A 113,119-nucleotide genomic window follows, 5' to 3' on the forward strand; every position below is an offset into this window, starting at 1 on the left:
CGAAACGTTAGACAGCTTCATCTCTTACGGCCCAGCCTCTCAGCCAGACCCGCAAGGACATGAACAAGCCGCCCACGTTTCTCTTTCTCGATATCAACTTGTCAAAGAGCGCGAAGCCTACACCCTAGGGGCGCAATCTTCTGCCGAAAACGCGCCGATGGCCCGGTTGCCCGGCCCATGCAGCCCCGTCCTCAGCGATCGTTCCGCGGCGGCCCCAGTATGGCAGCGATCCGTGTCGCTGCCGGGAAGTCCGCCCGAGCGGTCCGCGGCGTCTAGAGCCGGCGAACCGTCCTGTCAACCGTCCGATCCAACACCGAAGCGCCGATCCGGTCGACCATTCCGAGACACGAAGGACAGCGATCGCCCGATCCAGTCGCCCGGATCAGCCGTGCCGCTCAAACAGTCCCGAAACCCTCAGGAGCCCCGAGCCACCAGAGAAGGTGGACCGCCGCGCCCCGTCGGTGAAAATGCTTCTACGGGACGCCCCGCGCCCCGTCAACCGGAAAACGCGGAGAAATGCGAAAACGCCCGCCACGGGACGTCCTGGCGCGATGAGGGAGCGCTTCATGTCTTGGGTATGGCCCCTCCCCTACCGTAGGCGGGCCGCAAGGCTCGAATGCGGATCGCTCGTCGCTTCTGCAGCTTGCACGTCGGTCTTGGTCTCCGAGACGGCGCGCCGCCCGGAGACCAATCGCCAAGGTCAGGCGGCGCGAACGTTGGCCAGGAAGGCGTCGACCTCGCTCCGCAGTTGCCGTGATTGCAGCGCCAATTGATCCGACGCGCCCGCGACGCTTGCGGCGGCATGTCCGGCTTCGTCCGCGGCGCGGGCGACGGCGACGATGTCGTCGGTCATCTCGCTCGTGCCGGTCGAGGCCTGGACCATGCTGCGCACGATCTCCTGGGTCGTCGCCCCCTGCTCCTCGACGGCCGCAGCGATGCTGTTGGTGACCCGGTTGATTGCCTCGATCTCCCCGGTGATCGCCTGGATCGCCTGGGCCGTCCCCTGGGTCGCGGCTTGGATCGCGCCGACCTGCTGGGCGATCTCGCCCGTCGCCCGCGCCGTCTGGCTGGCCAGTTCCTTGACCTCGGCGGCCACCACCGCGAAGCCGCGACCGGCCTCCCCGGCCCGTGCGGCCTCGATGGTGGCATTCAGGGCGAGCAGGTTCGTCTGTCCGGCAATGGTCGAGACGAGATCGACGATGTCGCCGATGCGGGCTGCGGCGGTTGCGAGCGCGGACATGGTCTGCTCCGTGCTCGCGGCACCCTGAACCGCGCGGGCCGACAGACCGGCGGCTTGCTCGACCTGACGTCCGATCTCCTCGACGGTGGCGCCGAGTTCCTCGGCCGCGGAAGCGACGGTGTTCACGTTGCCCGCCGTCTGGTGCGCGGCGCTCGCCGCGCTGGTCGAGCGTCGCGACGTGTCCTCGACGGTTCCGCGCATGATGCCGGACGAGGCCTGGAGTTCACCCACGGCCCCCGAGAGACGGTCGACGATTCCGCCGACGGTCGCTTCGAACCGGCCGGCAAGGTCCCGGAGCATGGCGCGGCGGGCCTGCTCTTCGCGCAGGCGGAGCGCCTCCGTGGTCTGCAGCTGCTGTGCCGCGTCCTCGAGGGAGACGTCCCGGATCGTCGCCACGGCGCGGGCGATGTCGCCGATCTCGTCCGCGCGACGGCTGCCGGGCACCTCGTCGATGGTCTGCCGTGCGGCGAGCCCGTTGAGCGCCCGGGTCAGGGCGCCGAGGGGGCGCACGATCGAGCGGGCAAGCCACAGCCCGATCACCGCGGTCCCGAGAAGGACGATGAGCGCGATCATGGCAAGGGTCAGCGACAGTGTCCGCACGGCGGCCACCGCCTCGGTCTCGCTCTGCTCGGCGATGATCGTCCAGGGGGCGCCGAGAACCGAGACGGGCGCCACCGCGGCCATGTTCCGGCCTGCGGGCGCCGCGTAATCGAAGCTCGCTCCCTGCGCGATCTGCGAGGGCCCGATGCCGAGCGCCGCGAGCGGTTCGCCGGCCTTGGCGCCTCCGATCAGCGGCGTGCTGCGCAGGAGCCCATCCGAACCGGCGGCAACGACCTGGCCGGTCTGCCCAAGTCCGTCACGCTTCATCAGCGAGTGGTCGAACAGGGCGGGCGTCACGCGCATCACAACGAAACCGATGCGCTCGGCGGCCTGCGCCGTGCCCATGGCGACATTCGCGCGCCGGGTCATCGGGCGACCGATGAAGGCCGAGGGTCCCTCCCCTGCCGGATAGGCCGCAAAGTCTTCGAACAGCACGCTGTTCGGGTCGCCGGCCTTCAGCCGCTCGACAAGGCGGGCGAGCCCCGTGGCGCGCAACGGCCCCTCGCCCAAAGTCTGGGCGAAGTCCTGATCCTTGAGTGTGGTGTAGACGATGCGACCACCCTCATCCACGAACAGAAGATCGGCGTAACCGGCCTGGGCCATGATCTTACGGCCCACCTCCTGAACCTTGGCGTGGCGGCGGCCATACATCGTGTTGGTCGCGTTGCCATCGAAGGCGAGCCGTGCTTCCGCATTCGGCAGGTCGCGGATCGCTTGCAGGACCTTCTCGGTCTCAGGCTTGGCCGGATCGAGATTCTCGATCAGATCCGGAAAATTCGATGCGATCTGCGGGTTGGCCGCCGCGACCTCGAAATCGGTACGGAGACGATCGGCCGTCAGCTCGACACTGTCCTTGCGCAGGGATGCGGCGAGCTGGAGACGCTCGCGCGCCGCGTCGAACAGGCCGGCCTTGGCGGAATACCAGCTGAAGCCGCCCATGGCCGTCGCACTGAGCAGGGCCAACCCGATCATGGCGGCGGGCAGGCGTGTGCTGAGTTTCGAGGGGGAGAGCATTGGCGGCCTGTGCTGAGAGAGACCTCCAGGGAATACGAGGGTAAATTTTAATAAGAGATAAAGCGCCTCTGCAATTCTCTCATAGCTGTCACAACACTATCGCCAATTCGATATTACAGCTGCCCCTTTTGAAGGCCCGGCACCGCGTCATTACCGGGAGGTGCGGAACACCTGTAGATCGAGATCGCGGACTTTCTTGCGCAACGTGTTGCGGTTGACCCCCAAAAGCTCTGCTGCCCGGATCTGATTACCACGAGTTGCAGCGAGCGCCGCGCCGATCAGCGGGCCCTCGATCTCGCGCAGGATCCGATGATAGAGGCCGGGCGGGGGCAGCGTATCCCGGTACCCGGAGAAGTAGTCGGCCAGATGCCGCTCCACGGCACCCGAAAGGGTCTCGCTCTCCGAGGCGCCGTTCTTACGCGGCGCCCCGTTCGCCGCCGCCGGCTGGGCGAGCGGCAGGGTGTCGAGTTCGGCCTCGATGACCGGGCCGGTGATGGTCTCTTGCGGGTAGAGGGCGGCGAGCCGGCGCACGAGATTTTCGAGCTCGCGCACGTTTCCCGGCCAGCGGTAGCGCTTGAGCCGCTCCATGGCGTCGCCGTCGAGAGTCTTGCGGGTCAGGCCCTCGCGCTCCACCAGAACAAAGAAGTGGCGGATCAGGTCCGGCACGTCCTCGGCGCGCTCGCGCAGGGCCGGCAGGCGCAGGGGCACGACGTTCAGCCGGAAGAACAAGTCCTCGCGGAAGATGCCCTGCTGGATTGAGACGCGCAGATCCTTGTTGGTGGCCGCGATGATCCGGACATTGGTCTTGATCGGCACGCGTCCGCCGACGGTGGTGTACTCGCCCTGCTGGAGAACGCGCAGCAGCCGGGTCTGGGCCTCCATCGGCATGTCGCCGATCTCGTCGAGGAACAGGGTGCCGCCCTCGGCCTGCTCGAACCGCCCGGCGGAGCGCGACAGCGCACCGGTGAAGGCGCCCTTCTCGTGGCCGAAGAGTTCGGATTCGATCAGGTCGCGGGGGATCGCCGCCATATTGACGGGAACGAACGGCCCGGTGCGGCGGCGGCCGTAATCGTGAAGCGCGCGGGCGACCAGTTCCTTGCCGGTGCCGGATTCACCGGTGATCATCACGGTGAGGTCGGTCGGCATCAGGCGCGCCAGGGCGCGGTAGATCTCCTGCATGGCCGGCGAGCGGCCGACGAGGGGGATGTCCTCGTTCTCCGGTCCGGCCCCGGCCGGCGCCGTGCCGCGGGGGCGCGACAGGGCGCGACCGACGATGGCCGTCAGCTCCTTCAGGTCGAAGGGTTTGGGCAGGTACTCGTAGGCGCCGCGCTCCGAGGCGCGGATCGCCGTCATGAAGGTGTTTTGCGCGCTCATGACGATGATCGGCAGTTCCGGCCGAACCCGCTTGATGCGCGGCAGCAGGTCGAACACGTTCTCATCGGGCATCACCACGTCGGTAATGACCAGATCCCCCTCCCCTTGCGCCACCCACCGCCAGAGGGTGGCGCAATTCGATGTGGTGCGGACCTCGTAGCCGGCCCGCGACAGGGCTTGGTTCAGCACGGTGCGGATCGCTGCGTCGTCGTCCGCGACGATGATGTGACCGTTGGGCATGGCTACTCGACTCAGCGCTCCGCGGCCGATTCGCGCCCGTCGCGGGCGCTCGACATGGGAAGCAGGATCCGGAAAGCGGTTCGGCGGGGAACGGGGTCGCACTCGACGATGCCGCCGTGATCCCCCACAATCTTGGCCACCAATGCAAGTCCGAGGCCGGAGCCCTGCGCCTTGGTGGTGACGAAGGGATCGAACAGGTCGGACAGCATGTCGGCCGGGATACCCGGCCCGTTGTCGCGCACGGCCACCTCGATCGGCAGGCTGACCCGCTCGCGCGAGCCCGGCACCTGCAGGCGAAGCCCGGTGCGGAAGGCGGTCGACAGGGTGATCTCGCCCTCGACCGTATCGGTGCCGATGGCTTCCGCCGCGTTCTTCACGAGGTTCAGGATCACCTGAATCAGCTGATCACGGTTGCCGAGCACCGGAGGCAGCGACGGATCGTAGTTTTCGATGAAGCGGATGTGACGGGCAAAGCCCGACTGCGCCGAGCGTTTGACCTGGTCGAGCACCCCGTGGACGTTGACCGGCCCCCGCTCCACCGGCCGCTCCTCGCCGAACAGCTCCATGCGCTCGACGATGCGGACGATCCGGTCCGACTCGTCGCAGATCAGGCGGGTCAGCAGCCGGTCCTCGTCGTCGCGCTCCTGCTCCAGCAATTGCGCGGCACCGCGGATGCCCGCGAGCGGGTTCTTGATCTCGTGGGCCAGCATCGCGCCGAGCGCGATCATCGAGCGCGCCGCGCCGCGGTGGGTGAGCTGGCGGTTCATCTTGTCGGCGATGGTGCGCTCCTGGAGCATCAGCACCACCGAATCGTCCTCGTCGCGTAACGGCGTGGCGAAGACGTCGACGCTGCGCTCGGCTCCCGAGCGGGGTTGGATCAGCTCGACCCGGTACTCGGCAACCGAGGAGCGGCGGCGGCGCACCTCGGCCACCAGCGCGATGATCGGCGATGCGAAGGGGATGATGTCGCGCAGTCGCCCCCGCTGCATCACCTTGGAAGACAGATCGAAGAAGAGTTCGGCGGCGTGGTTGACCCGTAGGATACGCTCGTCCGGCCCGATGGTGAGCACCGGCAGCGGCAGGGCGTTCAGCACCGCCTCGGCTGCCGGCAAAGAGGCGGGATCGGGCTCTTCGCCGGTGAAGCTCATGGTGTGGCTCCCGGGGCTCATGCGGCCTCGCCGATCGTCGTGCCGGCAGCGTCCGGTTCGAGGCCCGCCGGATCGAGGAAGGCCCGTCGCAGCAGGGCGAGGGCCTCGGTCGGATCCGAGGTGGTGACGAGGCGCCGCCGGTCGGCCGGGCTCAGGGCGCCGGATCCGGCGGCATCGGCATAGGCAGCCAGATGCTTGCGGGCGTGGCGCACGCCCATGGCCTGCCCGTAGAGGGCGATCAGTCCCTCGTAATGCTCGGCCGCCGCCGCGGCCCGCGCCTCGGCGGAGAGCGGCGTGACAGAGCGCCCGGCGAGGCCCGCGGCAATCTCGCCGACGAGCCAGGGACGTCCCACGGCTGCCCGCCCCACCATGACGCCCGCGGCGCCGGAGGCCGCGAGACAGGCGCGGGCGTCGTCGAGGCTCGTCACATCGCCGTTGGCGATGACCGGCAGGCGCGTCGCCGCGACGACGGCGCGGATCGCCGACCAATCGGCGCGGCCCTTGTAGAATTGCTGCCGGGTGCGGCCATGGACGGTGACGCCGTTCAGGCCCAGATCCTCGGCGCGGCGGGCGAGTTCCGGCGCGTTCAGACTGGCATGATCCCAGCCCAGGCGCATCTTCACGGTGACCGGCACGGCGACCGCCATCCGCACGGCACCGAGAAGACGGGCAGCGTGGTCGAGATCGCGCATCAGCGCCGAGCCCGCCTCGCCGCCGGTCACGGTCTTGGCCGGGCAGCCCATATTGATGTCGATGGCATCGGCACCGTTGTCGACGGCGATGCGGGCCGCCTCGGCCATCGGGGTCTCCGCACAGCCTGCCAGCTGCACGACATGCGGCTCGACCCCTTCGCCCTCCGCCCGGACTTGCGACTCGGCATCGCCGCGGGCCAATTCGGCTGCCGCCACCATCTCGGAAACGACCGCGCTCGCCCCGAGCCTCTGCGCGATGCGGCGCATGTGCAGATCCGTGACGCCCGAGAGCGGCGCCAGCAGAACGGGGGGCGCGTCGGCACGCCGTCCGTCCTCGGAGCGCAAGGCGCTCAAATAATGGTCAGGTCTCATTCTGCACAATAAGTAGCCAAACCCGGGCGAAGCGCAAGCGTCGCCTTCGTTTGCCTTCGAACATTCGGCCGCCTATGAGCGCAAACATCCCGCCTGTCCCCAACTGAATGCACTTCGAGGTTCGACGATGTCCGACAGCGCCGCGCGGCCGAAAGTGGCCGCTGTCGTCGTCGCGGCAGGCAAGGGCCTGCGCGTCGGCGGCGATCTGCCCAAGCAGTATCGCCGCGTCGGCGGGCGCGCCGTCTTGACCCGCACGCTGGCGGCTTTGGCCGCCTCCCCACGCATCAGCCGGATCCAGCCGGTGATCGCTCCGGACGCGACCGACTTCTTCCGCGAATGTGTCGCCGAGTTGGAGCCGGCTCTCGCCAACAAACTGGCGGAGCCGGTGCCGGGCGGTGCAACCCGCCAACAATCGGTGGCGGCGGGGCTCGAAGGGCTGGCACGGTCCGGCGCGCCGGATCTGGTGCTGGTGCATGACGCCGCCCGCCCCTTCGTCGACGAGGCCCTGATCGCCCGCGCCATCGAGGCCGGCGGCGAGCACGGCGCAGCGGTACCCGGCGTGGCCGTGTCCGATACGATCAAGCTGGTGGAGACGATCGCCCCCGGCATCGGCCGCGTTCACGAGACGCCGTCCCGCGAGAACCTGCGCGCGGTGCAGACCCCGCAGAGTTTCCGGTTCGGCTCCCTGCTCGACGCGCATCGCCGGGCGGTGGCCGAAAGCCGGGACGGTTTCACGGACGACGGCGCGCTCGCCGAATGGGCCGGCCTGGCCGTCGTCGTCTTCGAGGGCGATGCCAGAAACCGCAAGATCACCCAGGCCGCGGACCTGATCGAGGCGGATCGGGCTTTCTCGAAGGAAGCACCCGCGATATCTGAGGCTCCCATGACCACTTACGTGACCCGCCTCGGCACCGGCTTCGACGTCCACGCCTTCACCGAGGGCGACCATGTCTGGCTCGGCGGCATCAAGATCCCCGCCGACCGCGGCGTGCTCGCCCATTCCGACGGCGACGTGGCGCTGCACGCCCTGACCGACGCGCTGCTCGGCGCCATCGCCGACGGCGATATCGGCACCCATTTCCCGCCCTCCGACGAGAAGTGGCGCGGCGCGTCCTCCGATCAGTTCCTCGCCCATGCCTGTTCGCTGGTGCGGGCGCAGGGCGGCAAGATCGACCATCTCGACATCACCGTTCTGGCGGAGGCGCCGCGCATCGGCCACCATCGCGAGGCGATCCGGGCCCGCATCGCCAAGATCGCGGGCGTTCCGCTCAGCGCAGTCTCCATCAAGGCGACGACCACGGAGAAGCTCGGCTTCGTCGGCCGGGCCGAGGGTCTCGCGGCGCAAGCCGCCGCCACCGTGCGCCTGCCCGAGGTCGAGGTGGACACCGGCACCGAGACCGCCGAGCGCCGCTCGTGATCGACGACGCCGCGCTCCTCGCCCGCGCCGAAGCGCTGGTCAGTGCTTACGCGGCGTCGAGCCGGCGGATCGCGACCGCCGAATCCTGCACCGGCGGCCTCGTCGCCGGATTGCTCACCGCCGTGCCCGGATCCTCGGCCGTGCTGGAACGCGGCTTCGTCACCTATTCCAACGAGGCCAAGACCGACCTCGTCGGCGTGCCGACCGACCTGATCGCCGCACACGGCGCGGTGAGCGAGCCGGTGGCCCGCGCCATGGCGGAGGGGGCGCTCGGTCGCTCGCGCGCGGACGCGGCGGTCTCGATCACCGGCATCGCCGGACCCGGCGGCGGCAGCTCGAACAAGCCCGTCGGCCTCGTGCATTTCGCCCTCGCCGCCACGGGGGGGCCGACCCGCCATATCGAGCGCCGCTTCGGCGATCTCGGCCGGGCGGCGACCCGGCGCCTGTCGGTCGAGCAGGCGCTTGCGCTGCTGGAAGGGGCTTTCTGAGGGAGCCTGAGCTCACTCCTCCCAGCCCTGCTCAGGATGCGCGGCGGGTGCCGCAGGCCGACCGCCGCCGCCCCCACGTTGCGAATCGCATCTCCTGCGCCTACTTCTCGTATCGGTCGCACGCGAACAGGGAGAGGATCGTATGAGCGCCATGCCCGTCTTCTCTCCCGTGGAAGCCCTCGCGATCGGTCGCCTGAACCGACGCGCCTAGGCGTTCCGGAGCCGCCCGGCCTGACGGGCCCGCGGCTCTCTTCGACCTCCCCGAACTGAACCCACCGGTCCGCGCCGCTTCGGTCGTGCGCGTCTGTGCCTCCAGGAGCCGACGCTTGGTCGTCGGGCGCTTGCATGTCCCTGTCTTCTCCCCGGCGCACGGATGCGGTCCGTCGCGTCGTCGCCTTCGTCGCCCGTGGTTGGCGTCGACGGCTTCCCGTCGTCTCCGGCCTCGTCGGCGCCGTCACGCTCGCCACCCTCGCGGACGTGATGCTGCCGATCTATGCGGGCCGTCTCGTCGATGCGCTCGCCGGCTCCGATCGTGCGGCGGCGTTCCACGCGGCAATGCCGGCCTTTGCCGCGATGACGCTCCTGAGCCTCGCGGCGGTGGGGCTGCGCCACATCTCGTGGAGTCTCGTCGTGCCGCTGACCCTCGGCACCATGTCGGACGTGCTCGGCGACAGTTTCGCCCGCGTGCAGCGCTTCTCGACCGAGTGGCACGCCAGCACCTTCGCGGGCTCGACCGTGCGGAAGATCTCGCGCGGCATGTGGGCGATCGACAGCCTCAACGACGTGCTGCTGCTCTCGCTGCTGCCCTCCGTCGTCGTGCTCGCCGGGACCACCTTGGTGCTCGGCCTGCACTGGCCGGCCATGGGTGCCGTCGTCGGGATCGGCGCGCTCATCTATGTCGCGGCATCGGTGTTCCTGGCGACCCGCGTGATCGCGCCCGCCGCCACGCTCTCGAACGCGCTCGACACCCGGCTCGGCGGCGCCCTGTCGGACGCCATCGGCAACAATGCCGTGGTCAAGGCGTTCGGGGCGGAGGGGCGTGAGGAGGCGCGTCTCCACCGCATCCTCGGCCGTTGGCGGCGGCGCACGCACCGCACCTGGATGATCGTCACCTGGAGCGGGACGGCGCAACTCGGGTTGCTGCTCGCCTTCCGCACGGCCATCGTCGCGACCGCCCTCTGGCTGTGGTGGGTGGCGCAGGCGAGCCCGGGCGAAGTCGCCTACGTGCTCACCACCTACTTCGTGGTGCACGGCTACCTCCGCGACATCGGCGGGCAGATCAACCACCTCCAGCGGGCGGTCAACGAGATGGAGGAACTGGTCGCGCTCGAGGCTGAGCCGGCGGGTGTCGCCGACCGGCCCGGTGCCGCGCCGCTTCAGGTCTCGGGCGGGGCGATCCACTTCGAGAAGGTGCGCTTCCATTACGGCGACCACGGCACGCCGCTCTACGATGATCTGTCGGTGACGATCCCGGCCGGCCAGCGGATCGGCTTGGTCGGTCGCTCGGGCTCGGGCAAGACCACCTTCGTCAAGCTGATCCAGCGGCTCTACGACGTGGGGGGCGGGCGCATCGCCATCGACGGGCAAGACGTGGCCGGTGCCACGCAGGCAAGCTTGCGGGCGCAGGTGGCCATCGTTCCGCAAGAGCCGGTGCTGTTTCACCGAAGCCTCGCCGAGAACATCGCCTACGGCCGGCCCGGCGCCTCGGCGGATCAGATCGAGCGGGCGGCGCGGCTCGCCAATGCGCATGACTTCATCGCGCGGCTGCCCCAGGGCTACGCCACGCCGGTGGGCGAGCGAGGGGTCAAGCTGTCGGGCGGCGAGCGCCAGCGGGTGGCGCTCGCCCGCGCCTTCCTTGCCGATGCGCCGATCCTGATTCTCGACGAGGCGACCTCCAGCCTTGATTCGGAATCGGAGGCCCTGGTGCAGGAAGCGATGGAGCGGCTGATGCACGGGCGAACGGCGATCGTGATCGCCCACCGCCTCTCGACGGTGCGGGCGCTCGACCGCATCCTCGTGTTCGATCGCGGTCGCATCGTCGAGGACGGCCCGCACGCCGCCCTGATGCATCGCCCGAACGGCGCCTATCGATCGCTGTTCGAGCGCCAATCGGTCTTGGCGCAGAGTGCGTGAGATGCGGCATCCCCTCTCCCCGCAGCGGGAGAGGGGAGGCCGCGCGGCGTTGATCAGAACACCTGCGCGGCGCTGCCATTGCCCTTCGGGGCGCCCGGCACGCCGGCGGCGGCGTCCGCATTGTCGGCGGCGCGCTTGTCGAGGGCGCGACCCACCACTTTGGCGAGACCGACCATGATCTTGTCGAGCTCGTAATCCTTCGGCGTGTAGACGGCGGTCACGCCCATATTCTTGAGCACCAGCTCGTCCTCGGGCGAGATGATGCCGCCTACCACGACCGGCACGTGGTCGAGCCCGGCCTCGCGCAGCTTCGCCTTGACCTCCCGCACCAGCGGCACGTGGCTGCCCGACAGAACCGAGAGCCCGATGACGTGGGCGCCGCGCTCGACCGCCTTGGCGACGATCTCGGTCGGGGTCTGGCGGATGCCGTCATAGGTCACGTCGAAGCCGACATCGCGGGCGCGGAGCGCAATCTGCTCGGCGCCGTTCGAGTGGCCGTCGAGGCCCGGCTTGCCGACGACGAGCTTCGGCGTCTCGCCGAGCCGCTCGCCGAGATCGGCAATGAGAAGCTTCGCCTCTTCCGCCGCGCCCGACGACACCGTCTGCAGTGTGACGCCGGTGGGGGCACGGTACTCGCCGAACACCTGCCGCAGGCGTCCGCCCCACTCACCGGTGGTGACGCCGGCTTTCGCGGCGGCAATCGAGGGCGGCATGATGTTCGCGCCCGAACGGGCGGCCTGCTCCAGGTCTTCGAGGGCCTTGGCCACGGCCTTGTCGTCGCGCTTGGCGCGCCAGTCGCGGATGCGGGCCTCGGCCTCCATCTCCACCGTCTCGGAGACGGTGAAGATCGCGCCCTCCCCGGCCGTTAGCGGCGAGGGCTCGCCGTTCTGCCACTTGTTGACGCCGACCACGATCTGCTCGCCGCGCTCGATGGCGGCGATGCGCTTGGCATTCGACTCAACGAGCGCGCGCTTCAGCTCACCCGCCTCGACCGCGGTGACGGCGCCACCCAGCTCGGCGATGCGCTTGAGCTCGGCGCGGGTCTGCTCCTTCAGGGCCTCGACCCGGGCCTCGATGACCTTCGAGCCGTCGAAGATGTCATCGTATTCGAGCAGGTCGGTCTCGAAGGCGAGGATCTGCTGCATGCGCATCGACCATTGCTGGTCCCAGGGCCGCGGCAGGCCGAGCGCCTCGTTCCAGGCCGGCAACTGGACCGCGCGGGCGCGGGCGCGCTTCGACAGGGTGACGGCCAGCATCTCGATCAGGATGCGGTGGACGTTGTTTTCCGGCTGCTGCTCGGTGAGTCCGAGCGAGTTCACCTGCACGCCGTACCGGAAGATCCGCTTCTTGGCGTCGGTGATGCCGTAGCGCTCCTGGGCGATCTCGTCCCACAGCTCGGCGAAAGCCCGCATCTTGCAGATTTCGGTGACGAACCGCATGCCGGCATTCACGAAGAACGAGATCCGGCTGAACACGTTCGAGAAGTTGGCCTCGTCGAAATCGGGGTCGTCGCGCACGGTGTCGAGCACCGCGATGGCGATGGCGAGCGCGTAGGACAGCTCCTGGACCGGCGTCGCCCCCGCCTCCTGCAGATGGTAGGAGCAGACATTCATCGGGTTCCACTTCGGCACTTCCTTGGTCGTGAACAGGATCACGTCCTTGGTGAGCCGCAGGCTGGGAGCGGGCGGGAACACGTAGGTCCCGCGGGAGAGATACTCCTTGATGATGTCGTTCTGCGTGGTGCCCTGCAGCGCCGAGATCGGCGCGCCCTGCTCTTCGGCCACCGCGAGGTAGAGCGACAACAGCCACGGGGCCGTGGCGTTGATCGTCATCGACGTGTTCATCTGCGCCAGCGGGATCTGGTCGAACAGCGTGCGCATGTCGCCCAGATGCGCCACCGACACGCCGACCTTGCCGACCTCGCCGCGGGCGAGTTCGTCGTCCGGGTCGTAGCCGGTCTGGGTCGGCAGGTCGAAGGCGACCGAGAGGCCGGTCTGACCCTTGGCGAGGTTGCCGCGGTAGAGCTTGTTCGATTCCGCCGCGTTGGAGTGCCCGGCATAGGTCCGGATCAGCCAAGGCTTGTCCCGCTCGGGCTTGTCGTTCTTGATCTCGGCGACGCTCGCGGTGGCGCTCATCCGGCTCGACTCCCTCAACGTCTTATTGGCGTGCGCGTCCCGCGCGCGATGTGAGCGGCACCGTAGCGAAGGTGCGGCGGCGCGTCATCTGGGAGAAAAGTCGAGGATCGGTGCCAGAGCCTTGAAAAACTTGACGAGTCGGAGAAGCGGAATTTTGGAGTCGGCCCGCCCGTCGGAGCGGACGGGCCGTTCGCCGTCAGCGCATTGCGCCGCAGACACGCATGCGGCCCGCGCCGCCGTTGCTCTGGTGACTCTTGGCGTGGCCGATCGAGCCGGTCATGTCCTGGGTCGGGTTCCCGCCGGGGCGCTTCACGACGATATCGCAGCGCTGCCCGCCTCCGCTGCCCCAGCCGGGGAACGGCATCGTCGGCATGCCGCCGACGGCTGGAGCGGTGACGATCCGCCCCGGCGCGGGCAGCGAGCCGACCCGATCGATATCGGGCGCGATGCTCGACCAGTTCGACGTGGACTTCGTGACCTTGTTCGTCTTCACGGTCGTGGATTTGGAGTGCCGGTCTTGACCAGCAGTCTGGCGTGCATCGGACGGCAGGGCCGTTGCGGAGACGAAAGCGAGGGAGAGCGCGGCGAGGGCGAGGAATCGCGGCATGGTTCTGCTCCGAAAAGTGACAGACGCTGATGAAACGAACAGCACCCGCACTTTCATTGAGCGATTGTTTCGAAGATGTGCGTTAAGTCACAAAAGTAAATTCGGATATTAATCCGAAAATATTTCGATTTAAGCTGTAGGATTATTTCGGAAAGAACGATGCGATGCGTTTCGGCGGGGGCGCGGACCGCCTTGCCCGGTGTGGGCCGGAGGCGCGGTTCACCGTTCTCGATTCAGGTTCCCACCATGGTGAGAGCCTCGATTGGGAGCCCTACAAAAGATTATTTTGCATTCACCGGGGTCGGTATAGGCCGACGCCTATTTTTTGTGCGTAACGAGGGAATCCTCGTCTTTTAGGCCACTTGGAAGGCTTGGAACATCATGCATATAGCTTCCGCCAAGTTCGCTGCGGCGTTTGCGCCCGCGAACCAGCGACAGAATAGGGAGTGCCACGATGGCGGAGAGCGCAGCGCCGGCCTGGACCGGGCAGACGGCGGAAGCCAAGGACCTGTACGAACTCGGTGAGATTCCGCCGCTCGGCCACGTGCCGGCCAAGATGTACGCCTGGGCGATCCGCCGCGAGCGCCACGGGCCGCCGGAGCAGTCGCATCAGCTCGAAGTGCTGCCGGTGTGGGACATCGGCGATGACGAGGTGCTGGTCTACGTCATGGCCGCGGGCGTCAACTACAACGGTGTCTGGGCCGGCCTCGGCGAGCCGATCTCGCCGTTCGACGTGCACAAGGGCGAGTATCACATCGCGGGCTCCGACGCCTCCGGCATCGTCTGGAAGGTCGGCGCCAAGGTGAAGCGCTGGAAGGTCGGCGACGAAGTCATCGTCCACTGCAATCGCGACGACGGTGACGACGAGGAGTGCAACGGCGGCGATCCGATGTTCTCGCCCTCGCAGCGCATCTGGGGCTACGAGACGGGCGACGGTTCGTTCGCGCAGTTCTGCCGGGTGCAGTCGCGCCAGCTGATGAAGCGGCCCCAGCATCTCACCTGGGAAGAGGCCGCCTGCTACACCCTCACCCTCGCCACCGCCTACCGCATGCTGTTCGGCCACGCACCGCACACCGTGCGGCCGGGCCAGAACGTGCTGGTCTGGGGCGCGTCCGGCGGCCTCGGCGTGTTCGCCGTGCAGCTCTGCGCGGCGTCGGGCGCCAACGCCATCGCGGTGATCTCGGACGAGTCGAAGCGCGACTACGTCATGAGCTTGGGCGCCAAGGGCGTCATCAACCGCAAGGACTTCGATTGCTGGGGCCAGCTGCCCAAGGTCAACAGCCCCGAATACAACACCTGGCTCAAGGAGGCCCGGAAGTTCGGTAAGGCGATCTGGGATATCACCGGCAAGGGCAACGACGTCGACATCGTGTTCGAGCATCCGGGCGAGTCGACCTTCCCGGTCTCGACCCTGGTGGCCAAGCGCGGCGGCATGATCGTGTTCTGCGCCGGCACCACCGGCTTCAACATCACCTTCGACGCCCGCTACGTCTGGATGCGGCAGAAGCGTATCCAGGGCTCGCACTTCGCCCATCTCAAGCAGGCCTCGGCGGCGAACCAGTTCGTGATCGACCGGCGGATCGACCCCTGCATGAGCGAGGTCCTTCCCTGGGCCAAGATCCCGGCCGCCCACACCAAGATGTGGAAGAACCAGCACCCGCCGGGCAACATGGCGGTGCTCGTCAACGCCACGCGGGCGGGCCTGCGCACCGTCGAGGACGTGATCGAGGCCGGTCCGCTCAAGGCGATGTAATCCGAGCGTCCCGGCGCGAACGATCGCGCCGGGACGCCAATGGATCACGTGAAGCCGCCGATCCGGATGGATCGGCGGCTTCATTCGTCTCCGGCGCCTGTTGAGCGTCGGTCGAAGCCCATAACGGGGATCAGGAATGAGAATCGCGGCCGTGATCCTGGGTCTGATCCTGGCTGCCGCGACTTTCGTCTGGTTCTTCTACGTCGTGCCGCTGGGCTGCGCGATGAACACGACGGGCTGCAAGGAGCGCTTCACCGTATGGAGCGGCGTCGGGGTGATGCATTTCTGGTTGCCCCTCCTCGTCGCCACATCGGCCATCGTCTACGGCTCCGCACGGCGATAACGCGCCGAGGAAGCAGCCGACCGGCGGTCGCCCTACGCGACGACGATCACCGCGCTGCCGGATTGGGCATCTTCACGACTTTGCCGCCCGGAAGGATGATGTCGCCGGGGCTCTGGCCGGTCTCACAGGGGCCGAGATAGGTCGCATCGATCACCATCTGCCGCTGCACCGGCTCCTTCGCGCCGGGGAGACCCGTCAGCGTCGTGTCGACGACCATATGGATCTTGCTGTCGAAGTCGCCGGTGATCACGCTCTTCGCGACGGCCGAGACGGTTCCGATCGTGCACGCGCTCGCGCCCTCGTAACCGGCGTTCGTTTTCGTGAGCGTGTTCTTCGAGCAATTCTGTCCGCCGCCGAAGGCGCCCTGCGCGAATTGGTCGGTGCTGGCATCGATGCATTGGCGGGCGGTCACATTCTGGTCCGCCGTGATCGTCGTGCTCTCCCACAGGCCAGCCTTCCGGGCCGGCATCGTCTCCGCCTGACCACTTGTGCCGCTGGCGGCGAACGCCGTGGCTACTGCGAGACCGATGAGACGACGATGCATGAATGCTCCTGGCATGACGCGGCGCCGTGGCCGCTCCGATGCCGAGGGGTAGTCAATGCAGGGGGGCGGTACAAGCGAGCGGCGAGAAGCGCGACCGCTGGCAGATTGACGGTCGGCGAACCGATCGAGCGGGGCACAGCCCTGCTTGCGCCCCCCTTGCCCAGCCGACCGGTGATGGCAGAACGATCGCTTCCACAGCCGAGGCACGGACTTTGACCACCGACGACGACACTTACCTGTACGACGAGGCGACCGGCGAATGGCGCCCGGCCTCGGAGATGGCGGCGGCCAAGGCGGCCGCGTCCATGGCCCGCGATGCATCCGGCAACGTCCTCGCCGATGGCGATGCCGTGGTCCTGATCAAGGACCTGAAGGTCAAGGGCGCGAACCAGACCTTGAAGCAGGGAACGGTGATCCGTTCGATCCGCCTGACGGACGATCCCGAGGAGATCGATTGTCGTCACGAGACCATCAAGGGCCTCGTCCTGCGTACGGAATTCGTGCGCAAGCGCTGAGCGCGCCGCGACACGTGCGGGAGAGTCTGCGCGGCACGACAGAAGCTGCGAGCCGCGCCTGAAGCGATCCGGGTGGCGCGGTCCGCGAAGGTCGGCGGATCAGCGCCCGCGGGTCGGATCCTGCGGCAGGTGGCGCCCGTAGGTCTCCTGCTTCGCCTCGCGTTCCTTGATGAGGTCGGCATAGGCCTGCCGCATCTCGGGCGAGACCGCCACGCTCTTACCCTTGGCGGGCTTGCGCTTGGGGGCCTTCTTGAAGGTATCGGACGGCTCGGCCATGTTTCGCAGCGTCTCCCTGGTGTTCCGGTGGCGGACCACGCAAGGTCGAGGCCGGAGCGTGCTCCGTCCGCACGCCTTCCGGCGCGGCGACCTCGCTGCTAGAACGCGCCGGACATCGGAACGGGACCAGCATAGCCCGTCCGCGCGACGGTTTCGAGAAGAGCCATGGAAAAGTTCACGACCCTGGAGGGCGTTGCCGCGCCTATGCGGATCATCAACGTCGATACCGACCGGATCATTCCGAAGCAGTATCTCAAGACGATCAAGCGCACCGGCCTCGGGAAGGGCCTGTTCTCCGAGATGCGCTACAACGACGACGGTTCGGAGAATCCGGACTTCATCCTGAATCAGCCGGCCTATCGCAATGCCAAGATCCTCGTCGTCGGCGACAATTTCGGCTGCGGCTCCTCGCGCGAGCACGCGCCCTGGGCACTGGCCGATTTCGGTATTCGCTGCGTGATCTCGACGAGCTTCGCGGACATCTTCTTCAACAATTGCGCGAAGAACGGCATCCTGGCGATCGTGGTCTCGGCCGAGGATCTGGAAAAACTGTTCCTCGACGCCGAGCGGGGCGCCAACGCGACCCTGACGATCGACCTCGCCGCCCAGACCATCAAGGGGCCCGACGGCGGCACTCTCCATTTCGACATCGACGAGGGCCGCAAGCATAATCTGCTCAACGGCCTCGATGAGATCGGGCTGACGCTGGAGCGGGCTCCGGCCATCACGGCGTTCGAGACGAAACTTTCCGAGCGCGGGTGGGCCTGATCCCCCTCCCCGTCCCGGGACGGACTGATATCCGCGGGGGTCAGTTCCGTTCCTGGGCCCGATGGCGGAACGGACGCAGCATCCAGGCGAGACGTCCGATCTCGTCGTCGCGGCCCGTTCGACGCGGGTCGGCCCGGTCCGAACCGATATTGATCTCGTGCATCACTTGGCCGAGCAGCGGCGGCAGGGCCTGCCCATAGGCGTCGAGCAGTTCGGCAGCGTCGACGAGGGCGCGCAATTGAAGATCGGGGATCGGTCGACGCTCGATCTGCGCGTCGAGCGCTTGATCGGCCAGCAGGGTGGCGAGGCGCGAAACCTCCGACAGCCGGGCGGGCGAATGGGCGATGCCGCTGCTCATGGTGGGCGCTTCCTTCAGGTCCGAGCCAAGAGGCTAGCGAGGACATTATCCCGGGAGGGTGAGCCAATCGTTAGGGCGGCCCAGGGCGCGGTGTCCTCATCCGGCTGCGGCGCGCGCGAGGGCCGCCTCGTCGATCTTCACCATCCCCTGCATGGCGGTGAACACGCGGGCGGCGACCGCCGGATCGGGGTCGGTCAGCAAGCGTGGCAGCGTTTCCGGAAAGATCTGCCACGGCACGCCCCAGCGGTCGCGCAGCCAGCCGCAGGCGAGTTCCTCTCCGCCGTCTGCCAGCGCCGCCCATAACCGGTCGACCTCCGCCTGATCGGCGCAGGGAACCGAGATCGAGGCCGCGGTCTGGTACGCGATCCGCGAACCGCCGTTGAGGGCCTGGAAGTTCTGGCCGCCGAGCGTGAAGGCGATCAGGATCACGTCGCCCGTTTGCCCGCCCGGCCAGGGACCGGGCGCATGTTGGATTAGCTCGATGCGCGAATCGGGAATGAGGGAGACGTAGCGGTTCACCGCCGCCTCGGCCTCCCGCTCGAACCACAGGCAGGTGCTGACCGTAGGCATGGCATCCTCGTTCCACCGCGACCCGGTCGAGGATAAGGCGGCAAGGATGGCAGGACCAAACCGGATTCGGTCAACGGGCCCGGCGGGAATCCGTCCGGCCGCCGGAACGGAGGACCGCGTCGATCACCGATCGTGTGGATGGGCTGAGCCCGTGGTCGCCGGGAAGGCGGCGCGGATCGGCCCGATCCAGCCGTTCGACTTCGACGGCGCATCGGCGCAGAGCGTATCCGGCCGCGCCACGCTGCCCCCGCGCCCCGTCGAGTTCGAAACGCAGGCAAACGGCAAGGTCGGCCTTGAGATCGTCGAAGGCCGCCGCCCGGGCATCCGGGGCAGCGGCGAGACACAGCAGGGCCAGGGCGGCGGCGCGGGTGATCATAGCGGGCTCCAGTCGAGATCGGCTGAAGCCGACAACGCAGCCTTTGACCGATCGTCGCCCGGAGCGCAGCCCATTTGACGGGAGATGGTTTCCGGACAGCTCAGGCGGTGGTGCGCGTCGAACCATCCGATCGCGAGGACGACCGTCTCGGATCCGAAATCCGGGACGATTCCCTCAGTGTCGGTGCCCCGTTTCGCCCTACCGGCTCCAGCGCCCGAGCCGGCGGAGCTTCCACCGCTCGCCACGGGGGAGTTCGGCGGCCGGAATGTCCTTGCGCTTGCGCAGCAAGGGGGCCGATCGCTCGGTCTCGGGGGCCTCCGGATCGGCGACGGGCGCCGGGACGGGGGCGGTGACGATGACAGGCTCGACCACGATGGCCCGCTCGGCCTCGGCGGCCACCGGCGCAGTCGCTGCGGGCAATACCTTGCGTGGGCGGCCACGGGGGCGTCGCGGCGGCACATCCTCGGCCACGAGCGGCGCTGCGGGCTCGATCGCCGGCACTTCCGGCTCGATCAGGTTGGGGAGAACCCGCCGCTTCTCCGTCATCGGCTCCCGGTTGACCACCGGGGTCGAGAAAACGGTCTGAGCCGCGAGCTCAGGGGGCGCACTCACGCGGGTCGGGATGAATGTCGAGGATCGGCGGCCAACCGATTTGACTTCGACGGTGAAGGACCGTCGAGAACTATTGCGCATGTGGCAAGACTTCCGGGCCGGATCAGTCCGGCCGACACGTTGATTATGGAGACGCGGCCTTAACGAAAGACCAAAGGGCTCGGTACGTGTGCGAACGCCCAGTGCATCGGACAAACCGCATCCCGATGTTCGTAGACAGCGAAATGCCGTTGACGCAAGGGCCAAACCGCGTCCGACTTGCCATTCCGGCGAGTTCTACGCAGTTTGCGGCCCGTCTTATGACGGCCGCGCCTGTGATGATGTGGTTGGGAAAACTGGAGCGGGCGAAGGGATTCGAACCCTCGACCCCAACCTTGGCAAGGTTGTGCTCTACCCCTGAGCTACACCCGCTCTCTTGTTCCGTCCGGCGCCGCCGTGGCGCTCGCCGTCGGTGGGCGTTCTAAACACCATTCCGACGGGCGTTGCAAGTGCGACCTTCGCTTTTTCTTGTCGGGGCTCACCATTCTTCCGCGGGGGGACGTCCCGCCCGAATTTCGTCGAGACGTGCCCGGGTCGCCCGGGTCGTTTCCGGCGGCAGGGATTCGAGGGGGAAGAAGGCGCATTCGGCGATTTCCCGGTCGGGCCGCTTCGGTCCGACCACCGCGAAGGTCGGTGCGACATAGACCGCGATATGGTCGCGCCGGGGCGCCCGTGCGTTGAGGAAGAAGCCGTGCAGCCGCAGGGGCGCGTCCGGCGGTACGGCGATCCTCGCCTCCTCGCGAAATTCCCGGCGCATGGATTCCGGCGCGCTTTCCCCGGGATCGATCGCGCCCCCGGGCAGGTGCCAGCCCCCGACATAGGTGTGACGGACGAGGCAGACCCGGTCCTCCCCGTCGATCGCCACCCCCCGCACACCGAGCGTCATGCCGCGGGTGAGGAGGCCGGCGCGCATGAGGAGGCCATACAGCCAGGGACGGTCGAGACTGAGCATGATGTGCGACGAGCCCGTTGCGCCCTTTCAGGCGACTGCGAGGGAAAAGCTTCCGACGCCCTCGATGCGGGCGGTCAGCGTCTGTCCGCGGGCGATCGGCCCGACGCCCGAGGGCGTTCCGGTGAAGATCAGGTCTCCCGGATGCAGCTCGAAATAGGTCGAGAGCAGAGCCACCTGCTCCGGCACCGACCAAATCATCTCCGAGAGGTCGCCGCGCTGGCGCTCCTCACCGTCGAGATGCAGCGTGATCGCGCCCGCTTGTGGATGGCCGATATCGCCCGCCGCATGCAGGGGGCCGATCGGCGCGGAAAGATCGGCGGCCTTGCCCATCTCCCAGGGGCGCGACTGGCGCTTGGCCTCGTCCTGAAGATCGCGCCGGGTCATGTCGAGGCCGACCGCGTAGCCGTAGATATGCGCGCCGGCGATCTCGACCGGGATGTCCCGCCCGCCGCGGCCCAGCGCCGCCACCAGCTCCACCTCGAAATGGTAGTTCTCGGTGCGCGGCGGGTAGGGATGTTCCGCCCGGCCGCCCTCGGGCACGACCTGCAGGGTGTCGGCGGGCTTGAGGAAGAAGAACGGCGGATCGCGGTCGTCGGCGCCCATCTCGCGGGCATGGGCGCGGTAATTGCGCCCGACGCAGTACACCCGGCGTACCGGGAACAGATCGGTGCTGCCGTGAATCGGCAGGGCGGGACGCGGAGGATTCGGGATCACGGACAGCATGGCGTTCGGCGGCCTCGGGTCGATGTCGTCGCAAGACAGGTATCCCAGGTCTCGCCGCGTTGCACCGCAGGGCGATCACCGCCGAGCGCCTCTCGGATGGAAGCACGGACCTCCGTGCAAAACCGGTCGCCGCCCCCTATCATCGAGACCCGACCCACCAAGCCCCCTGCCCCCGATGCCCGACACGTCCCCTGCGCGCCTGCTTGCCACCCTCACGGAGCGGCTCGGCGCGCGTCACGTGCGGACCGATCCGGAGGCGCTGGCGCCGCATCTCGTCGAATCGCGCGGCCTCTATCGCGGTCACGCGCTCGCGCTCGTGGAGCCCGGTACCACCGAGGAGGTCGCTGCCGTGGTCGCGGCCTGTGCGGAGGCGCGCGTGCCGGTGACGGCGCAGGGCGGCAACACCGGCCTCGTCGGCGGCGGCGTGCCCTTCGGCGGGATCGTGCTGTCGCTCAACCGTCTCAACCGCCTGCGGGCGGTCGATCCCCTCGGGGCGAGCATGACGGTCGAGGCCGGTATGATCCTCGCGGAAGTGCAGGCGGCGGCGGAAAAGGCCGGGATGCTGTTTCCCCTCTCCTGGGCGGCGGAGGGGACAGCCCGCATCGGCGGTGGCATCGCCACCAATGCCGGGGGGCTCGCGGTGCTGGCCTATGGCAATGCCCGCGATCTCGTGCTCGGACTGGAGGTGGTGCTTGCCGATGGTCGGGTCTGGAACGGGCTGAAGGCCCTTCGCAAGAACAACGCGGGCTACGATCTCAAGCACGCCTTCATCGGATCCGAGGGCACGCTCGGGATCATCACCGCCGCGACCCTCAAGCTGTTCCCGCGCGTCCTGTCCCGCAGCGTCGGCTTCGTCGGCCTTCCCTCCGCGCGGGCGGCCCTCGCCCTGTTCGAACGGCTGCGGTCCGGGGCGGATCGGGGGCTCACCGCCTTCGAATACATCCCGCGCTTCGGCCTCGAGATCGTCCTGCGCCACGGCATCGACGTGCGCGCCCCCCTAGAAGGCGAGCACGCGGCCTACGCGCTGGTCGAACTGTCATCCCCGCGCCCCGGTGCCGACACCCGCACCGAGCTGGAGGCCTTGCTCGCCGAGGCGATGGAGGCGGGCTTGGTCGAGGACGCGACCATCGGCGGCAGCGCGGCGCAGGACGCTGCCCTGTGGCGGCTGCGCGAACTCCTGCCCGAAGTGCAGAAGGCGGAGGGCGGCTCGATCAAGCACGACGTGTCGCTGCCGCTGTCGCGCCTCGCCGACTTCCTGGAAGAGGCGGAAGCCGCCTGCCGTGCCGCGATGCCGGGATTGCGCCCCTGCCCGTTCGGGCATTTCGGGGACGGCAACATCCACTTCAACCTCACCCAGCCCGTCGGCATGGACAAAGCCGCGTTCCTCGCCGCCTGGGCTCGCTTCAACGACATCGTCCACGGGATCGTCGAGCGGATGGACGGCTCGATCGCCGCGGAGCACGGGGTGGGCCTCATCAAGCGCGACGAACTCGCCCGCACCGCCGATCCCGTCGGTCTCGACCTGATGCGCCGCCTCAAGGCGGCCCTGGATCCGCACGATCTGCTCAACCCCGGCAAGGTCGTCGCCCTCTCCGCCGATCCGCCCCCGGCCCTGCCGGTCTGACTCCGTATTCTTGTCGGCGCGATCGCGCGCACGCGGCGCATTCCGGAACTCATCCGGTTGCCAGCTCGTTATTGTGCGACGCACAAGAAAACGGCATCATCCTCGCCGAAAGCGCGGGGAATCAGCCTTGTGCACAACCGGAATCGCGTCCCGGATGATGGGATCGTTAACCATTGCGACCCGACAATCGCCTGCAATGGCGATGCGTGGCGGACCCCGCCGCCTCGGTTTCGTCGCATGACACTTTTACCCCGCACCCCCATGCTGCGCTGCGATGCTGAGATCCCACCGGGACGTACCGCACCGCATCCCGGCCGGCGCGGGAGCGACCCATATGCGGCCCGGGAATCCCGATGTGCCGAACCGGCGATCCGGCCGATAAACGTTCCGAAGGAGACCGACATGCCCACGTCCCAGGCCCGTGTCCCCACTGCGGAAGCGAGCCGCTACCTCAAGCAGCTCTGCCGCCACTGGAGCCACAAGTTTCCCGTCGAGGCGAGCGACGACCACGGTCGCGTTCCTTTCGGCGAGGACCGGATCTGCACCTTCGAGGCGAGCCCCGATGCCCTGCTGATGCGGGTCGCCACGCCGGACCCGGCCGGATTGACGCGGTTGGAGAATGTCGTGTCCGATCATCTCCTGCGCTTTGCCTTCCGGGAGAATCTGGGCGAGATCACGTGGTCGCGCGCGGCCTGAGCAGGCCCCGGCCCTCGATCCGACCCTGAACCGGCCGGCGCGCATCGGGACGATCCGCAGGAAGGCTCTTCGATGACCGGCCCCTCCACGCTTCCGGCCTCCGCCGCTTCGTTCGCGGACCGCCTCGACCGGCTCGCCCAAGTTGCGGTCCGGGTCGGCCTCGGGCTTCGACCCGGCCAGGAACTGGTGATGACGGCGCCCCTGGAGGCGGTGGCGCTCGCCCGCGCCATCACCGAGCACGCCTATCGGGCCGGCGCCTCGCTGGTCACCACCTTCTACGCGGACGATGCCGCGACCCTCGCCCGGTTCAGCCACGCCCCCGACGAAGCCTTCGATCACGCGGCCGGCTGGCTCTATGCGGGCATGGCCGACGCCTATCGCAGCGGCGCCGCGCGGCTCGCCATTTCGGGCGACGACCCCTCCCTTCTGGCAGGCCAGGACCCGACCAAGGTCGCCCGCGCCAACCGCGCGCGGTCGAGGGCCTACGTGCCGGCCCTGGAACTGATCGCAGGCTTCTCCACCAATTGGACCATCGTCTCGGCGGCGACCACGCCGTGGGCCCGAACCGTGTTTCCGGACCTGCCCGAGGACGAGGCGCTGGCGCGGCTGTGGGACGCGGTCTTCGCCGCCTCTCGTATCGATGGGCCCGACCCGGTCGCCGCGTGGGAAACGCACAATCGGGACCTGCGCGAGCGCACCGAGCGGCTCAACGGCGCCCGCTTCGCGGCGCTCCGGTTCGTCGGCCCCGGCACCGATCTGACCGTGGGCTTGGCCGACGATCACGAATGGTGCGGCGGCGCCACCACGGCCAAGAACGGCATCGTCTGCAATGCCAATATTCCGACCGAAGAGGTGTTCACCACGCCTCACCGGATGCGGGTCGACGGGTTTGTGACGAGCACCAAGCCGCTCTCCTACCAGGGCACCCTGATCGACGGCATTCGCGTCCGGTTCTCCGAGGGCCGTATCGTCGAGGCGACCGCCCGCACCGGCGCCGACGTGCTCGCCAAGGTGCTGGAAACCGACGAGGGCGCCGCCCGGCTCGGCGAAGTCGCCCTGGTGCCCGCTTCGTCGGCGATCTCCGCGTCCGGGCTGTTGTTCTACAACACGCTCTACGACGAGAACGCCGCGAGCCACATCGCCCTTGGACAGGCCTACTCGAAATGCTTCCGCAATGGCGGCGAGGGCCTGAGCGAGGCCGATCTGACCGAGCGCGGGGCCAATCGCAGCCTGATCCATATTGATTGGATGATCGGATCGGCCGAGATCGACGTCGACGGTCTTTCCGAAACGGGCGAGGCCGTGCCGGTGATGCGCCGGGGCGAGTGGGTCTAGGGAATCGTCCCGGTTTCAAGATCCGGGGGATCCCTTCGCTTCCGGCGCCGCATCAGCTTTTTCCGAAAGCCGTTCGCCACCTTTCGGACCGTTACAGCCCTGGGCCCTTGGCGGCCCCGATGATCCGCCCGGCCCGGCTCACGCCGCCCGTCTGCAGCAGCACGGCGTAACCGTCGGCACCGTTGACGTGGGTGATGGCGCGGGACAGTTCCAGGCGGGTCGCGGCGCCGCTCCACGTGCCGACCCGATGGAAGCCGCGCACGACATTCGCGTAGACCGCGACGCGGCCCTCGTTGGCGCCGTGCCCGATCGCGACGGGTCGGCTGCGGGCGACGGGTACCAGCCAGATCTCGGCCGGCCACGCGGTCGCCTGCGCTTCGACATCGATGACGATGCGCTCGTTGCGCTCGCAGACCTTCACCCGCACCGGCAGCGGCCCGGATTCCGCGACGAGACGCGACAGCCGCGTGCGGTCGGAGCCGGGGATCAGATCCCGACCGCTCACTACGGCCTGGGGCGTAGCGAGTTGAGGAAGCCGGTTCTGGACGGCATAGGCCCGCTGACGTTCATCGAATGCGTGGTCGGCGAGGGTGTCCTTCCAGCCGAGATAATCCCAATAGGTCACCGGCACCGTGAGCGAAAGCAGGCCGGGTTCGCGGCTGAACTCCCCTGTCAGCCGGTCGGCGGGGAGGCAGGCCGAGCAGCCCTGACTGGTGAACATCTCGACCACCGCGCGCACCGGCGGTGCCGTCTCGGGGCCGGCTATGGCGGGCGGAGCGAGGAGCGCGAGGGACGCCGCCACCGCAAGAACCGCCGCCCGCGCGCCCCGCATCAGCGTCCCCGCGCCCCGTCGAGGACGGCCTCGGCGGCACGTCCCGTCACGCTTGGCAGCGCAACCGCCTTCGGCAGCATCGCCGGGCGCCAGCGGCGATGCATCCACAGCCACTGGCCGGGATTCTCGCGGACCCAATCTTCCACGACCGACGTCATCGCCTGCATCGCGCCCTGAACGTCGATCAGCCCGTCCGGGCCACGGGGCAGGTCGAGGGCGGGGGTCAATTCGAGCAGGAAGCGCCCTCCGGCCTTGCGCACCACCCGCACTCCGTGGACCGGGCATTCGTGATGGCGGACGAGCTTCCCGAGTAGGGGATTGACCAGCACCGGCTGGCCGAAGAAGCGCACCACCACCCCGCGGGTGAAGTGCTGATCGATGAGTTGGCCGAGATGCCCGCCCCGCTCGACCGCGCCCTGCATGGCGAAGACCGCGCCGGGGCCGGAGGCGGCGAGCCCCCCCATGGTCTTGCGGCGCACCTCCTGCACCAGCTGCGCGGCGGCCGGGTTGTTCGGGGGGCGGAACACCGCCGTCGTCTCAAGCCCGAATTTGTGGGCGCAGATCGCCGGCAGCTCCCAATTGGCGAGATGGGCCGAGAAGATCAGTCCCGGCTTGCCGTCGTCGCGGATCGCGTTGAACTGGTCGATCCCGCGCACCTCCATGCGCTGGGTCGCCGCGTCGTCGGGATCGACGTCGAAGATCCGGTCGAGATGGGCGTATTCCGCACCGGTGCGGCCGAGATTGTCCCAGGCCCCCAGCGCGATCTCCCGCAGCTGCCGATCGTCGGCCCCCGGATAGGCCATCCGCAGATTGGCCATGGCGGTCCGGTGCGAGGGCAGGAGCGGGCCGACCGTGCGGGCGATCCATCCGCCGATCGCGCTCGCCCGATCGGTTCCGAGCGCGCGGGCGAGCCAGAACAGGGCTCGGATCAGGGGAACGGTCGCGAAGCCTGCGCGACGCGGCAGGTTGCGACGGAGGATCAGCGCGAGGCGCAGCACGGTCGGGTCATCGAGGGAAAAACAGGACGGGATGGATACCAGCGGGCATGGTTCAACGATACCAGTACCATGCACGTGGCACGAGCGAATACGGCATTCTCCATATCGTATTCGGACGCATTGCCAAGCTGCACGGCTGTCCGCTTGCCGATTCCTCCCGGCGCGCCCTGTGCTGAAAGCAGGAAAGCCGCCGACCCGTTCCCGGATCGGCGGCTATCGCTCGCGGTATCGTGTTTTAGGCGATCGGGCGCCGATCAGACGAAGTGCTGACCGCCATTGATCGTGAGGGTCGAGCCGGTCACGAAGCCGGCCTCGTCGCTGGCGAGGTATTCGACCGCGTGGGCGATCTCGTCGGCCTCACCGAGGCGGCCCGTGGGGATCGTCGAGATGATCTTGTTGCGGATGTCCTCCGGCACCGCCATCACCATTTCGGTGGCGATGTAGCCCGGCGCCACCACGTTCACGGTGATGCCCTTCGAGGCGCTCTCCTGTGCCAGGGCCTTGGCGAAGCCGATCACGCCGGACTTGGCGGCGGAGTAGTTGGTCTGGCCGGCCTGGCCCTTCTGGCCGTTGATCGACGAGATGATGATGATGCGGCCGAAATTGCGCGCGCGCATGCCGTCGATCAGCGGACGGGTGCAGGTGAACATCGAGTCGAGGTTGGTCTTGATGACCGCCTGCCACTTCTCGAACGTCATCTTGTGGAAGGCGCCGTCGCGGGTGATGCCGGCGTTGTTGACCAGGATGTCGATCGGTCCGAGCTCGGCCTCGATCGCCTTGATGCCGGCCTCGCAGCTGGCGAGATCGCCGACATCGAACTTGAACACCGGGATGCCGGTCTCGGCCTTGAAGGCGTTGGCCGCCTCGTCATTGCCGCCGTAATTGGCCGCGACCTTGTAGCCCTTGTCCTTGAGACGCTTGGAAATGGCGGCGCCGATGCCGCGCGTTCCACCCGTGACGAGGGCGACGCGTTCTTGAGCCATGATTTCCTCCGTGAATGTCGATCGTTGTTCTGGTCGAGCCGGTGCGGTGCCGGGCTTCTAGCCTAGTTCTCCCGCGCGCGGCATGGCATTAAAGTTTAAGCCGCAGCCAAAGCGGATTTGTGCAAATCCTTCTTGAGTCGGGAGGGCCCGGTCGACCCTCCCGCAACGTGCGACGCTGTGCTCAGACGCGCTCGACGCACATGGCGACGCCCATGCCGCCGCCGATGCAAAGGGTCGCGAGGCCCTTCTTGCCGTCGCGACGCTTCAGCTCGTGCAGCAGCGTGATGAGGACGCGGGCGCCGGAGGCGCCGATCGGGTGGCCGATGGCGATGGCGCCGCCGTTGACGTTCACCTTCTCGTCGTCCCAGCCCATGTCCTTGTTGACCGCAAGCGCCTGGGCCGCGAAGGCCTCGTTCGCCTCGATCAGGTCGAGATCGGACGGCTTCCAGCCGGCCTTCTCCAGGGCCTTGCGCGAGGCCGGGATCGGACCCGTGCCCATCACCTTGGGATCGACGCCCGCGGTCGCCCAGGACACGATCCGCGCCAGGGGCTTGATCCCGCGCTTCTCGGCCTCAGAGGCCGACATCAGGACGAGCGCCGCGGCGCCGTCGTTGAGGCCCGAGGCGTTGGCGGCCGTGACCGTGCCGTCCTTGGTGAAGGCGGGCTTGAGCTTGGCCATCGCGTCGACGGTGGCGCCGTCGCGGATGTACTCGTCGGTGTCGACGATGGTGTCGCCCTTGCGGCCCTTCACGGTGACCGGGACGATCTCTTCCTTGAAGCGGCCCTCCTTGCGGGCGGCCTCGGCCTTGTTCTGCGAGCGGACCGCGAACTGGTCCTGCTGCTCGCGGGTGAGCTGGAAGGCTTGCGCCACGTTCTCGGCGGTCTGGCCCATGTGGTAGCCGTTGAAGGCATCCCACAGGCCGTCCTTGATCATCGTATCGACGAGCTTGAGGTCGCCCATCTTCTGGCCGCCGCGCAGGTACTGCGCGTGGGGGCTGAGCGACATCGATTCCTGGCCGCCCGCGACGATCACGGTGGCGTCGCCATTGGCGATCTGCTGCATGCCGACCGCGACGGTGCGCAGCCCTGAGCCGCACACTTGATTGAGGCCCCAAGCGGTCGCCTTCTCCGGGATGCCCGCCGCGATGGCGGCCTGCCGGGCCGGGTTCTGTCCGGCGGCGGCGGTGAGCACCTGGCCGAAGATCACCTCGTCCACGTCGTCGGGGGAGACGCCGGCCCGCTCCAGCGCGGCCTTGATCGCCACGGCGCCGAGCTCGTGCGCCGGTACGCTGCCGAAGGCGCCGGCGAACGAGCCGACCGGTGTGCGCGCCGCCCCGACAATGACGATATCTTCGCTGGCTGCCATCGTGCGTTCTCCTCGTTCCGGCGGCGCGATCATGAGGACTGGGATCGTCCGGCGCGCGGCCTGCCGTTCTCCGGATGAAGAGCGCGGATCGGGCGAAGTCAAGCCGAAGCGTGGACAACGACGCTCGATCGTCGCAGTGACGTCGTCGAGACGGACCCGGATTCTGCGGGACAAGAGATAAATTGCTGTTTTCGACGTTGAGCGAGTGCCTTAAGGTCGAACGCGGACGAACAAAAACCCGCCCCTGGGCGCGGGCGACCGATATTCAAGCGGAGCGGTGAGCTTTGCGCGGACTCATGAGCGAAGCGGGAGGCGTCTCAGCGATGGCCGAGAGCGGCAGGGCGCATCAGACCGTCATCAAGAAATACGCGAACCGGCGCCTCTACCATACGGGCACCTCGACCTACGTCACGCTCGAAGATCTGGCGACGATGGTCCAGAACGGCGAAGACTTCGTCGTCTACGACGCGCGCTCGGGCGACGACATCACCCGCTCGGTGCTGACGCAGATCATCTTCGAGCAGGAGAACAAGGCCGGGGACGACAACCTCCTGCCCGTGGCCTTCCTGCGGCAGTTGATTCGCTTCTACGGCGACAGCATGCGCACCATGGTGCCCAGCTTCCTCGAATTCTCCATGGCGAATTTCGCGAAGGATCAGGACGGTCTGCGCGAGAAGCTGTCGCAGAGCTTCGGACCCTCGGCCTTCCAGCAGGCCGTGCAGGAGCAGGTTCGGGCCAACATGACCTTCTTCGGCGATGCCATGAAGATGTTCACCGGCGGCTTCGGCCCCCCTGCCCCGCCCCCGGTCCAGAGCGCGACGCCCCCCGCCACGACGTCCGGCGGTGGCGATCTCGACGAGCTGAAGAAACAGATGGCCGAGATGCAGGCCCGGCTGGATTCTCTGGCCCGGAAGTAGTCCTGATCGTTGCCGAGGGTCGCGGCGTGGAGTCCGTCTCCGGCCACGGAGCGCGTTCCATTCAGAATCGGCACCCGTACACGCGTATGGAAGCGCGCCGGTGACGCCTCGTTCGTCCGGCGCTCATCGCCCCTAGCCGATGGCGAGAGGCTTTCGCTCGCCTAAGGCATCGCCCCGGTGTTCCCCTGGGCTTACGCTGCGGCGGCCCGGTCCAGGTCGGCGGCGACCAGGGATGCCAACTCCACCGCCTCGTTTCGGATGTCGGGCACCGCGATGCATTCCCACAGCACGCCGCGCAGGAGCGGACCCAGCAGCCAGAGCGGCCGGGCGGCGGTCGTTCCCCGCGCCCGATAATCGGGCCCGGCCTCCAGTCCGAGGCCGAAGGGTTCGGGGCGCACGAGTCCCCGCTCCAGCAAGCGGCGCAGCAAGGGATCTTGGCTCTGCGCCAGATGGCCGAAGCCGGTGGCGTCGATCATCGCCTGTACAGCGAGGCGCTCGGTTCGTTCCGCGCCGCGCAGGCGCAACGTCACCACCGCCTGCGCCGGGTCGTCGGCAATGTCGAGCAGGCGCCCCGCCCGCACCGTCAGACCCCCGGAGGCGATCTCGTCGCGGATCGCCGCGTCCACGGGCGGGGCCGTGCGGTGGCGATGCACGTCCCAGAACGGGCGCAGGTGGCGCAGGAACCGGCGACGCTCCGGCGTCGGCAGGCTGCGCCACAGGGTGTCGGTGAGCGGGCGCAACGCATCGATGACGCCGTGCCAGCCGATCCCCCGAGCGCCGGCCCGCGCCACCTCGGTCCGGATGCGCGTCAGCAGCCGGGGCAACGAGGCCAGTTCGGCCGGGGTGAAATCCGGTGCAGCCCAGGTTTTCGCCGGGGCATGACCGTTCGGCACGAGTCCGCGCCGTGACAGGGCCAGGATGGCGCCCGCGAAGCCGTGGGCGCGCAAACTTGCCACGGCGTCCAGCATGGTGAGCCCGGTGCCGAGGATCAGCACCGGGGCGTGCGGATGCAGCCGGCCGAAATGCTCCGTGTCCCACGGATCGAGGCTGTGGCGGCTGCGCGACGGGGCGGCGGCGAGATTCCCCATGGCGAGCACGGCGCCGGCGACGGTGAAGCTTTGTCCGCCCTCGGTGTGAAGGCGGAAGCCGTCGCCGCGCGGCTCCAGATCGGTCACGGCGTCCGGCAACAGCTGAAGGCGGCCAGCATGCGATCGGGTGACGGCCTCGGACAACAATTCGGTGAGGTAGCGCCCGAAGAGGCCGCGGGCCGCGAACGTTCCGGCGGGGGTCGCCCAGATCCCTTCCGCCTCCTCCGGCCCGAGACGACCGAGCCATTCCTCGAAGTTTCTGGGCCGGTCCGGGAAGGCGCTCATGTTCGTGGCGCGCAGATTGAGAAGATGGGCCGGATTGCCGGTGCCGTAGGCGAGCCCGCGCCCGAAGCTGCCGCCCCGCTCGCACAGCAGCACCGGCCGCTCCGGCGGCAGGGTCGAGAGCAGTTGCAGCGCGGCCATGGTGCCGCTGAACCCCGCGCCGATCACGGCGACGGGCGGCAGGCTTGCCCGGGTCATCGTCGAACGTCCTTCCTCTGATCCCCTCCGTCTCAGCGGGTCGGCGGCGCCCAGACCGGCAGGGCCGCGGCATCGACGGCCCGCGGCAGCAATCCCTCGGCACGGAAGGCGTCGGCGATGGTCTGCTGCTCGGCGAGACCGTCGCGGGTCACCGGCTCGACCTGATAGCTGCGCCGGGCATTGGCCTTGAGCACCACCGGCGCATCGATCTTCCAGAGGGCGGCGAGGCGCTCGGCGGCGGCGTCCGGATGGGCCTTCACCCAGGCGCCGGTCTCCTTGAGCTTGCCGAACAGCAGCGCCAGCACGTCGGCGCGCTTGGCGGCGTAGTCGTCGGAGGCGAGATAGTAGCGCTTGTAGCCCGACAGGCCGGTGCCGTCCTTCAGCACCCGGGCGCCCGCCTGGACCTCCGCCGCCGAGAGGAAGGGGTCCCAGGCGACCCAGGCATCGACGCTGCCGCCGGCCAGCGCGCTGCGACCGTCCGCGGGGGTGAGATAGGCCGGGGTGATGCTCTTGAACGGAAGGCTTTCCGCCTTGAGGGCGGCGAGCAGCAGGTAGTGGCTGCCCGCACCCTTCGTGACGGCGACCTTGCGGCCCTTCAGATCCGCCACGGATTTCAGCGGCGAGTCGCCCGGCACGAGGATCGCCTGCGCGGTCGGTGAGGCCGCCTCCTGCGCGAAATAGGTGATCTTGGCGTTCGCCCCCTGCGCGAAGACCGGCACGGTGTCGGCCACGTCCGCCGACACATCGATGCGCCCGACATTCAGCGCCTCCATGATCGGCAGGCCCGAGGTGAATTCGTGCCAGGAGACCTCGACGTTGAGCGGCTTCAGCGCCGTTTCCAGGGTGCGGTCCTCGCGCAGGAGCGCGATCAGGGTCGAGGAGCGCTGGTAGCCGATGCGCAGGGTGGCGGCGTCTTGCGCCGCGGCCGGAGCGATGGCGGCGGTGACGAGCGCGAGGGCGGCGAAAAGGGAGCGGATCACGGGGGAACTACCGGTACGAGGTGACGTGAGGGTCGGGTTTTTGGCTCGTCCCACCCAATCCCCTCATCCTGAGGTGCTGCGCAGCAGCCTCGAAGGAGGGCTCCAGGGATCGCGTGGCTGGCTGGAGCCCTCCTTCGAGGCCTCCGCTTCGCTTCGGCACCTCAGGATGAGGCGGTTGGGTGGGATGGACGGAAGGCGCTAGCTACCCGGCTTGCGCACGGCGCCGGCGATGTCGATCGCCTTCGGGACGAGCCCGAGACCGTGAAAGGTGTCGGCGATGCGCTGCTGCTCCGCCGTGACGCCGGCATCGAGCGGGCGGATGCCGTAGGTCTGCCGCCGGAGCGCGGCGGCCAGGATCGGCGCCGGAATGCCGACCGAGGGCGACAGTTCCTTGGCCGCCGCGTCGGTGTTGTCCTTGGCCCAGGCATCGACCTCGGCCACCGCTGTGACGATAGCGTCGAGCGCCGCGCCGTTCTTCGCAGAAAAGTCCCGCGAGGACAGGTAGAACTGATGGTTCGGCACGAGCCCGCTGCCATCCGCGAGGACGCGGGCGTTGCCGCCGGCCTCGGCCGCGGCGAAGAACGGATCCCAGATCACCCAGGCGTCGACCGCGCCGCGCTCGAACGCCGCCCGCCCGTCGGCCGGCGCGAGGTAGACCGGCGTAATATCGGCCAGCGACAGCCCAGCGGATTCGAGCGCCCGCACCAGCAGGTAATGGACGTTCGAGCCCTTGTTGAGGGCGACCTTCCTCCCCCGCAGGTCGGCGACCGACTGCACCGGGCTCGCCTTTGGCACGAGGATCGCCTCGCCCTTCGGCGCCGGCGGCTCGTGGGCGACGTAGGTGAGCGCGTCGCTGGCCGCCTGGGCGAAGATCGGCGGAGTCTCGCCGGCCGAGCCGAAATCGATCGCGCCCGCGTTCAACGCTTCCAGGAGCGGCGGTCCGGAGGGAAATTCCGACCATTGCACCCGGTAGCCGAGGGGCTTGAGCTTCGGCTCGAGATTGCCGCGACCTTTCAGCAGCACCAGCGTGCCGTATTTCTGGTAGCCGATCCGCACCACCTTGTCGTCGGCATGGGCGGCCAGCGTCAGGCTTGCGAAGATCAGGGCGGCGAGGGCGAGCCAGAGGCGCGGCAGGAGCGTTGGAGCGAGGGATATCGGGTGGGATCGGGCGGGCATCTCTCGCCTCCTCAATGCGCGCTGACGCGGCGGGTGGGGACGATGTCGTTGGCGATGACCTCGCCGAACGGGCCGTTGTTGCGCGCCGTGCTCGGCGCCCGGCCGGTGGTGGCGCGAAGGGGCAGTTTGGGGAAGACGAGCTCGGCGAAGCGATAGGCCTCCTCAAGATGCGGGTAGCCGGACAGGATGAAGCGGTCGATGCCGAGATCGATGTACTCCTTCATCCGGTCGGCGACCTGATCGGCCGAGCCGACGAGCGCCGTGCCCGCGCCGCCGCGCACGAGCCCGACGCCGGCCCAGAGGTTGGGCGAGACGACGAGCTTGTTCCGGTCGCCGCCGTGCAGCGCCATCATCCGCTTCTGGCCCTCGGAATCCTGGCGCTTCAGCGTCGCCTGCGCCTGGGCGATGGTGGCGTCGTCGAGCCGCGAGATCAGCTTCTCGGCCTCGGCCCAGGCCTCGGACTCGGTCTCGCGCACGATGACGTGCAGCCGGATGCCGTAGGAGAAGGTCTTGCCTTTCTTCTCGGCGGCTTCCCGGGCGCGCGCCAGCTTCTCGGCGACGCCCGCGGGCGGCTCGCCCCAGGTGAGGTAGACCTCGCAATGCTCGGCCGCGACCTCGATGCCGGCGGGCGAGGAGCCGCCGAAATAGAGCGGCGGATAGGGTGCCTGGACCGGGCGGAAGATCACGCGCCCGCCCTCGCTGCGCAGGTGCTTGCCCTCGAAATTGACCGTCTCGCCGGCCATCAGCCCGCGCCAGATATGCAGGAACTCGTCCGTGACCTCGTAGCGCTCGTCATGGCCGAGGAAGACCCCGTCGCCCTTCAGCTCCACCGGATCGCCCCCGGTCACGACGTTGATGAGGAGCCGCCCGTCCGAGATCCGGTCGAGCGTCGCGGCCATGCGGGCGGCCACCGAGGGTTCCTGCAGGCCGGGGCGCACGGCGACGAGGAAGCGCAGGCGCTGGGTCAGCGGCGCGAGCGCCGAGGCGATGACCCAGGAATCCTCGCAGGAGCGCCCGGTCGGCAGCAGCACGCCGAAATAGCCGAGTTCGTCGGCGGCCTGCGCGATCTGGCGCAGATACGGCAGCGACACGTCGCGGGCCCCTTCCGAGGCCCCGAGATAGCGACCGTCACCATGGGTCGGCAGGAACCACAGGACGTCGGTCTTGCCGTCGGTGGGCGGGTTGCTGGGCAGGCCGGTCGGGGTGCTCATGGGGTTACGCTCCAAAAATCTCGAAAGGGTGTCAGGCGCCGGTGCGGAGGAGCCGGTCGAGGATGCGGCCCTCCAGCGCGGCGAGCGCCGGGTCGCCGCGGCGGCGCGGGCGCGGCACGTCGACATCGACGTCGAGGGCGATGGCGCCCTCCTCGATCACGAGAATGCGGTCGGCCATCGCCACCGCCTCGCCGACATCGTGGGTGACGAGGATCGCGGTGAAGCCTTGCGCCTCCCAGATCCGCTCGATCATGGCCTGCATCTCGATGCGTGTCAGGGCGTCGAGGGCACCGAGGGGCTCGTCGAGCGCCAGCAGAGCCGGGCGGCTGACGAGGGCGCGGGCGAGGGCCACCCGCTGGCGCTGCCCGCCGGACAGGGTGGCGGGCCATTGCCCGGCCTTCTCCGACAGGCCGACCTCGCCGAGAACGTCGAGGGCGCGTGCCCGACGATCCGCCTTGCCGATGTCCCGCGACAGGCCGACCGCGACGTTGTCGGCGACCCGCGCCCAGGGCAGCAGACGCGGCTCCTGGAACATGATTCTCTTCGTTTGTTCGCCGCCGCTGAGAGCGATGCGGCCGGCGCTCGGCTCCTCGAGGCCGAGGATGAGACGCAGCAGGGTGCTCTTGCCGCAGCCCGAGCGGCCGACCACGGCGACGAATTGGCCGGCGGGAATGGTGAGGTCGAGACTGCGGATCACGGACGGGCCGCCCTCGAAGGACTTCGAGAGGCCGCGGATCTGGATGCCGAGGCCGCGGTCGGCGCGGCGGTCGGATGTCTCGGGGAGGCGGAGGGCGGCGGTCATCGATCGGGTCCGAGCTTCGGGGTTCGGGGCGTGTCGCTCATCCCACCGATCCTGAGGTGCCGCGCAGCGACCTCGAAGGAGGGTTCCAGGGATCGCGCGGTTCGCTGGAGCCCTCTTTCGAGGCCTCCGCTTCGCTCCGGCACCTCAGGATGAGGGACAGGGTGGGATGGACGGGAGGGCGTCGAGCCCCCTCACGTGTTCCGGTAGGCCGGGTTCCAGCTGAGGCAGGCACGCTCCAGGGCGCGCGTCAGGCTGTCGGCGATCTTGCCCAGCAGCGCGTAGATCAGGATCGCCAGCACCACGACATCGACCAGCATGAACTCGCGCGCCTGCATCGCCATGTAGCCGAGCCCGGAATTGGCCGAGATCGTCTCGGCCACGATCAGCGTCAGCCACATGATGCCGAGGGCGTAGCGCACGCCGACGAAGACCGAGGGCAGCGCGCCGGGCAGCACCACGCGCCAAAACAGCTCGCGCCGGTTCATGCCGTAGACCCGGCCCATCTCGATCAACTGCGGATCGACGGAGCGGATGCCGTGCAGGGTATTGGCATAGATCGGGAAGAACACGCCCAAAGCCACGAGGAAGAGTTTCGCCTCCTCGTCGATGCCGAACCACAGGATGACGAGCGGGATCAGCGAGAGGTGGGGCACGTTGCGCACCATCTGCAGGCTCGTATCCGTCAGCCGCTCGGACAGGCGCGAGAGGCCGTTGGCCAGCCCGAAGAACAGGCCGATCCCGCCGCCGATCAGAAAGCCCGACGCGGCGCGGGCGAAGCTGACCCAGAGATTCTCGAACAGCTCGCCCGTCAGGGCCAGCCGCCAGCCCGCGGCGGCGACGTCGAGGGGGGCGGGCATGAACCGGGTCGAGACCAGCCCAAGGGAGGCGGCCGCCTGCCAGCCGACGATGACGAGGGTCGGCAGCAGCCAGGGAAGCAGGCGCCCGGCGTCGAGCGAGGTGCGGGCGGCGGGCTTCGGAGCGGCCTCGGCGCGGCCCGGAAGCGAGCGGATGGCGGCGGAATCGGCCATGGTCGGGCTCATCCGTTGTTGGTGTTGCGCGGTTGCCAGACGATGTCGGCGACGCGGACGGGACGGGGGATGACGCCGAGGGCGTGGAAGCGGTCGGCGATGCGCTGCTGCTCGGCCGTCACGGCCTCGTCCATCGGCGCGATGACGTAGCGGATGCGATCGACCGTCCGCCGCGTCGCGGCGAGCGGAACGCCGGTGATGCGGGAGAGGCTGGTGGCGACGCTGCCGCGATTGGCCTCGCACCACACGGCGACCTCGCCCAACGCCGCGAGCGCGCCGTCCAGCAGGGCCGGCTGTTCCTCGGCGAAGGTCTTGTTGGCGAGGAAGAAGTTGTTGGTCGGGGTGATCTCGGAGGCCTGGGCCAGCACGCGCACCCCCTCCCCCTGCTCGGCGATGGCGAAGTAGGGATCCCACACCGTCCAGGCGTCGACGGTGCCGCCGGCAAACGCGGCGGCGCCATCGGCGGGCGCCAGCAGCACGGGGGTGATGTCGCGATAGGTCAGCCCCGCTTTCTCCAGCGCGGCGACGATCAGGTTGTGCGAGGAGGAGCCCTTGGCGAAGGCGACCCGCTTGCCTTTCAGCTCACTGAGCGAACCGATGGTCGAACCCTTCGGCAGCAGGATCGCCGCGCCCGAGCCACCTTTCGGCTGCGCGGCGGCGTAGACGAGGTTGGCGCCCGCGGCCTGGGCGAAGATCGGCGGTGCGTCGCCGGTCTGGCCGAAATCGATCGCCCCGAGATTGAGCGCTTCGAGCAGCGGCGGGCCGAACGAGAACTCGACCCAGCGCACCGTGGCGCCCTGCCGCTTCAGCCGCGCCTCGATGGCGGCCTGCTCTCGGGCCACCGCCAGGATGCCGTTCTTCTGGTAGCCGATGCGCAGCACGCCGGGCTCGGCGGCGCGGCTAAGGCGCGGCGCCAGCGCGGTCGCGAGGCCGGCGGCGATGAGGTGGCGGCGGTGGAGCATCGCTGACGGCCTCAGCGTGCGGCGGCGGCGCGGGGCAGCGCCTCGCTGAGGGCCGCCGCATCGATCAGCCGGGCGAGTTCACCGGCGGCCTGCGCGACGCGGGCCCGGACGAGCTCGTCGGCGACCCGACCGTCCGCGATCTCGGTGTCGCCGGCATAGACCGAGGTCGGCACGGTCTGGGCCGAGAAGAAGCCGAAGAGTGGGCGCAACGAATACTCGACCACGAGCGCATGGCGCGGGCCACCGCCGGTCGCGGTGAGCACCACCGGTTTGCCGATCAGGGCCTCGGGGCCGACGAAGTCGATCAGGTGCTTGAACAGACCGGAATAGCTGCCCTTGTAGACGGGCGATCCGATGATCAGCGCATCCGCTCCCTCGATTGCCTCGACGATACGGGCCGCCGGGAGTGGGAGGGCCGAGCGGCTCTCGACCGCGATCCCGGTGCCGGCATCGACCAAATCGTAGATCTTCAGCTCGATCGGACGCAGCCGCGCCACCTCGGAGGCGACGGCCTCGACCAGGGTCCGGGTGCGCGAGGGGCGGCGCGTGTTGCCCGAGAAGGCGACGATACGAGTGGGCATGGGTGCGTCCGTCCTGCTGGCTCGTCCGGCAAGCGAGCGGCACGACTCTCCCGTCGGACGGAGCGAGAGCGCGCCGTCCGCCGGAAAGGATGCCGTTCGTTGTGCGGGATGAAGATGTTTTGTTGGAGGGAAATGTAATGAATGCAGGGGCCTCGGATCAACGGATCGATCTTGCGTTGTTCCTCCGAGACGGGAAAGAAATGCCTGCAGTTCTAAGCTTGCGGGGAAAGTTCTTCGCGGTGCCTCTCATCGGCTCTGTGCCACGAGGAAAGGCTGCCTTTTATTGGCTGACGCCCTTCGTTCGCTGAGCCGAACGAAGGCGGGTCGGGTGCGTGGGGCGTCGACAGCGCGGGCGCTTCCCCTCCCATGGCCAAGGCGCAGAGATGGGTCGCGCAGGTTTCAGCGTGGCACGAATTTTCCCGTCCCTGTCGGCTTTCCGCGCGGGACGGGGTAACGGCTCGGATGTGCTGGAGGACGCGCGAGCGCCCTACCCCCGCAATCCCGGCGCTTCCTGGCCGGTCCGTGCCACGTACTCGGTATAACCGCCGCCGTATTGATGGACGCCGTCGGGCGTCAGCTCCAGCACGCGATTCGACAGCGCGGCGAGGAAGTGGCGATCGTGGGAGACGAAAAGCATCGTCCCCTCGTACTGAGCCAGCGCGCCGATCAGCATTTCCTTCGTGACGATGTCGAGGTGGTTGGTCGGTTCGTCGAGCACGAGGAAGTTCGGCGGGTCGAACAGCATCTTGGCCATGACGAGCCGGGCCTTCTCGCCGCCCGAGAGCACGCGGCAGGGCTTCTCGACATCGTCGCCCGAGAAGCCGAAGCAGCCGGCCAGCGCTCGCAGCGACCCCTGGCCCGCCTGAGGAAAGCTCGCCTCGAGATCGCCGAAAACGGTGGCCTCCCCGTCGAGCAGGTCCATGGCGTGCTGGGCGAAGTAGCCGAGCTTGACGCTGCCGCCGACCGTGACCGAACCGGCATCGGGCGTGGCGGTACCGGTGATGAGCTTCAGGAGGGTCGATTTACCGGCGCCGTTGATGCCCATCACGCACCAGCGTTCCTTGCGCCGGATCGAGAAGTCGAGCCCCTCGTAGACGATGCGGCTGCCGTACTTCTTATGGATGCCCTTCAGCATCGCGACGTCGTCGCCGGAGCGCGGGGCGGGCTGGAATTCGAACGCCACGGTCTGGCGGCGCTTGGGCGGCTCGACGCGCTCGATCTTGTCGAGCTTCTTCACCCGGCTTTGCACTTGGGCCGCGTGGCTGGCCCGCGCCTTGAAGCGCTCGATGAACTTGATTTCCTTGGCCAGCATCGCCTGCTGGCGCTCGAACTGCGCCTGGGCCTGCGTGTCGGCCATGGCCCGCTGCTGCTCGTAGAAGCCGTAATCGCCGGAATAAGTCGTGAGGCTGCCGCCGTCGATCTCGATGATCTTGGTGACGATGCGGTTCATGAACTCGCGGTCGTGCGAGGTCATCATCAGGGCGCCGTCGTAGTTCTTCAGGAAATCCTCGAGCCAGATCAGGCTTTCGAGATCGAGGTGGTTCGACGGCTCGTCGAGGAGCATCACGTCGGGCCGCATCAGGAGGATACGGGCCAGAGCCACGCGCATCTTCCAGCCGCCGGACAGCTTGCCGACATCGCCGTCCATCATCTCCTGGGAGAAGCCGAGGCCCGCCAGAACCTCATAGGCCCGGCCCTCCAGCGCATAGCCGTCGAGTTCCTCGAAACGGGCCTGCACCTCGCCGTAGCGCTCGATCAGCGCCTCCATCTCGTCGGCGCGATCCGGGTCCGCGAGGCCCGCCTCGATCTCCTTCAGCTCCGCGGCCACGACGCTGACGGGACCGGCGCCGGCCATGGTCTCGGCGACCACGGTGCGGCCGGACATCTCGCCGACATCCTGGCTGAAATAGCCGATGGTGATGCCGCGATCGGTGGAGACCTGCCCCTCATCCGGTGGCTCCTCGCCGGTCATCATCCGGAACAGGGTGGTCTTGCCCGCTCCGTTCGGGCCGACGAGACCGGCCTTCTCGCCTTTCTGCAGCGCAGCGGAGGCCTCGACGAAGACGAGCTGCCGGCCGTTCTGCTTGCCGATCTTGTCGAGGCGTATCATGGCGTCCGCGGGCCCGGGTCTCTGAGGATTCGCCGCGGACTTACGGCATCGGCGCCCCGCCGGGAAGCCGCAGCCCTGCCCAGCGCGCAGGCCAGCCTCCCGCGTCACCGCGGTCCCCCTGGGAGCGGAGGCCGCCATGTTTCCGGCTTACCGCAGCGCACAAAAGCGCGCTTTCACGATCATCTCCGGAAGGAGCCCCATGCTCCCGCTTCCCATCCTCGCGCTGGCTGTCGCCTCGTTCGGCATCGGCACCACCGAATTCGTCATCATGGGGTTGTTGCCCGAGGTGGCGCGCGACTTCGCCGTCACGATTCCCCAGGCCGGGCATCTCGTCTCGGGCTACGCCATGGGCGTGGTGATCGGCGCGCCGATCGTTGCCATGGCGACCGCGCCCTTGCCCCGCAAGGCGGCGTTGCTGGCGCTGATGGCGGTGTTCACCCTGGGCAACCTCGCCTGCGCCCTGGCGCCGGCCTACTGGCCACTGATGGCGGCGCGGGTGGCGACCGCCTTCGCCCACGGGGCCTTTTTCGGCATCGGCGCCATCGTGGCCCGCGACCTCGTGCCGAAGGAGAAGCGCACGCAGGCCGTCTCGCTGATGTTCGCTGGGCTCACCCTCGCCAACGTGCTCGGCGTCCCGCTCGGCACCGCACTCGGACAGGCTCTCGGCTGGCGCGCCACGTTCTGGGCGGTGGTCGGCATCGGCTTCGCGGCGGGCGCAGCCATCGCATTCGCCCTGCCCAGCGGCATGCCCGGTACGCGCGGCGGGCTCGCGAAGGAGTTCCGGGCGCTGGGGCGCTGGCCGGTTCTGCGGCCGATGCTCGTCTCCACCCTCTCTTCGGTGAGCTTCTTCACCGTCTTCACCTACATCGCCCCCTTCCTCACCGGCGTCACCGGGCTGACACCGGGCGGGGTCACGGGCGCGCTGTTCGCTGCGGGCGTGGGACTCACTGTCGGGAATCTCGCGGGTGGCTGGCTCGCCGACCGCAGCCTGATGGGCACGGTGCTCGGCAGCTTCGCCGCGCTCGTCGTGATGCTGTTGATCCTCGCTCTGGTGGCGCCGCACGCGGTGCCGGCGCTCGCCGTGCTGGTGCTGTGGAGCGCCCTCGCCTTCGCGCTGGTCTCCCCGCTTCAGGTCTGGGTGGTGGAGGCGGCGAGCGATGCGCCGAACCTCGCCTCGACGCTGAACCAGGGTGCGTTCAACCTCGGCAACGCCACCGGTGCCTGGCTCGGCGGCACGGCGCTGACGCTGGGGGCGGGCTATCGCGAACTGCCGATGCTGGCGGCGGCGGTCTCGTTCCTCGGTCTCGGCCTCGCGGCCACCGCGGTGCTCCGGGGCAAGGAAAAACCGTCCCTGAGCCTCGCTCAGGGACGGTCCTGAAACGTCGAGAGCGCTCGCCCGATGCGAAGGCGTGGGGCGGGCGCGGATCGGCGGGGGATCACATCGGCGGGGTGAGACCGTCCTTGCCGACCGCCACCAGCTTGGCCGTCAGCTTGTCGCCATCCTTGGCCGCGACCACGAACACCTTGCCGCCGGGCGTCAGCACCGACTTGTCGGACTTCTCGAAGGCCACGATCGGGGCCTTGGGCGGCACCACGATCGTCTTCGAGCCATCCTTGTCGTAGGTGACGGTGAGCGTGCGCTCGCCCGAGGCACCGCTGGCGGTGTTTCCGGTCACCGTGGCGTTGGTCATGGAGCTCTTGACCTTCGGAGCGCCGCCCGCCGCACCGCTCGCGCCGCCGGCCTTGACGGTGCCGTTGGTCATCGAGCTCTTCACCACCGAACCGCCGCCGGTCTGGTCGGGGATCGCGTCCCAGGCATAGTGGCCCTCGGCCGTGCCGCGCATCTCCTCGGGGAACAGCACCACTTCCAGGGCGGTCGGCGGGTTGTCGCCCTTGGTGGCGGTGCCGATGAAGACGCCGTCCTTGATCTGGTCGAGGCTCGATTTCACCACCCAGGCGAAGGTGGCGCCCTCGATCTGTACCGTCTGCGTGGTGCCTTCGTTGGTCTTCACCGTGAGCGTACCGGCATCGCTCTTCTCGACCGTGCCGCGCACCCGCTGCAGCTCGGGCGCCGCGTAGGCGCTGCCGGCCAGCGTCGTCATCGCCGCGACCGTGAGCGCCGTCCACATCGTCCGTTTCATCGTGATTCCTCCGGTTGGGATCGGAGGCAGTTATGGGGCGGTGACCCGCCACATCCAGCTTGCGCGCGACACAGTGATGCACAAGCGATCTTATTTTACCCTTCAGTCCTCCAGCCCCTGCGCCTGGCGACGTGCGCTACGGACCTTGTCCATGCGCGCGACCGAGAAGACGGAGGCCTCGTAGAGCAGCAACATCGGGATCGCGAGCGAGAGCTGCGAGATCACGTCGGGCGGGGTCAGGATCGCGGCGGCGACGAACACCAGCACGATGGCGTAGCGCCGCTTCTCCCGCAGGAAGGCGGCATCGATGACGCCGATCTGGCCGAGCAGCGTCAGGATCACCGGCATCTGGAACGCCAGTCCGAAGGCGAAGATCAGCGTCATGATCAGCGAGAGATACTCGTCGACCTTCGGCAGCAGCTTAATCGTCGCCTCGCCCGGCTGCCCGATCTGCTGGAGCGACACCGAGAACTGGATCAGCAGCGGCATCGCCAGAAAGAAGACGACGAGCGCACCGAGCACGAAGAAGATCGGGGTTGCGACGAGATAGGGCAGGAAGGCTTGGCGCTCGTTGCGATAGAGGCCCGGCGCCACGAAGGCGTAGACCTGCGTCGCGATCACCGGGAATGCCAGGAAGCCCGCGCCGAAGACGCTGAGCTTGATGTTGGTGAAGACCTGTTCGAGAAAATGCGTCGCGATCAGCTCTGCGTTCTGAGGGCCGACCACCGAGACGTAGGGGTGAACGAGGATGTTGTAGATCTGCTTCGAGAAGAAGAAGCAGCCGAAGAACATCACGATGAAGGCGATCAGCGACTTGATCAGTCGCGAGCGCAGCTCGATCAGGTGCTCCAGGAGGGGCGCCCGCGAGGCCTCGATCTCGGCCTCGTCACGCTCGTCGGTCATGAAGTCGGGCCTGTCTCGGGCTTGCCGGTCTCGGGCTTGGCCGTTGCGGGAGAGGCCGCCTGCGCGGCCGCGGGTTCGGAGGCCGGGCGCGGCACGTCGAAGCTGCCGGTATCAGGTGGCGTGGTGGAGGTCCCCGCCGGAGCGCCGGTGCGACCCTCGACGGCGCTGCGGATCTCGTTGCGGATGGTGTCGACCGGATTGAAGCCGGGCTTGGCCGCATCGACCGTGCGCTTGACGCCCTCGACATCGCGGCGAACCTCGTCGAGTTCGGCCTCGCGGATCGCCTCGTTGAACTGATGTTGGAACTCGCCCGCCATCCGGCGGACCTTCGTCGTCACCTGACCCAGCGTGCGCAGGGCCTTCGGCAGGTCCTTGGGTCCGATGACGATCAGGGCGACGCCGCCGATCAGCATCACCTCGCCCCAGCTCATATCCAGCATTGCAGCGTCCGTCCCGCGGGTCCGCGCCTGATTAGGACGGTCGCGCCGTCCGCGCCATCCTGCCCGGCGCCGACCGCATCGGCGTCGGGCCGTGGCGCGTGATCCGTCAGACCGCCTTGTGGTCGCCGGCCGGCACGTGGGTCTGCTGCGGCCCGGCATGGGTCGCGCCCGGAGCCGGGTTCGGCGGCAAGGTGCGCATCGGCTCGCCGGCGGAGGGCGGCGGCACGGCGTTGTTGGCGCCGGGGGCCGTCTCGTCGTCGGCCATGCCCTTCTTGAAGGCCTTGATGCCCTTGGCGACGTCGCCCATCAGTTCGGACACCTTGCCGCGGCCGAACAGCAGCATGACGACGACCGCCACGATGACCCAATGCCAGACACTCATGCTGCCCATGGCAACCTCTCCTGCACCGCGGCCCTCTCCTGGCGGCGGCGCCTCTCCTGAACCCTTGAATTGGGGCGAACCTAGGGATCGCCCCGCAGGAACACAAGCAGCACAGGAGGACGCGGGCGGGACAAAGGACGTATTGACGGGCTGAGGCGGTCAATCGTGACCGTACCGCCGCAGCCTGCGGCGGTCGGGCTCCGACGATTTCGCCCGCGCCGCGAATGCGCTGAAGGCAATCCCGCAGCGGAAGTCGCTGTCACTCGGCCTTGGCGTTGACCTCGAGCTTGTCGAGCACGGCGGCCGGGGTCGGGGCGGTGCTGACATCGACCATGCCGAGGCCATCGCCGTTCTTGGCCTTGGCGCTGATCGAGAGGGTGCCCGGCTTGGTGACGAACTTCCCCATCGCCGCGCCGATCGCCTTGGCGGCGGCGGAGTTGCCGAGAATGACCGGGACCCCGATCACGCTCGCGGTGACGTATTCCTTGCGCAGTTCGTCGGGTTTGAGGCTCAGCGTCTTGGCCTGGGCGGTGATGAAACGGTCGAACAGCCCACCGTTTTCCAATGTCAGGTCGAGCGCCTTGGCGGTGGCCGAGAGCATGGCGAAGCCGGAGACCGCCGCGTCGGGATCGAACACATCGGGCCCGATGCCGCCCAACGTCGCGTTGAGGCGAAGGCGGCCCATATCCTTGCCGGTCAGCGACACTTCGTTGAGGGACAGCTCCTTGGTGCCGTCGTTCCACGCGGTATCGGCGATCACGTCGAGATCGAGATCGCGGTAGCCGTAGAGGCCGAGGGAGCCGAGGCCGGGAACGCTTTCCACCGCCGTCGCCGGTAGGGTCAGGCCCGAGAGCGACAGACGGCTCGCGGTCGGTACGCCGTCCTTGGGCGGTCCGAAGGTGATGCTGCCGCCGCGCACCCCCACATGCATCGTGGTGGTCTTCACCGCCGGCTTCGCCTCGGGTCTGGCCGCCGGTTCGGTGCCGTGTCCCGGCAGATCGAGGCCGAGATCGGACAGGGTCAGTGTGCCGATGACCGGTGTGAGGCGGCGCAGCTCCGCCTCCTGCGCCGCCGGATCGGAGACCCCGGGTGGCGGAGCGGCCTTATCGGCGGGCCGGTCGCCGGGCTTGTCCTGCGCGACCGGCACCGCCTTGGCCAGCCGGCGCAGGGTGGCGATGGTCGGCTCCAGCGAGAAGCCGGTGAGGGCGAGCCGCCCGATCTTGCCGCGCGCCTCCGTCGAACCGAAGACGACGTCGCTGAGGGTCACTCCAGCCTCGGCGCCGTTGCCCGTGTAGGACAGCTTGCCGATGGCAAAATTCAACGGATCGGGGCCCTTCACCTCCTTCACCGCGATCTCGCTTGCCTCCAGGCCTCCGATCGAGACCGATTCGGCGAGATCGGCGATGAGCCCGGCGGCGCGGGCGCGCTTGACCGGATCGGGCTGCGAGAGGTCGGCGGTCGAGAGGGATTCGACGGCGCCGGACCACGTGGCGGGAGTCTGACGGCCGGCGAGGTCGCGGCCGGTGAGCCGCGCGATCGAGACGGTGGTGCCGCGCTCGTCGATGAAGGCGATGCTCTCGGCCGCGATCGTTGTGTAGAGGCGCTGGAAGCCGCTGCGGGCGCTGCCGGCCTCGACATAGAGGCGCGCAAGCGCAGTCAGATCGATGTCCTCCGCGCGGATCTTTCCGTAACTGCCGCTGGCCTTGGCCGGCTGCCCCACGGCGCCCTCGACGGACAGAGTGGCACCCGCCGAGGTGAGTTCGCTGATCCGCCCGCCATGGACGTTGCGGGCCGTGACGTCGCGATAGGTCACGATCTGACGCTTGTCGGCGCTGCGGCGCTCGACCCGCAGCTCGGGCATCGTCAGGCTTCCGGCGTCCAGGCGCTGGAGGCGGGTCGCCCATCCCTCCTTCGCGTCGACCTGGAAGATCGCGAGCAGCTCCTCCTTCGACAGCCGCGTGCCGCTGACCGCGACCCGCGGGACAGTCACGCTCGTCTCACCGAACGAGAGCGTGACGTTTTCGAGGACGAGATCCTGGACGGCGGACGCGGCCTCCTGCGCCGCGGCGGGCGCCACGAGTGGCGAGGGCAGCGGGGCGGCGAGCAGCGCCGCCGCGCAGGCCTGGGCGAGCAGCGCCCGCGTGAGAACGGGACGGCGCGTCGGAAGCGTCATGGGTCGATCGGATCGGAGGCTGTCGAGGGAAGGGAGCCGTGTGCAGGCACCATCCCTGCCGGTTTTCCACAGGCGAGGCAATTGCGCGGGCGCCACGGGAGGCTGTTCTCTCCGGCCGGGATCGTCGATGCCGCACGGTGGTGCGCGCAACCGCGTACCGCCCGATTCCGCGGCATCACCCCTCGCCCAGGCCGGACGTCTCGCCGTCGGCGCTCATCGCGCCCGCCGCCACGGCTTGGGGGAGAGGCTCTTAATCGGCCTCAGATTGCGAACGACGTGCCGCAACCGCAGGACGCCGTGGCCTGCGGGTTTTCAATCTTGAAGGATTGGCCGATCAGGTCGTTCACGAAATCGATGGTCGAGCCGCCCATATATTCGAGCGAGACCGGGTCGACGAGCACGGTGGCGCCGTCGCGCTCGATCACCACGTCGTCCTCCTCGCGGGCATGGGTGATGTCGAAGGCGTAGGAGAATCCGGAGCAGCCGCCGCCGTTCACGCTGATGCGCAGCGACGACCCTGGGGGTTCGCTGCCCATGATCTCGTTGATGCGCTTGGCGGCGCGGGCGGAAAGGATGATGTCGGCCATCGCGGTCAAGGTCCCGTCTCGAACCTGTGTGTCGTGCGGCCGCCGCGATTGCCGCGGGCGGGCCTCACACAAGATATGAGGTGCGAGGGTGGGCCGCAACGCGGTCGGTCGCGGAAGGGTGAGCCAGTGGGGCAGAACGGCGAGCGCTGGCGGGCGCCCTACGCCACGGATCCAAGCGCGACCCGCGGCCGGCTGATCCCGGAGCCGTTCTCGCCGACCCGAAGCGACTTTCAGCGCGACCGCGACCGGATCATTCACTCGACCGCGTTCCGGCGCCTCAAGCACAAGACGCAGGTCTTCGTGCATCACGAGGGCGACCATTACCGGACGCGCCTGACCCACACCCTCGAAGTCAGCCAGATCGCCCGCGCGCTGGCTCGCGCGCTCGGGCTCGACGAGGATCTCGCCGAGGCGCTCGCCCTCAGCCACGATCTCGGCCATACCTGCTTCGGCCATACCGGCGAGGACGCGCTGGACGCCTGCATGGCCCCTTATGGCGGCTTCGACCACAACGCCCAGGCCCTGCGCATCGTCACGCGGCTGGAGCGGCGCTATGCCGGCTTCGACGGGTTGAACCTCACCTGGGAGACGCTGGAGGGACTGGTCAAGCATAACGGGCCGTTGCTGGATGCCTCCGGTGCCCCCGTCCGTCGCTACGCCGCCACCGGCATTCCGGCGGCGGTAACCGAGTACAACGCGATCAACGATCTGGAATTGTCGTGCTTCGCCGGGCCGGAGGCGCAGGCGGCGGCCCTCGCCGACGACATCGCCTACGACGCGCACGATCTCGACGACGGTTTGCGGGCCGGCCTGTTCGACCTGGCGGATCTGGCCACCGTACCGTTCCTGAAAGGGCTGCTCGACGAGATCGACCGTCTCCATCCCGGCCTCGAGGCATCCCGAAAGATCCACGAACTGGCCCGGCGGGTCATTACCCGCTTCGTCGAGGACGTGATCCGCGAGAGCGAGGCCCGGCTCGCGGCCCTGACGCCGTCCAACGTCGCCGACATCCGCGGGGCGGATGCGCCGGTAATCGCCTTCTCGGCCGGAATGGCGGAGGCCGATGCCTCGATCAAACGCTTCCTCTACGCGCGGATGTATCGGCATCCGGGCGTGATGGCGGTGCGGGCCAAGGCCAATGCCATCGTGGCCGATCTGTTCGGCGCCTTCCGGGAGGACCCGACGCGGATGCCACCGGAATGGTCGGAGGGGCTCGCCGACGCGAGCGAGGCCCGGCTTGCGCGCCGGGTGGCCGATTACATCGCCGGCATGACCGACACCTACGCGGTGCTGGAGCACGGACGCCTGTTTGCCGAGACGCCCAACCTTCATTGGAGCCCGCCGAGTCGCGGATTGCCGCTGACGGAGCCTTGAGGCCCCGCACGGCTTCTCGTGTATCGGCGCAAATCCCTGATCGCCCGCCCCCCGCCCCGGCCGGGATCGGGGGAATCGGCAGGAGACACAGCGTGACCGACGAGCACCGCGCCCCCCGCGAGACCCGTGCCGGCTATCCGCGCCTCGTTCCGCTGGCGACGCGCTGGGGCGACAACGACGTCTACGGCCACGTCAACAATGTCGTCTATTACGCCTTCTTCGACACCGCGGTGAACGGCCTCCTCGTCGAGGCCGGCGCCCTCGACATCGCCGAGGGCGCGGTCATCGGGCTCGTGGTCGAGACCGGCTGCCGCTACTTCGCTCCCGTCGCCTTTCCCGATGCCCTGACGGCGGGCGTGCGCGTCGCCCGTCTCGGCCGTACCAGCGTTCGATACGAGATCGCGATCTTCGCCGCGGGCGAGGACATGGCTGCCGCCCAGGGACATTTCGTGCACGTCTACGTGGACCGCCGGACGCGTCGACCGGTGCCGCTGCCGGAACGCCTGCGGGCCGTGCTGGCCGGACTTGCGCGGCCGGGACGCGAGGCGCCGTGACACCCCCCGCGCCCGTTGCTATGCCCCGGCCCTGACACTTCGGCCGCTCGACGCCTTCGCCGCGCGGCCGCGCCAGCGGAATGCGCAGAGCCCCATGAACATCTTCGCCCTGTTCGAGACCCGCGTGCGGGAGGCCCTCGAAGCCCTGATCCGCTCCGGTACGTTGCCCGAGGGGCTCGATTTGTCGCGGGTTCTGGTCGAGCCGCCGCGCGATCCGAGCCACGGCGACCTCGCCACCAACGCCGCCCTCGTCCTGGCCAAGGAGGCCAAGCAGAACCCGAAGGCTCTCGGTGAGGCGCTGGCCGCGGAGCTTCGCGCCGATCCCCGCATCGTCGAGGCGAGCGTGGCCGGCCCCGGCTTCATCAACCTGCGGCTCGCCCCCGAGATCTTCCACGAGGTGATCCGCGCGGCCCTGCGCGACGGCGAGGCCTATGGCCGGGCTCGGATGCCGGGGGGCAAGGTCAATATCGAGTACGTCTCCGCCAACCCCACCGGGCCGATGCATGTCGGGCACGGGCGCGGGGCGGTGTTCGGCGATGCGCTGGCGAATCTTCTGGTCGCCGCGGGCCGCGACGTCACGCGGGAATATTACATCAACGATGCCGGGGCGCAGGTCGACGTCCTCGCCCGCTCCGCCTTCCTCCGCTACCGCGAGGCCTTGGGCGAGACGATCACCATTCCGGAGGGACTCTATCCGGGCGATTATCTCAAGCCGGTCGGTGAGAACCTAGCGCAGGCCCATGGAAGGGCTCTCCTCGACAAGCCGGAGGCCGAGTGGCTGCCGCTGGTGCGCGGCTTCGCCATCGACGCGATGATGGACACGATCCGTGCGGATCTCGCCGCCATCGGCATCCGGCACGACGTGTTCTTCTCCGAGGCGACGCTTCAGGGCGGTGACGGCGGCAACAAGGTCGCCGCCTTGCTGGAGGCGCTGCGGGAAAAGGGCCTCGTCTACGAGGGCCGCCTGCCCCCGCCCAAGGGCCAGCTCCCGGAGGATTGGGAGGACCGCGAGCAGACCCTGTTCCGGTCCAGCCAGTTCGGCGACGACGTGGACCGGCCGCTGCTCAAATCCGACGGCTCCTACACCTACTTCGCGTCCGACATCGCCTATCACCGCGACAAGTGGCTGCGCGGCGCCTCGGAATTGATCGACGTGCTCGGCGCCGACCATGGCGGCTACGTCAAGCGGATGCAGGCGGCGGTGCAGGCGGTGAGCGACGGCGAGGCCAAGCTCGACGTGAAGCTCTGCCAACTCGTGCGGCTTTTGCGCGCAGGCGAACCGGTGAAGATGTCGAAGCGGGCGGGCGAGTTCGTGACGCTCCGCGACGTGATCGACGAGGTCGGACGCGACGCGATCCGCTTCATGATGCTCTACCGCAAGAACGACGCGACCCTCGATTTCGACCTCGCCAAGGTGGTCGAGCAATCGAAGGACAACCCGGTCTTCTACGTGCAGTACGGGCATGCCCGCCGCTTCTCGGTGCTGCGGCAGGCCCGCGAGGCCATGCCGGGCGAGGATCTCTCGGCACAGTCCCTGCTCGCCGATGCGGACCTGTCGGTGCTGACCGATCCCGGTGAGATCGAGATGATGCGGCTTATTGCTCAGTATCCGCGCGTGCTCGAATCGGCGGCGGCGGCCCATGAACCTCATCGAATCGCGTTCTACCTCTATGAGACCGCAAGTTCGCTCCATAGTTTCTGGAATAAGGGCAAAGACTTGCCGCAATTACGGATTGTTAATCCAACCGACAGAAAGTCCACCCGGGCCCGCTTGGCCCTCGTTGAGGCCCTCGGCGGCGTGCTCGCTTCCGGCCTCGCGGTTCTGGGTGTTTCCGCGCCCGACGAGATGCGGTGACGCCGGCAGGCGTTTGATGAGGAAGAGGCCATGACGGGACACGCATCGCGCGCGACGGTCGATTTCGATGCCTTCGAGCGCGAGCTGCGTCAGAGCGCGGGTGAGAATCCGGCGGCCAAGGCGTCGGCTCCGGCCGCCGCCAAGGCCGATCCGCTGGCCGAGCTCGCCCGCATCGTCGGGCAGGACGATCCATTTCGGGCGCTCCTGGAGGCGCGGGAGAAGAGCGCCGCCGGTTCCGGCGCCGAGGCCCGGCCGGGCCGGGTCGAGCCGACCTTCCTCGACGCGCCCTCCCCGGCGCAGGACGATCCGACTGCCCAGGGACGACGCGCCATGACCTCCGCCACACCATCCTCGCCCGACTCCGCGGTGCCGGCTGCTGGCCAGCCCGCCACCAACCCTGCCGACGCCTTCGATCAGTACCTCGCCTCGGTCGAGCACAGCCTCTACGCCGGCGCTCAGAACCCGGATCAGGCGGTGTTCGCCGAAGCCGAGGAAGGGTATCGCGCCGGTCCCGTCGAGCGTCCGCGCCAGCGCGGCCGGATGATTCAGGTCGGTGCCGGCCTCGCGGTGCTGGCGGTCTGTGTGGGCGGGGCCCTCGCCTGGCGCGGTTCCCATGGCGGCAGTTCCGGGCCGATCACGGTGCTCGCCGACAAGACGCCGCTCAAGGTGCAGCCGACGGCGACCGACGGCGTCGAGATTCCCGACCAGAACAAGCAGATCTACGATCGCAACGCCAAGGATGGGCAGATCAAGATCGTCAATCGCGAGGAGCAGCCCCTCGACGTGAATCAGGCGGCCCGGAGCGCCGCATCACGCAACGACGGCGCTCCCGGCCAGAACGCAGCGGGGCAGAACGGCGCGACCCCGGGTCAGGGCGGCCTGCTGACCGATTCCCTCGGCGAGCCGCGCCGGGTGCGCACCGTCGCGGTCAAGCCCGACACCCCGCCCCCGGCACCGCAGCAGGCTCCGGCCGCGCAGGCTGAGGCCGCGCCGGCTTCGCCGATCCCCACCATGACGCTGCCCGACACTGCGGGCGGCTCGACGCCCGCCGCGACGCCGCGCCGGACCACGCGCGCGGTGGCCAGCGCCACGCCGATGCCGATGGCCGATGCCACCACGCCCTCCGAGCCAGAGCCGGCACCGGTGGCGCCCCGCAAGGCGCCCCAGCGCGTGGCCTCGGTCGCTCCGGAGAGCACCGCCAGCACGTCCAGCACCGCGGCCATTCCGGCCGACCCGGCCCCCGCGGCGGCCCAGGCCAGCGTCGGCGGCTTCTCGGTCCAGCTCGGCGTGCGCGGCAGCGAGAGCGAGGCCCGCGCCGCACTCAAGCAGATGCAGGCCAAGTACAGCCAGCTCTCCGGCAAGCCCGAACTGATCCGTCAGGCTGAGGTCAACGGCAAGACGATCTACCGCGTCCGCGTCGGGCCGCTGGCCAAGAACGAGGCTTCCAGCCTCTGCACCGAGCTGCAGGGTGCGGGCGGTCAGTGCTTCGTGGCCAAGAACTGAGTGTTCGAGGACTGATGCGCCGCGGCCTCAGCGGCCGAGGCCGGTAGGGACGCGACCGAACCCCGTTTCGGTTGCCCCGCCCGGGATCGCCTGCTTCGCCGGAAGAGTCTCGGCCTCTCGCGTCTGGTTTCCAGTCCGTTCGGGGCCGCTCCTTCGGCAATCCGAAGGGAAAGGCGACGGGAGCGGTGCGCGAGGCGCCGACGCGGCTGGTCCCGATCGTCGCCGCTCACCGGCCATGCCTCGCGGACCGGCGCCCGTCTCTTCGACAAGGACGTCGGCGCAGGGGCCGGCATTCGTCGTTTCCAGCTCATAGAATGATCGCATCCCGCTGCTCTTGCCGCGAACCCATTGCCTTTCAGGACGCCGGCCCATGACCTCCGCTTCCGATGCCCGCGCCGTCATCCTCGGCTGCTCCGGCACCACCCTGACCCCGGAGGAGACCGCCTTCTTCCGCGACGTGCGGCCCTGGGGTTTCATCCTGTTCAAGCGCAATATCGGCACGCCGGACGCCGTGCGCGCCCTCACCGCTTCCCTTCGCGAGACCGTGGGCCGGGCGGATGCGCCGATCCTGATCGATCAGGAGGGCGGACGGGTGCAGCGCATGGGGCCGCCGCATTGGCCGAAATATCCGGCCGGTCGCCGGGTCGGCGCCCTCGGCACCGATCTCGCCCGCCTCGGGGCCCGTCTGATGGCGCAGGATCTCGCCGAGGTCGGAATCAATGTCGATTGCGCACCGATGCTCGACGTGCCGGTCGCCGGCTCCGACGACATCGTCGGCGACCGGGCTTTCGGGACGGATCCGGGAACCGTGATCGCCACCGGCCGCGCGGTCGCGGAAGGTCTGCTGGCAGGGGGCGTGCTGCCGGTGATCAAGCACATGCCCGGCCACGGGCGGGCGACCTGCGACAGCCATCTCGATCTGCCGGTCGTCGCCGCCGACCGGCAGAGCCTGTCGGCGAGCGATTTCCGCCCCTTCCGGGCGCTGGCCGATCTCCCGCTCGCCATGAGCGCGCATGTGGTCTTCACCGCGATCGACCCGGAGCGGCCCGCCACCCTCTCGCCGACGGTGATCCGGGAGATCATCCGTGGGGAAATCGGCTTCGACGGCCTGCTGATGACCGACGACCTGTCGATGCACGCCCTGCGGGGCGGGTTCCGCGATCGGGCCGAGGCGGCCTTCGCCGCCGGAATCGACGTGGTGCTCCACTGCAATGGCAGCATGGACGAGATGCGGGGCGTGGTCGAAGCGACGCCGCATCTCACCGGTATCCCGGCCCGTCGCGCCCAGGCCGCACTTGCTCGCTTGGCCGAGACCGATCGTTTCGATGTCGCCGAAGCCCGCGCCCGTTTCGAGGCGGCGTTGCAGGTCGCCTGACCCATCGATAGACGGTCGCGCGTCCCGCGTCGGGGTCGCACCATTCACCGTCAAGCGGTGCGTGATAGGCACTGGGGTATACGGGGAAAGCCGGCCGATCCGGCTCGACTCCATCGGCGGATGGCCTACCACCGCGTCATGACGCCCGTGAACCGCTGCCTCGGTAAGGTCCATCATCTCTCCGCGATGGCGGAGGATGCTCTCGTCGATCGTCTCGGCCTGGCCCTGGACGAGTTGGAGCGCGCCTATCGCAAGCCGAGCGAGCGCGTGGTGGCGCTCGAAGCCGTTCTGCACGGTGTCGAACGCGATCCGCGCCGTCATGTGCAGACCTTCGCCGATTTCGTCTGCACGCTGATCGAATCTCGGCAGAGCCGTTAAGTGACCCCGGCCTAGACCGCGCCGTTCCCTTCCGAACTCCATCAATCCGTCGAGGCGTGATCACCGTGAAGGGTGGCACGCCTCGCTGGTCCCGCCGCCTGCGAGGCGGAGAGAAGCTGCCCGATGCTGGCCTGTGGGCAGCGCCGTGACCGCGGCCGCTCCGTCTCAGTAGACGCCGGCCACCTTGGAGCGTGAAGAGGTTTTCGCGGGTGCCTTGGCCGGGCCCTTGTCGGGCGTCGCGGCGGGCCCGGATTTCGCCGAGGTCGCGGAGACCGCGGCCAAGCGGGCGATGGCGAGTTTGGAGGAGGACGGCATCGCCGCCATCCGCGCCGACGGCTCCGGTGCGGCGGGGCGCCCGGCCGTCTTCACGGCAATGGCCGGGACGGTCGCGGTGCGCGCCGGCGCGACTGCCTGCATCGGAGCGGCCTTCGGCGAGGCGGCGGCCAGGCGCAACGGCGGCGGTGCCAAGCGCAGGGGCGCGTCGCGATGGCCGGCGGGGGCCGCACTCCGGGCTTCGGCGACAGCCCGGTGCGGCTCGCGGGATGGATGGGACCGATCCGCCACGCGGGACGCGGTGGCGACCGAGGGAGCGGTTGCGACGGACGGCCGGAACGGCGCAGCGCGGGCGGCGGTCGGCTGCACCGCAGCCGGCACCGCGACGCTCGCCGTGCTCGCCAGCATGATCGGCGCGGCCCGGGTCGGACGCGGGGCCGGGGCCGCCTCGGGAGCGTCGTCGCGCTCCTCCGCCGGCTTGAAGGCGAGCGCGCGGGCGGGACGCTCGAACCGCTCGGGCGCGGCCTGCTCCGGCTCGGAGGGGCCGAGATCGGCCATCATCACCGGGGCGCGGCCGATCGAGGCCGGGCTGCCGTCGGTGCGCAGGGTGGCGAGCAGCTTGCGATCGTCGCTGCCGGCGATGGAAGCCTTGCCGGCATATTCGATGCGCACCCGCGCAGTGCCCCGTCGATGGAATTCGAGGGCGCGGGCGGCTTCCTCCGAGACGTCCATGACGCGGCCGGCATGATAGGGCCCGCGGTCGTTGACGCGCAGCATCATCGAGTAGCCGTTGTCGAGATTGGTCACCCGGACATAGCTCGGCAGCGGCAGGGTCGGGTGGGCGGCGGCGATGGAATGGCGGTCGAACACTTCGCCGTTGGCGGTCACGCGACCGTGGAAGGCGCTGCCATACCACGAGGCCAGACCCTCGCGGACATAGCCGCGGGCATCCTCGCGCGGCACATAGGTTTTGCCCGCCACGACGTAGGGTTTGCCCGAGAAGCGGCGCCCGCCGCCCTTCGGAATCACGTCGCCCTCGTTGTAGACGCGCTTGCTCGCCCGCACGCCGTATTTCGGGTCGATCTCGCTGCCGGAAGACGAAACCCCGCCGCCGAATTGCGGGGGCTTGTTGGCGCAATTGGCGGTGAGCAAAGCCACCGCGCAGGCCGCCAGCAGACGCGCGACCGGCAGGGAACGCTGCGCCGGATCAAATCCGACCGTCCTGACACCCGCCATGCTGCCCGCCCGCTTCCCGCCTACGCCACAGGGCTCCCTCCGGCCGCGGGAAGCGGGGTCGTCGGGATCACGCTCACTGGGTCGGACACCACGCTCCGACCGTCCCCAAAGGATCGTCCAGACGCGGTAAAGGAAGGCTGAACGAAAGGGGCGGAACGATGCCGCGAAGGACCGAACAGCGCCCGTAGACGGATGCAAGTCTCTGTCCCGCATCGCGAAAGCCGATCCGTGCTCGATCCCCACACGTTCTGATCGAACCCTTCGCGCCGGGGCTGTGCACGACCGGCCAAGGATGCTCCCAGGCCGGAGCCTTACCCGTCGGGCCTCATACCCCTCGCCGGACCGGGATCACCGTTTCCGATCGACGAAGCCGGGAGGTGGTCGAGCGGGGCGAGCGCTCACACGCTGCTCAGCCGGGTGACCAGAACGGCGAGCTCGCTCTGCCGGTGAATGTCGAGCTTGGCGTAGATCGCCTTCAGATGCGTGCGGACCGTGCTTTCACCGATCGCAAGGGTCGCCGCAGCCGCCCGCGGCGTCGAGCCCCGGCCGATCAGGGTGGCGACCCGCGCCTCCGCCGCCGTCAGACCGAGGGGCTCCAAGAGCGGTTCGATCGCGCGGGCGGCGGGCGCCAGCAGATCGCGCACCAGAAGGATCACGCCGCCCTCGCGACTCCGCGTCAGCGCTCGATAGGCTTCGGACCCGTGGAGCGGCAGGCCCTCGACGAAGAGCGGGCGGCCGCCGCCCTTGCGCCGGAGCAGGATCGAGGCGTTGTGCGCCTGGGCGGGGCCGGGCAAATGCTCGGCCAGGAAACGGCCGAACCGTGCACGGTCGGCCGGCTCCGCCGCCTCGGGCTCGCGGCCGGGGCGCAGGACGAGATAGCCCGAAACGAGGCTTTCCGCTGCCGGGTTGACGCTCCGAACCTGACCCTGCCCGTCGAGGCAGACGATCCCGGCCCGCATCCGATCCAGAGCGGCGGCGAGATGACCCGCTTCACGCTGCGCCGCCCCGAGGATCATCGTGAGCTTGAACGCCCGCGTGGCATGCGGGCCGAGCCACTGCAGCCGTTCGAGTTCGTGGCGCTCGAAGGGGCCGCGGGCGGCGTCGCGCGGGGCGCTGAAAGACAAACCGGTGCCGTCGATGGGGTCGGCGTCGAGGCAGGCGGCGAGATCGTCGAGACCGTGGCGGCCGAAGAGATCCTGGATGAAGGGGTCGCGGCTCTTCTCGTCGGTGGAAAAATACATCGCGTCACAGACGATCGTCCCGGGGGCGAGACCGAGCGCCGTCACGCGGGCGATGCGCGTGTCGAACTGCCACCAGCCGCCGATCCGATAGTCGTGGTCGACCGCGTTGAGCCTTTCCGAGTGGAGCGTCACGGGCGTGCGCTGCGGATCGTGGGAGACGATCAACCCGCCCCGAGCCCCGACGGCGTCGGCGATCGCATCGAGCGTCTCGGGCCATCGCTCCGGATCGAGGGCGGCGGCGTAGCACGCATCGATCAGGGTGGAAGGGTCGAAACGCGGCATCGCTCGGCAATTCTCAATGCAATCCGCATGGGATTGCACGGATCGTCCGTGATGTCAGTTACGAGGATTAACCGAGCGGTGGATGAAAAGCGTTGATCAGTGTTCGGATGCGAGGGCGGCTGCGGCGATGACCGGGGAATACTCCCGACATCCCTCAGGCGTGGGTGCCGAGAGCTCGCCTCGACGGCCCGTCCCAACGCAAGCTCGATGTCATTGTAACAAACGCTGTGCGATGAAAGCTTTGGGGATCCGGTGCGCGCCGCCTTCGTGGCGGAGCGCCGAAGCCCAGGGTGAGAGGCCCGCCCGGTGGAGGGTCGGTTCCGCGCTCAGCCCTCGATCCGCGAGAAATCCGCCACTTCGCGGGTCGCCGCACGCAGGGCGTTGAGCAGGCGCAGGCGGTTCTCACGCAACGCCGGATCGTCCGCGTTGACCGTGACGGTCTCGAAGAAGGCATCGACCGGCGCGCGCAGCCGCGACAGCGCCCGCATCGCCCGGGCAAAATCCTCGGCCGCCACCGCCGCGGACGCTTCCTGGCGGGCAGCTTCGAGGGCCTCCGCCAGCGCCCGTTCCTCCGCCTGCCCGGCCGTCGCACGGGCGGCATCGGGGGCCGCGTCGTAGGCGCGCCCGTCCTTCTTCTCCTCGATGCGCAGGATATTGGCCGCGCGCTTGTAGCCGGCAAGCAGGTTCCGGCCGTCGTCGGTTCCGAGGAACGCGCCCAAAGCCTCGACCCGGCGGACGACGAGCAGAAGATCGTCCTGGCCCGGCAGGGCGAACACGGCGTCGATCAGGTCGTGCCGGGCGCCCTGGTCGCGGAGATAGACCTTGAGGCGGTCGGCGAAGAAGGCGAGGAGATCGGCACTGCGCTCGGCGCCGCTCGCTGCGAAGCGAGGCGCCATGAGCGCGACCAGCGACAGCCGAAGCGACCGCTCGATCACCGCGCGGATCACCCCTAGGGCCGCCCGCCGGAGCGCGAACGGGTCCTTGCTGCCCGTCGGCTTCTCGTCGATCGACCAGAAGCCGACCAGCGTGTCGAGCTTGTCGGCCAGCGCCACCGCGATGGAGACCGGATCGGTCGGCACGCGGTCGGAGGGACCGACCGGCTTGTAATGCTCCTCGATCGCCGCGGCGACGCTCTCGGGCTCACCCTGGAGCGCCGCGTATTTGCGGCCCATCAGGCCCTGCAATTCCGGGAACTCGCCGACCATCTCGGTGACGAGGTCGGCCTTGGCGAGCCGGGCCGCACGCTCGGCGAGCGCCGGATCGGCGCCGACCAGCGGCGCGATGTCCCGGGCAAGGGCCGCGATTCGGCCGACGCGCTCGCCCTGCGTGCCGAGCTTTTCATGAAAGACGATGCTGTCGAGCTTCGGGAGGCGCGCCTCCAGCTTCGTGGCCTTGTCGGTCTCCCAGAAGAACCTCGCGTCCGAGAGCCGGGCGCGGACCACACGCTCGTTGCCCGCCGTGATCGCGGCGCCGCCATCGGTGGCGACGAGATTCGAGACCAGCAGGAAGGCTGGGGCCAACGCCTCCGTGCCGGATTTCCGGAGCACGAAGCATTTCTGGTTGGCGCGGATGGTCGCCCGGATGGCCTCGGCGGGGATCTCGAGGAAGCGCTCGTCGAACGAGCCCATCAGCACGACCGGCTTCTCGACGAGGCCGGCGACCTCCTCCAGCAAGCCCTCGTCCTCGACCAGATCGAGGCCGCTGGCGAAGGCGAGGTCGCGGGCGTCGTGCAGGATCATGTCCTTGCGCCGGTCCGCATCGAGGATAACCTGCGCGCGTTCCAGCGCCTGGGCATAATCGTCGAAGCGGCGCACCTCGAACGGCTCCGGCGCCAGGAAGCGGTGGCCCCGGGTCGTGGTCCCGGCCGCGATCCCGTCGACCGAGAACGGCACGATCTCGGGATTCTCGGTCTCGGGGCCGAAGGTGGCGACGATTGATTGGAGCGGGCGCACCCAGCGCAAGGAGCCGGGCTGCGCCGAGGCCGCGCCCCAGCGCATCGATTTCGGCCAGGGAAAGCCCTTGATGATGCCCGGCAAAATCTCGGCCAGGACATCGAGCGTCTCGCGGCCGGGCCGCTCGATCACCGCGAGATAGAATTCGCCCTTCTTCGGGTCGGTGATGGTCTGCGCCTGGTCGAGGCTCGTCAGACCCGCGCCCTTCAGGAAGCCCTGCACGGCGGCCTCGGGGGCACCGACGCGGGGACCGCGCCGCTCCTCCCGCACCGCTTCGCCCCTGACCGGCAGCCCGGCGACGTGCAGCGCGAGGCGTCGCGGCGTCGCGAAGGCCTTGGCGCCCTCGTAGAGGAAGCCGCGCTCCACCAGCGCGTCGGTGACGAGCTTCTTCAGATCCTCGGCCGCACGCCGCTGCATGCGCGCGGGGATTTCTTCGGAGAGGAGTTCGAGGAGAAGGTCAGGCATGCGCGCGGGAATAGCGGCCCGCTCCGGCCGCGTCGAGATCGTTTACCCGATCCGCCCGCCCCCCTTGCGGGTCACCGCCACCACCGAGGGCCGGGGCGGCATATCGGGAGAGAAATCCGGCCAGCGGGTCGAGGGCTTCTCGTAGGAGCCGAGGCCGCCTTCCTCGTCGGGCTCGCCGGGATGCTGGACCGCGACGAAGAAGGTGCGATCGTCCGGGGCGAAGCACGGGCCGCACATCTCGGCGCCCACCGGAACCTGAAGGAAATGGCGTGAGGTGCCCCGGCGCGGGCCCTCGGTCTCCATCGCCCAGATGCCGTCGGCGCGTCCGGTGGCGCGGCGGTTGTTGCCGTCGGTGGCGATCCAGAGGCGGCCGCTGCCGTCGAAGGCGCAATTGTCGGGCATGCCGAACCAGCCATCGGCGGTGGTCAGCGCCGAGAAACTCGCCTTCACCTCGGGCTTGGCCGGCTCGCCGCAGCGGACCAGCACCTCCCAGCGGAACGTTTCCGCGCTATGATCGCCACCTTCGGGACTCAGTTCGATCACGTGGCCGAAGGCGTTGAGGGGACGGGGATTGGCCGCATCGATCTGCTCGGGCGTGCGCTTCGTGTTGTTGGTCAGCATCACGTAGACGCGGCCGGTCTTCGGGTTGGCCTCGATATCCTCCGGCCGGTCCATCGGGGTGCCCCCCAGGAGCTTCGCCGCGCGGCGGGTCTCGATCAGCACGTCGGCTTGGCTCGCAAATCCGTTGGCGGCGTCGAGCCCGCCCGTGCCGTGCGTCAGGGCGAGCCAACGGCCGGTGCCGTCGGCCTCGAAGCGGGCGACGCTGAGGGTACCGGAATCGAGGAGATCGGCATTTTCCGCCCGCGTCGCCGCAACGCGCCCCGCGCTGACGAAGCGGTAGACGTGCTGGAAGCGCTCGTCGTCACCGAGATAGACGACGTAGCGCCCATCACCCGCCGTCGCGCCCGCCGCCCCCTCGTGCTTGAAACGCCCGAGCGCCGTGCGCTTCCTCGGCGTCGAGGCCGGATCGAACGGGTCGATCTCCACCACCCAGCCGAAGCGGTTCGGCTCGTTGGGCGTCTTCGACAGGTCGAACCGCTCATGGAAGCGGCCCCAACCGTATTGCGGGGTCCCCAGACCCATCGTCTTGGCGTTGCCGGCTTCCGCGTGGCCCTCCGGCAGGCGACCCTGGAAATAGTAGTGGATGTTCTCTTCCCCGGAAAGCCACGTGCCCCAGGGCGTCACGCCACCGGAGCAGTTGTTGATCATGCCCTCGACCCGCCGCCCCTCCGGATCGGCCGCCGTGGCGAGGCGGGGATGGCCGGCGGCGGGGCCGGTGATCGCCATCGGCGTGCGCGCGGTGATGCGGCGGGTGAAGGCCGAGCCGATCACCGGGGCCCAGCCTCCGTCCCGATGCCGGATTTCCACCACCGAGCCGCCATGCGCCGCCATCTCGATCGCGACCTGCTCGGCGGAGAGCGCCGCGATCACCCCCTTGCGGTCGGTGGCGCCGAGGCAGGCGAACATCAACTCGGCATTGGTGTACTCGTGGTTGACCACGAGCAGACCGCGGTTCGCGTCGCCGTCGAGGGGGATGAAGCCGACGAAGTCGTTGTTGTAGCCGAAGCGTTTCTCCTGCCCCTCCGGGCTCTGCGCGGTGGGGTCGAAAGCCGCGAGATCGGCATAGAGCGGGTCGCCCCAACGCAGCAGAACCTGCGCCTCGTAGCCCTCGGCCACGTGGAGATGCTCGTCGATTCCCGCGGCGAGTTCGGGAAAATCGAAGGCGGACGGCTCTGCGGAGGCGGCCGGCACCGGGCCGAGGCCGCCCACGAGGGCCGCGGCTCCCGCGCCGCGCATCAGATCGCGTCGGGAGGAGCGGCGGACGATCACCGCGTCGAGGCTGGGGGCAGCGGGCAGGTCGGACATCGCGGGCTCATCGCGGGGCGTCGATCGAAGCCCCGCCGCCTATCCCCGTCGGATGTCGCTTCGATGACGAGGCGCGCGCCCGCGCCGAAGGGTCACGCCGGCGCGCCGCCGCTCTCGGTCTTGAGCCAGGCCGCGCCGCAGGCCTTCGCCAGCTCGCGCACCCGGAGGATGTAGCTCTGGCGCTCGGTCACCGAAATGACGCCGCGGGCATCGAGCAGGTTGAAGACGTGGCTCGCCTTGATGCACTGGTCGTAGGCCGGCTGAGCCATGCGGTGGCGGCCGGACGCCTCGGTCGGCGCGCCCGCATCGAGGTAGAGGCGACAGGCCTTCTCCGCATCGGTGAACTGGCGGAACAGCATCGCGGTATCGGCCGCCTCGAAATTGTGGCGCGAATATTCCTGCTCCGCCTGCAGGAAGACGTCGCCGTAGGTGACCTTGTCCGCGCCCTCGCCCCCGTTGAAGTTCAGGTCGTAGACGTTCTCGACGCCCTGGACATACATGGCGAGGCGCTCGAGACCGTAGGTCAGCTCACCCGCGACCGGCGCGCATTCGAAGCCCGCGACCTGCTGGAAATAGGTGAACTGGCTCACCTCCATCCCGTCGCACCAGCATTCCCAACCGAGGCCCCAGGCGCCCAACGTCGGGCTCTCCCAATCGTCCTCGACGAAGCGGATGTCGTGAAGCTTGAGATCGACGCCGATGGCGTCGAGCGAGGCGAGGTAGAGTTCCTGAAGATTGGCCGGGTTCGGCTTCAGGATGACCTGGAACTGATAGTAATGTTGAAGCCGGTTCGGGTTCTCGCCGTAGCGCCCATCCTTCGGCCGACGCGAGGGCTGGACATAGGCCGCCTTCCAGGGCTTCGGGCCGAGCGCGCGGAGCGTGGTCGCCGGATGGAACGTGCCGGCGCCGACCTCCATGTCGTAGGGCTGGAGGATCACGCAGCCCTGCGCCGCCCAGAAGCGCTGCAGCGTCAGGATCAGGCCCTGGAACGAGCGTGTGGGCGAGAGATCGGCGTCGCTCGGCATCTCAAGGTCCGATGGCGGGAAAGGGGTGCGGTTCGTTTAAGAGCGGGGGGCGGGGTGTCAAGCGAAGGGTGGCTTGGCGGGCTCGTCGCCGCAAGCGCCGGTGCCCCTTCCTGCAAAGACCCGCCGCGCGGGGCGTCCTTACGCCGGAATGGCGGCCGCGCGTGTGGCCCGGCACATATTTTCTTCCCCGGAGCGTCGAGACCGGGAACGGCAAAGGTTGTCGTCAAGTTAATACCGCGAAACAACAGCCACGCTTTGCCCCCGAGCAAGCGCTCACAACGGCCCGGAAGATCATGCGCAAGGGATTGACTGTTTTCGCCGCCCTCGTCGCCACCTCGCTGGCGGCCACGCCGATCGTGATGGGCGCGTCCGCTCGCGCGACTTCGGACGGCACCGAGACCGTCGAGACGAAGGTGGCGGTGACGCCGGTGGAGATTGCCCCCGTCGCCGCGCCTGCCGTCGCCGAAACCTGCACCCGCAAGGTCCGCGTCGTCTATTCCGGATACGGCGCCGCCCCGGCCCAGTGCCGCTAAGGCCGATCAGGGCGACGGGGACAGCCGACCCCGCGCCCGCAGACTCAGCATGATGCGATCGTAGGTCTCCGGTCGGTCGAGGGCGCGGGCCAGTACGACCGCCCCCTGGATGCTGCCGACGATATCCTCGGCGCGTGCCGTCGCGGTGCCCTCTGGATGCCCGGCGCGGGAGAGCGCTCCGGCCAAAGCCTCCACCCAGAGGGCGAAATAGCGCCGTAAGTCCTCCGCGAAGCGATCACGGGCATCACTCAGGCTCAGTGCGCCGACGAGGCAGACGCGCCGACCGGACCGGAAATAGTCGGTCACAGTCTCGAACATGGCTTCAATCGCCGCTTCCGGGTCGCCCGCCTCCCGCAGGGGCTCGAAGACGTGGGTGGCGAACCAGGCCTCGATCTCAGCCAGCACGGCCTCGACCATCTCGGCCTTTCCCCCAGGGAAGAAGTGATAGAGGCTGCCCTTCCCCAGCCCCGTCGCCTGCGAGATCCGCGACAGGCTCGCGCCCTCGTATCCGTGCTCCCGAAAGGTCTCCGCGAGCGCGGGCAGGAGGTCGGCCCGCGCGGCGATGGCGCGGGCCAACTCAGAGCTCGAGATCGCTCAGGGAAGGGTGATCGTCCGGCCGGCGGCCGAGGGGCCAGTGGTACTTTCGGTCGGCTTCGGCGATCGGCAGATCGTTGATCGAGGCGACGCGGCGGGCCATCAACCCGGCCTCGTCGAACTCCCAATTCTCATTGCCGTAGGAGCGGAACCATTGTCCGCTGTCGTCGCGCCACTCATAGGCGAAGCGCACGGCGATCCGGTTGCCCTGGTGCGCCCACACCTCCTTGATCAGGCGATAGTCGAGCTCACGCGCCCATTTGCGCGTGAGGAAGGCGGCGATCTCCTCGCGACCGCGGACAAATTCGGCGCGGTTCCGCCACACGCTGTCGGGGGTGTAGGCCCCGGCAACCTTCTGCGGGTCGCGGCTGTTCCAGGCATCCTCGGCCATGCGCGCCTTTTGCGCGGCGGTCTCGGCGGTGAAGGGCGGAAGCGGCGGGCGCGACATGACGGTCTCCGTACCGTTCGGTCAAGACTGGACCGATCGGTACAGAACATGCTGCGATCGTGCAAGCGAGCCGTGTGACGGCGCCGCGCTACAGGCCGAGCCGTGCCCAGGCGGCACGCTCCTCGATCGCCGCGAGGGCACCTTCGGAGAACGAGGCCGCGGTCTGACCCGGCGTCGAGCGACGCAACAGCCGAGCCAGAAGCGAGCCACGGGTCTCCGGGACCAGATGCAGCTCGACCTTCTCGCCGTAGCGCTCCCGCAGCGTCCCGCGCAGATCGCCGACCGAATCGGCGAGGCCGAGGCTCACGGCCTGCCGCCCGGTCCAGACCGCGCCGGTGAACAGGTTTCGATCCGCATCCAGCTTCGGCCGGCGGCCGCGTACCAGCGTCGTGAACAGGTCCTGGACGTCGGCCTGCAGATCCTTCAGGCGGGCGACATCGTCCGGATTCTCGGGGCGGAACGGGTCGAGCATCGCCTTTGCCTCGCCCTGCGTGTGGACGCGGCGCTCGATGCCGATGCGCTCGATCAGGCGGTCGAAGCCGAAGCCCGCCGAGACGACGCCGATGGAGCCGACGATCGAAGCCGGATCGGCCACGATCTCGTCGGCGGCGCAGGCGATCATGTAGCCGCCCGACGCGGCGGCATCCTCGACGAAGGCGAAGACCTTGAGGTTCTTCTCCTCGGCAAGCGCCCGGATGCGCTTGTAGATGAGATGCGACTGCACCGGCGACCCGCCCGGCGAGTTGACGACGAGCGCCACCGCCGACAGGCGCGGCATGGCGAAGGCCCGCTCGAGGCTCGGGGCCACGGTACCGATGGAGAGGCCCGGCCGGATCGGCGAGACGGCGCCGATCACCCCGCTCAGGCGCACCACCGCGACCCGCGGCGTTTCCTTGCGGAAACGACGCGGCAGGAGGAAGCGCAACCGGTCGGGCAGGCGAAGCGGCATGGAAGGGCTCGACAGCGTCTCGGCGGCGGCGTGGAGCGCCGCGGCCTGGAAGGACCGTCTCGTTATCAGGATGCCGGTTTGCGATCCAATGGAGCACAGCCGCTTTGCTTATTGGCCCATTGCCGCCCGTCCGTGCAGCGCCTGTACCTCCGGCGTGAAACGCCCCTGCGCATCCTGAAGCACCAGCGGAGGAAGCAGGCGGAACGGGCCTCGGCTGCCCTTCCGTCCCGAGATCAGGACGCGAATCGCCGGCCGGTCCGCCCGGGCGTGAACCGGCCGCACCGCGCATTCACCGAAACGTCCTTCGAGCACGGTCAGACAGGCCGGCAGGGCGTCGGCCCGGTGGATCAGCCCGATCCGGCCGGCCGGCCGGACGAGGTCGGCGCAGGATCGCATCCAGGCGTCGAGCCCGCCCGCTTCCGGGAAGGCGTGCGCGGCGGCGCGACCGGCATCGGGCGACGATCGGTGGCCCCTGCCCTCGAAGAAGGGTGGGTTCGTCAGCACGAGATCGGCGCTGCCGGGCAGGAGCCCCGCGGCATGGCGCGCACTGCCGGGAGCCAGCAAGTCCGCCGCGATGACGGAGACCCGCTCCTCAAGGTCGTTGGTGGCGATATTGTCCTGTGCGAGCGCCGCGAGGGTGGGGTCGCGCTCGACCAGCACCACGCGGCTCCCCGGCGAGAGATGAGCCACGGTGAGGCCGACAGCCCCGGTCGCGGCACCGAGATCGTAGACGACGGCGCCCGGTTCCGGCGTCATCAACCGGGCGAGCAGAATCGCGTCCGTGCCGGCACGGTGGGCCCCGTGGGGCGGCTGGCGCAGGCGCAGCGCGCCGCCGAAAAACAGGTCGGGATCAGCCGCGTCCGTCATCGCGCAGTTCGGAGGCGAGGCCGGCATCGGTCAGGATGCGGCGGGCCTGCGCCGCATGGTCGTCCGGCACCAGCAGGCGCCGCCCGAAGGCGCCGATCGAGCCCTGCAACAGGCTCATATGCTCGTCGGCGACGAGCAGCGGGATTTGCGCGCCCTCCAGCAGGGAGCGGGCGAATCCGATCAGGACGATGTCATTGCTGCGGATGAGTTCCGTCACGGCGCCGCACCTGCCTCCCGGCCTATCGGTTCGGTTCCTCCCTACAGCATTGCGCGCAAAAGGGCAGGCTGGCCCGGGTGCCGACCCATCGGCTGATCCGGCGGCGTGCGATCCGCGCGACCGGTGACCATCAAGGCTCGGGGGGAGTCGCGGCGCGGGGCCGTGCGTCGCGGGCGCGTGTTGCGATGCGGGCGCCCCCGTGCGAGAGGGGGCGCCACGGGGAAGAGGGTCCGGCACTGCGCCGGCTCGGGTTCCGGAGGCTCCGCGCTTGGGCGTCGTCGTACCGTTGGAAGAAGGCCGCACCGAACCGGAGGCGAGCCTCGACGACCTCGTCCGCCTCGTCTCGGGCGGGATGGAACGGGTGAACGCCACGATCCTGTCGCGCACCGGATCCGACGTGGCGATGATTCCGGAAGTGGCCAACCATCTGATCGCCTCGGGCGGCAAGCGCCTGCGTCCGATCCTGACCCTCGCCTGCGCCGATCTCGCCGATTACGCGGGGGGCGACGGCGCGGTGAAGCTCGCCGCGGCGGTCGAGTTCATGCACACCGCGACCCTGCTGCACGACGATGTGGTCGACGAGAGCGACATGCGCCGCGGGCGCGTCGCCGCCCGCATCAAGTGGGGCAACGAGGCGAGCGTGCTGGTGGGCGACTTCCTGCTCGGGCAGGCCTTCCGCATGATGGTCGAAGTCGGTTCGCTGCGCGCCCTCGACATCCTGTCGGCCGCCGCCACCGTGATCGCCGAGGGCGAGGTGATGCAACTCACCGCCGCCAAGAACACCGAGACCTCCGAGGAGGAATATCTCGCCGTGATCCGCGGCAAGACCGCCGAGCTGTTCGCTGCGGCCTGCGAGGTCGGCCCGGTTCTGGCGGGGCGGCCCGAAGCCGAGCAGGCGGCCTGCCGTGCCTACGGCATGAATCTCGGTATCGCCTTCCAGCTGATCGACGACGTGCTCGATTACGGTGGCACCAGCGCTGCCCTGGGCAAGAATGTCGGCGACGATTTCCGCGAGGGCAAGATCACGCTGCCGATCGTGCTGGCCCTGCGACGCGCCTCGGACGAGGAGCGGGTGTTCTGGCGCCGCACCCTGGAGCGGGAGGAGCTGGAAGAGGGCGATCTGGAACAGGCCCTCGCGATCCTCCGACACCACCGAGCCCTCGAGGACACCATGGATCGGGCCCGCCATTATGGCGATGCCGCCCGCGCGGCGCTGACCCCGTTCGCCGATGGCCCGGTCAAGGCGGCGCTTCTGCAGGCGGTCGATTTCTGTATCGCCCGGGCGCATTGACGGCGCGCCCCTCGCGACCGTGACCGGCCCGGTCGTCCTAGCATTGCTGCCGGTCGTCCTGCTGATCGCCCTGGGGATGGGTCTGAGGCGATGCGGCTTTCTCGACGAGCGGTTCTGGCCCCAGGCCGAACGCCTCGCCTATTTCGTCCTCCTGCCGTGCCTGTTCTTCCACGGCCTCGCGACGGCGCAGCTCGACGCGCTGCCCGTTTTCGACCTTGCCCTGACGCTTGTCGTCGCGACCGTCGCGGTCGCCGCCTGCGTGGTGGCCCTGCGGCCCCTGATGCGGATCGACGGCCCGGCCTTCACCTCGGTGTTCCAGGGAAGCGTGCGGTTCAACAACTATGTCGGCGTGACGCTCGCCGCGGGCCTGTTCGGGGCGAAGGGTATCGCGCTTGCCGCGATCTGCAACGCCGCGATCGTGCCCACGGTCAACATCCTCTGCGTCGTGGTCTTCGCCCGCTACGGCTCGGCCCGTCTCGATGGGCGCGGCATCACCCGCCAGATCCTGACCAATCCGCTGGTCGTCTCGTCCGTCGCCGGCATCGCCTTCCGCTTCACCGGCCTCGGGCTGCCGCCGGGATTGGAACCGGCCCTGCGGACGCTCGGGGCCGCCTCGCTGCCCCTTGGATTGCTCTGCATCGGCGCGGCGCTCGAATTCGGCGCCGCGCGACTCTGGACGGGACCGATCGCGGTCGCGTCCCTGTACAAGTTCGCGGCGATGCCTTTCGCCACGATGCTGAGCGCGCTTGCCCTGGGATTGAGCGGCCCGGCCCTGACCGTGGCCCTCGTCTTTCAGGTGCTGCCGACGGCGTCCTCCGCCTACATCATGGCGCGTCAGCTCGGCGGCGACGCGTCATTGATGGCCGGCATCATCGCGGTGCAGACCCTCCTGGCGCTCGCCGCGATCCCCCTCGTCCTCAGCGGGATCGCGCGCGTGGTCACCTTGTAGAGCTGGGCTGAACGTCAGCCCTTGGTGCCCTTCTTGAAGCTCTGGATGGCGTTCTGGCATCCCGGCGAGAGCTTGGCCATGTTCTTCTGGAAGCATGCCTGCGTCTCGGGACCGTCCTCGGGCGGCAGGCCGGCGCAGAAGGTGGTGAAGTCGCCCATGCATTGCTGCTGGAGGATCGCCTTTTCGTCGTCCGACATCGGCGCGGCGAGGGCCGCCGGAGCGAGGCCCACGAGCAGAGCGGCGGACAGGAGAAGACGTACCGACATGGTGTGATTCCGAACCTTCGAGAAAAACCGTGGAGAAAGTCGCCGAACCGGCAAAACGTTGCACGGCGCGGATGATTACGGAGGCCGGAACGGGTGCGCGAAGCTTCGCGTTGAGAGGCCCGCCTACAGGAGAACGCCGTGCGCCCCGCCCTCCTCCTCATTGGACTCATCTTCCTGGTTCCGCTGCAGGCGGTGTCGGCGCAGCCCTCGATCGAGGAGGTGCCGGCAAGCGAGGAGACGGGCGCGCGTCCCGGCCCGCCCCCGCCCCTGCCCGATCTCGCCGATCCGAATGCGCGCGCCGGCACGGCGCTGAACGAGCCCGACGAGAGCTCCGGAATTCCGAAGTCCCTGCGGGCGTCCGGCTCGAAGGCGGGAGGCCCCGCCAACGAACTCAATCCCGGTGGTCGCGCCGAGGCCCCGGCGCCGCCGAAGGGCGATCTCCAGCGGGTGGTCGCCGGGCGGGAACTGTTTCACGGCAATTATTGCGGGAAGGGCCAGCGCGGCGAAGGGCTCGCGCCGATCGACGCGCTCGATGCCGCCTGCATGCGCCACGATGCCTGCTACGGCACCGCCGGCTACAGTTCCTGCACTTGCGACGCGACCCTGCGTCGGGAGGCGACCGCCGTCTCGGACGATCCGTCGGTTTCGCTCGAGACCCGCCGCCGGGCGCTCAGCGTGACGCAGGCCACCGCCGCCATGGAATGTCGTCAGCCCTGAAGGGGCAAGGAGATCTACTCGGTCTCGTCCCGGCGCTGTCGCAGTTCCGGGGCGGGCTGCTCCGGCTCGGTCGCCGGGGCGACCTGACTTTCGGCGCGGCTCGTATCGACGAACAGCCGGGCCTCGCCCTCGCGCACGCCGAGGCTCCGGAGCGCGTAGGTCATCATGCCGAGGGCCAGTTCCCGCTCGGCCATGAGGACGAGGCCGACGCCGTCTTCCTCCAGGCGACGACGCTCGGCATCGCTGTGGGTGCGCACCACGCTGTCGATCCCGGGATTGATCCCGCGGGCCTTCGCCAGCAGGCGCCGGCCCTGGTGTGAATCCGGCGTGGCGACGACGAGGAGATGGGCGCTGGCAATGTCGGCGGCGTCCAGGATACCCGGCGCGGCGGCATCGCCGAACACCGCCGGCACGCCCTCGGCCCGCAATTCCTCGACCCGGCGACGATCGCGCTCCACCACGACATAGGGCAGATTCCAGTCGGCGAGAGCCTTGGCGATGGCGCTGCCGACCCGGCCGTAGCCGACGAGGACGGCGTGGCCCCGCATGCCCGGCTCGTGCCCGCCCACCGGCGGCGGGACCGCGCCCCGCCGCTCCAGGCACCGACGCCAATCGGGCCGTTCGCCGAGCCAAGCGTCGATCCGCTCGGCCAGGGCGAAGAAGAGCGGGTTAAGGGTGATCGAGAGCAGCGCGCCGCCGAGGATCAGGTCGCGTCCGGGCTCCGGCAGGAGTTTGAGCGAGATGCCGAGACCCGCCAGAATGAAGGAGAACTCGCCGATCTGCGCCAGGCTCGCCGCGATGGTCAGCGCGGTGCCGACCGGATGGCCGAAGGCCAGCACAATGGCGATGGCCGCGAGCGATTTGCCGATGACGATGACGCCGAGAACGCCCAGGACCGAGAGCGGCTCGCGGATCAGGATGCCGGGGTCGAACAGCATGCCGACCGAGACGAAGAACAGCACCGCGAAGGCGTCCTGCAATGGCAGGGAATCGGCCGCGGCCTGATGGCTGAGGTCGGATTCGGCGAGCACCATGCCGGCGAAGAAAGCGCCGAGGGCGAAGGAGACGCCGAACAGCTCCGAGGAGGCGAAGGCGATGCCGACCGCGCTCGCCAGCACCGCCAGCGTGAACAGCTCCCGCGAACCGGTGCGGGCGGCGAGCCCCAACAGGTACGGCACGAAGCGGCGCCCGCCGATCAGCATCACGGCCATGAACACGCCGACCTTGGCGAGCGTCAGCCCCAGGGTCGTCCAGAGCCCGTAGGCCGACGCGCCGCCCTGGGCGACCGCATGCCCGGCCGCATGATCGCCGCCCTGGGGCAGCTCGCCGCCGAGGGACGGCGCGAGCGCGGGCAGCAGAACCAGCGCCAGGACCATGGCGAGATCCTCGACGATCAGCCAGCCGACGGCGATCCGCCCCTTGTCGCTGTCGAGGAGACCTCTCCCCTCGAGCGCGCGCAGCAACACGACGGTGCTGGCCACCGACAGGGCCAGCCCGAACACGATGCCGGCGCCCAGGCCCCAGCCGAAGGCGGCGGCGAGGCCGGCCCCCATGGCGGTGGCGGCGGCGATCTGCACGACCGCACCCGGCAGGGCGATGGTGCGCACCGCCATCAGGTCCTTGACCGAGAAGTGCAGGCCGACGCCGAACATCAGCAGGATGACGCCGAGTTCGGCAAGCTGGGCCGCGAGGGCCGCATCGCCGACGAAGCCGGGGGTGAACGGGCCGATGGCGATCCCCGCCACGAGGTACCCCACCAGCGGCGGCAGTCTCAACCGTTGCGCCGCCATGCCGCCGATGAAGGCGCAGACCAATCCCAGCGCGATGATCGAGATGAGTCCGGTGGCGTGCTGCAACGCGAGTTCGTCCCTCGGAGCGTCGGTCGCCCCGATGGTTCCTTAGAGCAATTCTTCCGCCCTTGTCCGCTCTCGCGTCGGACCCGGGACAACAGCGTGTGCCGCACGTCACCCGTTAAGTCGTTCTTCCGATTCGCGCTTTACCAACCCGCACCCTCCGCCACGCCGCCCCGCCGATCGACTCGCGTCATCGCTGGCGCCCCCCGCCCGGCGGCAGGCCGGAAGGGCCGCGGGGACAACCCTTCGGAGGCCCGACAAGGCGCAAGACACGTCGCGGCGAGTCAAGCGAATGTCGCTGCCATGGCAGCGGACGGACGGCGCAGCCGCGATAGTGATGAGGCCTGATACGGCATCTGGCTTCGGAGGCCCCATGCTCGACGTGACGCCGACTCCTCTGCAGCGCCTCCTGCGCGAGCGCCGCCGCGGCTATAGTCTTCCGGCACCCTTCTATCTCAGCCCCGAGGTGTTCGAGGCGGATATGGAGGTCATCTTCGGTCGTCACTGGATCTATGTCGGCGTCGAGCCCGACGTGCCGGAGGCCGGCGACGTCATGGTCGTCGATATCGGCAAGACCTCCATCGCCATCGTGCGCGACGACGACAACGAGATCCGCGCCTTCCACAATGTCTGCCGCCACCGCGGCGCCCGCCTCGTCCACGACGAGAAGTCGACCGTCGGCAATCTCGTCTGCCGCTACCATTCCTGGACCTACGACCTCACCGGCAACCTGATCCATGCCGAGCATATGGGGCCGGATTTCAAGAAGGGCTGCCACGGCCTCAAGCCGGTCCATGTCCGGTCCCTGGCGGGCCTGCTGTTCATCTGCCTCGCCGCCGAGCCGCCCGCCGATTTCGACGAGATGGCTGCCCGTCTCGGCCCGTATATTGAGCCGCACAACGTGCGCGGGACCAAGGTCGCCTTCCAGAAGGACATCATCGAGCCCGGCAACTGGAAGCTTACGATGGAGAACAACCGCGAGTGCTACCACTGCGGTGCGAACCATCCTGAGCTGACCGTGCCGCTCTTCGCCTACGGCTTCGGCTTCGCGCCGGAGGAGATGGACGAGCACGATCGGGCCAATGCCGAGCGCTACGGCTGCCTGCTCAAGACCCGCCACGGCGAGTGGGAGGCGGAGGGCCTGCCCTCGCGGGAGATCGAAGAGCTCGACACGATGGTGACGGGCTTCCGCACCGAGCGGCTGCCGCTCGACGGCGAGGGCGAATCCCACACCATCGACACCAAGGCGGCCTGCAAGAAGCTCCTGGGCAACTTCACCAATGCCAAGCTCGGCGGCCTCTCGGTCTGGACCCAGCCGAATTCCTGGCACCATTTCCTGGGTGACCACATCGTCACCTTCTCGGTGCTGCCGCTCGATGCCGAGCGCTCGCTGCTGCGCACCAAGTGGCTCGTCCACAAGGATGCCGTCGAGGGCGTCGATTACGATCTCGCCAACCTCATCAGCGTCTGGGAAGCGACGAACGATCAGGACAGCGAACTCGTCGGCATCTGCCAGCAGGGTGCGCGCTCGCCCGCCTACGAGCCCGGCCCCTACTCGCCGAACACCGAGATGCTCGTGGAGAAGTTCTGCAACTGGTATGTCGGTCGCATGACCGCGCATCTGGGCCGCTGAGTCATGGTGCCGGCCTCCGCCGAACCGGCCGCTCAACGCCTCAAGGCTTCCGCGCCCTGGGATGCGGAGGCCGATGACGCCCTGGTCTGCCTCGCGGTGCGCGACGAGACGCACGACGTGAAGACCTTCGTCCTGGCTCCCAGGACGCCCCGTCTCTTCGCCTACGCGCCGGGTCAGTTCCTGACCTTCTCCTTCGAGATCGGCGGCGAGACGATCCACCGCTGCTACACCATCTCCTCGTCGCCCACCCGCCCGCACACCGTCTCGTTCACGGTCAAGCGCGTGGCCGGCGGCCCGGTCTCGAACTGGCTGCACGACACCCTGAAGGTGGGCGACACCGTCCGGGCGCTCGGGCCGATGGGCGACTTCACCTGCTTCCAGAACCCGGCGCGCAAGTATCTCCTCCTGTCGGGCGGCAGCGGCGTGACGCCGATGATGTCGATGGCGCGCACCTTCCACGACCTTGGCGAGGCTCGCGACGTGGCCTTCGTCCACTCGGCCCGGTCCCCCGCCGACATCGTGTTCCGCGGCGAACTCGAGACGATGGCCCGCCTCGATCCGTCCTTCCGATTTCACGCCGTCTGTGAGGCGGATTCGGACGGCGAGATCTGGAATGGTCCGAAGGGCCGGCTCTCCCTCGACATCCTGCAGGCGGCCGTGCCCGATTTCCGGGAGCGTGAAGTCTTCGTCTGCGGGCCCAAGCCCTACATGGACGCCGTCAAGGCGATGCTGAAGGATGCCGGCTTCGACATGGCCCGGCACCATGAGGAAAGCTTCGATTTCGGCGCTTTGCCCGAGGCCGAGAAGGAAGCCGCCGAGCAGGCCGAGCAGGTTCTCGACGCCGCCCCCGCATCGACCGTGCGCGTCTTCCGGGTGGAGTTCGCCAAGACCCGCCGCGTCCTCGAATGCCCCGAGAACGAGACGGTGCTCGACGCCGCTCGCAAGGCGGGCATCCGCCTGCCCTCGTCCTGCGCGAAGGGCTTGTGCGGCACCTGCAAGTCGAAGGTCACCGCCGGCACCGTCTCGATGACCCATGCGGGCGGCATCCGCCAGCGTGAGATCGATGCCGGGATGGCGCTGCTCTGCTGCTCCAAGCCGACGAGCGACCTCGTGGTCGAGCGCTGAGCGCGGCCCAGGGTGCCGTCCGACGAAAGGGCCGCCGGTTCGTCGAGAGACCGCGCGGCACAACGAGAAACGAGCGGCGTCGCCTGACCCGAAACGGCCGGGCGCGCCCTCAGCGTCCCGAACAGCTCATCGCTCACGCCTTGGGGAGTCGTCCCGTGATCGCCAATGCCGACGCGCTTCTGAAGCCCCTCACCATCAAGGGGCTCACCATCCGCAACCGGGTGATGTCGACGAGCCATGCCCCCGGCTACGGCAAGGACGGCAAACCGCAGGAGCGCTATCAGCTCTATCACGCCGAGAAGGCCAAGGGCGGCATCGGGCTCACCATGTTCGGCGGCTCGTCCTCTGTCGCCGTCGACAGCCCCGCCGCGCCCTGGAACCAGATCTCGGTCGCCGACGATTCGGTGATCCCGTTCTTCCGCCAGTTCTCGGATCGGGTGCACGCCCATGGCGGCAAGCTGATGATCCAGCTCACCCATATGGGCCGGCGCACCAAGTGGGACACGGAGCACTGGCTCCCTACGGTCTCGCCCTCGCCCCGCCGCGAGCCCGCCTCCCGGACCATCCCGAAGGAGATGGAGGAGGAGGACATCGCCCGCGTCGTGAAGAGCTTCGCCCAGGCCGCACGCCGCTGCCGCGAGGGCGGCCTCGACGGCTGCGAGGTCTCCGCCGCTCACGGCCATCTCATCGACCAGTTCTGGTCGCCGAGCGTCAACCAGCGCACCGACAAGTACGGCGGCAGCCTGGAGAACCGGATGCGCTTCGGCATCGAGGTGCTTGAGGCGATGCGCGCGGAAGCGGGCGACGACTACGTCATCGGCATCCGCATGTCCGGCGACGAGATGATCGCCGACGGCCTCTCCCAGGAAGATTGCGTGACGATCGCCAGCGAGTACGCCAAGCGCGGCCTCGTCGACTTCCTCAATATCCTCGGCGGTCAGGCGCGGGACCACATCGCCCACGCGATCTCGCTCCCGAACATGTCGTTCCCGGTGGCCCCCTTCCTGTTCCTGCCGAGCGCCATCAAGCGCGAGGTCGACGTGCCGGTCTTCCATGCACAGCGCGTCACCGATCTGGCGACCGCCGCCCGCGCCGTCGCGGAGGGCCATGTCGACATGGTGGCGATGACCCGCGCCCACATCGCCGACCCGCATCTGGTCAAGAAGCTGTCCGAGGGACGCGCCGACGACATCCGTCAATGCGTCGGCGCGGGCTATTGCATCGACCGCATCTATGTCGGCGGCGACGCCCTCTGCATCCAGAACGCCGCCACCGGCCGCGAGGCGACGATGCCCCACGAGATCCGCCGGGCGGATGTGCGCCGCCGGGTCGTGGTGATCGGCGCCGGCCCCGGCGGTCTGGAGGCCGCCCGCGTCTGCGCCGAGCGCGGCCACGCGGTGGTTCTGTTCGAGAAGAGCGCCCAGGCCGGGGGCCAGATCGGGCTCGCGGCCAAGGCCGGCTGGCGCGAGGCGATGTCGGGGATCACCCGCTGGCTGGTGGCCCAGGTGACGAAGCTCGGCGTCGATCTGCGCCTCAACACCGAGGCCACGGAAGAGGCCGTTCTGGCGGAGAAGCCCGACGTGGTGATCGTCGCGACCGGCGGCACGCCGTTCCGCGGCCATGCCAAGGGTGCCGAGCAGCATGCCGTCACCACCGCCGAAGTCCTGGCCGGCGCGGTCGAGCCCACGGGCTCGGTGCTGCTCTACGACGAGATGGGCCAGCACAACGCGGCCTCCGTCGCCGAACTGCTCGCCAAGCGCGGCTGCCTCGTCGAGATCGCCACGCATGACCGCATGATCGCCGAAGAAGTCGGCACCACAAACCAGCCGATCCACCTGCGGGAACTGTACAAGCTCGGCGTGGTGATGACGCCGAACATGGAACTGATCGAGGTCTACCCCGAGGGCAACCGACTGGTGGCGGCCCTGCGCAACACCATGACCGATGCCGAGGAAGAGCGCGTCATCGACCGCCTCGTGGTCGAGCACGGCACCCTGCCGGTCGAGGGGCTCTACCACGGCCTGAAGGCAGCTTCCGTCAACCGTGGCCAGACGGATCAGGAAGCCATGATCCGCGGCGAGCCCCAGCCCTACGACCTATCGAAGGGGTATGCCCTCTACCGCATCGGCGATGCGGTGGCCGGGCGCAACATTCACGCGGCGATCTACGACGCCCTGCGGCTCTGCAAGGATCTCTGAGACAGACCGATCTCCGCCCTCGCGGGCGGAGTCAGGGGTGGGGGCGGGACGGAGGCACGGCCCCGATCCTTCCTGAACGACCCTCACCCGCCACTCCGGCCGCTTGCGGCAGGAGTGGCCTCCGATCAGGCGATCGGCGCGCAGGGCTGTGCGCTTCCTGCATGCCGTCCCCGCCCGTGATCGCGCCCGGCACCGTCGCCCATCCTTGAGACTCACCGTCATGACCAGCTTCGTGCCCCTGACCACGGTGTTTCCCGGCCTTGTCTGGCTGATGGCGGCACTCGCCCTGCTTCAGGGTCTGCGCCGCGCGGCCCTCTGGCGGGTTGGCGCTGCGGCGCCCGTGGCGTGGCTCGACGGGCTCGCCAAGCTACCCAAGCGCTACCTGGTGGATGTCCACCATGTCGTGGCCCGGGATGCCTACGCCTCGCGCATGCACGCGGTGGTCGCGGGCGGGCTGCTGGCGGCCTCAATCCTGACCGCCCTGGCGATCCTGCCGCCGCTCGCCGGCTTCCGGCCCTATTGGTTCGTCGTCGCCCTGGCCTTCGGGGTCACCGCCATCGGTTCCCTGCTGGTCGGTGCCCGCCGCTATCCGGCGAAGCAGAAGCGCCTCTCCGCCGGGCGCTTCCAGATCCTGCCGTTCCTCCTTGTCGCCTACGCCGTCGGCGGCACGATCACCGCATTGTTGCTCGCCTTGCGGATCGACGGGCTGTTCGCCCCCCTCGCCCTGGCGCTGGCCGCCGCCGGCGGGCTGGGGCTCGCCTTCGAGGTGCGGCACGGGCCGATGCGGCACGCGGCGGCCGGCGCGCTCCATCTCGTCGCCCATCCCCGGCCCGGTCGGTTCGAGGGCCGGCCCGACACCGCCCTGCAGCCCCTCGATCTCGATGCCCCCCGGCTCGGGTCCGAGATGCCGGCCGATTTCACCTGGAACCGGCTGCTCTCCTACGATGCCTGCGTCAGCTGCGGGCGCTGCGAGACCGCCTGCCCGGCCTTCGCCGCCGGCCAGCCGCTCAACCCGAAGAAGCTGGTCCAGGATCTCGTCGCCGGCCTCTCACCCGCCGAACCCGCCTATGCCGGTGCGCCCTATCCGGGGGGGCGGGCGGCGCAGGGCGAGCGGGGCGCCCTGGCCCGCCTGATCGGGCCCGACGCCCGCATCCACCCGGACACGCTCTGGTCCTGCACCACCTGCCGCGCCTGCGTCGAGGAATGCCCGATGATGATCGAGCACGTCGACGCGGTGGTGTCGTTGCGCCGTCATCAGACCTTGGAACGCGGGGCGCTTCCCGAGAAAGCGGTCGGCCCGGTGACCGAGCTGCGCCAATCCGGCGATCCCGGCGGGCGTCCGCTCTCCGCCCGCACCGATTTCGCCGCCGGGATCGAGCTGCCGGTGATGTCTGAGCGGGGCGGCGCCGAGATCCTGCTCTGGCTCGGCGAGGGCGCCTACGATCTCCGCTACGGCCGCTCGCTCCGCGCCCTGATCCGCCTCTTGCGCGAGGCGCAGGTCGATTTCGCTGTGCTGGGCGCGGAGGAACGCGACACCGGCGATCTCGCCCGTCGGCTCGGCGACGAGGCGACCTTCCAGGACTTGGCGCGGGAGAACATCGCGACGCTGGCCCAATATCGCTTCGCCCGGATCGTCACCGCCGATCCCCACGCGCTGCACGCCCTACGCAACGAGTATCCGGCCCTCGGCGGTCGCTTCACGGTGATCCACCACACCGCCTTCCTGCTGGAGCTGATCCGCGCCGGGAAGCTCAATCCCGGTCGTCTGCCCGACCTTTCCGTGACCTATCACGACCCCTGCTACCTCGCCCGCTACAACGGGGAGACCGAGGCGCCCCGCGCCGTGCTCGACGCGATCGGCGTGACCCGCAGCGAGATGACCCGTTCCGGCAAGCGGGCGATGTGCTGCGGCGGCGGCGGCGGGGCTCCCGTCAGCGACATTCCGGGGGAACGGCGCATCCCCGATCTGCGGATGGCCCAGGCCGCGGAGACCGGTGCCGGCATCGTCGCCGTCGCCTGCCCGTCCTGCACGGCGATGCTGGAGGGCGTCACCGGTCGCCAGGCCGAGATCCGCGATATCGCCGAATTGCTGCTCCAGGCGGTGGAGGCCGGCCGATGACCCGCCTGCGCCGCGATCCGCGGGCCGAGCGGACAGCCATCCAGGTCGCTGGCGCCGCCCGCCCCCGCTACGACCGCACCGCGCGACGCAGCAGCAGCGGCAGCGGACGTCCGCGCCGCGATCCGCGGGCCGAGCGCGCCGGCCAGCGCGTCGTCGGCGAGGCGCGCCCGCGCTTCGATCTCAGCCAAGTGATCCGCGTCGAAGGGCCGGTGATCGCCGACACGCAGCCGCGGGCAACGACGGCGCCGGCGCCCCCCAAGATCCTGATCGTCGAGGATCCGGCCTTCCTCGTCGCGGTGGTACCGGACGCTCCCGGCGGGCGGCTCTCGGCCCATGATCGGCAGGTGCTCGGTGCCGCCCGGGCCCTGGCCGGCCGCGAGGGCGCGGTGGCGCTCCTCACCCTCGGCGCCTGCGAAGGCCCCGGCCCGGCCGGTGCCGACCGGTGGATCCGGCTCGACGACGGCACGGAGGCGTACGATCCCGCCGGCCGGGCCGCCCGGATCGCGGCGGCGCTCAACGGTCTGAAGCCCCGCCACATCCTGTTTCCCGAATCCCTCGACGGGGGCGACCTCGCCCGCCGCGTCGCGGTTCGCATGGGCGAGCCGCTCTTCACCAATGCCGAAGTGGTCGCCGCGAACGGTCTCGTTCGCCCGGCCAAGGGACGCCGGGTCGAGCAGCGCATCGCGCCGGGCCTGCTCACGACCGTCGCGCCGGATGCGGTGGCCGATTATGCCGGCCCTCCGCGGGAGGCGCGTCCCGTGGCGGTCGAGACCGAAGCCGCGAGTCCAGCCAAACTGCGAATCCTGGCGGCCGCGCGCGTTCCGGCGGATCCGGCCACGGTGCCCCTGGCGCTCGCCGAGTTCGTGGCCTCGGCGGGCAACGGCATCACCGATCTCGATACCTTCCGGACGCTCGTTGCGGCTCTGCGCGCCACGCCGGGGGCGAGCCGCGTTCTGTGCGACGCCGGATTGATGCCGCGCCATACCCAGGTCGGCGCCTCAGGCACGGTGCTCGCCGCGACCTGCTACTTCGCCCTCGGCATTTCCGGGGCACCGCAGCACCTCCAGGGCGTCGCCGGCTGTGAGCACGTCGTGGCGGTCAACACCGACCTGCATGCCGCGATGATCGAGCGTGCCGGCCTCGCCATCGTGCAGGATGCGCAGATCGTGATGCCGGCGCTCCTGCGATTACTGGCACAGGAAACGGGAGAGACGCCTTGAAGATCGCGGTTTTGCTCTCCGCCGGGCGCCACCCGGTGTCCGGAGCGGCGGTCCTACCGCGCATGGAGGCGCAAGCCATCCGCCTTGCCGCAGGTTTGGGCGAGGCCATCGGCCTGCATGCCGGGCCCGATGCCGCGGCGGTGCGCGAGGCCCTCGGTCTCGGCCTCGCCCGCATCGAGCACGTGGCAATCCCGGAGGGGGGCGACCCGGTGCCCGCCCTCATCGCCCGGCTCGCTGCGCTGGCGCCGGATCTCGTCCTGGCCGGGCGGCGCGGTCAGGGTGGTGCGGAGAGCGGGATCGTCCCCTACGCGCTGGCCGATGCGCTCGACCTGCTGCTCATCCCCGACGTCATCGCGGTGACGTCCGGTGACGGGGCGGGGACATTGACCCTCGATCAGAGCCTCGGCCGCGGTGCCCTGCGCCGGGTGAGCCTGCGCGGACCGGTCCTCGCGACGGTGCATCCGGATGCGCCGCCCCCCCTCGCCTATGCCTATGGCCGCGCTCGCCGGGGAAGCATCGACGGCCTCGGCTCCGCCCCGACCCTCACCGCGGGCCCGGATATGGCCGTCGAGGAGCGGCCATATCGGCGTCGTCCCAAGCTCGTGAAGGGAGCACCCACCGGGGGCTCCGCGGCGGAGCGGCTGAAAGCTGCGACCGGCGAGTCGGGCTCGGCCGCCAAGGGCCGTCTCCTCGTGGAGCCCGATCCCGAGGAGGCCGCGCGCGAGATCCTGGCCTACCTGCGCCAGATCGGCGTGCTGGCCGCTTCCAGCGGAGCGTCGAGCGACGCTTCGACACCAACCCCGTGAGACGGACGCGATGCCACTGACTTCCGACGACCTCCTGACCCGCCTGCGCGAGCACGGCATCGCCTATACGCTGTTCGAGCATCCGCCGGTTCTGACCGTCGAGGCGATGATGGCGGTCTGCGGCGACATTGCCGGGGCGCACACCAAGAACCTGTTCCTGCGCGACGGGAAGAAGACATACTTCCTCGTCACCCTTCACCACGACGCGGCCGTCGATCTCAAGGCGTTCCGATCCGTGCTCGGCGCCCGCGGTGGACTGTCCTTCGCGAGCGCGGACGCGCTGCGCGAGCAACTCGGCGTGGAGAGCGGGGCCGTCTCGCCCCTGGCCGCGCTGAACGCGGAACCCGGCACCGTGAGGGTCTTCATTCAGGACAGCCTGCTGTCGGCGGCCCGCGTCAACATTCACCCGCTGGTCAGCACCCGCACCCTCAACCTCGCGCCGGGCGACCTTGTGGCGGCGCTCCGCGCCGAAGGTCACGAGGCCACGGCCTTCGCCCTGCCGGAGGCCGGCGCCGAGCCCGCAGCCGTGGCTTGAAGCGATCAAGCCGCCTGCAGAAGGGGGCGAAAGGGCATCTCGAACAGCGGCGCGGACGAGCGAGCGATCTCCGGCAGGACGATCTCCTCCGTCACGGTCAGGCGACCGAGATCGACGCGGGTCAGGCCGATATCGTCGAGAGCCGCGTCGCTCAAGTCGGCGAGTGCGACTTCCATCTCCTTGGTGCGGAGGTAGGAGAGAACACTTTCCGTAATCTTGATGAACATGGTATTAACCTCGAACCCGTGGCCGCTCGACTTGAACTCGGCGGCTCGACACAGTCCGAATATGACCTTTGTTGCGGTGCGGGAGGAGCGTCGGTTCTGAAGATCAGCTGCGCTCGGCGCGCATGCATTGGGCAGAATGTGATCAATCGGAGCAGGGTGGCGCGTTTTGATGCATATCAAGCACGGTGGGGCTTTCGCTCCCTCCCCGCTCGATCCACTCGTCCTGCCGTGACCAGGGTTGCCCGATACGGGCTTTTTCGAAGACCGCCTCCTCTTTGAACGGCCGACACCCTCCCGGCACCTTCCCAATACGAAAAGCCCCCTCTCCCGGGTGGAAGAGGGGGCTGTAATTTTGGACAGCGCTTGGATCGGAACCGAGCGGCTTGTGCCGTTAGCAAGCGGCGACGTTGACGGCGAGCCCTCCCAGGGAGGTCTCCTTGTACTTGTCCTGCATGTCGTGGCCGGTCTGCCGCATCGTCTCGATGACCTCGTCCAGGGTCACGTAGTGGATGCCGTCGCCGCGCAGGGCCAGGGAGGCGGCGGCGACCGCCTTGTTGGCCCCGAAGGCGTTGCGCTCGATGCACGGGATCTGGACCAGCCCGCCGATCGGATCGCAGGTCATGCCGAGATGGTGCTCCATCGCGATCTCGGCGGCGTTCTCGACCTGCAGGGCACTGCCGCCCAGCACCGCGGCGAGTCCTGCGGCGGCCATGGCGGCGGCCGAGCCGACCTCACCCTGGCAGCCGACCTCGGCACCGGAAATCGAGGCGCGGCGCTTGATCAGTCCGCCGATGGCCGCCGCCGTGAGCAGGAAGTCGCGCCCGTGGGCATCGCACCAGCCGGGGCAGAACTCGACGATGTAGCGGAGGACCGCCGGCACGATACCCGCCGCGCCGTTGGTCGGCGCGGTGACGACCCGGCCGCCGGAGGCGTTCTCCTCGTTGACCGCGAGGGCGAACAAGCTGATCCAGTCCATGACCTCATGGGCCGGACGGCTGTTCGAGAGCCGCCCTTCCTGGAGCTGGGCGTAGAGACGCTTGGCGCGGCGACGCACCTTGAGACCGCCGGGCAGCTCGCCATCCATTCGAAGCCCGCGCTCGATACAGGCGAGCATCGCATCGCGGATCGCGTCGAGCCCGGCCTCGATCTCGGCTTCGGAGCGGAGCGCCCGCTCGTTCTCCATCTGCACGTGGGCGATGCTCAGGCCTGTCTCGGCACAGACGGCCAGGAGTTCGGCGGCGCTGGCGAAGGGATGGGGCACGGCGACGCCGTCATGTGCACCGCCTTCGGCCTCGCCCTCGTCCACCACGAAACCGCCACCGATCGAGTAGCAGACCGTCTCGGCCAGCACGTCGCCGCCGGCGTCATGGGCGCGAAAGCGCATGCCGTTGGTGTGGCGCGGCAGGATCTCGGTGAAATTGAAGACGAGGTCGCGGGCCGGCTCGAAGGTGACGCTTCCGGCATCCCCCGGAAGATCGAGGGCGCCGCGTTCGGTCAGCGCACGCGTGTAATCGGGCACGCGGTCGGGATCGACGGTCGCCGGATCCTGACCCAGCAGGCCGAGGAAGATCGCCACGTCGGTGCCGTGTCCGCGGCCGGTCCAGGCGAGGGACCCGAAGATCTCCGCGCTGATCCGGGCGATCCCGGCCTGTCCAGCGAGCCGCTCGCGGAAGCGGCGGGCCGCGATCATCGGGCCGACCGTGTGCGAGCTCGACGGTCCGATGCCGATCTTGAACAGGTCGAAGACGCTGATCATCCCTCGCCGATCCCGAAAGCCGCCTCCTTGAGGAAGCCATGGACGTAGGTGGCGAAGGAGCGCCAGCATTCCACCCGGTAGCGGGCCCCTGGGCCGGCGCGGCGAATCAGCACGATCTCGGCCTTGCCGAGCAGGGTGCGGGTCGCGCGTCCCGCCGGGAAAGCGGTCTCGCCGAGATCCAGCGGGCAGCCGGCATTGAGGAGTTCGGCGGCACGGAGGCCCTCGACATCGATCCCGACATTGCGGTGCGACACGTCGACGAGGGAATGCGCCCGAGTGCCGAGATCGCTCGCCACCGAATTCGCGACCAGATCGGCCTCGCTCTCGGGGGCGCCGATCAGCCACTCGTCCGGACCGAGGCGGGCGATCCAACGGCGATCATCGCCCGATACTGTATTGATCGGCCGGTCCAGGGGCAGTCCGGCGACCTCTCCCTCGGCTGAGCGTACCCGCAGAACGAACCGTGCCTCGGCGTCGGCGGGGCGGATCGCGACGCCGCTCGGCCGGGCCTCGGCCCGGCCGAGCGGCAGGGCGCGGGCAGTGCGGTAACGGACCTCAAGCATTGACGCGCTCTCCTGTCGTGTCGAAGAAGACCGGCTCGCTCACGGTCGCGCGGGTGAAGCCGTCGGGCGTGGTGATGTGGAGTGTCCGCCCCATCAGGGAGCGCCCGTCCGCCACCAGCGCGAGCGCGATGGAGCGGTTGCAATTCGGGCTCCAGTAGCTCGACGTGACGTGGCCGAGCATGCGCATCGGGATCGGCTGGTTCGGATCGGCGACGATCTGAGCGCCCTCATCGAGGACGGTCTTGGGATCCTCGGTGATGAGACCGATCAGCTGCTTGCGGCCCGTGGTGGCGATGACGTCGGGGCGCGCCAGCGAGCGCTTGCCGACGAAATCGGTCTTCGTCTTGGCGATCATGCCGGCCAAGCCGACATCGTCCGGCGTCACCGTGCCGTCGGTCTCCTGACCGACGATGATGTAGCCCTTCTCGGCCCGCAGCACGTGCATCGTCTCGGTGCCGTAGGGGGTGATGCCGTGCGGCTGCCCCGCCGCGAAGATCGCCTCCCACACTGCCAGGGCGTGGTCGGTCGGCACGTTGATCTCGAAGCCGAGCTCGCCCGTGAACGAGACCCGGAACAGTCGTGTCGGCACGCCGCAGATGGTGCCGGTGCGCATGGCCATATGCGGGAAGGCTTGCGGCGAGAGATCGATGCCCTCGACCAGCGGCTCGATCACCTGGCGGGCCTTCGGGCCCTGGAGCGCGATCACCGCCCATTGCTCGGTGGTCGAGGTCAGGAACACCTGGAGATCGGGCCACTCGGTCTGGAGATAATCCTCCATATGGGCGAGGACGCGCGCCGCCCCGCCCGTCGTCGTGGTGACGTGGAAGCAGGTGTCCGAGACGCGGGCGACGACGCCGTCGTCGAGGATGTAGCCGTCCTCCTTCAGCATCAGCCCGTAGCGACACCGGCCGTTGGCGAGCTTGGCCCAGGGATTCACGTACATCCGGTTCATGAACTCGGCGGCGTCGGGGCCGACGACCTCGATCTTGCCCAGCGTCGAGGCATCGAAGATGCCGACATGCTCGCGCACCGCCTTGCACTCGCGGGCCACCGCGGCGTGGAGATCCTCGCCCGGCTTCGGGAAGTACCAGGCGCGCCGCCACAGGGCGACGTTCTCGAAGGTGGCGCCGTGGCTCTGTGCCCAGCCGTGGATCGGCGTGGTGCGGATCGGATCGAACAGGGCGTGGCGCGCGGGACCCACCAGGGCGCCGAAGGTCACCGGCGTGTAGGGCGGGCGGAACGTCGTGGTGCCGACGGCGGGCAGAGGCTTGTCGAGCTGCCCGGCGACGATACCGAGGGCGTTCATGTTCGACGTCTTGCCCTGGTCGGTCGCCATGCCGGTGGTGGTGTAGCGCTTGACGTGCTCGATCGACTGGAAGCCCTCGCGCACCGCGAGCTTGATGTCCTTGGCGGTCACGTCGTTCTGGAAGTCGATGAAGGCGCGCACCTTCTTCGGATCGTCATCGGTCGGCATCACCCGCACCGGCTGGAAGCCGGTGAGTGTCGGCGTGGCGGAGAAGGTCCTGCGCTCGTCCGAGCCCGCCGCCGCCGCGCCCGCGGCGAACCCCTCGGCGAGGCAGTCCGCCAGATCGTAGGTGCCCTTGGAGGCGCCGGCCGAACGCTCGGACTGTGCCGAGATGTTCGGGACGAAGGCGTCGAGCCGGTCGTCGTAGCGGAGCTTGCCGCGGGATTGCGAGAACAGGTGGACGGCGGGCGTCCAGCCGCCTGACATGCCGACCGCGTCGCAGGGAAGAACGCGACGGCCGCCGCACCGGCCGTCGCTCCCCACCGGCGCCACGATGAGACCCGTGACGCGCTTGCGGCCCTTGGAGCCGACCACGGTGTGGCCGGTCAGCACTTCGCAGCCCGCTTGGCGCAGGCGAGCCACCTCCGGCCCGCAATCGGCCTCGAGGCGAAGATCGACGATCGTCACGGCGAGGCCGGCCTGCTTGGCCTCGAGGGCGGCCGTGTAGGCGGAGGCGCCGCTCGTGGCGAAGACGAGCGTGCGGCCCGGCGCGACGCCGTAGCGGTTGAGGAAGACCCGCACGCTCTCGGCGAGGAGGATGCCCGGCCGATCGTTGTCGGCGAAGACCAGGGGGCGCTCATGGGCGCCGCCGGCGAGCACGACCTCGCCCGCCCGCACCTGCCACAGGCGCTCCCGCGGTGCCTGACCCGACGCGGTCGGCAGATGGTCGGTGACGCGCTCGGCCAGGGCCACGTGATTGTGGTTGTAGTAGCCGAATGCGGTGGTCCGGGAGAGCAGGATGACGTTCTCGCGGCCGTCGAGATCGGCCAAGGTCTCTTCGAGCCAGCTCGCCGCCGGGCGGCCATCGATCTCGGCATTCGGGTCGTGCAGCAGCGAGCCGCCCGGCTCGGGCCCCTCATCGGCCAGGATGACGCGCTTGCCGGTCTTGGCGGCGGCCAGGGCCGCCGCGAGGCCGGCAGGGCCGGCGCCGACGATCAGCACGTCGCAATGGGCGTGGCGGTTGGCGTAGCGATCCGGATCGGCTTGCGTCGGCGCCTTGCCGAGACCGGCCGCGGCGCGGATGAACGGCTCGTAGACCTTGTCCCAGAACTTCCGGGGCCACATGAAGGTCTTGTAGTAGAAGCCGGCGACGAAAACCGGCGACAGCAGGTCGTTGACCGCGCCGATATCGTATTCCAGCGACGGCCAATGGTTCTGCGAATGGGTGCGCAGCCCGGAGCGGGCCTCGACCACGGAGGCGCGGTTGTTCGGATCGACCCGGCCGGGGCCGCGGTCGACCGAGAGCAACGCGCTCGGCTCGTCGGGGCCGTGGCTGAGGATGCCGCGGGGGCGGTGATACTTGAACGAGCGTCCGACGTGATGGATGCCGTTGGCGATCAGCGCCGAGGCGACGGTGTCGCCCTGGTAGCCGTGGATCGGCTTCCCGTTGAACTCGAAGACGATGGGGCGCGAGCGGTCGATACGGCCGCCACGGGACAATCTGAACGGCTGTGCCATCTCACGCCCTCGCCTCGCTCTGGAGTTCGGAAATCGGTTGTGCGCCCATCGGATAGATCTCGATGAAGCGGTCGCTGACCGTGTCGCGCAGGGCGTTGAACCAGCGCCCGCAGCCATGGACGTGGCACCAGCGCTCGGCGTGAACCCCGCGCGGGTTCTTCCGCACGAACAGGTATTCGGCCCAGGCCTCGTCGCTCTGGGCGCTCGGCGCCTCGGGCCGGGCGATATGGGCTTGGCCGCCGCAACGAAACTCGGTCTCGGGGCGGTTGCCGCAATGGGGGCAGGCGATCAGCAGCATGGGTCGGGCTCCAGGCAGATCGGATCAGTGCGCGACGGCTGCCGCCGCCGCCTCGTCGATGAGGCGGCCGGTGCGGAAGCGGTCGAGGGTGAAGGGCGCGTTGATCGTGTGCGGCTCGCCCGTCGCGAGGGTGTGGGCGAAGACGTGGCCGGATCCCGGCGTCGCCTTGAAGCCGCCGGTGCCCCAACCGCAATTGACGAAGAGGTTCTGGACCGGGGTCTTGCCGATGATCGGCGACCGGTCGGGCGTCACGTCGACGATGCCGCCCCAGGAGCGCAGCATCCGCATCCGGGTGAATTGCGGGAACAGTTCGCAGATCGCGTCCAGCGTATGGGTGGTGATGTGGAGGCCGCCCTGCTGGCTGTACGAGGTGTACTGATCCGTACCCGCGCCGATGACGAGTTCACCCTTGTCGGATTGCGAGATGTAGGCGTGGACCGCGTTCGACATCACCACGCAGGGGAAGACGGGCTTGACCGGCTCCGAGACCAGTGCCTGGAGCGGGTAGCTCTCCAGCGGCATCGATACGCCGGCCATGGACATGACCGTGGAGGTGTGTCCCGCGGCGACCACGCCGATCCGGCCCGCGCCGATGAAGCCGCGGCTCGTCTCGACGCCCACGGCCTTGCCCGAGGCGTCGCGCCGGATGCCGGTGACCTCGCAATTCTGGATGATGTCGACGCCGCGGGCATCGGCGCCGCGGGCGTAGCCCCAGGCCACCGCGTCGTGTCGGGCGGTGCCGGCCCGGCGCTGGAGCGCGCCGCCGAGGACGGGGTAGCGCAGACCGCCGCCGATATCGAGTGGCGGGCAGAATTCCTTGCACTCTTCCTTCGACAGCCACTCGTTGTCGATGCCGTTGAGGCGATTGGCGTAGACGTGGCGCTTGAAGCTCTGAACATCGTGGATGTTGTGCGCGAGCATCAGGACGCCGCGTTGCGAGAACATCACGTTGTAGTTCAGCTCCTGGGACAGGCCTTCCCAGAGCTTCAGAGCATGCTCGTAGAGGCCCGCGCTCTCGTCGTAGAGATAGTTCGAGCGGATGATCGTGGTGTTGCGGCCGGTATTGCCGCCACCGATCCAGCCCTTTTCCAGCACGGCGACATTGGTGATGCCGTGGACGGTGGCGAGATAATAGGCGGTCGCGAGGCCATGGCCGCCGCCACCGACGATGACCACGTCGTAGCGGGGCTTCGGCTCGGGCGCGCGCCATTGGCGCCCCCAGCCGGTATGGCCCCGCATGGATTCGGAAAGCAGCGACGTGAGGGAGAAGCGGCGCATCGGTCGACCTCGCGGTGTTGACGGATCATGGTCCGCGTCACGCAAGGGGGCTTGATCGACGGCGACCGCGAGTTTGGATTTTACGACTTTGCGCGAAAACCCGGCGTTCCGGACCAAAACCGACCGCACTTGCAGCATGGGCAAGGGCTGCTCCGGGACATCAAGTCGACACGGCCTATAGCGGCGTGAAAGGACTCGGCATCTCTAACGAGAATTATTCTATTGCGTTTCGGCCGCGATCGGAGATTAACATTCGTCATGGGCGCCGCCTTCGGCGGACGCACCGCGCGGTTCCCGGCACCGGTTGCAATCGGAGCAGCTCCCGATTCGGTGTTGGAATTGGTGTGGTGCGCATCTTGCCCTTCACGCCGCGATGCAGGCCGGCAGACGGTGGTCGGAATGGACAGGAACATCACGTTCACGGAAGCGTGCCCGGTGAGCGATACGGTGCCCAGCGAGACGACCGCCAATCGGGCGATCACCGTCGGATTCATGCTGGTCGAGCGCTTCTCGATGATCGCCTTTTCTTCGGCGATCGAGCCGTTGCGGCTCGCCAATCGTGCGGCCGGGCGTGACCTCTACCGTTTCTCCCTCTGGTCCGAGGACGGGACCCGCTGCACCGCCTCGAACGGGATCGAGGTCCGGGTTTCGGGTCGATTCGGCGATGTGCAGGATTTCGACATCCTTGTCGTGTGCGGCGGCCTCGACATCCAGAGGGCGGACCATCGTGCCCTCCATGCGGCCCTGCGCCGGGCCAATGCCCGCGGCAGCGCCATCGGAGCGGTCTGCACCGGCACCTACGTTCTGGCCAAGGCGGGCCTCCTCGACGGTTATCGGGCGACGATCCACTGGGAAAATCTCCCGGGTCTCGTCTCGGAGCACGAGGGCATGGAGATCGGCTCGGATCTGTTCGAAATCGACCGCAATCGATTCACCTGCGCGGGCGGCACCGCGGCCGCCGACATGATGCTCTCGCTGATCATGCGCGAGCACGGATCGAGCGTCGCCTCCTACGTCGCCGACCAGCTGATCCATCACCGCATCCGCGAATCCGGCGAACGCCAGCGGATGGATCTGCGCATGCGCCTCGGTGTGGCGCATCCGAAGCTCCTGAAGGTCGTCGGCCTGATGGAATCCTCGCTCGCCGAGCCGCTCGGCAGCCAGGAACTCGCCGATGCCGTGCATCTCTCGACCCGGCAGCTGGAGCGGCTGTTCCTGAAATATCTCGGCCGCTCGCCGGCCAAGCACTACCTGCGCATTCGCCTGGAGCATGCCCGCGACCTGATCCGTCAAACGGCGATGCCGCTGCTCTCGGTAGCGATGGAATGCGGTTTCACCTCGGCCTCGCATTTCTCCAAGGCCTATCTCGATTGCTTCGGCCAGCCGCCAAGCGCGGAGCGGAAGGGTAAGCCATCCCCGACGTTCGGGCGGAGCTGAGCATCGCGCACATCCGTCCATTCCCTGCGACGATGGACCGAATGGAGAGCTGGCCGCGCACCAATGCCCGTGGATAAGGCATCGGCGTTGTACGGGGACACATCGGTACGCCGCGCCTCATCCTCTTAATTGAGGATATGCTTGACTTGCGCAACAACAGCTCACGGCGCCCACGACCTGCCGTTTGTTTGAGGCGCAGGTCTGTTGTCTTACCTGCGCAAGAAATGGTCGCGCTCGTGTAAGACGGTGAGCCAAAGATCCGTCACCCTGTGTTGCAGGTCGCGGTCCTCAGCGGGTGCCGCGCTCCCGTAGGTGTTTCCTCCCAAGAACTCGGGCCGCCCCCAAGGCGGCCCTTTTTGTTCGCTACATCGATCCGGTCAATGTGGGTCGCGAAGGTTCGGCCCGGTGCCTTAGGGGTCGAGCTCTCAGCCCACGGCCCTGACATTCGACAGGAATGTCAGGACTTCGCTGCGCAGCGCGTTCGATTTGTCCTGCAGCACGACCGCGGCGGAACTCACCACCTTGGCCGTCTCGCCGGTCTCGCTTGCAGCTTGCGAGACCGCGGCGATGCTGGCCGAGACCTCATGAGTGCCGGCAGACGCTTCCTGGATGTTGCGGACGACTTCGTGCATCGCCAAGCCCTGCTGTGCGGATGCTTCGCGGATTGTCTGCGCGATCGCACTCATCCGCTCGATCGTATCGAAGATGCTTTCTATCACCGCGACCGCATCCCCGGTGCCGTTTTGCACCGCGGCGATCTGAAGGGCGATCTCCTCGGTGGCGCGGGTGGTCTGATCGGCAAGCTGCTTGACCTCCGTCGCGACCACGGCGAACCCACGACCCGCCGGCCCGGCCCGGGCGGCCTCGATCGTTGCGTTCAGCGCCAGCAGATTGGTCTGGGCGGCGATGGAATGGATGAGCCTGATCACCGCGTCGATGCGATGAGCCGCGCCGGCCAGGGTATCAACTTTTGGTCCGTGCCTCCGCGGCCTGGGCGACGGCGCTCGCGGCGATCTGCGTGGAGAGATCGATCTGACGGCCGATCTCCCCCACGGAGGCGAGAAGTTCCTCCGCGGCGGAGGCCACGGCGCCGACATTGGCGGAGGTCTGCTCCGATGCGGCGGCCACGGAGGCACTGCGCAGGCTCGTCGCCTCGGCTCCGCCCTTGAGCGTCGATGAGGCCGCGTCGAGATCGCCCACGAGATTCAGCACGGTGTCGGTCAGCGTAGAAACTTTGCTGTCGAACAGCTGCGAATGGCTGCGGATCGTCTCGGCGCGCGACATCTGATGGCGCTGCCGGACCTCCTGTTCCTCGGCTAGCCTCTCGGCTTGGCGTGCCTTGTCGCGGAAGATCTCGAGGGCCTGGGCGATCGCGCCGATCTCGTCCTTGCGTTCCTTGTCCGCGATGACGGTCTCGTAGCGGCGCTCGATCAGGTTCTCGATGGTGCGCACCGAGCGTGTGAGGGGCCGGTCGATCAGCAGCTTCGTTGCCGCGTAGATCGTGATCAGGACAACGACGAGAAGGAGGACGCCGCCGGCCGTGACCTCGGTAAGTTGGCGGTAGACCGGCTGCGCGATTACTTGAGCCGGTATGTCCATCACCACCGCCCAGGTCGTGTTCATGCCGGGCGCCGAGAAGGGGTAAATTAATCGCAAGCCACCCTCCGGACCGACCGTCAGGACACGCCATTGGCCGTCGGACAGCGCCGCCCGCACATCCCCGACTTCCGCCCCTTCGTAGGGCTTCATCTCCAGACCCTCGGCCGGCGGTGCCAGCCATTTGCCCGCCTGGGACAGGAGCATGACGCGCCCGCTCCCGAAGGGGCGCAGCGCGCCGAGCATCCCGGGCAGCATGTCGAGCTTGATGTCGACGCCGCCCACGCCGACGACGCGGCCGTCGAGCATCACCGGTGCCGTGATCGAGGTGACGAGGTCGCCGCGGGTGGTCAGGTAAGGTTCGGTCACGAGGCTTTTGCCGCTGGCGACCGGCGCCTGGTACCATTGCTCGGTACCGTCGAACGCGAAGGTCGAGAATTCGGGCGTTCCGGCCGCGTTCTTCGTCCAGTAGGGCGTGAAAAGCCCCTTGTCGTTGACCGCCTCCGTGCCGGGCAGCGCCCTGTTCAGACGGCGGTCGACCGTCTCGCACATCCAGGCGCCGTAGAGGTTCGGGTAGCGCAAGGCGGTGGCCCGGGTCATGGATACGATCTCGGCCCGTCGCGCCGTGCCCGTCTCGATCAGGCCCGAAATGCCGGCCGTCATGGCGGTACCGGCGGACACGGCCTCCGTCAGCTGAATACCGACTTGGCCGGAGGCGCTGGATGCTTCCTTGATAGCCAGTTCGATGACGTCGGCCCGGACCCGCTCGGCATTCCGCCAAGCCGTGACGCCGAGGAAGCCCATCAAGGCGACGGTCACGGCCGTCCCGGTGACGGCCATCAGTTTCCTAGATAGCCCGTACTTAATGCTCATGACGATCCGGGTCCAACGATAGACGCCGGAAAATCAGTCATAAGCGTTATATTTCAGTAAAAATTGGTGATAATCGACGCTATTCTACTTTAAAATATTCAGAATATGTGGATTATCCTGCCCCAGGCAATGGCAGAAATTTTATATGTCTGAATCGGCAACGCTTCAGGGCGCGACGCCGGACGATGTCCGAAGCCGCGCCCCGAAATGGAATAGGACGGTTTCAGAAGTAGTAGCCGATATTCATGATGAACCGGGACTTCCAGCGGTTGTCGCCGCCCTGGGCAAGACCGTTCACGAACTGTCCTGCGCCGACATAGGGGTCGTTCCGACCGATCACGGCTTCAGTATAGACGATCAGGTTGGGATCGGCGGTGAGCGTCCAAGCGCCGCCCAGAATGAAGCGCTCGCTGGTCTGGAAGCTGGCCTTATCCTTGAAGTAGGCGCTGTAGCCCGCATAGGGCACGACCGTGAAGGGGCCGATCGGATCGGCAACCTTGTAGGTCACTTCGGCCGAGACGAAATTGCCGTGGGTGGCCATGTTGTTCGAGAAGTCGAAGCCACCGATGCTGATCAGATCGTTGCGGAGGGGATTCTTCGAATCGATGTCCTGGCGAACATAGATCCCCTTGAAGCCCCAAGGGCCGTAGGTGCCGAGCACGTGCACGCCTTCGAGCTGCTTGGTGCCGGTCTGGCGGGTGTCGAAGTTGTAGAGGTCGGAATGCCAGATCGAGGCGCCGACGGCGAACGAAGCGAGTTCGTTCTTAAGGAAGAAGTACTCGGCCCGGCCGATGAACATATTCTGTTCGGCATTGTTACTGCCGAACGGCACGTAGGAATCGGCCCGGACGATGTTGGTCGAGTAGCGGGCGCTGTCGAGGCTCAGGCCGATCGCGTTCGGGTTGGCACCCGGATAGTAGCCGATCTGATAGTTCAGGTCCGGCTCGACGTGTGAATACTTCACGCCGAAATTGTAGACCTCTTCGAGGCCCATGGCGAAGCCAAGGGTCTCGATGAAGCTGGTGCCGAAATACGGCGTCAGTCCGAACGGTGCTTGGTTGAGGCCGACGGTGATGCTGTCTTCCTTGGTCAGCTTGTAGCCGACATAGGCCCACATCGGGAAGCTAACCTCGCCCGGATAGCCGCGATAGCCATTGCGCGGCCCGTAGATCGAGCTACCCCCGTAGAAGCGATACTGCGCGGCACCGAAGATCGTGTCCGAATCGTAGGCCGCCTTGAGCGACAGCGTGTCGAAATCGAAATGCTCGGAGGCCTTACGCTGGCCGCCCAGGCCGACATCGTTGAAACGCCAATCGTAGCGGGCACGGATGGCGCCGCCGAAGGTGAAGGTGCCGGTGTCGGTCTTCCCCTTCGGCGGGCCGAGATCGAAGTTGCTGGCGGGCTTGGCGCTCTCCGGCTCGTAGGTCGGATCGGGGACTGCGATGGGCTGAACCCGGTTCACCCGGCTCGGTTCGGCGTCGAGCTCGACCGTACCCCGTCCCTGTGCCAGCGCCGACGATGCGCACAGCAGGACCCATGCGGCGCACCCAAAGCGGGTGGCCACCAAGCTTTTCGTCGTCATGTCGCCCCCAGCGTATACTTCACTGTTGAATGATTCGACCCAAAAACGGTACCATTTGTTGGGATTTGTCCCAATCTTTATTTAATCCAGCCATCAACCGTGGCGCGATTATTGGCAATCCATTTAGCGGCGGTCTCGGCCGGCTTGGCGCCTCGCTCCTCGTTCGCGGCCATGACGGCTTCCTCATCCTTCACGGAGAGCTTGAACTTCTGGAGGATCGCGTAAACCTCAGGCATATCTTCCTTCAGGCCTTTGCGGGCGAGCGTGTTGACGCTCTCGTCCTCGCCGAATGCTTTCTTCGGGTCGGCGAGGTATTTGAGCTCGTAGCGCGCGAACATCCAATGCGGCGTCCAGGCGGTGACGACGATGTCCTTCTTCTGCCGCACCGCGTCCTTGAGGGCGCTGGTCATCGTTGCGTCGCTGCCGTCCACGAGCTTGACCGGCAGGCCGTAGGCCTTGATCGCGGCTTCCGAGCTTTTCATGATGCCGGCGCCGGGATCGATGCCGATCACCTGTCCGCCGACATCCCCTGCCTTGGTCTTCAGATCCTCGATCGAGTTGAGCGGCGAGGAGGCGGGCACCGCCCAGCCGATCTTCGCACCGGTGACATTGGGGCCGATCAGCTCGAGGCGGTTCTTCAGCTTCTCGTAATAGGCGCCCTGGGTGACCGGGAGCCAGGCCGCGACGCTGGCATCGGCGTCGCCCGTCGCCACCGCCTGCCACATGGCCGCGGCCGCGAGCGGGATCGTCTTCACCTCGTAGCCCTTCTCCTCCAGAGCAAGCTTGAGGATGTTGGTGGCGACCACGGCGTCCGCCCATTCCACATAGGCAATCCGGACCTGCTTGCTCGCGGCCTCCGCCGGCGTCTGGGTCAGGGCAAGGCAGAGAAGGGCACCTAGCGTATGTGCGCGCATGGTCGGCTCGTCGTCAGGAGGAAACAAACAAGAGGATGAGAATTGTGTGAGGCTTGCAGCGGGTCTCGGGCGGCGTACCGCCGGAGACCGTGCAGAAGGCTCAGGCGGAGCCGTGAGGCCGGGCGCGGGCGGCCAGCGCCTGGGTCGCCCGGTCGAGGATGACCGCCACGATCACGATGCCGATCCCGGCCTCGAACCCGGCGCCGGCCTCGAGGCGCTGGATCGATTGCCAGACCGCACGTCCGAGACCGCCGGCTCCGATCATCGCCGCGATGACCACCATGGAGAGGGCGAGCATCATGGTCTGGTTCACGCCGGCCATGATCGTCGGCAGCGCCAGGGGCAGCTGCACCTTGAACAGTTTCTGGGTGGCCGAGCTGCCGAAGGCATCGGATGCCTCGACGAGTTCGGACGGCACGTTGCGGATGCCCAAAGCGGTGAGCCGGATCACCGGCGGCACCGAGAACACGATGGTGGCGAAGCAGGCCGACACCGCACCGAGCCCGAAGAACGGCAGGGCGGGGATCAGGTAAACGAAGCTCGGCAGCGTCTGCATCATGTCGAGGACCGGAGAGAAGGTCCGCCATGCCCGCCGGCTCAGGGCGAACCAGATACCCACGGGGATACCGATCACCAGGGCCGCCAGCGTCGCCAGGATGACGAGCACCAGCGTCTCGACGGTGGCCTGCCACAGGCGCAGGTTCCAGAGGAACAGCAGGCCGGCCAATGTCAGCAGGCCCACCTTGCGGCCGCCGATTTTCGCGGTGGCGAGTGCGGCGACGGCGATGGCCAGCCACGGCGGCACCGCGACGAGGGCCGTGGTCAGCGCCTCGATCCAGTCCGAGACCGTGCGGCTGACGGCGCGGGTCAGCCAACTGCCATGTTCGGTGAGCCAGTTGAGGGCGTCGTCGCTGAGCGTGTCGAGGGGGAATTTTGGGATGTTCCAGTCCATCGCTCCGCTCCTGCCGGTTTGGTCTGTGTCGGTGAGTGGTCGTGATGCGCGTTCGGGCGCGCGGCGAGGGCACGGACGATGTCGCGGCTCGTGATCGGGCCGATCAACCGCCCGTCCTCCGCCACCACCGCCACGGCACCGCCATCGGCGACCTGACCGAGCACCGCATCGAGGCGGGTGCCCGCCGAAACGACGCCGGGATCGAGATCGAGGAGGCCCGACACCGTGTCGCCGACACGGGCATTGGCCAGGCGTTCCGCCCGCACGCGCCCGACGAAGCGCCCGTCTTGGTCTGCGACGAGCCAGCCATCGCTGCCGCCCGCCGCCGTGCGCAGCCGCGCCTCGGCCACGGTGTCGGTCGGAGACAGGACGATCGCCGCACGATCCGCGACCTGCTCGGCCCGCATCACCGCGGCGAGATCGATATGTTCGACGAAGCGACGGACATATTCGGTCGCCGGCCGTGCCACGACCTCTTCGGGTTGGCCGATCTGAACCACCTCACCGTCCTTCATCAGGACGATGCGGCCACCCAGCGCCACGGCCTCGTCGAGGTCGTGCGAGACGAAGACGATGGTCTTCTTGAGTTTGCGCTGCAGCTCACGCAGCTCTGCCTGCATGTCCCGGCGGATGAGCGGGTCAAGGGCGCTGAAGGCCTCGTCCATCAGCAGGATATCGGCGTCCGCGGCCAGGGCGCGGGCGAGGCCCGCCCGCTGCTGCATGCCGCCCGACAGCTCGTGGGGATACTTACTTTCCCAGCCCTTGAGACCGACCAGCTCGATCGCCTGCATCGCGGCGTCCGTGCGCTGCTTGACCGGTACGTTCTTGATCTCGAGGCCGAACCCGACATTCGACAGGATGGTGCGGTTCGGCAGCAGCGCGAAATGCTGGAACACCATGCCGAAGGTTTTCTGGCGGAAGGCGAGCAGCTCCTTGCGGCCGAGCCGCGTCACGTCCACATCATCGACCAGAATGCGCCCGACCGTCGGCTCGACGAGGCGATTCATACACCGCAGCAAGGTCGATTTGCCCGATCCGGAAAGCCCCATCAGGATCAGGATCTCGCCCTCACGGACGTCGAAGGAGATGTCGCACAACCCGACAACGGCACCGCAGGCTTCGGCGACTTCGGCCTTGCGCTTCCCCCGAGAGATCAGATCGACAGCTTCGGCATGATTAGAGCCGAAGATCTTGCTGACATTCTCTAGGGTGATGCGGCCCATGTGCTTCAACCTCTTCGGAGTAGCGCTTCCCGCCACTCGCGGCTTGGCGCCCGCGGCAGTGAATGTCTTAATCTATGATGATGAAAAGCTAGCCTTGCCGCAGTCCGCAGCTTGTCCGCCTGCGACACTTTCTTCCGCGACTCCGACATGAGTGGAAGTTTAGCGTAAGAAGCTCTTGCCGCGCTGCAGCATCGGCAGCAATTTCGGCAAAATGACGTAATATGATGCACAGTCTGATCGCGTGCTGTGCAATCGACGCCTCTCCGCCCTTGTAGACTAAGCCGCGACGAATATCACGACGCCTCGTGGGAGGCGCGATTGTCGCTCCAAGCGGGTTGTCCGGGCGGTTCGAATGAGGGCGGAGCCACTCGATGGAGGGCTGAAAGCGCGTCCGCCCCAGCGTCAGATCTGGCATGGGGACGGGCAGGATTGCGGCGGCCCGATCCCTGATCGCAATCCCGGCCCAGTTGAGGACGACGGACGTCAGTCGCTCACGCCCATGCCTCGGCGGCCCTTCGGATGGGGCCGCGACTTTGCGCCGATGGTTCCCGCCGGTCGGCCCCTACGCCTTCATGCGGACATAGGTGCCGGGTGCCGGCCCGAGGGACGGCAGGGCCCCCTCACCGGGAATCCGGGCGGGTACGCGCTCCGGGGCCTGTTCCTCGATCCAGCGGAACCAGTAGGGCCACCACGAGCCCTCGTGCTCGGTGGAATTCTCGATCCATTCCTCGAACCGGCCCTTGGCGGGACCGCCGGTGCGGAAGCCGTATTTCGGTTTCTTGCCGGGCGGGTTGACGACGCCGGCGATATGGCCCGAGCCGGCCAGCACGTAATCGACCTTACCGCCGAACTTGCCCGAGCCTTCGAACACCGAGAGCGCGGGCGCGATGTGATCCTCGCGGGTGGCGAGGTTGAAGACCGGTACCTTCACCTTCTTCAGGTCGAGGCGCACGTTGCCGAGCACCATCTGGCCCTTGGCGAGCGTGTTGTTGAGGTAGCAATTGCGCAGATAGAACGAGTGATTGGCGGCCGGCATCCGCGTGGCATCGGCGTTCCAGTAGAGAAGATCGAAAGCCTGGGGCGCCTTGCCCTTCACGTAGTTGTTGACGACGTAGGACCAGATCAGGTCGTTCGGCCGAAGCATGTTGAAGGCGTTGGCCATGCGCGCGCCTTCGAGATAGCCGCGCTCCTCCATCCGACCCTCGATGGCCTTAATCTGCTCCTCGTCGGCGAAAACCTTCAGGTCGCCCGCATGGGTGAAGTCGACCTGGGTGGTGAGGAAGGTCGCGCTCTTGATGCGGCGGTTCCCCGTGGCGGCCTGATAGGCCATCGTCACGGCGAGCAGCGTGCCGCCGACGCAGTAGCCGGCGGCCGCGACCTCATTCTCTCCGGTGGCGACGCCGATCATGTCGATGGCGGTCTCGATCCCCTCGCGCATGTAGGACTCGAAATCCTTGTCGCGGTGGCGCTCGTCCGGGTTCACCCAGGAAATCACGAAGACGGTCAGGCCCTGGCTGACCATCCAGCCGATGAGACTTTTCTGGGGGTTGAGGTCGAGGATGTAGAACTTGTTGATCCAAGGCGGCACGATCAGGAACGGACGCTTGAGGACCGTCTCGGTCTTGGGTGCGTACTGGATCAGTTCCATCAGCTCGTTGCGGAACACGACCTCGCCGGGGGTCACCGCCACGTCCTCGCCGAAGGTGAAGGCGTTGAGATCGGTCTGGCGCACCCGCAACTGACCGCCGCCGGCTTGGATGTCCTCCTGCAGCATCTTCATCCCGCGTACGAGATTCGCGCCGCCCTCCTCCAAGGTCTGCCGCAGCAGCTCCGGGTTGGTCATCACGAAGTTCGACGGTGAATAGGCCGAGAGCAACTGGCGAAGGTAGAATTCGGCCTTGTGACGGGTGTGGTCGTCGATCCCCTCCGCCTTCTCGACCATTTCCTCGGCCCATCGGCTGAGGATGAAATAGCTCTGCTTGATGATGTCGAAGACGGGATTCTTGGTCCAATCCTCGTGGGCGAAGCGCTTGTCCTTCGCATCGGTCTGGGCGACTGGACGCGCCTCGCCTCCCTGCATACGCGCGGCGGTGGAAGCCCATAGGGCAGCGAACGATTCGGTCAGCCGGGTCTGAGCCCGCAATGCCTTCTCGGGATCGCCGAGCCAGGTCTCCGCCACTTTCGTGAGGGTGCGGGTCATCTCGTCGATTTCGTCGGTGCCCTGAACCGCACCGCCCTGGCCCATCCGCTCGAACGGTTGGAGGGAGGCGGCGGCCGACTGCCGAAAGCTCTCGGCGAGCTGGTTGGCGTTACGGGCAATCGTCTCGAAATCCGGCGCTGCCGGGCTGGTCCGCTCCGTGGCCACGCGAGTCCATCCTCCCGTTCCGGGCCGTCCATCCACCCCGAAGGAGCGCGGTAGGCCTCGTTTCCGACAATTTAACGCTCCAGGCAGGACATGTCGCCGTCCGCAGGTCCCATTTTCAGACCGTTGTCATGCTCGTGAGCCGTATTCTCCGCGCCATCGCCCTGGCCGTGCCGGTTCTGGCGCTCGTGGCCGGCTGTTCCGGTGATGTGAGCCCGTTGAAGACGGCCTTCACTGGGGCGGGCTACGGCCCCAAGGAAATCGAAGCGCCGGACTTCGTGGCCGCTTCGCGCAAGGCCGATACCGGCTACATGCCGGTGGGCGAATCGGCCCCCAGGCCTGCCCGCGCCCGCAATGCCGAGGGTCAGAAGGCTCTACAATCGGAGCTGGAAGGTGCCCGCACGCGCAACGAGGCCCGGGGACGCGCCGCCGAGGGCGCGGCCAAGGCGACCGCGCAAGGGCTGGCGCCGCCGCAATGAGCGCCGATCTGCGGATCGCTCCACCGAGGAAGGGGCGTGTTGGCCTTATTGGCCGCTCGTGCGCCCGCATCGCGAAGCCAACCGCGAAGAGCGCTCCGCGCAGCAGCCTCGGCCCCCCTGGCGCAATCGCCAGAGTCGCGGATGCGACAGCCGGCGCTCGAGGCCGTCGAGAATGACAAAAAACCATCGGCGTGCGGCCGTGCCGATGGTAAACAGCCCGATTCCCTGCCGCCGACGACATGCGGAGGGAAGGTCCCGCGACACCGGACAGATCCCGCCATGACCGATTTTCACCGCATCAAGCGCCTTCCGCCCTACGTCTTCGAGCAGGTGAACCGGATCAAGGCCGCCGCCCGAGCCCAGGGGGCCGACATCATCGATCTCGGCATGGGCAATCCCGATCTCGACGCGCCGCGCCACGTGATTGAGAAGCTCGTCGAGACAGCGGGCAAGCCCCGCACCGACCGCTACTCCGCCTCCAAGGGCATCGCCGGCCTGCGCCGGGCCCAAGCGGGCTACTATCAGCGCCGCTTCGGCGTGAGCCTGAACCCCGACACCCAGGTGGTGGCGACGCTCGGCTCCAAGGAGGGCTTCGCCAACATGGCCCAGGCGATCACCGCGCCGGGCGATGTGGTGCTGGTGCCCAACCCGAGCTACCCGATCCACGCTTTCGGCTTCCTGATGGCCGGCGGCGTGATCCGCTCCGTGCCGGCCGAGCCGACCCCGGCCATGTTCCCGGCCCTCGAAAAGGCCGTAGCCCACTCGATCCCGAAGCCCGTCGCGCTCGTGGTCTGCTATCCCTCGAACCCGACCGCCTACGTCGCGAGCCTCGATTTCTACCGCGACCTCGTCGCCTTCGCGAAGAAGCACGAGCTGATCCTGCTGTCGGACCTCGCTTATGCGGAGGTCTATTTCGACGACGCCAACCCGCCTCCGTCCGTTCTGCAGGTGCCCGGCGCCATCGACGTGACGGTTGAGTTCACCTCCCTGTCGAAGACTTTCTCCATGGCCGGTTGGCGCATGGGCTTCGCGGTGGGCAACGAGCGGCTGCTCGCGGCGCTGACGCGGGTGAAATCCTATCTCGATTACGGCGCCTTCACGCCGATTCAGGTCGCGGCCACCGCCGCGCTCAACGGACCGGACGACTGCATCAAGGAGATGCGGGCGACCTACAAGAAGCGCCGCGATGCGCTGATCGAGTCCTTCGGCAAGGCCGGATGGAAGCTGCCGGTGCCTCAGGCCTCGATGTTCGCCTGGGTGCCGATACCGGAAAAGTACCGGCCGCTGGGGAGCTTGGAATTTTCCAAGCTGCTGCTCGAGAAGTCCGACGTCGCGGTGGCGCCGGGCATCGGCTTCGGCGAGCACGGCGACGATTACGTGCGCATCGCCCTCGTCGAGAACGAGCAGCGCATCCGGCAGGCGGCCCGGAACATCCGTCGCTTCTTCGACAATTCCGATCGTACCCTGCACAACGTGGTGCCGATGCAGAAGGCCGTCTGATCCGGGAACGGCGATGGGGAGATCTCATCGCCGTCCGCCTCAACGGTGCCGGGCCCTCACCCTCGGACGGATCGGCAGCGATGCGGCGCGGGTCGATCACATGTGGCGGGCGGGCGACAGCCCTGCGCAATCGGCTGCCCGGTTCGTCCTGACGGCGTCGGGAAGCTTGTCAGTGGGGCCGTCCGTCCGCAGGGTCGTCTTCCGTCCCGCTGCCGGGCTTCGTGCCCGGTGGCCGGGTTGCGTCCCGAGGATCCGCATGCGCCGCTTGAAGCTCTTCGCCGCCCTGGCGCTCGTCGCCGCCGCCGGAGCCTGCGCGCCCCACCCGATCGTGGCCCGCGACCCGGTACCGGCCCCGTCCCCCGACGAGGCCTATGATTGCCGCACCACGCCGTTCCTGCTCAACGCCTACCGGACCGGCTGCGAGCAACGCCTGCGCGAGCGGCGCACGGTGCTCCAGTCGAAGGGCTGAGGCATCAAGCTTTCCTTGTCAGGTTTCGGGTTTGATCGAAGCCGACAGCCAGCGCCCCCTCCCCTCGACAGGGGCGCCGAGACAGACGCCCTTCGGATCAGGAGCCGCCCTTGGCCCATGCTCGCCTCCTCGTCGCCGCCCTGCTCGGGTTGACGATCGCCGACACCGCCCTCGCCCAGGGCGTGGACGATCTGCTCTACGGCGGCGGGCGCGGGCCGCAGGTCCTCGAGGTCGATCCGGACATCAGCCGCTTTCCCGGCCCGCCGATCGGCAAGGACGGCCAGGATCTGCGCGCGATCGGTGCCGTGCCGGTCCCGACCGTGATGAACGGCCGTAGCTTCGGCATGACCGGAAACGACTATTACAACGACATGAAGGTCCTGACGCCGAAAGGTCCGCGCCGGAACTCCGAGACCTATATGCTGGCCCCGGCCTATCGTTCGCCGCCGCTGCGCTGACAGATGTTAGGCCGAGCCATTGGAGCTCGGCCACGCCCGTCCCGCTCCTACTTAGGACGTGTGCCAGGGGTGGAAGGCCCTTAAGAAGCGTCTCAGGCCAGGGGCCGACGACGCGGATTGGGATTGCGATCGGCCTCCCCCTCGCCGTGGGAGGCTTTCTCGTAGGCAGTGACGATGCGGCGCACGAGGTCGTGGCGGACCACGTCCACGTCGCGGAAGCGCACACGGCCGATCCCCTCGACGCCGTCCAGGACATTGACGGCCTCCACGAGGCCGGATTTCTGCCCCGGCGGGAGGTCGATCTGACTCGGATCCCCCGTGATGATCATGCGCGAGTTCTCGCCCAGCCGCGTCAGGAACATCTTCATCTGCATCGACGTGGTGTTCTGCGCCTCGTCCAGCAGCACCACGGCATTGGTGAGGGTTCGCCCCCGCATGAAGGCGAGCGGCGCGATCTCGATGATGCCGGTCTGGAGACCGCGATCGACATGGCGCGCCTCCATGAAGTCGTAGAGTGCGTCGTAGATCGGCCGCAGATACGGATCGACCTTCTCGCGCATGTCGCCCGGCAGGAAGCCGAGCCGCTCGCCGGCCTCCACTGCGGGACGCGAGAGGATAAGCCTCTCCGCGTGGCCCTGCTCCAGCAGCGAGACGGCGTGGCCGACCGCCAGCCAAGTCTTGCCCGTTCCCGCCGGCCCCTCGGCGAAGACGAGTTCGTTGGCGCGCAGCAGCTTGATGTACTCGCTCTGCGCCGCGTTGCGGGCCCGCACGGCGCCGCGCTTGCGGGTGGCGATCTGCTCGAAATGCTCCCGGCCGGGATCCGCCGTGATCTCGGCCGAAGGGAACAGGTTGCCCTGAACGGTGACCTCCTGGATCGCCCCGTCCACATCGCCGAGCGTCAGCGGCGTCCCGCCCTTCTGGACGCGGAGATAGAGCCGCTCGAACACCCGCCGCGCCTTCTCGGCCGCATCGGGCGCGCCCTTGAGGACGAGATGATTGCCGAGCGCCGTGCCGGTGACGCCGAGACGCCGCTCGATATGCGCGACGTTCTGATCGTATTGCCCGAAGACGAGGCTCGCGAGGCGATTGTCGTCGAAGGTCAGCGAAACCTCGACGGTTTCGGCGAGGCCGGGGCGCCCGGCGGAGGGACTTTTACCACGGCCGGTGGGGCCGCGGGCGGACGCAACGTCAATCGGCACGCAAGGATTCCTGCCTCGTTGTGCCTCTCATATAGGTCATGCGGCGGCGGCCGCATCGGGTAGCATCTCGCCGAACAGGCTGTTGGAGCCCGACCGAACGATGCGCACCGGGACCAGCGTGCCGATGGTCGAGGCCGGGGCATCGAACTGAACCGCCTGGAGATGCGGCGTCTTGCCCGCGACCTGTCCCGGATGGCGCCCGGCCTTCTCGACCAGAATTTCCGTCACGGTGCCGACGGACGCCTCGTTGAAGGCGTGGCGCTGCGCATCGAGCAACTGCTGAAGCGCGGCCAGCCGCTCGGTCTTGATGCTTTCCGGCACCGCGTCCTCGCGCTCGGCCGCGGGCGTGCCGGCCCGCGGGCTGTACTTGAACGAGAACGCCGCCGCGAAGCCGATATCGGAGACGAGACGCATGGTCTCGGCAAAATCCGCGTCGGTCTCGCCGGGGAAGCCGACGATGAAGTCCGAGGAGAGCGCGATGTCGGGCCGCGCCCCACGGATGCGGTCGATCAGCCGCCTGTAGGCATCGCCGGTATGGCGCCGGTTCATGGCGTGCAGGATGCGGTCCGAGCCCGACTGCACCGGCAAATGCAGGTAGGGCATCACCAGCGGGTTGACCGCATGCGCGCGGATCAGGTCGTCCGCGAAGTCGTTCGGGTGGCTGGTGGTGTAGCGCAGGCGCAGGAGGCCCGGCACCGCGGCCAGGGCATCCATCAGCGCGCCGAGCGTCGCCGGAGCGCCGTCGGCGCCGTCTCCGTGATAGGCGTTGACGTTCTGACCGATCAGGGTGATCTCGCGAACCCCGCCCTCGACGAGGCGGCGCGCTTCCTCGACCACCGCGGCGACCGAGCGGGAGACTTCGGCGCCACGGGTATAGGGCACGACGCAGAAGGCGCAGAACTTGTCGCAGCCTTCCTGCACGGTGAGGAAGCCGGTGACGCCGCGGTTGCGACGGGCCGGTAGGTGATCGAACTTGTCCTCGAGCGGGAACTCGGTGTCGACGACGCGGCCCTCGCGGGCCTGACGCAGCAGGTCGGGCAGGCGGTGATAGCTCTGCGGGCCCACCACCACGTCCACCGCCGGCGCACGGGACAGGATCTCGCGGCCCTCGGCTTGCGCGACGCAGCCCGCCACGACGATGCGGGTCTCCTGGCCGGCTTCCGCGCGCTCCCCCTTGAGGACGCGCAGGCGACCGAGTTCCGAATAGACCTTCTCGGCGGCCTTCTCGCGGATGTGGCAGGTGTTGAGGACGACGATGTCGGCCTCTTCCACCATCTCGGTGGGGGCATACCCCTCGGCCGCCAGCACGTCGGCCATGCGGCCGGCGTCGTAGGCGTTCATCTGGCAGCCGTAGGATTTGACGTAGGCTTTCTTCAAGATCGCAGACCCTGCCGCCGGCTTGGGCGGTGTCGTTGTTCGAAGCGGTATGGACTCGACTGCCGCGCCCTCTAGCACGCTTACGCCCGAAGGACGATGCTCCCGCCGATTGCGAAGGCCTGACCCGTGAACCTGCAGAACGATTCCGCCTTCTTCGCCCTGCTGGCCGACAGTCATCGCCGCCTTGTCGGGCGCCCGCTCGTGTCGGACGCGACGGCCGATGCGGCCTGGCTCTACGCGGTGGCGCCCTTCGCCGTGCTCGCCCACGACACCTCGGCCGATCCGCTCTTCGTCTATGCCAATCGCGCGGCGCAGGCCGCCTTCGGCTACGATTGGCAAGACATCATCGGCATGCCGTCGCGACTGTCAGCGGAGGCGCCGGAACGGGCCGAGCGCCAACGCCTGCTCGACGCCGTCGCCCGCGATGGATTCGTCGCGGATTACCGCGGCGTGCGGATCGCTCAATCCGGCCGGCGTTTCCCGATCACGGACGGGGTGGTGTGGCAGCTCGTCGATGCGGCGGGACGCATCCATGGGCAGGCGGCCACGTTTCCGATTGCGGTGTGAGCGAACCGTTCGCGGATTGGTCTCTCCGCTCAGATCGCAGCGACACCCGGCGCCGATACATCCGCACCCTCGTGAGCCGGTGCCGGACGCGTCGGTCGCGCCGGGGACGTGCCGCCCCGCGTCTCGCGCAGAGCCTGCCGCACCGCCGATTCGGCTTGCGCCGCGGCCAGCTTGCGGTCGGTGGCCGCGTCGAACGGGATCGGCGGACCCCAGGCGATGTGAACGTCGATGGGCCCCCGGGTGGCGAACAGACCGAGATGGGGGGCGAGCTCCATGTCGCCGTACCACGCCACCTCCGGCCGCTCCGCCCGCGTCACCGGCAGTCCGTTGCGGCGCGGATAGCTGAGCGCCAAGGGCTGCAGCCGGATGCGGGCAAGGCCGCCGGTTTCCGCCGCGAGCGCCGCGCGGGCGGCCCCGACGAGGGAAGAGCGGAACGGCAGAAGGTGCAGGCCGTCGCCGGTCGTGCCTTCGGCGAACAGCACGATGAGATCGCCCGAGGCGAGACGCTGCCCGACGGTGGCGTTGACCTGGGCGGTGGCGGCGCGCTTGGCCCGCTCGATGAAGACCGTGCGCTGAAGCTTGGCGAGCCCGCCGATCAACGGCCAGCCCTCGATTTCGGATTTGGCCACGAAGGAGAGGGGGCGCAACGAGCCCAGGGCGACGATGTCGAGCCAGGACACGTGATTGGCGAGAACGAGGGCCGGCTCGCCCGGAGGCGGCGGCGTGCCGCTCTGCGTCACCCGCACCGAGAACAGGCGCAGGAACAGGCGGTGAAACCAGACCGGAATGCGCGCGGCGAGTCGTCCACGCCCGAACTTCAGGCTCACCATATGCGGGACGATGACCAGCAGGAAAGCCAGCGCCTGCACCGCCAGACGCAGGCCGATGCCGAGCCGGGTCATCGGACGAGGGACGGGCCGATCACGCGAGCGCCGCGCTCATGGTGAGTGCCGTGGCCCTGTTGCCGTTGGGCAGCGGGTAATAGCCCTTGCGCTCGCCGATCTTCACGAAGCCGGCCCGCGTGTAGAGCTTGAGCGCCGGGGCGTTGCCCTCGTCGACCTCGAGATGAACCGTGCGGATGCCGGCGAAGGCGAGCGCGGTCAGGTGTTCGCGCAGCAAGCGGTGGCTGTGGCCGCCGCCGCGGGCGGAGGGTGCCAGCACGATGGTCAAAATCTCCGCCTCGTCCGCCGCCTTGCGCGAGAGGACGAAGCCGATCACCGAGCCGCCGCGCCGCAGGGCATGCGCCTCGGTCGAGCGCTCGCACAGCAGCCGCTCGAATTCATGGGCAGCCCAGGGACGGGCGAAGGCGGTGGCATGCAGGGCCTCCAAGGCGGCGGCCTGGCCAGCGTCCCGCAGGGGTGCGACGTAGGGCGTCGCGCCCCAGGCGTCCCACCATGCCGACCACCAATCGAGGGCCCAGAACGGGGAGAGCGGCCGATTCATGCCCGCGCGATCCTGGCATGGTCTTGAGGCCGAGCGTCCGGGCCTCGCAGGTAGAGGGGGCGCGGCAGGGCCTGTGCCGGATCGGCGACGAGGCCGAGCGAGGCGACCCAGGCGATCTGCGGCGCGCCGGTGGCGGCGATCTCGACGGGCAGGCCCGCCGCCTCCGCGGCCGACGCGAGCGCCGCAGCCCCGGTACCGGTGATGATGGTCCGTCGGTGCCCGAGCAGGGTCACCGCCTCGGCGATGGAGAGATGGCGGGGCGGGATGACCACGCCCTCGGCCACGCTCATGGCCTGCAGGTAGAGGGCGCCGTGGCGGGCATCGATGGCCGCGACGATCAACGCCTCACCGTCGAGCGCCAACTGCGGCGCGAGCAGGGCCGAGAGCGTCGTGACTCCGACCACGGGGATGCCCGCTGCGAGCCCGACGGCCCGCGCCGCGGACAGGCCGACCCGCAACCCCGTGTAGCTTCCGGGGCCGACGGTGACCGCAACGCGCGACAGACTGGAGAAGCCGCCGTCCACCCGCGCCATCACCCGCTCGATCAGCGGCAGCAGGGCCTCGGCATGGCCGCGGGCGAGCGGCATGGATTCCTCGGCCAGCAAATCGTCGCTCGCGTCGGTGGCGATGCAGGCCGCGCAGGCGTCGAGCGCCGTATCGATGGCAAGTATCCGCAATCCGTCACACCCATCGACGGCGGCTGGTCGTCGGTCCGCCGGATCGTCGTCCCAAGGTCTCGATTCCGCAGCGCCCGCCGTAGATCGGCAGGCGCCCGGTCCGTCACTCTAAGCCGAAACGATCGGCCGCGTCAGCGCATCTCCGCGTGGCCTCCCCAGGAAGCCGCGCGGGTGTTGCCGTGGAGCCAGGGGCCGTTATCAGACCGCCTGAACCTCGCGGACCGAGGGCAGGAAGTGGCGGAACAGGTTCTGCACACCCTGCCGCAGAGTGGCCGTGGAGGACGGGCAGCCCGAGCAGGCACCCTTCATCTCGAGATAGACGATACCGTCGCGGAAGCCCCGGAAGGTGATGTCGCCCCCGTCGCTCGCCACGGCCGGCCGTACCCGGGTCTCGAGCAGGTCCTTGATGGTCACCACCGTGTCGTGGTCGGCCTCGTCGTAGAACTCGTCGGTGGTGTCGTCCTCTTCGAGAACCGCGCCCGCGGCGAGGACCGGGCGGCCGGACTGGAAGTGGTCCATGATCGCCCCGAGCACGGCGGGCTTCACCTGCGGCCACTCATTCACGCCCTCGGCCTTCGTGACCGAGATGAAATCGTGCCCGAAATAGACGCCGGACACGCCGGGCACCGCGAACAGGGCGGAGGCCAGGGGCGAGCGCTCGGCGCTGTCCGCGTCGCGGGCTTCGAAGGTTCCCTCGGGCAAGACCACCCGGCCGGGCAGGAACTTCAGGGTTGCGGGGTTCGGTGTGGCTTCGGTCTGGATGAACATGGCTCAGAAATCCTCGTCCGCTGGCGCCGGTTCAAGGCCGGCCGGGAACGGTGGCGAGTCGCGTCGGGCGATCCGCCTCCGCTTCCCATGTGGACCGGACGAGACGGATTCTCAACTGCGGGCGCGGGCGCAGCACCGTCACCGGAGCTGGCACGGATCGATGCGCGGCTTCTCGCGACGAAGCCGGATCGAGGCCGCGGCAGGGGTATCCCGACGATCGAGCGAGGCCATCGACAAAGCGGACGACATCGGATACAGCGCGGCCCAACTCACAACAGGATGCCGAAATCCTGACGCCCGGCCCTCGCCGGACGGGCGCAACGGCAGGAGCTTACCATGAACATCATCGAGCAGATCGAGCGGGAAGAGATTGCCCGCCTCAACAAGACCATCCCGGATTTCGAGCCGGGCGACACCGTGATCGTCAACGTCCGCGTGAAGGAAGGCGAGCGCACCCGCGTCCAGGCTTACGAGGGCGTCTGCATCGCCCGCGCCGGCGGCGGCCTCAACGAGAACTTCACCGTCCGCAAGATCTCCTACGGCGAGGGCGTGGAGCGCGTGTTCCCCGTGCACTCCCCGATGATCGACTCGATCAAGGTGGCCCGCCGCGGTAAGGTCCGTCGCGCCAAGCTGTACTACCTGCGCGACCGTCGCGGTAAGTCGGCCCGTATCGTCGAGCGCAGCGACCGCGCCGAGAAGGCTGCCAAGTCTCAGAAGGCGGCTCCCGCCGCCGAATAATCGTTTCGGCGTATCGCGCCGATCCGATCGAGGCCCGCTCCGAGATGCTCGGGGCGGGTTTTTTGTTTTTGCCCGTCGCCGATCATCGGCATCGCGGATCAGGTTGCGCTCTCATCCACGCGGACCGATCTTCGGATTGCGGGAAGATGGACGAGGCGGCCTTCCCTTTCCAACTGAGTAGCCGCCCTCACCAACTTATACAGCGTGAGGTCTTCGGGGCTGCTCAGGATTTCGCCTCAGACCCAGAACGTCGTCTCAAAGCCGGTCCGGTTTCACCTCCCGCCAGAATGGGGGCGGACGCGGCCTGGCAGGTAGCCAGGCCGCGCAACGTCATGCACCCTGGGCCATGGCTAGAGGCGGCCGGGACTCGATCGTGGGCTCGCTTTGCCGTCAGGGCGACAGGATCCCTGGTAGAATGCCGGGACGACCGGTTCGAACGCTGCCTGGACCCTCAGCCGAAGCCGAGCCCGCAGCATCACCCCCGCCGTAGCGCCGCCAGGACCTTGCCACCCGGTCGACCGGTGGCCGGCATACCGAGCTGGCGCTCCACGTCCTTGATCGCGTCGCGGGTCTTGGCGCCGACCTTGCCGTCCGGTTCGCCGACATCGTAGCCGCGGGCGATCAGGCGCGATTGCAGATCACGGCGCTCGGCCCGCGACAGCGGCGGGTCGTCGGTCGGCCACTCGGCCTGAACGCCGGGGCGTCCGCGCAGGCGGTCCGACAGGACGGCGATGGCGAGCCCGTAGGATTCCGCGGCGTTGTAGGAGTAGATCGCGTCGAAGTTCTTGGTCACCAGGAAGGCGGGACCGTCGATGCCGGCGGGGGCGATGATGCCCGCGGGCCCCTCCCCCGTCAGCGGGCGCCCATCGACCCGGGTGACGCCGAGGGACGTCCAGTGGCCGACCGCATGCTTGTTCTTGCGGCCGGCGGCCGCGACGTTGAAGCCGCGCGGCAGCCTCACCTCGTAGCCCCAGGGCTGCCCGTTCGACCATTTGGCGACCCGCAGGAAATTGGCGGTCGAGGCCACCGCATCCGCCACGGAATCGACCACGTCGCGCCGGCCGTCGCCGTCGCCGTCGACCGCCAGTCTCTGGTAGGTCGTCGGCATGAATTGGGTTTGGCCGAAGGCGCCGGCCCAGGAGCCGGTCAGCCGCGAGGCCTCGATGTCGCCCCGCTCGATGATCTTCAGGGTCGCGATCAATTCGCCGCGGAAGAAGTCGCGGCGGCGATTGCCCGAGCAGGCCAGCGTGGCCAGCGATTGCACCAGCGGCATCTTGCCGAGATTCTTGCCGAAATTGGACTCGACGCCCCAGACGGCCGCGATGGTGTGGCGATCGACGCCGTAGCGGGCCTCCGCGTTCGCGAGGGCCTGGGCATGCTGGCGCATCGCCGCGCGACCGTCCTCGACCCGCTCCTCGTCGACCAGGGCCGACATGTAGTCCCAGATCGGCGTCTTGAACTCCGGCTGGGCCTGGGACAGCTCGATCACCTTGTCGTCGTAGACGATGCCGCTCGTGGCGGCCCGGAACGTCTGGGCGGAGACCCCGGCGCCCGCCGCCTGCGCCTGGATGCCGGCGAGGCAGGACTGGAAGTCGGCGCGTGCCGGGATGGCGGACAGCCCCGCGGCGAGGGCGATGGCGATCAGGCTGGCGCGAACGGTCGGCGTCGGCATAGTCCGGTGTCTCCGGCTTATCGGATGCGTCTTCGAGCCTGATTCAGGCGACACGAGGGTTAACGAAGGGTGACGCGGTCTCGTCCCTGGCAATCGGACCATCCTCTCGAATTGACGCAGGGCCGCTTCTCGTCTAGCAGGCGCGGACGAACGGGGCTCCTCAGCGGGGCCCCGCATCGTTTTCATGCGCACCCGCGAGCGGCAACGTCCGCTCTGTCGTCCTCGGACAGCTCCGGCCGAAGAGGAAAAGGAGGGCGCGTTCCTCACGTATCTTGTTCCAGAGGAACAGCGAATGTCCAAACGCGTCCAGGCGAAGCACAAGCTCGATCGCCGCATGGGCCAGAACATCTGGGGCCGTCCGAAGAGCCCCGTGAACCGCCGTGAATACGGCCCCGGCCAGCACGGCCAGCGCCGTAAGGGCAAGATGAGCGACTTCGGCACGCAGCTGCGCGCCAAGCAGAAGCTCAAGGGCTATTACGGCAACATCACCGAGAAGCAGTTCCGTCGCTACTACGCTGAGGCGATCCGCCTGCGCGGCGATTCCGGCGAGAACCTGATCGGTCTGTTGGAGCGCCGCCTCGACGCGGTGGTGTACCGCTCGAAGTTCGTCGCGACCCCGTTCGCCGCGCGTCAGTTCGTCAACCACGGCCACGTCAAGGTCAACGGTCGCCGGGTCAACATCCCGAGCTACCAGGTGAAGGTCGGCGACCTGATCGAGGTGAAGGAAGCCTCCCGTCAGCTCGAGATCGTCGTGGTGGCCTCGCAGCTCGCCGAGCGCGACGTGCCCGACTACATCGAGGTCGATCACCAGAAGATGACCGCCCGCGTGACCCGCATCCCCGGCCTGTCCGAGGTGCCGTACCCGGTGCAGATGGAACCGAACCTCGTCGTCGAGTTCTACTCGCGCTAAACGCTTCGGACCTCGTCCGAATGCGGAAAGGGCCGCCCCTCGGGGCGGCCCTTTCTCGTTTTGGGCGATGCGGTGGGTCGTCGAAATTCTCCGAGAACACTCGGCCATCGCCTGGGACTGGACGACGTCGCGCAGCAGAAATCCGAACGGAGGTGTGCCGTGGCAGGGCGTCGTTCTCAGAAGCGCTTGGCGATCAGGGCTTCGGATTGCGGTGCCGGCTCCGCCTGAGCGAGCGCCTTGCGCAGCATCTCCACCGCTGCGGTGGGATCGTCGCCGACGAGGTAATTGAGATCGAGGCCCTCGCGGATGAAGCCGTGGCCACGCATGTGGTCGAGCAGGGTGATGAGCGGATCCCAGAAGCCGTTCACCGAGAGGAGCAAAATCGGTTTGGCGTGCTGCCCGAGCTGCGCCCAGGTCATCTGCTCCACCAGTTCCTCAAGGGTGCCGATGCCACCGGGCAAGGCCACGAAGGCGTCGGCGCGGTCGAACATCAATTTCTTGCGCGTGTGCATGTCGGAGACCACGATGGTCTCCTGAATGGCGTCCAGCATGCGCTCGCGCGATTTCAGGAAGTCCGGAATGATGCCGGTGACGTGGCCGCCCGCCTCAAGGGCCGCCTGAGCGACCGTGCCCATCAGGCCGACATTGCCGCCGCCGTAGACGAGATTGATGCCCGCTTGCCCCAAAGCCGTGCCGAGGGTGCGCGCGGCCTCCGCGAAGGCTGGATCGCCACCGAAGCCGGAGCCGCAATAGACGCAGACGGATGTGAGACGATCCATCAGGCGCCCCCGCGTTGGGAAACCGCCAAGCACTCGCCCGCGCCATACGCACGGAAAAGTGCTGAGTATCCTCGCGAATCCGATCGGGCGGCGGGTTCGAGCTTTGGTGTTCTTCTCATGTTCGTTAATATGTCACGGGATTTAGACGGGTTGTCGACGGTCGGCGCGCGAACTGAAGCCCGCGCGTCACCGCGACTGCGGAATTGAGTAGGAGTTCGAGGACCATGACGGCTGAGGTGCGGCGAGGCATCGTGCTCGCGGTCGCGGGCCTGCTCGGCGGCTTCGCCATGGTCGTCGCGCTGTTTGGAACGGGGGAACTCCTCAAGCGCAATGTCGCGGGCGGTTCCTCCGCCGAGGCGCCGGCCGCGGCGCCCCCCGTAGGATCGGACAACGCTGCTCCTCTTGCCGCTCTCACGCCGCCGCCGCAAGGAAAAATCCCTGCTCGCGAGGCGGGGCCGGTCCCCGGCATTGCGACCGAGCCTGCGCCCGCTGCGCCCGAGGGCGCGCCGACCTTCGACATCGTGCGCGTCGAGCCGGATGGGGCGAGCGTCGTGGCGGGGCGCACAGTTCCGAATGCGAAGGTGGAGCTGCTGCGCGACGGGCGTCCCTATGCCAGCGCGATCGCCGATGCCTCCGGCCAGTTCGCCCTGACCCCGCCCGACCTTCCGGTAGGATCGAGCGAGATCGCCCTGCGGGCCACATCGCCGGATGGACGTTCGCTGACGGGTCGCGAGAGCGTCACCGTGGTCGTGGCCGAGAAGCGCAATGCCAAGCCGCTGATCGCGCTCAGTGCCCCCGACGCGCCGACGCGGGTGCTGTCGCAGCCGGGCATGCCCGAGAGCGGTCAGGGCGGTACGGCCACGGCCTTCGCAGAAACGCCCGGCAAGGCCCCGGCCGAGGGGAGCGGAGCGAGCCACGGTGGAGGAAAAGCCGGCAGCGAGGGGAGAGGCTCCGCCGCGCCGACGCGCGAGGCGGCCCGGACACCTGTTCCGGCCAAGGGCAAGCCCGGTTCCGCCGTCCCGGCGACGGCCCCCGGGGCCGAGGCAGCGCCGCGGATCGTCAGTGTCGACGCTCAGGAAGGCGGCAGACTCGACGTGACCGCTCAGGCCGTTCCCGGCGCCACTCTTCGGCTCTACCTCAACGACACCCTGGTGGCTTCCGGGCATCCCGGGACGGACGGGCGCATCGCCTTCACG

Annotated in this window: 104 protein-coding genes and 1 tRNA gene (1 of these 105 cut by a window edge); 38 read left to right on the plus strand and 67 right to left on the minus strand. The window is 68.6% G+C overall.

From position 1 onward, the window contains the following. Window positions 1-700: 700 nt before the first annotated feature. The 4 genes from MFF26_RS17175 to dusB all read right to left on the minus strand — a co-directional run bounded on the left by MFF26_RS17175 (window position 701) and on the right by dusB (window position 6,680). Window positions 701-2,854, minus strand: a complete 2,154-nt coding sequence (locus tag MFF26_RS17175; RefSeq protein ID WP_238308248.1) for a methyl-accepting chemotaxis protein — start codon at window positions 2,852-2,854, stop codon at window positions 701-703. A 150-nt stretch (window positions 2,855-3,004) separates the two neighbouring features. Next, entirely contained in the window at window positions 3,005-4,468 is a 1,464-nt protein-coding gene (ntrC, locus tag MFF26_RS17180; protein ID WP_137831419.1) for a nitrogen regulation protein NR(I), read from the minus strand. Between the two features lie 11 nt (window positions 4,469-4,479). Further along, complete coding sequence (locus tag MFF26_RS17185; protein WP_137831421.1) at window positions 4,480-5,616, minus strand: two-component system sensor histidine kinase NtrB; 1,137 nt, start codon at window positions 5,614-5,616, stop codon at window positions 4,480-4,482. A 17-nt stretch (window positions 5,617-5,633) separates the two neighbouring features. After that, window positions 5,634-6,680: a tRNA dihydrouridine synthase DusB gene (gene dusB / locus MFF26_RS17190; protein ID WP_137831418.1), complete on the minus strand. Its 1,047-nt coding sequence runs from the start codon at window positions 6,678-6,680 to the stop codon at window positions 5,634-5,636. Window positions 6,681-6,807: 127 nt separating this feature from the next. Here dusB and MFF26_RS17195 point away from each other — a divergent pair, with 127 nt between their 5' ends. From MFF26_RS17195 to MFF26_RS17205, 3 genes are all read left to right on the plus strand, one after another. Beyond that, complete coding sequence (locus tag MFF26_RS17195) at window positions 6,808-8,097, plus strand: bifunctional 2-C-methyl-D-erythritol 4-phosphate cytidylyltransferase/2-C-methyl-D-erythritol 2,4-cyclodiphosphate synthase (RefSeq protein ID WP_137831417.1); 1,290 nt, start codon at window positions 6,808-6,810, stop codon at window positions 8,095-8,097. Next, window positions 8,094-8,585, plus strand: a complete 492-nt coding sequence (locus MFF26_RS17200) for a CinA family protein (protein ID WP_238308249.1) — start codon at window positions 8,094-8,096, stop codon at window positions 8,583-8,585. The genes MFF26_RS17195 and MFF26_RS17200 overlap by 4 nt, the downstream gene beginning before the upstream one ends. Window positions 8,586-8,930: 345 nt before the next feature. After that, entirely contained in the window at window positions 8,931-10,718 is a 1,788-nt protein-coding gene (locus MFF26_RS17205) for an ABC transporter ATP-binding protein (RefSeq protein WP_137831415.1), read from the plus strand. A gap of 53 nt (window positions 10,719-10,771) precedes the next feature. Here the strand turns inward: MFF26_RS17205 and MFF26_RS17210 are convergent, their stop codons facing one another. Beyond that, entirely contained in the window at window positions 10,772-12,853 is a 2,082-nt protein-coding gene (locus MFF26_RS17210; protein ID WP_137831414.1) for an ethylmalonyl-CoA mutase, read from the minus strand. 196 nt (window positions 12,854-13,049) lie between these two features. Next, window positions 13,050-13,301, minus strand: a complete 252-nt coding sequence (locus tag MFF26_RS26690) for a hypothetical protein (protein WP_444543615.1) — start codon at window positions 13,299-13,301, stop codon at window positions 13,050-13,052. A gap of 613 nt (window positions 13,302-13,914) precedes the next feature. Between MFF26_RS26690 and ccrA the strand changes: the two genes are divergently transcribed. Both ccrA and MFF26_RS17225 read left to right on the plus strand, forming a co-directional pair. Next, window positions 13,915-15,213, plus strand: a complete 1,299-nt coding sequence (gene ccrA, locus MFF26_RS17220) for a crotonyl-CoA carboxylase/reductase (RefSeq protein ID WP_137831412.1) — start codon at window positions 13,915-13,917, stop codon at window positions 15,211-15,213. A gap of 136 nt (window positions 15,214-15,349) precedes the next feature. Then, window positions 15,350-15,556 (plus strand): hypothetical protein, encoded by a 207-nt coding sequence (locus MFF26_RS17225; protein WP_137831411.1) that lies wholly within the window; start codon window positions 15,350-15,352, stop codon window positions 15,554-15,556. A 46-nt stretch (window positions 15,557-15,602) separates the two neighbouring features. On the opposite strand, the gene MFF26_RS17230 is transcribed toward MFF26_RS17225, so the two are convergent. After that, entirely contained in the window at window positions 15,603-16,100 is a 498-nt protein-coding gene (locus MFF26_RS17230; RefSeq protein WP_137831410.1) for a DUF3617 domain-containing protein, read from the minus strand. 278 nt (window positions 16,101-16,378) lie between these two features. On the opposite strand from MFF26_RS17230, the gene MFF26_RS17235 reads away from it, so the two are divergent. Next, window positions 16,379-16,615: an alkylphosphonate utilization protein gene (locus MFF26_RS17235; RefSeq protein WP_373324490.1), complete on the plus strand. Its 237-nt coding sequence runs from the start codon at window positions 16,379-16,381 to the stop codon at window positions 16,613-16,615. Between the two features lie 99 nt (window positions 16,616-16,714). Here the strand turns inward: MFF26_RS17235 and MFF26_RS17240 are convergent, their stop codons facing one another. Then, window positions 16,715-16,891, minus strand: a complete 177-nt coding sequence (locus MFF26_RS17240; RefSeq protein WP_171015580.1) for a hypothetical protein — start codon at window positions 16,889-16,891, stop codon at window positions 16,715-16,717. 165 nt (window positions 16,892-17,056) lie between these two features. On the opposite strand from MFF26_RS17240, the gene leuD reads away from it, so the two are divergent. After that, window positions 17,057-17,659, plus strand: coding sequence for a 3-isopropylmalate dehydratase small subunit (gene leuD / locus MFF26_RS17245; protein ID WP_137831408.1), 603 nt, complete (start codon window positions 17,057-17,059; stop codon window positions 17,657-17,659). Between the two features lie 40 nt (window positions 17,660-17,699). On the opposite strand, the gene MFF26_RS17250 is transcribed toward leuD, so the two are convergent. From MFF26_RS17250 to MFF26_RS17280, 7 genes are all read right to left on the minus strand, one after another. Beyond that, the gene (locus MFF26_RS17250) at window positions 17,700-18,017 is read right to left on the minus strand and encodes a hypothetical protein (RefSeq protein ID WP_137831407.1); all 318 of its coding nucleotides are present in this window, start codon (window positions 18,015-18,017) and stop codon (window positions 17,700-17,702) included. A 96-nt stretch (window positions 18,018-18,113) separates the two neighbouring features. Continuing rightward, on the minus strand, window positions 18,114-18,587 hold the full coding sequence (locus MFF26_RS17255) for a VOC family protein (RefSeq protein ID WP_238308251.1): 474 nt from the start codon (window positions 18,585-18,587) through the stop codon (window positions 18,114-18,116). A gap of 70 nt (window positions 18,588-18,657) precedes the next feature. Further along, on the minus strand, window positions 18,658-18,963 hold the full coding sequence (locus MFF26_RS17260) for a hypothetical protein (RefSeq protein ID WP_137831405.1): 306 nt from the start codon (window positions 18,961-18,963) through the stop codon (window positions 18,658-18,660). 198 nt (window positions 18,964-19,161) lie between these two features. Continuing rightward, window positions 19,162-19,575 (minus strand): hypothetical protein, encoded by a 414-nt coding sequence (locus tag MFF26_RS17265; protein ID WP_238308252.1) that lies wholly within the window; start codon window positions 19,573-19,575, stop codon window positions 19,162-19,164. Window positions 19,576-19,911: 336 nt separating this feature from the next. After that, a tRNA-Gly gene (locus tag MFF26_RS17270) sits at window positions 19,912-19,986 on the minus strand. A gap of 106 nt (window positions 19,987-20,092) precedes the next feature. Continuing rightward, window positions 20,093-20,566, minus strand: coding sequence for an NUDIX domain-containing protein (locus MFF26_RS17275; protein ID WP_238308253.1), 474 nt, complete (start codon window positions 20,564-20,566; stop codon window positions 20,093-20,095). Between the two features lie 27 nt (window positions 20,567-20,593). Continuing rightward, window positions 20,594-21,289, minus strand: a complete 696-nt coding sequence (locus MFF26_RS17280) for a fumarylacetoacetate hydrolase family protein (RefSeq protein ID WP_137831402.1) — start codon at window positions 21,287-21,289, stop codon at window positions 20,594-20,596. A gap of 175 nt (window positions 21,290-21,464) precedes the next feature. Here MFF26_RS17280 and MFF26_RS17285 point away from each other — a divergent pair, with 175 nt between their 5' ends. The 3 genes from MFF26_RS17285 (at window position 21,465) to MFF26_RS17295 (ending at window position 24,944) form a co-directional block, all read left to right on the plus strand. Then, a complete protein-coding gene (locus MFF26_RS17285) occupies window positions 21,465-22,913 on the plus strand; it encodes an FAD-binding oxidoreductase (RefSeq protein ID WP_137831682.1) in 1,449 nt (482 codons plus the stop codon). A 402-nt stretch (window positions 22,914-23,315) separates the two neighbouring features. After that, complete coding sequence (locus MFF26_RS17290) at window positions 23,316-23,609, plus strand: DUF2218 domain-containing protein (protein WP_137831681.1); 294 nt, start codon at window positions 23,316-23,318, stop codon at window positions 23,607-23,609. Between the two features lie 72 nt (window positions 23,610-23,681). Beyond that, window positions 23,682-24,944: an aminopeptidase gene (locus tag MFF26_RS17295; RefSeq protein WP_137831680.1), complete on the plus strand. Its 1,263-nt coding sequence runs from the start codon at window positions 23,682-23,684 to the stop codon at window positions 24,942-24,944. 91 nt (window positions 24,945-25,035) lie between these two features. Here the strand turns inward: MFF26_RS17295 and MFF26_RS17300 are convergent, their stop codons facing one another. The 4 genes from MFF26_RS17300 to MFF26_RS17315 form a co-directional block, all read right to left on the minus strand. After that, entirely contained in the window at window positions 25,036-25,776 is a 741-nt protein-coding gene (locus MFF26_RS17300) for a DUF1223 domain-containing protein (protein WP_137831679.1), read from the minus strand. Then, window positions 25,776-26,774 (minus strand): lipid A biosynthesis lauroyl acyltransferase, encoded by a 999-nt coding sequence (locus MFF26_RS17305; RefSeq protein WP_238308254.1) that lies wholly within the window; start codon window positions 26,772-26,774, stop codon window positions 25,776-25,778. The genes MFF26_RS17300 and MFF26_RS17305 overlap by 1 nt, the downstream gene beginning before the upstream one ends. A 254-nt stretch (window positions 26,775-27,028) precedes the next feature. Continuing rightward, entirely contained in the window at window positions 27,029-27,757 is a 729-nt protein-coding gene (gene phbB / locus MFF26_RS17310) for an acetoacetyl-CoA reductase (protein WP_137831677.1), read from the minus strand. 181 nt (window positions 27,758-27,938) lie between these two features. Further along, complete coding sequence (locus tag MFF26_RS17315) at window positions 27,939-29,123, minus strand: acetyl-CoA C-acetyltransferase (RefSeq protein WP_137831676.1); 1,185 nt, start codon at window positions 29,121-29,123, stop codon at window positions 27,939-27,941. Window positions 29,124-29,446: 323 nt separating this feature from the next. Between MFF26_RS17315 and phaR the strand changes: the two genes are divergently transcribed. Then, window positions 29,447-30,040: a polyhydroxyalkanoate synthesis repressor PhaR gene (gene phaR, locus MFF26_RS17320; protein WP_137831675.1), complete on the plus strand. Its 594-nt coding sequence runs from the start codon at window positions 29,447-29,449 to the stop codon at window positions 30,038-30,040. Between the two features lie 191 nt (window positions 30,041-30,231). On the opposite strand, the gene MFF26_RS17325 is transcribed toward phaR, so the two are convergent. The 9 genes from MFF26_RS17325 to MFF26_RS17365 form a co-directional block, all read right to left on the minus strand. Further along, the gene (locus tag MFF26_RS17325) at window positions 30,232-31,608 is read right to left on the minus strand and encodes an FAD/NAD(P)-binding protein (protein WP_137831674.1); all 1,377 of its coding nucleotides are present in this window, start codon (window positions 31,606-31,608) and stop codon (window positions 30,232-30,234) included. A gap of 32 nt (window positions 31,609-31,640) precedes the next feature. Next, the gene (locus MFF26_RS17330) at window positions 31,641-32,543 is read right to left on the minus strand and encodes an aliphatic sulfonate ABC transporter substrate-binding protein (RefSeq protein ID WP_373324491.1); all 903 of its coding nucleotides are present in this window, start codon (window positions 32,541-32,543) and stop codon (window positions 31,641-31,643) included. A gap of 243 nt (window positions 32,544-32,786) precedes the next feature. Next, entirely contained in the window at window positions 32,787-33,764 is a 978-nt protein-coding gene (locus MFF26_RS17335; protein WP_238308256.1) for a sulfonate ABC transporter substrate-binding protein, read from the minus strand. 11 nt (window positions 33,765-33,775) lie between these two features. Beyond that, the gene (gene ssuD, locus MFF26_RS17340; RefSeq protein ID WP_137827103.1) at window positions 33,776-34,975 is read right to left on the minus strand and encodes an FMNH2-dependent alkanesulfonate monooxygenase; all 1,200 of its coding nucleotides are present in this window, start codon (window positions 34,973-34,975) and stop codon (window positions 33,776-33,778) included. 31 nt (window positions 34,976-35,006) lie between these two features. Then, entirely contained in the window at window positions 35,007-35,777 is a 771-nt protein-coding gene (locus tag MFF26_RS17345) for an ATP-binding cassette domain-containing protein (RefSeq protein ID WP_137827104.1), read from the minus strand. Window positions 35,778-35,968: 191 nt separating this feature from the next. Continuing rightward, a complete protein-coding gene (locus MFF26_RS17350; RefSeq protein WP_137827105.1) occupies window positions 35,969-36,805 on the minus strand; it encodes an ABC transporter permease subunit in 837 nt (278 codons plus the stop codon). A gap of 8 nt (window positions 36,806-36,813) precedes the next feature. Next, a complete protein-coding gene (locus tag MFF26_RS17355) occupies window positions 36,814-37,767 on the minus strand; it encodes an aliphatic sulfonate ABC transporter substrate-binding protein (RefSeq protein WP_137827106.1) in 954 nt (317 codons plus the stop codon). 11 nt (window positions 37,768-37,778) lie between these two features. Further along, window positions 37,779-38,348 (minus strand): FMN reductase, encoded by a 570-nt coding sequence (gene msuE, locus MFF26_RS17360; RefSeq protein ID WP_238308257.1) that lies wholly within the window; start codon window positions 38,346-38,348, stop codon window positions 37,779-37,781. A 487-nt stretch (window positions 38,349-38,835) separates the two neighbouring features. Then, window positions 38,836-40,458 (minus strand): ABC-F family ATP-binding cassette domain-containing protein, encoded by a 1,623-nt coding sequence (locus tag MFF26_RS17365; protein ID WP_137827108.1) that lies wholly within the window; start codon window positions 40,456-40,458, stop codon window positions 38,836-38,838. Between the two features lie 199 nt (window positions 40,459-40,657). On the opposite strand from MFF26_RS17365, the gene MFF26_RS17370 reads away from it, so the two are divergent. After that, window positions 40,658-41,836, plus strand: a complete 1,179-nt coding sequence (locus tag MFF26_RS17370; protein ID WP_137827109.1) for an MFS transporter — start codon at window positions 40,658-40,660, stop codon at window positions 41,834-41,836. A 58-nt stretch (window positions 41,837-41,894) separates the two neighbouring features. Here the strand turns inward: MFF26_RS17370 and MFF26_RS17375 are convergent, their stop codons facing one another. The 6 genes from MFF26_RS17375 to MFF26_RS17400 form a co-directional block, all read right to left on the minus strand. Further along, a complete protein-coding gene (locus MFF26_RS17375) occupies window positions 41,895-42,599 on the minus strand; it encodes a metal ABC transporter permease (RefSeq protein WP_137827110.1) in 705 nt (234 codons plus the stop codon). Window positions 42,600-42,701: 102 nt separating this feature from the next. Then, complete coding sequence (tatC, locus tag MFF26_RS17380) at window positions 42,702-43,502, minus strand: twin-arginine translocase subunit TatC (RefSeq protein WP_137827111.1); 801 nt, start codon at window positions 43,500-43,502, stop codon at window positions 42,702-42,704. Then, on the minus strand, window positions 43,499-43,942 hold the full coding sequence (tatB, locus tag MFF26_RS17385; RefSeq protein ID WP_137827112.1) for a Sec-independent protein translocase protein TatB: 444 nt from the start codon (window positions 43,940-43,942) through the stop codon (window positions 43,499-43,501). Before tatB ends, tatC begins: the two co-directional genes overlap by 4 nt. Window positions 43,943-44,048: 106 nt before the next feature. Next, the gene (locus MFF26_RS17390; RefSeq protein ID WP_137827113.1) at window positions 44,049-44,333 is read right to left on the minus strand and encodes a twin-arginine translocase TatA/TatE family subunit; all 285 of its coding nucleotides are present in this window, start codon (window positions 44,331-44,333) and stop codon (window positions 44,049-44,051) included. A gap of 250 nt (window positions 44,334-44,583) precedes the next feature. Continuing rightward, entirely contained in the window at window positions 44,584-46,497 is a 1,914-nt protein-coding gene (locus MFF26_RS17395) for an aq_1923 C-terminal domain (RefSeq protein WP_238308258.1), read from the minus strand. Between the two features lie 260 nt (window positions 46,498-46,757). Continuing rightward, on the minus strand, window positions 46,758-47,084 hold the full coding sequence (locus tag MFF26_RS17400) for a HesB/IscA family protein (RefSeq protein WP_137827115.1): 327 nt from the start codon (window positions 47,082-47,084) through the stop codon (window positions 46,758-46,760). Between the two features lie 75 nt (window positions 47,085-47,159). Between MFF26_RS17400 and MFF26_RS17405 the strand changes: the two genes are divergently transcribed. The 6 genes from MFF26_RS17405 to MFF26_RS17430 all read left to right on the plus strand — a co-directional run bounded on the left by MFF26_RS17405 (window position 47,160) and on the right by MFF26_RS17430 (window position 54,123). Then, on the plus strand, window positions 47,160-48,458 hold the full coding sequence (locus MFF26_RS17405; protein WP_137827116.1) for a deoxyguanosinetriphosphate triphosphohydrolase: 1,299 nt from the start codon (window positions 47,160-47,162) through the stop codon (window positions 48,456-48,458). A gap of 92 nt (window positions 48,459-48,550) precedes the next feature. Then, window positions 48,551-49,012, plus strand: a complete 462-nt coding sequence (locus MFF26_RS17410) for an acyl-CoA thioesterase (RefSeq protein WP_137827117.1) — start codon at window positions 48,551-48,553, stop codon at window positions 49,010-49,012. Between the two features lie 94 nt (window positions 49,013-49,106). Beyond that, window positions 49,107-50,867: an arginine--tRNA ligase gene (gene argS, locus MFF26_RS17415; RefSeq protein WP_238308259.1), complete on the plus strand. Its 1,761-nt coding sequence runs from the start codon at window positions 49,107-49,109 to the stop codon at window positions 50,865-50,867. A 30-nt stretch (window positions 50,868-50,897) separates the two neighbouring features. Next, entirely contained in the window at window positions 50,898-52,370 is a 1,473-nt protein-coding gene (locus MFF26_RS17420; RefSeq protein WP_137827119.1) for an SPOR domain-containing protein, read from the plus strand. A gap of 370 nt (window positions 52,371-52,740) precedes the next feature. Next, entirely contained in the window at window positions 52,741-53,745 is a 1,005-nt protein-coding gene (gene nagZ, locus MFF26_RS17425; RefSeq protein ID WP_137827120.1) for a beta-N-acetylhexosaminidase, read from the plus strand. A gap of 120 nt (window positions 53,746-53,865) precedes the next feature. After that, window positions 53,866-54,123, plus strand: a complete 258-nt coding sequence (locus tag MFF26_RS17430; RefSeq protein ID WP_238308260.1) for a hypothetical protein — start codon at window positions 53,866-53,868, stop codon at window positions 54,121-54,123. A gap of 165 nt (window positions 54,124-54,288) precedes the next feature. Here MFF26_RS17430 and MFF26_RS17435 read toward each other — a convergent pair whose 3' ends face one another. The 5 genes from MFF26_RS17435 to MFF26_RS17455 all read right to left on the minus strand — a co-directional run bounded on the left by MFF26_RS17435 (window position 54,289) and on the right by MFF26_RS17455 (window position 62,523). Further along, a complete protein-coding gene (locus MFF26_RS17435) occupies window positions 54,289-55,632 on the minus strand; it encodes a septal ring lytic transglycosylase RlpA family protein (RefSeq protein WP_137827121.1) in 1,344 nt (447 codons plus the stop codon). A 398-nt stretch (window positions 55,633-56,030) separates the two neighbouring features. Beyond that, on the minus strand, window positions 56,031-57,155 hold the full coding sequence (locus MFF26_RS17440; RefSeq protein WP_137827122.1) for a helix-turn-helix transcriptional regulator: 1,125 nt from the start codon (window positions 57,153-57,155) through the stop codon (window positions 56,031-56,033). A gap of 326 nt (window positions 57,156-57,481) precedes the next feature. Continuing rightward, entirely contained in the window at window positions 57,482-59,572 is a 2,091-nt protein-coding gene (gene glyS / locus MFF26_RS17445; RefSeq protein WP_137827123.1) for a glycine--tRNA ligase subunit beta, read from the minus strand. Between the two features lie 42 nt (window positions 59,573-59,614). Then, entirely contained in the window at window positions 59,615-61,498 is a 1,884-nt protein-coding gene (locus tag MFF26_RS17450; RefSeq protein WP_238308261.1) for a PhoX family protein, read from the minus strand. A 92-nt stretch (window positions 61,499-61,590) separates the two neighbouring features. Then, the gene (locus MFF26_RS17455) at window positions 61,591-62,523 is read right to left on the minus strand and encodes a glycine--tRNA ligase subunit alpha (RefSeq protein WP_137827125.1); all 933 of its coding nucleotides are present in this window, start codon (window positions 62,521-62,523) and stop codon (window positions 61,591-61,593) included. Between the two features lie 293 nt (window positions 62,524-62,816). Between MFF26_RS17455 and MFF26_RS17460 the strand changes: the two genes are divergently transcribed. After that, entirely contained in the window at window positions 62,817-63,056 is a 240-nt protein-coding gene (locus MFF26_RS17460; protein WP_137827126.1) for a hypothetical protein, read from the plus strand. A 6-nt stretch (window positions 63,057-63,062) separates the two neighbouring features. On the opposite strand, the gene MFF26_RS17465 is transcribed toward MFF26_RS17460, so the two are convergent. The 5 genes from MFF26_RS17465 to MFF26_RS17485 form a co-directional block, all read right to left on the minus strand. After that, complete coding sequence (locus tag MFF26_RS17465; RefSeq protein ID WP_137827127.1) at window positions 63,063-63,632, minus strand: TetR/AcrR family transcriptional regulator; 570 nt, start codon at window positions 63,630-63,632, stop codon at window positions 63,063-63,065. Between the two features lies 1 nt (window position 63,633). Further along, window positions 63,634-64,098, minus strand: a complete 465-nt coding sequence (locus tag MFF26_RS17470; protein WP_137827128.1) for a nuclear transport factor 2 family protein — start codon at window positions 64,096-64,098, stop codon at window positions 63,634-63,636. Between the two features lie 88 nt (window positions 64,099-64,186). Continuing rightward, entirely contained in the window at window positions 64,187-65,047 is an 861-nt protein-coding gene (locus tag MFF26_RS17475) for a S49 family peptidase (RefSeq protein WP_137827129.1), read from the minus strand. A gap of 108 nt (window positions 65,048-65,155) precedes the next feature. Further along, a complete protein-coding gene (locus MFF26_RS17480; RefSeq protein WP_137827130.1) occupies window positions 65,156-65,914 on the minus strand; it encodes a tRNA1(Val) (adenine(37)-N6)-methyltransferase in 759 nt (252 codons plus the stop codon). After that, complete coding sequence (locus MFF26_RS17485) at window positions 65,898-66,131, minus strand: putative signal transducing protein (protein ID WP_137827131.1); 234 nt, start codon at window positions 66,129-66,131, stop codon at window positions 65,898-65,900. The genes MFF26_RS17480 and MFF26_RS17485 overlap by 17 nt, the downstream gene beginning before the upstream one ends. Window positions 66,132-66,399: 268 nt before the next feature. On the opposite strand from MFF26_RS17485, the gene MFF26_RS17490 reads away from it, so the two are divergent. Next, window positions 66,400-67,422: a polyprenyl synthetase family protein gene (locus MFF26_RS17490; RefSeq protein WP_137827132.1), complete on the plus strand. Its 1,023-nt coding sequence runs from the start codon at window positions 66,400-66,402 to the stop codon at window positions 67,420-67,422. Window positions 67,423-67,441: 19 nt separating this feature from the next. Continuing rightward, on the plus strand, window positions 67,442-68,371 hold the full coding sequence (locus MFF26_RS17495; protein WP_137827133.1) for an AEC family transporter: 930 nt from the start codon (window positions 67,442-67,444) through the stop codon (window positions 68,369-68,371). 14 nt (window positions 68,372-68,385) lie between these two features. Here the strand turns inward: MFF26_RS17495 and MFF26_RS17500 are convergent, their stop codons facing one another. Next, the gene (locus MFF26_RS17500; RefSeq protein ID WP_137827134.1) at window positions 68,386-68,637 is read right to left on the minus strand and encodes a hypothetical protein; all 252 of its coding nucleotides are present in this window, start codon (window positions 68,635-68,637) and stop codon (window positions 68,386-68,388) included. Between the two features lie 183 nt (window positions 68,638-68,820). On the opposite strand from MFF26_RS17500, the gene MFF26_RS17505 reads away from it, so the two are divergent. After that, a complete protein-coding gene (locus tag MFF26_RS17505) occupies window positions 68,821-69,354 on the plus strand; it encodes a phospholipase A2 family protein (RefSeq protein WP_373324492.1) in 534 nt (177 codons plus the stop codon). Window positions 69,355-69,368: 14 nt separating this feature from the next. Here MFF26_RS17505 and MFF26_RS17510 read toward each other — a convergent pair whose 3' ends face one another. Then, entirely contained in the window at window positions 69,369-71,210 is a 1,842-nt protein-coding gene (locus MFF26_RS17510; RefSeq protein ID WP_137827136.1) for a cation:proton antiporter domain-containing protein, read from the minus strand. A 370-nt stretch (window positions 71,211-71,580) separates the two neighbouring features. Between MFF26_RS17510 and MFF26_RS17515 the strand changes: the two genes are divergently transcribed. The 7 genes from MFF26_RS17515 to MFF26_RS17545 all read left to right on the plus strand — a co-directional run bounded on the left by MFF26_RS17515 (window position 71,581) and on the right by MFF26_RS17545 (window position 80,843). Continuing rightward, complete coding sequence (locus MFF26_RS17515) at window positions 71,581-72,840, plus strand: aromatic ring-hydroxylating oxygenase subunit alpha (protein WP_137827137.1); 1,260 nt, start codon at window positions 71,581-71,583, stop codon at window positions 72,838-72,840. A gap of 3 nt (window positions 72,841-72,843) precedes the next feature. Next, complete coding sequence (locus tag MFF26_RS17520) at window positions 72,844-73,965, plus strand: FAD-binding oxidoreductase (RefSeq protein ID WP_137827138.1); 1,122 nt, start codon at window positions 72,844-72,846, stop codon at window positions 73,963-73,965. A gap of 155 nt (window positions 73,966-74,120) precedes the next feature. Further along, entirely contained in the window at window positions 74,121-76,163 is a 2,043-nt protein-coding gene (locus tag MFF26_RS17525; protein WP_137827139.1) for an NADH:flavin oxidoreductase, read from the plus strand. 220 nt (window positions 76,164-76,383) lie between these two features. After that, window positions 76,384-78,282, plus strand: coding sequence for a (Fe-S)-binding protein (locus MFF26_RS17530; protein WP_137827140.1), 1,899 nt, complete (start codon window positions 76,384-76,386; stop codon window positions 78,280-78,282). Then, window positions 78,279-79,502: an electron transfer flavoprotein subunit alpha/FixB family protein gene (locus MFF26_RS17535; RefSeq protein WP_137827141.1), complete on the plus strand. Its 1,224-nt coding sequence runs from the start codon at window positions 78,279-78,281 to the stop codon at window positions 79,500-79,502. The genes MFF26_RS17530 and MFF26_RS17535 overlap by 4 nt, the downstream gene beginning before the upstream one ends. After that, window positions 79,499-80,308, plus strand: a complete 810-nt coding sequence (locus MFF26_RS17540; RefSeq protein ID WP_137827142.1) for an adenine nucleotide alpha hydrolase family protein — start codon at window positions 79,499-79,501, stop codon at window positions 80,306-80,308. Before MFF26_RS17535 ends, MFF26_RS17540 begins: the two co-directional genes overlap by 4 nt. A gap of 10 nt (window positions 80,309-80,318) precedes the next feature. After that, window positions 80,319-80,843 (plus strand): prolyl-tRNA synthetase associated domain-containing protein, encoded by a 525-nt coding sequence (locus tag MFF26_RS17545; protein ID WP_137827143.1) that lies wholly within the window; start codon window positions 80,319-80,321, stop codon window positions 80,841-80,843. A gap of 5 nt (window positions 80,844-80,848) precedes the next feature. On the opposite strand, the gene MFF26_RS17550 is transcribed toward MFF26_RS17545, so the two are convergent. From MFF26_RS17550 to MFF26_RS17575, 6 genes are all read right to left on the minus strand, one after another. Next, window positions 80,849-81,070, minus strand: a complete 222-nt coding sequence (locus MFF26_RS17550) for a DUF1127 domain-containing protein (protein ID WP_137827144.1) — start codon at window positions 81,068-81,070, stop codon at window positions 80,849-80,851. 391 nt (window positions 81,071-81,461) lie between these two features. Then, window positions 81,462-82,826, minus strand: a complete 1,365-nt coding sequence (locus MFF26_RS17555) for an L-serine ammonia-lyase (protein ID WP_137827145.1) — start codon at window positions 82,824-82,826, stop codon at window positions 81,462-81,464. Then, window positions 82,823-83,389 (minus strand): sarcosine oxidase subunit gamma, encoded by a 567-nt coding sequence (locus MFF26_RS17560; RefSeq protein ID WP_137827146.1) that lies wholly within the window; start codon window positions 83,387-83,389, stop codon window positions 82,823-82,825. Before MFF26_RS17560 ends, MFF26_RS17555 begins: the two co-directional genes overlap by 4 nt. Further along, complete coding sequence (locus MFF26_RS17565; RefSeq protein WP_137827147.1) at window positions 83,382-86,372, minus strand: sarcosine oxidase subunit alpha family protein; 2,991 nt, start codon at window positions 86,370-86,372, stop codon at window positions 83,382-83,384. The genes MFF26_RS17560 and MFF26_RS17565 overlap by 8 nt, the downstream gene beginning before the upstream one ends. Window position 86,373: 1 nt before the next feature. Continuing rightward, window positions 86,374-86,670, minus strand: a complete 297-nt coding sequence (locus tag MFF26_RS17570; protein ID WP_137827148.1) for a sarcosine oxidase subunit delta — start codon at window positions 86,668-86,670, stop codon at window positions 86,374-86,376. A gap of 24 nt (window positions 86,671-86,694) precedes the next feature. Further along, entirely contained in the window at window positions 86,695-87,948 is a 1,254-nt protein-coding gene (locus MFF26_RS17575; protein WP_137827149.1) for a sarcosine oxidase subunit beta family protein, read from the minus strand. Between the two features lie 492 nt (window positions 87,949-88,440). Between MFF26_RS17575 and MFF26_RS17580 the strand changes: the two genes are divergently transcribed. Next, window positions 88,441-89,385 carry a GlxA family transcriptional regulator gene (locus MFF26_RS17580; RefSeq protein ID WP_137827411.1) on the plus strand — a complete coding sequence of 315 codons (945 nt, stop codon included), beginning with the start codon at window positions 88,441-88,443 and terminating at the stop codon, window positions 89,383-89,385. A gap of 425 nt (window positions 89,386-89,810) precedes the next feature. Here MFF26_RS17580 and MFF26_RS17585 read toward each other — a convergent pair whose 3' ends face one another. The 7 genes from MFF26_RS17585 to MFF26_RS17615 form a co-directional block, all read right to left on the minus strand. Continuing rightward, entirely contained in the window at window positions 89,811-90,314 is a 504-nt protein-coding gene (locus MFF26_RS17585; protein WP_281405150.1) for a methyl-accepting chemotaxis protein, read from the minus strand. 34 nt (window positions 90,315-90,348) lie between these two features. Further along, window positions 90,349-91,821 carry a methyl-accepting chemotaxis protein gene (locus MFF26_RS17590; protein WP_238308262.1) on the minus strand — a complete coding sequence of 491 codons (1,473 nt, stop codon included), beginning with the start codon at window positions 91,819-91,821 and terminating at the stop codon, window positions 90,349-90,351. 256 nt (window positions 91,822-92,077) lie between these two features. After that, complete coding sequence (locus MFF26_RS17595; RefSeq protein WP_373324489.1) at window positions 92,078-93,418, minus strand: putative porin; 1,341 nt, start codon at window positions 93,416-93,418, stop codon at window positions 92,078-92,080. Window positions 93,419-93,513: 95 nt separating this feature from the next. After that, complete coding sequence (locus tag MFF26_RS17600) at window positions 93,514-94,350, minus strand: glycine betaine ABC transporter substrate-binding protein (RefSeq protein ID WP_137827153.1); 837 nt, start codon at window positions 94,348-94,350, stop codon at window positions 93,514-93,516. A gap of 100 nt (window positions 94,351-94,450) precedes the next feature. Continuing rightward, window positions 94,451-95,302 carry an ABC transporter permease gene (locus MFF26_RS17605; protein WP_137827154.1) on the minus strand — a complete coding sequence of 284 codons (852 nt, stop codon included), beginning with the start codon at window positions 95,300-95,302 and terminating at the stop codon, window positions 94,451-94,453. Further along, window positions 95,218-96,525, minus strand: a complete 1,308-nt coding sequence (locus tag MFF26_RS17610) for a quaternary amine ABC transporter ATP-binding protein (protein ID WP_137827155.1) — start codon at window positions 96,523-96,525, stop codon at window positions 95,218-95,220. Before MFF26_RS17610 ends, MFF26_RS17605 begins: the two co-directional genes overlap by 85 nt. A 562-nt stretch (window positions 96,526-97,087) precedes the next feature. Further along, window positions 97,088-98,890 carry a PHA/PHB synthase family protein gene (locus MFF26_RS17615; RefSeq protein WP_137827156.1) on the minus strand — a complete coding sequence of 601 codons (1,803 nt, stop codon included), beginning with the start codon at window positions 98,888-98,890 and terminating at the stop codon, window positions 97,088-97,090. Window positions 98,891-99,018: 128 nt separating this feature from the next. On the opposite strand from MFF26_RS17615, the gene MFF26_RS17620 reads away from it, so the two are divergent. The 4 genes from MFF26_RS17620 to MFF26_RS17635 all read left to right on the plus strand — a co-directional run bounded on the left by MFF26_RS17620 (window position 99,019) and on the right by MFF26_RS17635 (window position 101,793). Further along, complete coding sequence (locus tag MFF26_RS17620) at window positions 99,019-99,366, plus strand: hypothetical protein (protein ID WP_137827157.1); 348 nt, start codon at window positions 99,019-99,021, stop codon at window positions 99,364-99,366. Window positions 99,367-99,645: 279 nt separating this feature from the next. Next, on the plus strand, window positions 99,646-100,866 hold the full coding sequence (locus tag MFF26_RS17625) for an LL-diaminopimelate aminotransferase (RefSeq protein ID WP_137827158.1): 1,221 nt from the start codon (window positions 99,646-99,648) through the stop codon (window positions 100,864-100,866). 256 nt (window positions 100,867-101,122) lie between these two features. Continuing rightward, a complete protein-coding gene (locus tag MFF26_RS17630; protein WP_137827159.1) occupies window positions 101,123-101,335 on the plus strand; it encodes a hypothetical protein in 213 nt (70 codons plus the stop codon). 110 nt (window positions 101,336-101,445) lie between these two features. Beyond that, window positions 101,446-101,793 carry a hypothetical protein gene (locus tag MFF26_RS17635; RefSeq protein ID WP_137827160.1) on the plus strand — a complete coding sequence of 116 codons (348 nt, stop codon included), beginning with the start codon at window positions 101,446-101,448 and terminating at the stop codon, window positions 101,791-101,793. A gap of 92 nt (window positions 101,794-101,885) precedes the next feature. Here the strand turns inward: MFF26_RS17635 and MFF26_RS17640 are convergent, their stop codons facing one another. Beyond that, a complete protein-coding gene (locus MFF26_RS17640; protein WP_137827161.1) occupies window positions 101,886-102,992 on the minus strand; it encodes a PhoH family protein in 1,107 nt (368 codons plus the stop codon). A gap of 36 nt (window positions 102,993-103,028) precedes the next feature. Continuing rightward, entirely contained in the window at window positions 103,029-104,369 is a 1,341-nt protein-coding gene (gene miaB, locus MFF26_RS17645; RefSeq protein ID WP_137827162.1) for a tRNA (N6-isopentenyl adenosine(37)-C2)-methylthiotransferase MiaB, read from the minus strand. A 126-nt stretch (window positions 104,370-104,495) separates the two neighbouring features. On the opposite strand from miaB, the gene MFF26_RS17650 reads away from it, so the two are divergent. After that, window positions 104,496-104,936, plus strand: a complete 441-nt coding sequence (locus tag MFF26_RS17650) for an MEKHLA domain-containing protein (protein ID WP_137827163.1) — start codon at window positions 104,496-104,498, stop codon at window positions 104,934-104,936. Window positions 104,937-104,965: 29 nt separating this feature from the next. Here MFF26_RS17650 and MFF26_RS17655 read toward each other — a convergent pair whose 3' ends face one another. From MFF26_RS17655 to MFF26_RS17670, 4 genes are all read right to left on the minus strand, one after another. Next, window positions 104,966-105,838, minus strand: coding sequence for a lysophospholipid acyltransferase family protein (locus tag MFF26_RS17655; protein ID WP_137827164.1), 873 nt, complete (start codon window positions 105,836-105,838; stop codon window positions 104,966-104,968). Between the two features lie 19 nt (window positions 105,839-105,857). Continuing rightward, window positions 105,858-106,379, minus strand: coding sequence for a GNAT family N-acetyltransferase (locus MFF26_RS17660; RefSeq protein WP_137827165.1), 522 nt, complete (start codon window positions 106,377-106,379; stop codon window positions 105,858-105,860). Then, window positions 106,376-107,056: a tRNA (adenosine(37)-N6)-threonylcarbamoyltransferase complex dimerization subunit type 1 TsaB gene (gene tsaB / locus MFF26_RS17665; protein WP_137827166.1), complete on the minus strand. Its 681-nt coding sequence runs from the start codon at window positions 107,054-107,056 to the stop codon at window positions 106,376-106,378. The genes MFF26_RS17660 and tsaB overlap by 4 nt, the downstream gene beginning before the upstream one ends. Before the next feature lie 198 nt (window positions 107,057-107,254). Beyond that, complete coding sequence (locus MFF26_RS17670) at window positions 107,255-107,824, minus strand: NifU family protein (RefSeq protein ID WP_137827167.1); 570 nt, start codon at window positions 107,822-107,824, stop codon at window positions 107,255-107,257. Window positions 107,825-108,160: 336 nt separating this feature from the next. On the opposite strand from MFF26_RS17670, the gene rplS reads away from it, so the two are divergent. Next, on the plus strand, window positions 108,161-108,562 hold the full coding sequence (rplS, locus tag MFF26_RS17675) for a 50S ribosomal protein L19 (protein WP_137827168.1): 402 nt from the start codon (window positions 108,161-108,163) through the stop codon (window positions 108,560-108,562). Window positions 108,563-109,037: 475 nt separating this feature from the next. On the opposite strand, the gene MFF26_RS17680 is transcribed toward rplS, so the two are convergent. Then, the gene (locus tag MFF26_RS17680; RefSeq protein WP_137827169.1) at window positions 109,038-110,234 is read right to left on the minus strand and encodes a lytic murein transglycosylase; all 1,197 of its coding nucleotides are present in this window, start codon (window positions 110,232-110,234) and stop codon (window positions 109,038-109,040) included. A gap of 292 nt (window positions 110,235-110,526) precedes the next feature. Between MFF26_RS17680 and rpsD the strand changes: the two genes are divergently transcribed. Continuing rightward, on the plus strand, window positions 110,527-111,144 hold the full coding sequence (gene rpsD, locus MFF26_RS17685; RefSeq protein ID WP_137827170.1) for a 30S ribosomal protein S4: 618 nt from the start codon (window positions 110,527-110,529) through the stop codon (window positions 111,142-111,144). 176 nt (window positions 111,145-111,320) lie between these two features. Here rpsD and MFF26_RS17690 read toward each other — a convergent pair whose 3' ends face one another. Next, the gene (locus tag MFF26_RS17690) at window positions 111,321-111,923 is read right to left on the minus strand and encodes an LOG family protein (RefSeq protein ID WP_137827171.1); all 603 of its coding nucleotides are present in this window, start codon (window positions 111,921-111,923) and stop codon (window positions 111,321-111,323) included. 224 nt (window positions 111,924-112,147) lie between these two features. Here MFF26_RS17690 and MFF26_RS17695 point away from each other — a divergent pair, with 224 nt between their 5' ends. Next, on the plus strand, window positions 112,148-113,119 hold the 5' portion of the coding sequence (locus MFF26_RS17695; RefSeq protein ID WP_137827172.1) for a LysM peptidoglycan-binding domain-containing protein. Its footprint extends 909 nt past the window's final position; only the first 972 of its 1,881 coding nucleotides appear in the window; it begins with the start codon at window positions 112,148-112,150; its stop codon lies beyond the right edge, outside the window.

Source organism: Methylorubrum suomiense, assembly GCF_022179765.1.
GTDB lineage: Bacteria > Pseudomonadota > Alphaproteobacteria > Rhizobiales > Beijerinckiaceae > Methylobacterium > Methylobacterium suomiense.

What these genes read in the sequence shown, in the direction of transcription:
- rplS (WP_137827168.1), top strand. Translation starts at nt 108,161, where the DNA reads ATGAACATCATCGAGCAGATCGAGCGGGAAGAGATTGCCCGCCTCAAC.
- MFF26_RS17480 (WP_137827130.1), bottom strand. Translation starts at nt 65,914, where the DNA reads ATGACGGACGCGGCTGATCCCGACCTGTTTTTCGGCGGCGCGCTGCGC.
- dusB (WP_137831418.1), bottom strand. Translation starts at nt 6,680, where the DNA reads ATGAGACCTGACCATTATTTGAGCGCCTTGCGCTCCGAGGACGGACGG.
- MFF26_RS17235 (WP_373324490.1), top strand. Translation starts at nt 16,379, where the DNA reads ATGGCGGCGGCCAAGGCGGCCGCGTCCATGGCCCGCGATGCATCCGGC.
- MFF26_RS17250 (WP_137831407.1), bottom strand. Translation starts at nt 18,017, where the DNA reads ATGAGCAGCGGCATCGCCCATTCGCCCGCCCGGCTGTCGGAGGTTTCG.
- MFF26_RS17460 (WP_137827126.1), top strand. Translation starts at nt 62,817, where the DNA reads ATGCGCAAGGGATTGACTGTTTTCGCCGCCCTCGTCGCCACCTCGCTG.
- phbB (WP_137831677.1), bottom strand. Translation starts at nt 27,757, where the DNA reads ATGGCTCAAGAACGCGTCGCCCTCGTCACGGGTGGAACGCGCGGCATC.
- MFF26_RS17520 (WP_137827138.1), top strand. Translation starts at nt 72,844, where the DNA reads ATGGTGCCGGCCTCCGCCGAACCGGCCGCTCAACGCCTCAAGGCTTCC.
- MFF26_RS17545 (WP_137827143.1), top strand. Translation starts at nt 80,319, where the DNA reads ATGCCACTGACTTCCGACGACCTCCTGACCCGCCTGCGCGAGCACGGC.
- MFF26_RS17690 (WP_137827171.1), bottom strand. Translation starts at nt 111,923, where the DNA reads ATGGATCGTCTCACATCCGTCTGCGTCTATTGCGGCTCCGGCTTCGGT.
- MFF26_RS17550 (WP_137827144.1), bottom strand. Translation starts at nt 81,070, where the DNA reads ATGTTCATCAAGATTACGGAAAGTGTTCTCTCCTACCTCCGCACCAAG.
- MFF26_RS17355 (WP_137827106.1), bottom strand. Translation starts at nt 37,767, where the DNA reads ATGCTCCACCGCCGCCACCTCATCGCCGCCGGCCTCGCGACCGCGCTG.
- MFF26_RS17230 (WP_137831410.1), bottom strand. Translation starts at nt 16,100, where the DNA reads ATGCATCGTCGTCTCATCGGTCTCGCAGTAGCCACGGCGTTCGCCGCC.
- MFF26_RS17430 (WP_238308260.1), top strand. Translation starts at nt 53,866, where the DNA reads ATGGCCTACCACCGCGTCATGACGCCCGTGAACCGCTGCCTCGGTAAG.
- tatB (WP_137827112.1), bottom strand. Translation starts at nt 43,942, where the DNA reads ATGCTGGATATGAGCTGGGGCGAGGTGATGCTGATCGGCGGCGTCGCC.
- MFF26_RS17565 (WP_137827147.1), bottom strand. Translation starts at nt 86,372, where the DNA reads ATGGCACAGCCGTTCAGATTGTCCCGTGGCGGCCGTATCGACCGCTCG.
- MFF26_RS17255 (WP_238308251.1), bottom strand. Translation starts at nt 18,587, where the DNA reads ATGCCTACGGTCAGCACCTGCCTGTGGTTCGAGCGGGAGGCCGAGGCG.
- tatC (WP_137827111.1), bottom strand. Translation starts at nt 43,502, where the DNA reads ATGACCGACGAGCGTGACGAGGCCGAGATCGAGGCCTCGCGGGCGCCC.
- MFF26_RS17280 (WP_137831402.1), bottom strand. Translation starts at nt 21,289, where the DNA reads ATGCTGTCCGTGATCCCGAATCCTCCGCGTCCCGCCCTGCCGATTCAC.
- MFF26_RS17260 (WP_137831405.1), bottom strand. Translation starts at nt 18,963, where the DNA reads ATGATCACCCGCGCCGCCGCCCTGGCCCTGCTGTGTCTCGCCGCTGCC.
- MFF26_RS17275 (WP_238308253.1), bottom strand. Translation starts at nt 20,566, where the DNA reads ATGCTCAGTCTCGACCGTCCCTGGCTGTATGGCCTCCTCATGCGCGCC.
- ssuD (WP_137827103.1), bottom strand. Translation starts at nt 34,975, where the DNA reads ATGAGCACCCCGACCGGCCTGCCCAGCAACCCGCCCACCGACGGCAAG.
- ccrA (WP_137831412.1), top strand. Translation starts at nt 13,915, where the DNA reads ATGGCGGAGAGCGCAGCGCCGGCCTGGACCGGGCAGACGGCGGAAGCC.
- nagZ (WP_137827120.1), top strand. Translation starts at nt 52,741, where the DNA reads ATGACCTCCGCTTCCGATGCCCGCGCCGTCATCCTCGGCTGCTCCGGC.
- MFF26_RS17205 (WP_137831415.1), top strand. Translation starts at nt 8,931, where the DNA reads ATGTCCCTGTCTTCTCCCCGGCGCACGGATGCGGTCCGTCGCGTCGTC.
- MFF26_RS17295 (WP_137831680.1), top strand. Translation starts at nt 23,682, where the DNA reads ATGACCGGCCCCTCCACGCTTCCGGCCTCCGCCGCTTCGTTCGCGGAC.
- MFF26_RS17345 (WP_137827104.1), bottom strand. Translation starts at nt 35,777, where the DNA reads ATGACCGCCGCCCTCCGCCTCCCCGAGACATCCGACCGCCGCGCCGAC.
- MFF26_RS17335 (WP_238308256.1), bottom strand. Translation starts at nt 33,764, where the DNA reads ATGCCCGCCCGATCCCACCCGATATCCCTCGCTCCAACGCTCCTGCCG.
- msuE (WP_238308257.1), bottom strand. Translation starts at nt 38,348, where the DNA reads ATGCCCACTCGTATCGTCGCCTTCTCGGGCAACACGCGCCGCCCCTCG.
- leuD (WP_137831408.1), top strand. Translation starts at nt 17,057, where the DNA reads ATGGAAAAGTTCACGACCCTGGAGGGCGTTGCCGCGCCTATGCGGATC.
- MFF26_RS17185 (WP_137831421.1), bottom strand. Translation starts at nt 5,616, where the DNA reads ATGAGCTTCACCGGCGAAGAGCCCGATCCCGCCTCTTTGCCGGCAGCC.
- MFF26_RS17605 (WP_137827154.1), bottom strand. Translation starts at nt 95,302, where the DNA reads ATGGACTGGAACATCCCAAAATTCCCCCTCGACACGCTCAGCGACGAC.
- argS (WP_238308259.1), top strand. Translation starts at nt 49,107, where the DNA reads ATGAACATCTTCGCCCTGTTCGAGACCCGCGTGCGGGAGGCCCTCGAA.
- MFF26_RS17630 (WP_137827159.1), top strand. Translation starts at nt 101,123, where the DNA reads ATGCGCCGCTTGAAGCTCTTCGCCGCCCTGGCGCTCGTCGCCGCCGCC.
- MFF26_RS17625 (WP_137827158.1), top strand. Translation starts at nt 99,646, where the DNA reads ATGACCGATTTTCACCGCATCAAGCGCCTTCCGCCCTACGTCTTCGAG.
- MFF26_RS17395 (WP_238308258.1), bottom strand. Translation starts at nt 46,497, where the DNA reads ATGACGCTTCCGACGCGCCGTCCCGTTCTCACGCGGGCGCTGCTCGCC.
- MFF26_RS17365 (WP_137827108.1), bottom strand. Translation starts at nt 40,458, where the DNA reads ATGATACGCCTCGACAAGATCGGCAAGCAGAACGGCCGGCAGCTCGTC.
- MFF26_RS17670 (WP_137827167.1), bottom strand. Translation starts at nt 107,824, where the DNA reads ATGTTCATCCAGACCGAAGCCACACCGAACCCCGCAACCCTGAAGTTC.
- MFF26_RS17350 (WP_137827105.1), bottom strand. Translation starts at nt 36,805, where the DNA reads ATGGCCGATTCCGCCGCCATCCGCTCGCTTCCGGGCCGCGCCGAGGCC.
- MFF26_RS17225 (WP_137831411.1), top strand. Translation starts at nt 15,350, where the DNA reads ATGAGAATCGCGGCCGTGATCCTGGGTCTGATCCTGGCTGCCGCGACT.
- rpsD (WP_137827170.1), top strand. Translation starts at nt 110,527, where the DNA reads ATGTCCAAACGCGTCCAGGCGAAGCACAAGCTCGATCGCCGCATGGGC.
- MFF26_RS17515 (WP_137827137.1), top strand. Translation starts at nt 71,581, where the DNA reads ATGCTCGACGTGACGCCGACTCCTCTGCAGCGCCTCCTGCGCGAGCGC.
- MFF26_RS17375 (WP_137827110.1), bottom strand. Translation starts at nt 42,599, where the DNA reads ATGAAACGGACGATGTGGACGGCGCTCACGGTCGCGGCGATGACGACG.
- MFF26_RS17290 (WP_137831681.1), top strand. Translation starts at nt 23,316, where the DNA reads ATGCCCACGTCCCAGGCCCGTGTCCCCACTGCGGAAGCGAGCCGCTAC.
- MFF26_RS17470 (WP_137827128.1), bottom strand. Translation starts at nt 64,098, where the DNA reads ATGTCGCGCCCGCCGCTTCCGCCCTTCACCGCCGAGACCGCCGCGCAA.
- MFF26_RS17660 (WP_137827165.1), bottom strand. Translation starts at nt 106,379, where the DNA reads ATGAATCGGCCGCTCTCCCCGTTCTGGGCCCTCGATTGGTGGTCGGCA.
- MFF26_RS17555 (WP_137827145.1), bottom strand. Translation starts at nt 82,826, where the DNA reads ATGATCAGCGTCTTCGACCTGTTCAAGATCGGCATCGGACCGTCGAGC.
- MFF26_RS17655 (WP_137827164.1), bottom strand. Translation starts at nt 105,838, where the DNA reads ATGACCCGGCTCGGCATCGGCCTGCGTCTGGCGGTGCAGGCGCTGGCT.
- MFF26_RS17680 (WP_137827169.1), bottom strand. Translation starts at nt 110,234, where the DNA reads ATGCCGACGCCGACCGTTCGCGCCAGCCTGATCGCCATCGCCCTCGCC.
- MFF26_RS17240 (WP_171015580.1), bottom strand. Translation starts at nt 16,891, where the DNA reads ATGGCCGAGCCGTCCGATACCTTCAAGAAGGCCCCCAAGCGCAAGCCC.
- MFF26_RS17455 (WP_137827125.1), bottom strand. Translation starts at nt 62,523, where the DNA reads ATGCCGAGCGACGCCGATCTCTCGCCCACACGCTCGTTCCAGGGCCTG.
- MFF26_RS17575 (WP_137827149.1), bottom strand. Translation starts at nt 87,948, where the DNA reads ATGCGCCGCTTCTCCCTCACGTCGCTGCTTTCCGAATCCATGCGGGGC.
- MFF26_RS17610 (WP_137827155.1), bottom strand. Translation starts at nt 96,525, where the DNA reads ATGGGCCGCATCACCCTAGAGAATGTCAGCAAGATCTTCGGCTCTAAT.
- MFF26_RS17500 (WP_137827134.1), bottom strand. Translation starts at nt 68,637, where the DNA reads ATGTCGGTACGTCTTCTCCTGTCCGCCGCTCTGCTCGTGGGCCTCGCT.
- phaR (WP_137831675.1), top strand. Translation starts at nt 29,447, where the DNA reads ATGGCCGAGAGCGGCAGGGCGCATCAGACCGTCATCAAGAAATACGCG.
- MFF26_RS17325 (WP_137831674.1), bottom strand. Translation starts at nt 31,608, where the DNA reads ATGACCCGGGCAAGCCTGCCGCCCGTCGCCGTGATCGGCGCGGGGTTC.
- MFF26_RS17560 (WP_137827146.1), bottom strand. Translation starts at nt 83,389, where the DNA reads ATGCTTGAGGTCCGTTACCGCACTGCCCGCGCCCTGCCGCTCGGCCGG.
- MFF26_RS17440 (WP_137827122.1), bottom strand. Translation starts at nt 57,155, where the DNA reads ATGCCGCGTTTCGACCCTTCCACCCTGATCGATGCGTGCTACGCCGCC.
- MFF26_RS17570 (WP_137827148.1), bottom strand. Translation starts at nt 86,670, where the DNA reads ATGCTGCTGATCGCCTGCCCCCATTGCGGCAACCGCCCCGAGACCGAG.
- MFF26_RS17475 (WP_137827129.1), bottom strand. Translation starts at nt 65,047, where the DNA reads ATGCCGCTTCGCCTGCCCGACCGGTTGCGCTTCCTCCTGCCGCGTCGT.
- MFF26_RS17535 (WP_137827141.1), top strand. Translation starts at nt 78,279, where the DNA reads ATGACCCGCCTGCGCCGCGATCCGCGGGCCGAGCGGACAGCCATCCAG.
- MFF26_RS17590 (WP_238308262.1), bottom strand. Translation starts at nt 91,821, where the DNA reads ATGGCCGTCACCGGGACGGCCGTGACCGTCGCCTTGATGGGCTTCCTC.
- MFF26_RS17370 (WP_137827109.1), top strand. Translation starts at nt 40,658, where the DNA reads ATGCTCCCGCTTCCCATCCTCGCGCTGGCTGTCGCCTCGTTCGGCATC.
- MFF26_RS17315 (WP_137831676.1), bottom strand. Translation starts at nt 29,123, where the DNA reads ATGGCAGCCAGCGAAGATATCGTCATTGTCGGGGCGGCGCGCACACCG.
- MFF26_RS17620 (WP_137827157.1), top strand. Translation starts at nt 99,019, where the DNA reads ATGCTCGTGAGCCGTATTCTCCGCGCCATCGCCCTGGCCGTGCCGGTT.
- MFF26_RS17405 (WP_137827116.1), top strand. Translation starts at nt 47,160, where the DNA reads ATGAGGTGCGAGGGTGGGCCGCAACGCGGTCGGTCGCGGAAGGGTGAG.
- MFF26_RS17420 (WP_137827119.1), top strand. Translation starts at nt 50,898, where the DNA reads ATGACGGGACACGCATCGCGCGCGACGGTCGATTTCGATGCCTTCGAG.
- MFF26_RS17530 (WP_137827140.1), top strand. Translation starts at nt 76,384, where the DNA reads ATGACCAGCTTCGTGCCCCTGACCACGGTGTTTCCCGGCCTTGTCTGG.
- MFF26_RS17175 (WP_238308248.1), bottom strand. Translation starts at nt 2,854, where the DNA reads ATGCTCTCCCCCTCGAAACTCAGCACACGCCTGCCCGCCGCCATGATC.
- glyS (WP_137827123.1), bottom strand. Translation starts at nt 59,572, where the DNA reads ATGCCTGACCTTCTCCTCGAACTCCTCTCCGAAGAAATCCCCGCGCGC.
- ntrC (WP_137831419.1), bottom strand. Translation starts at nt 4,468, where the DNA reads ATGCCCAACGGTCACATCATCGTCGCGGACGACGACGCAGCGATCCGC.
- MFF26_RS17580 (WP_137827411.1), top strand. Translation starts at nt 88,441, where the DNA reads ATGCTGGTCGAGCGCTTCTCGATGATCGCCTTTTCTTCGGCGATCGAG.
- MFF26_RS17450 (WP_238308261.1), bottom strand. Translation starts at nt 61,498, where the DNA reads ATGTCCGACCTGCCCGCTGCCCCCAGCCTCGACGCGGTGATCGTCCGC.
- MFF26_RS17300 (WP_137831679.1), bottom strand. Translation starts at nt 25,776, where the DNA reads ATGCGGGGCGCGCGGGCGGCGGTTCTTGCGGTGGCGGCGTCCCTCGCG.
- MFF26_RS17210 (WP_137831414.1), bottom strand. Translation starts at nt 12,853, where the DNA reads ATGAGCGCCACCGCGAGCGTCGCCGAGATCAAGAACGACAAGCCCGAG.
- MFF26_RS17390 (WP_137827113.1), bottom strand. Translation starts at nt 44,333, where the DNA reads ATGGGCAGCATGAGTGTCTGGCATTGGGTCATCGTGGCGGTCGTCGTC.
- MFF26_RS17435 (WP_137827121.1), bottom strand. Translation starts at nt 55,632, where the DNA reads ATGGCGGGTGTCAGGACGGTCGGATTTGATCCGGCGCAGCGTTCCCTG.
- MFF26_RS17600 (WP_137827153.1), bottom strand. Translation starts at nt 94,350, where the DNA reads ATGCGCGCACATACGCTAGGTGCCCTTCTCTGCCTTGCCCTGACCCAG.
- MFF26_RS17400 (WP_137827115.1), bottom strand. Translation starts at nt 47,084, where the DNA reads ATGGCCGACATCATCCTTTCCGCCCGCGCCGCCAAGCGCATCAACGAG.
- MFF26_RS17195 (WP_137831417.1), top strand. Translation starts at nt 6,808, where the DNA reads ATGTCCGACAGCGCCGCGCGGCCGAAAGTGGCCGCTGTCGTCGTCGCG.
- MFF26_RS17285 (WP_137831682.1), top strand. Translation starts at nt 21,465, where the DNA reads ATGCCCGACACGTCCCCTGCGCGCCTGCTTGCCACCCTCACGGAGCGG.